Origin of the sequence: Actinomadura sp. NAK00032 (genome assembly GCF_013364275.1) — a bacterium.
Taxonomy (GTDB): domain Bacteria; phylum Actinomycetota; class Actinomycetes; order Streptosporangiales; family Streptosporangiaceae; genus Spirillospora.
Genome location: NZ_CP054932.1, coordinates 8268422 through 8380646, shown reverse-complemented (window position 1 = coordinate 8380646; position 112225 = coordinate 8268422). Strand labels below are relative to the sequence as shown.

111 protein-coding genes, 1 pseudogene and 1 riboswitch (2 of these 113 cut by a window edge) are annotated in these 112225 nt (G+C 72.2%); of the genes and pseudogenes, 68 read left to right on the top strand and 44 right to left on the bottom strand.

Going from position 1 to position 112225, the window contains the following annotated elements:
- A protein-coding gene (locus HUT06_RS38425; protein WP_176200204.1) for a hypothetical protein crosses the window boundary here: on the bottom strand, positions 1-302 show its 5' portion. The gene continues 169 nt to the left of window position 1, outside the view; the window shows 302 of its 471 coding nt (coding positions 1-302); its start codon is at positions 300-302; the stop codon falls past the left edge of the window.
- A 133-nt stretch (positions 303-435) separates the two neighbouring features.
- On the opposite strand from HUT06_RS38425, the gene purN reads away from it, so the two are divergent.
- From purN to HUT06_RS38410, 3 genes are all read left to right on the top strand, one after another.
- The gene (purN, locus tag HUT06_RS38420) at positions 436-1110 is read left to right on the top strand and encodes a phosphoribosylglycinamide formyltransferase (protein ID WP_176200203.1); all 675 of its coding nucleotides are present in this window, start codon (positions 436-438) and stop codon (positions 1108-1110) included.
- Entirely contained in the window at positions 1091-2656 is a 1566-nt protein-coding gene (gene purH / locus HUT06_RS38415; protein WP_217711616.1) for a bifunctional phosphoribosylaminoimidazolecarboxamide formyltransferase/IMP cyclohydrolase, read from the top strand. The genes purN and purH overlap by 20 nt, the downstream gene beginning before the upstream one ends.
- A gap of 154 nt (positions 2657-2810) precedes the next feature.
- Complete coding sequence (locus HUT06_RS38410; protein ID WP_176200201.1) at positions 2811-2987, top strand: hypothetical protein; 177 nt, start codon at positions 2811-2813, stop codon at positions 2985-2987.
- A 16-nt stretch (positions 2988-3003) separates the two neighbouring features.
- On the opposite strand, the gene HUT06_RS38405 is transcribed toward HUT06_RS38410, so the two are convergent.
- Complete coding sequence (locus HUT06_RS38405) at positions 3004-3597, bottom strand: GNAT family N-acetyltransferase (protein WP_176200200.1); 594 nt, start codon at positions 3595-3597, stop codon at positions 3004-3006.
- 82 nt (positions 3598-3679) lie between these two features.
- Positions 3680-3765, top strand: a riboswitch (ZMP/ZTP riboswitch).
- 57 nt (positions 3766-3822) lie between these two features.
- Here HUT06_RS38405 and HUT06_RS38400 point away from each other — a divergent pair.
- The gene (locus tag HUT06_RS38400) at positions 3823-4671 is read left to right on the top strand and encodes a bifunctional methylenetetrahydrofolate dehydrogenase/methenyltetrahydrofolate cyclohydrolase (protein WP_176200199.1); all 849 of its coding nucleotides are present in this window, start codon (positions 3823-3825) and stop codon (positions 4669-4671) included.
- A 163-nt stretch (positions 4672-4834) separates the two neighbouring features.
- Here HUT06_RS38400 and HUT06_RS38395 read toward each other — a convergent pair whose 3' ends face one another.
- Complete coding sequence (locus HUT06_RS38395; protein WP_245868185.1) at positions 4835-5548, bottom strand: FHA domain-containing protein; 714 nt, start codon at positions 5546-5548, stop codon at positions 4835-4837.
- Positions 5549-5802: 254 nt separating this feature from the next.
- On the opposite strand from HUT06_RS38395, the gene HUT06_RS38390 reads away from it, so the two are divergent.
- The 4 genes from HUT06_RS38390 to HUT06_RS38375 all read left to right on the top strand — a co-directional run bounded on the left by HUT06_RS38390 (position 5803) and on the right by HUT06_RS38375 (position 9523).
- Positions 5803-6282, top strand: coding sequence for a DUF3017 domain-containing protein (locus tag HUT06_RS38390; protein WP_176200198.1), 480 nt, complete (start codon positions 5803-5805; stop codon positions 6280-6282).
- Between the two features lie 200 nt (positions 6283-6482).
- On the top strand, positions 6483-7700 hold the full coding sequence (locus HUT06_RS38385) for an NADP-dependent isocitrate dehydrogenase (protein WP_176200197.1): 1218 nt from the start codon (positions 6483-6485) through the stop codon (positions 7698-7700).
- A gap of 225 nt (positions 7701-7925) precedes the next feature.
- Positions 7926-8915, top strand: coding sequence for a malate dehydrogenase (locus HUT06_RS38380; protein ID WP_176200196.1), 990 nt, complete (start codon positions 7926-7928; stop codon positions 8913-8915).
- Positions 8916-9022: 107 nt separating this feature from the next.
- Entirely contained in the window at positions 9023-9523 is a 501-nt protein-coding gene (locus tag HUT06_RS38375; protein ID WP_176200195.1) for a DinB family protein, read from the top strand.
- On the opposite strand, the gene HUT06_RS38370 is transcribed toward HUT06_RS38375, so the two are convergent.
- The 4 genes from HUT06_RS38370 to HUT06_RS38355 all read right to left on the bottom strand — a co-directional run bounded on the left by HUT06_RS38370 (position 9498) and on the right by HUT06_RS38355 (position 12844).
- Entirely contained in the window at positions 9498-10637 is a 1140-nt protein-coding gene (locus tag HUT06_RS38370; protein ID WP_176200194.1) for a methyltransferase domain-containing protein, read from the bottom strand. The genes HUT06_RS38375 and HUT06_RS38370 overlap by 26 nt on opposite strands.
- Positions 10634-11518 (bottom strand): hypothetical protein, encoded by an 885-nt coding sequence (locus HUT06_RS38365; RefSeq protein ID WP_217711615.1) that lies wholly within the window; start codon positions 11516-11518, stop codon positions 10634-10636. The genes HUT06_RS38370 and HUT06_RS38365 overlap by 4 nt, the downstream gene beginning before the upstream one ends.
- Before the next feature lie 76 nt (positions 11519-11594).
- Positions 11595-11858: a hypothetical protein gene (locus HUT06_RS38360; RefSeq protein ID WP_176200193.1), complete on the bottom strand. Its 264-nt coding sequence runs from the start codon at positions 11856-11858 to the stop codon at positions 11595-11597.
- A gap of 443 nt (positions 11859-12301) precedes the next feature.
- Complete coding sequence (locus HUT06_RS38355) at positions 12302-12844, bottom strand: ATP-binding protein (protein ID WP_176200192.1); 543 nt, start codon at positions 12842-12844, stop codon at positions 12302-12304.
- Between the two features lie 208 nt (positions 12845-13052).
- Here HUT06_RS38355 and HUT06_RS38350 point away from each other — a divergent pair, with 208 nt between their 5' ends.
- Positions 13053-13511, top strand: coding sequence for a hypothetical protein (locus HUT06_RS38350; protein WP_176200191.1), 459 nt, complete (start codon positions 13053-13055; stop codon positions 13509-13511).
- A 24-nt stretch (positions 13512-13535) separates the two neighbouring features.
- Positions 13536-14891, top strand: coding sequence for a hypothetical protein (locus tag HUT06_RS38345; RefSeq protein WP_176200190.1), 1356 nt, complete (start codon positions 13536-13538; stop codon positions 14889-14891).
- A gap of 210 nt (positions 14892-15101) precedes the next feature.
- Here the strand turns inward: HUT06_RS38345 and HUT06_RS38340 are convergent, their stop codons facing one another.
- On the bottom strand, positions 15102-15647 hold the full coding sequence (locus HUT06_RS38340; RefSeq protein ID WP_176200189.1) for a hypothetical protein: 546 nt from the start codon (positions 15645-15647) through the stop codon (positions 15102-15104).
- 208 nt (positions 15648-15855) lie between these two features.
- Here HUT06_RS38340 and HUT06_RS38335 point away from each other — a divergent pair, with 208 nt between their 5' ends.
- The gene (locus tag HUT06_RS38335) at positions 15856-16398 is read left to right on the top strand and encodes a hypothetical protein (protein WP_176200188.1); all 543 of its coding nucleotides are present in this window, start codon (positions 15856-15858) and stop codon (positions 16396-16398) included.
- A gap of 17 nt (positions 16399-16415) precedes the next feature.
- On the opposite strand, the gene HUT06_RS38330 is transcribed toward HUT06_RS38335, so the two are convergent.
- Positions 16416-16937 (bottom strand): hypothetical protein, encoded by a 522-nt coding sequence (locus tag HUT06_RS38330; protein WP_176200187.1) that lies wholly within the window; start codon positions 16935-16937, stop codon positions 16416-16418.
- 61 nt (positions 16938-16998) lie between these two features.
- Entirely contained in the window at positions 16999-18261 is a 1263-nt protein-coding gene (locus tag HUT06_RS38325; RefSeq protein ID WP_176200186.1) for an NADH:flavin oxidoreductase/NADH oxidase family protein, read from the bottom strand.
- A gap of 158 nt (positions 18262-18419) precedes the next feature.
- On the opposite strand from HUT06_RS38325, the gene HUT06_RS38320 reads away from it, so the two are divergent.
- A complete protein-coding gene (locus HUT06_RS38320) occupies positions 18420-18938 on the top strand; it encodes a hypothetical protein (protein WP_176200185.1) in 519 nt (172 codons plus the stop codon).
- 64 nt (positions 18939-19002) lie between these two features.
- On the opposite strand, the gene HUT06_RS38315 is transcribed toward HUT06_RS38320, so the two are convergent.
- On the bottom strand, positions 19003-19623 hold the full coding sequence (locus tag HUT06_RS38315) for a TetR/AcrR family transcriptional regulator (protein ID WP_176200184.1): 621 nt from the start codon (positions 19621-19623) through the stop codon (positions 19003-19005).
- Between the two features lie 142 nt (positions 19624-19765).
- On the opposite strand from HUT06_RS38315, the gene HUT06_RS38310 reads away from it, so the two are divergent.
- Both HUT06_RS38310 and HUT06_RS38305 read left to right on the top strand, forming a co-directional pair.
- Positions 19766-21529 carry an HSP90 family protein gene (locus HUT06_RS38310; RefSeq protein ID WP_176200183.1) on the top strand — a complete coding sequence of 588 codons (1764 nt, stop codon included), beginning with the start codon at positions 19766-19768 and terminating at the stop codon, positions 21527-21529.
- Positions 21526-24177 (top strand): hypothetical protein, encoded by a 2652-nt coding sequence (locus tag HUT06_RS38305; RefSeq protein WP_176200182.1) that lies wholly within the window; start codon positions 21526-21528, stop codon positions 24175-24177. Before HUT06_RS38310 ends, HUT06_RS38305 begins: the two co-directional genes overlap by 4 nt.
- Positions 24178-24220: 43 nt before the next feature.
- On the opposite strand, the gene galK is transcribed toward HUT06_RS38305, so the two are convergent.
- Both galK and galE read right to left on the bottom strand, forming a co-directional pair.
- Positions 24221-25369, bottom strand: a complete 1149-nt coding sequence (galK, locus tag HUT06_RS38300; RefSeq protein ID WP_176200181.1) for a galactokinase — start codon at positions 25367-25369, stop codon at positions 24221-24223.
- Positions 25366-26319, bottom strand: coding sequence for a UDP-glucose 4-epimerase GalE (gene galE / locus HUT06_RS38295; RefSeq protein ID WP_176200180.1), 954 nt, complete (start codon positions 26317-26319; stop codon positions 25366-25368). The genes galK and galE overlap by 4 nt, the downstream gene beginning before the upstream one ends.
- A gap of 78 nt (positions 26320-26397) precedes the next feature.
- Here galE and HUT06_RS38290 point away from each other — a divergent pair, with 78 nt between their 5' ends.
- The 4 genes from HUT06_RS38290 (at position 26398) to HUT06_RS38275 (ending at position 30402) form a co-directional block, all read left to right on the top strand.
- Positions 26398-27456 carry a hemolysin family protein gene (locus tag HUT06_RS38290; RefSeq protein WP_176200179.1) on the top strand — a complete coding sequence of 353 codons (1059 nt, stop codon included), beginning with the start codon at positions 26398-26400 and terminating at the stop codon, positions 27454-27456.
- 18 nt (positions 27457-27474) lie between these two features.
- The gene (gene trpS / locus HUT06_RS38285; protein WP_176201888.1) at positions 27475-28548 is read left to right on the top strand and encodes a tryptophan--tRNA ligase; all 1074 of its coding nucleotides are present in this window, start codon (positions 27475-27477) and stop codon (positions 28546-28548) included.
- Complete coding sequence (locus tag HUT06_RS38280; RefSeq protein ID WP_254715610.1) at positions 28538-29191, top strand: 2'-5' RNA ligase family protein; 654 nt, start codon at positions 28538-28540, stop codon at positions 29189-29191. The genes trpS and HUT06_RS38280 overlap by 11 nt, the downstream gene beginning before the upstream one ends.
- Before the next feature lie 119 nt (positions 29192-29310).
- Positions 29311-30402, top strand: a complete 1092-nt coding sequence (locus HUT06_RS38275; RefSeq protein WP_176200178.1) for a YihY/virulence factor BrkB family protein — start codon at positions 29311-29313, stop codon at positions 30400-30402.
- Positions 30403-30425: 23 nt separating this feature from the next.
- Here the strand turns inward: HUT06_RS38275 and HUT06_RS38270 are convergent, their stop codons facing one another.
- Entirely contained in the window at positions 30426-31706 is a 1281-nt protein-coding gene (locus HUT06_RS38270) for a D-alanyl-D-alanine carboxypeptidase family protein (RefSeq protein ID WP_254715609.1), read from the bottom strand.
- Between the two features lie 484 nt (positions 31707-32190).
- On the opposite strand from HUT06_RS38270, the gene HUT06_RS38265 reads away from it, so the two are divergent.
- The 8 genes from HUT06_RS38265 to HUT06_RS38230 all read left to right on the top strand — a co-directional run bounded on the left by HUT06_RS38265 (position 32191) and on the right by HUT06_RS38230 (position 42430).
- Positions 32191-33357, top strand: coding sequence for a glutamate--cysteine ligase (locus HUT06_RS38265; protein ID WP_176200176.1), 1167 nt, complete (start codon positions 32191-32193; stop codon positions 33355-33357).
- Positions 33358-33775: 418 nt separating this feature from the next.
- Positions 33776-35023 (top strand): amidohydrolase, encoded by a 1248-nt coding sequence (locus HUT06_RS38260; RefSeq protein WP_254715834.1) that lies wholly within the window; start codon positions 33776-33778, stop codon positions 35021-35023.
- A gap of 195 nt (positions 35024-35218) precedes the next feature.
- Positions 35219-36247 (top strand): BMP family protein, encoded by a 1029-nt coding sequence (locus HUT06_RS38255; protein ID WP_254715608.1) that lies wholly within the window; start codon positions 35219-35221, stop codon positions 36245-36247.
- A 182-nt stretch (positions 36248-36429) separates the two neighbouring features.
- Positions 36430-37968 (top strand): ABC transporter ATP-binding protein, encoded by a 1539-nt coding sequence (locus tag HUT06_RS38250; RefSeq protein ID WP_176200175.1) that lies wholly within the window; start codon positions 36430-36432, stop codon positions 37966-37968.
- Entirely contained in the window at positions 37965-39302 is a 1338-nt protein-coding gene (locus tag HUT06_RS38245; protein ID WP_254715607.1) for an ABC transporter permease, read from the top strand. The genes HUT06_RS38250 and HUT06_RS38245 overlap by 4 nt, the downstream gene beginning before the upstream one ends.
- Positions 39299-40654, top strand: coding sequence for an ABC transporter permease (locus HUT06_RS38240; protein ID WP_176200174.1), 1356 nt, complete (start codon positions 39299-39301; stop codon positions 40652-40654). Before HUT06_RS38245 ends, HUT06_RS38240 begins: the two co-directional genes overlap by 4 nt.
- A gap of 93 nt (positions 40655-40747) precedes the next feature.
- Positions 40748-41152 carry a cytidine deaminase gene (locus tag HUT06_RS38235; RefSeq protein ID WP_176200173.1) on the top strand — a complete coding sequence of 135 codons (405 nt, stop codon included), beginning with the start codon at positions 40748-40750 and terminating at the stop codon, positions 41150-41152.
- Positions 41153-41155: 3 nt separating this feature from the next.
- A complete protein-coding gene (locus HUT06_RS38230) occupies positions 41156-42430 on the top strand; it encodes a thymidine phosphorylase (RefSeq protein ID WP_176200172.1) in 1275 nt (424 codons plus the stop codon).
- A 25-nt stretch (positions 42431-42455) separates the two neighbouring features.
- On the opposite strand, the gene HUT06_RS38225 is transcribed toward HUT06_RS38230, so the two are convergent.
- Positions 42456-43199 carry a siderophore-interacting protein gene (locus HUT06_RS38225; protein ID WP_176200171.1) on the bottom strand — a complete coding sequence of 248 codons (744 nt, stop codon included), beginning with the start codon at positions 43197-43199 and terminating at the stop codon, positions 42456-42458.
- Positions 43200-43280: 81 nt separating this feature from the next.
- Between HUT06_RS38225 and HUT06_RS38220 the strand changes: the two genes are divergently transcribed.
- Positions 43281-43988: a TetR/AcrR family transcriptional regulator gene (locus HUT06_RS38220; RefSeq protein ID WP_176200170.1), complete on the top strand. Its 708-nt coding sequence runs from the start codon at positions 43281-43283 to the stop codon at positions 43986-43988.
- An 8-nt stretch (positions 43989-43996) separates the two neighbouring features.
- Here the strand turns inward: HUT06_RS38220 and HUT06_RS38215 are convergent, their stop codons facing one another.
- Positions 43997-44590, bottom strand: coding sequence for a TetR/AcrR family transcriptional regulator (locus HUT06_RS38215; protein ID WP_176200169.1), 594 nt, complete (start codon positions 44588-44590; stop codon positions 43997-43999).
- A gap of 133 nt (positions 44591-44723) precedes the next feature.
- Between HUT06_RS38215 and HUT06_RS38210 the strand changes: the two genes are divergently transcribed.
- Positions 44724-45377 (top strand): maleylpyruvate isomerase N-terminal domain-containing protein, encoded by a 654-nt coding sequence (locus tag HUT06_RS38210; protein WP_176200168.1) that lies wholly within the window; start codon positions 44724-44726, stop codon positions 45375-45377.
- A gap of 29 nt (positions 45378-45406) precedes the next feature.
- Here HUT06_RS38210 and HUT06_RS38205 read toward each other — a convergent pair whose 3' ends face one another.
- Positions 45407-46054, bottom strand: coding sequence for a 1,4-alpha-glucan branching protein (locus HUT06_RS38205; protein WP_176200167.1), 648 nt, complete (start codon positions 46052-46054; stop codon positions 45407-45409).
- An 866-nt stretch (positions 46055-46920) separates the two neighbouring features.
- On the opposite strand from HUT06_RS38205, the gene HUT06_RS38200 reads away from it, so the two are divergent.
- Positions 46921-48420 carry an acyl-CoA dehydrogenase family protein gene (locus tag HUT06_RS38200; RefSeq protein WP_176200166.1) on the top strand — a complete coding sequence of 500 codons (1500 nt, stop codon included), beginning with the start codon at positions 46921-46923 and terminating at the stop codon, positions 48418-48420.
- A 42-nt stretch (positions 48421-48462) separates the two neighbouring features.
- On the opposite strand, the gene HUT06_RS38195 is transcribed toward HUT06_RS38200, so the two are convergent.
- The 7 genes from HUT06_RS38195 to HUT06_RS38165 form a co-directional block, all read right to left on the bottom strand.
- Positions 48463-49041: a GAF domain-containing protein gene (locus HUT06_RS38195; protein ID WP_176200165.1), complete on the bottom strand. Its 579-nt coding sequence runs from the start codon at positions 49039-49041 to the stop codon at positions 48463-48465.
- A 58-nt stretch (positions 49042-49099) separates the two neighbouring features.
- The gene (locus HUT06_RS38190) at positions 49100-49711 is read right to left on the bottom strand and encodes an ATP/GTP-binding protein (protein WP_176200164.1); all 612 of its coding nucleotides are present in this window, start codon (positions 49709-49711) and stop codon (positions 49100-49102) included.
- Positions 49692-50057 (bottom strand): DUF742 domain-containing protein, encoded by a 366-nt coding sequence (locus tag HUT06_RS38185; RefSeq protein WP_176200163.1) that lies wholly within the window; start codon positions 50055-50057, stop codon positions 49692-49694. Before HUT06_RS38185 ends, HUT06_RS38190 begins: the two co-directional genes overlap by 20 nt.
- Positions 50054-50488: a roadblock/LC7 domain-containing protein gene (locus HUT06_RS38180; protein ID WP_176200162.1), complete on the bottom strand. Its 435-nt coding sequence runs from the start codon at positions 50486-50488 to the stop codon at positions 50054-50056. Before HUT06_RS38180 ends, HUT06_RS38185 begins: the two co-directional genes overlap by 4 nt.
- Positions 50489-50518: 30 nt before the next feature.
- Positions 50519-52240 (bottom strand): ATP-binding protein, encoded by a 1722-nt coding sequence (locus HUT06_RS38175; protein WP_176200161.1) that lies wholly within the window; start codon positions 52238-52240, stop codon positions 50519-50521.
- Positions 52241-52494: 254 nt separating this feature from the next.
- Entirely contained in the window at positions 52495-53151 is a 657-nt protein-coding gene (locus HUT06_RS38170; protein ID WP_176200160.1) for an MOSC domain-containing protein, read from the bottom strand.
- A gap of 43 nt (positions 53152-53194) precedes the next feature.
- Positions 53195-53788 carry a helix-turn-helix domain-containing protein gene (locus HUT06_RS38165; protein ID WP_176200159.1) on the bottom strand — a complete coding sequence of 198 codons (594 nt, stop codon included), beginning with the start codon at positions 53786-53788 and terminating at the stop codon, positions 53195-53197.
- A 96-nt stretch (positions 53789-53884) separates the two neighbouring features.
- Here HUT06_RS38165 and HUT06_RS38160 point away from each other — a divergent pair, with 96 nt between their 5' ends.
- The 4 genes from HUT06_RS38160 to HUT06_RS38145 all read left to right on the top strand — a co-directional run bounded on the left by HUT06_RS38160 (position 53885) and on the right by HUT06_RS38145 (position 56792).
- Positions 53885-54529: a bifunctional 2-polyprenyl-6-hydroxyphenol methylase/3-demethylubiquinol 3-O-methyltransferase UbiG gene (locus tag HUT06_RS38160; RefSeq protein WP_176200158.1), complete on the top strand. Its 645-nt coding sequence runs from the start codon at positions 53885-53887 to the stop codon at positions 54527-54529.
- A 169-nt stretch (positions 54530-54698) separates the two neighbouring features.
- On the top strand, positions 54699-55220 hold the full coding sequence (locus HUT06_RS38155) for a hypothetical protein (protein ID WP_176200157.1): 522 nt from the start codon (positions 54699-54701) through the stop codon (positions 55218-55220).
- Between the two features lie 107 nt (positions 55221-55327).
- Positions 55328-55942, top strand: coding sequence for a class F sortase (locus tag HUT06_RS38150; RefSeq protein ID WP_176200156.1), 615 nt, complete (start codon positions 55328-55330; stop codon positions 55940-55942).
- A gap of 64 nt (positions 55943-56006) precedes the next feature.
- Positions 56007-56792 (top strand): SAM-dependent methyltransferase, encoded by a 786-nt coding sequence (locus HUT06_RS38145; protein WP_176200155.1) that lies wholly within the window; start codon positions 56007-56009, stop codon positions 56790-56792.
- A 5-nt stretch (positions 56793-56797) separates the two neighbouring features.
- Here the strand turns inward: HUT06_RS38145 and HUT06_RS38140 are convergent, their stop codons facing one another.
- Complete coding sequence (locus HUT06_RS38140; RefSeq protein WP_176200154.1) at positions 56798-57553, bottom strand: TetR/AcrR family transcriptional regulator; 756 nt, start codon at positions 57551-57553, stop codon at positions 56798-56800.
- Between the two features lie 329 nt (positions 57554-57882).
- Here HUT06_RS38140 and HUT06_RS38135 point away from each other — a divergent pair, with 329 nt between their 5' ends.
- The 5 genes from HUT06_RS38135 to HUT06_RS38115 all read left to right on the top strand — a co-directional run bounded on the left by HUT06_RS38135 (position 57883) and on the right by HUT06_RS38115 (position 61987).
- Positions 57883-58854 carry an ATP-binding cassette domain-containing protein gene (locus tag HUT06_RS38135; RefSeq protein ID WP_176200153.1) on the top strand — a complete coding sequence of 324 codons (972 nt, stop codon included), beginning with the start codon at positions 57883-57885 and terminating at the stop codon, positions 58852-58854.
- Positions 58851-59681, top strand: coding sequence for an ABC transporter permease (locus tag HUT06_RS38130; protein WP_176200152.1), 831 nt, complete (start codon positions 58851-58853; stop codon positions 59679-59681). Before HUT06_RS38135 ends, HUT06_RS38130 begins: the two co-directional genes overlap by 4 nt.
- Before the next feature lie 77 nt (positions 59682-59758).
- The gene (locus HUT06_RS38125; RefSeq protein ID WP_176200151.1) at positions 59759-60115 is read left to right on the top strand and encodes a cupin domain-containing protein; all 357 of its coding nucleotides are present in this window, start codon (positions 59759-59761) and stop codon (positions 60113-60115) included.
- 128 nt (positions 60116-60243) lie between these two features.
- A complete protein-coding gene (locus tag HUT06_RS38120; RefSeq protein WP_176200150.1) occupies positions 60244-61335 on the top strand; it encodes an adenosine deaminase in 1092 nt (363 codons plus the stop codon).
- Positions 61336-61342: 7 nt separating this feature from the next.
- The gene (locus HUT06_RS38115; RefSeq protein ID WP_176200149.1) at positions 61343-61987 is read left to right on the top strand and encodes a PH domain-containing protein; all 645 of its coding nucleotides are present in this window, start codon (positions 61343-61345) and stop codon (positions 61985-61987) included.
- A gap of 7 nt (positions 61988-61994) precedes the next feature.
- On the opposite strand, the gene HUT06_RS38110 is transcribed toward HUT06_RS38115, so the two are convergent.
- The 3 genes from HUT06_RS38110 to HUT06_RS38100 all read right to left on the bottom strand — a co-directional run bounded on the left by HUT06_RS38110 (position 61995) and on the right by HUT06_RS38100 (position 64936).
- Complete coding sequence (locus HUT06_RS38110) at positions 61995-63623, bottom strand: phospho-sugar mutase (protein WP_176200148.1); 1629 nt, start codon at positions 63621-63623, stop codon at positions 61995-61997.
- Entirely contained in the window at positions 63620-64420 is an 801-nt protein-coding gene (locus HUT06_RS38105; protein ID WP_176200147.1) for a purine-nucleoside phosphorylase, read from the bottom strand. Before HUT06_RS38105 ends, HUT06_RS38110 begins: the two co-directional genes overlap by 4 nt.
- A 63-nt stretch (positions 64421-64483) precedes the next feature.
- Complete coding sequence (locus tag HUT06_RS38100) at positions 64484-64936, bottom strand: gamma-glutamylcyclotransferase (RefSeq protein ID WP_176200146.1); 453 nt, start codon at positions 64934-64936, stop codon at positions 64484-64486.
- Between the two features lie 183 nt (positions 64937-65119).
- Between HUT06_RS38100 and HUT06_RS38095 the strand changes: the two genes are divergently transcribed.
- Entirely contained in the window at positions 65120-66505 is a 1386-nt protein-coding gene (locus HUT06_RS38095; protein WP_176200145.1) for an NAD(P)H-quinone dehydrogenase, read from the top strand.
- A 38-nt stretch (positions 66506-66543) separates the two neighbouring features.
- Here HUT06_RS38095 and HUT06_RS38090 read toward each other — a convergent pair whose 3' ends face one another.
- Positions 66544-67827: an SLC13 family permease gene (locus HUT06_RS38090; RefSeq protein ID WP_176200144.1), complete on the bottom strand. Its 1284-nt coding sequence runs from the start codon at positions 67825-67827 to the stop codon at positions 66544-66546.
- A 94-nt stretch (positions 67828-67921) separates the two neighbouring features.
- Positions 67922-68380, bottom strand: a complete 459-nt coding sequence (locus tag HUT06_RS38085; RefSeq protein ID WP_176200143.1) for a CBS domain-containing protein — start codon at positions 68378-68380, stop codon at positions 67922-67924.
- A gap of 305 nt (positions 68381-68685) precedes the next feature.
- On the opposite strand from HUT06_RS38085, the gene HUT06_RS38080 reads away from it, so the two are divergent.
- A complete protein-coding gene (locus HUT06_RS38080; RefSeq protein WP_138641314.1) occupies positions 68686-69345 on the top strand; it encodes a response regulator transcription factor in 660 nt (219 codons plus the stop codon).
- Between the two features lie 9 nt (positions 69346-69354).
- On the opposite strand, the gene HUT06_RS38075 is transcribed toward HUT06_RS38080, so the two are convergent.
- Positions 69355-70338: a sensor histidine kinase gene (locus HUT06_RS38075; protein ID WP_176200142.1), complete on the bottom strand. Its 984-nt coding sequence runs from the start codon at positions 70336-70338 to the stop codon at positions 69355-69357.
- A gap of 158 nt (positions 70339-70496) precedes the next feature.
- On the opposite strand from HUT06_RS38075, the gene HUT06_RS38070 reads away from it, so the two are divergent.
- Positions 70497-71102: an SPFH domain-containing protein gene (locus HUT06_RS38070; protein WP_176200141.1), complete on the top strand. Its 606-nt coding sequence runs from the start codon at positions 70497-70499 to the stop codon at positions 71100-71102.
- Positions 71103-71136: 34 nt separating this feature from the next.
- Here the strand turns inward: HUT06_RS38070 and HUT06_RS38065 are convergent, their stop codons facing one another.
- Positions 71137-72564, bottom strand: a complete 1428-nt coding sequence (locus HUT06_RS38065; protein ID WP_176200140.1) for a hypothetical protein — start codon at positions 72562-72564, stop codon at positions 71137-71139.
- A 147-nt stretch (positions 72565-72711) separates the two neighbouring features.
- Positions 72712-74481 carry a biotin carboxylase N-terminal domain-containing protein gene (locus tag HUT06_RS38060; RefSeq protein WP_176200139.1) on the bottom strand — a complete coding sequence of 590 codons (1770 nt, stop codon included), beginning with the start codon at positions 74479-74481 and terminating at the stop codon, positions 72712-72714.
- Between the two features lie 202 nt (positions 74482-74683).
- On the opposite strand from HUT06_RS38060, the gene HUT06_RS38055 reads away from it, so the two are divergent.
- The 8 genes from HUT06_RS38055 to HUT06_RS38020 all read left to right on the top strand — a co-directional run bounded on the left by HUT06_RS38055 (position 74684) and on the right by HUT06_RS38020 (position 81101).
- The gene (locus HUT06_RS38055; protein ID WP_254715605.1) at positions 74684-75727 is read left to right on the top strand and encodes an SPFH domain-containing protein; all 1044 of its coding nucleotides are present in this window, start codon (positions 74684-74686) and stop codon (positions 75725-75727) included.
- Between the two features lie 13 nt (positions 75728-75740).
- Positions 75741-76070 carry a hypothetical protein gene (locus tag HUT06_RS38050; protein ID WP_176200138.1) on the top strand — a complete coding sequence of 110 codons (330 nt, stop codon included), beginning with the start codon at positions 75741-75743 and terminating at the stop codon, positions 76068-76070.
- Positions 76071-76194: 124 nt separating this feature from the next.
- Positions 76195-76731 (top strand): hypothetical protein, encoded by a 537-nt coding sequence (locus tag HUT06_RS38045; protein ID WP_176200137.1) that lies wholly within the window; start codon positions 76195-76197, stop codon positions 76729-76731.
- Between the two features lie 220 nt (positions 76732-76951).
- Complete coding sequence (locus HUT06_RS38040) at positions 76952-77221, top strand: WXG100 family type VII secretion target (RefSeq protein WP_067629811.1); 270 nt, start codon at positions 76952-76954, stop codon at positions 77219-77221.
- 106 nt (positions 77222-77327) lie between these two features.
- Positions 77328-77561, top strand: a complete 234-nt coding sequence (locus tag HUT06_RS38035) for a hypothetical protein (RefSeq protein WP_176200136.1) — start codon at positions 77328-77330, stop codon at positions 77559-77561.
- Positions 77558-79660, top strand: coding sequence for a hypothetical protein (locus HUT06_RS38030; protein ID WP_176200135.1), 2103 nt, complete (start codon positions 77558-77560; stop codon positions 79658-79660). Before HUT06_RS38035 ends, HUT06_RS38030 begins: the two co-directional genes overlap by 4 nt.
- Positions 79657-80247 (top strand): hypothetical protein, encoded by a 591-nt coding sequence (locus tag HUT06_RS38025; protein WP_176200134.1) that lies wholly within the window; start codon positions 79657-79659, stop codon positions 80245-80247. The genes HUT06_RS38030 and HUT06_RS38025 overlap by 4 nt, the downstream gene beginning before the upstream one ends.
- A 266-nt stretch (positions 80248-80513) precedes the next feature.
- Positions 80514-81101 carry a hypothetical protein gene (locus tag HUT06_RS38020; RefSeq protein WP_176200133.1) on the top strand — a complete coding sequence of 196 codons (588 nt, stop codon included), beginning with the start codon at positions 80514-80516 and terminating at the stop codon, positions 81099-81101.
- Positions 81102-81225: 124 nt separating this feature from the next.
- Here HUT06_RS38020 and HUT06_RS38015 read toward each other — a convergent pair whose 3' ends face one another.
- Complete coding sequence (locus HUT06_RS38015) at positions 81226-81651, bottom strand: ATP-binding protein (protein WP_176200132.1); 426 nt, start codon at positions 81649-81651, stop codon at positions 81226-81228.
- A 108-nt stretch (positions 81652-81759) separates the two neighbouring features.
- Between HUT06_RS38015 and HUT06_RS38010 the strand changes: the two genes are divergently transcribed.
- The 3 genes from HUT06_RS38010 to HUT06_RS38000 are packed head-to-tail and all read left to right on the top strand — an operon-like array spanning position 81760 to position 83004.
- Positions 81760-82569 carry a helix-turn-helix transcriptional regulator gene (locus HUT06_RS38010; protein ID WP_176200131.1) on the top strand — a complete coding sequence of 270 codons (810 nt, stop codon included), beginning with the start codon at positions 81760-81762 and terminating at the stop codon, positions 82567-82569.
- A complete protein-coding gene (locus tag HUT06_RS38005) occupies positions 82569-82763 on the top strand; it encodes a DUF397 domain-containing protein (RefSeq protein WP_176200130.1) in 195 nt (64 codons plus the stop codon). The genes HUT06_RS38010 and HUT06_RS38005 overlap by 1 nt, the downstream gene beginning before the upstream one ends.
- 46 nt (positions 82764-82809) lie before the next feature.
- Entirely contained in the window at positions 82810-83004 is a 195-nt protein-coding gene (locus HUT06_RS38000; RefSeq protein WP_217711614.1) for a DUF397 domain-containing protein, read from the top strand.
- Positions 83005-83112: 108 nt separating this feature from the next.
- Here the strand turns inward: HUT06_RS38000 and HUT06_RS37995 are convergent, their stop codons facing one another.
- The 5 genes and pseudogenes from HUT06_RS37995 to HUT06_RS37975 all read right to left on the bottom strand — a co-directional run bounded on the left by HUT06_RS37995 (position 83113) and on the right by HUT06_RS37975 (position 90864).
- Complete coding sequence (locus tag HUT06_RS37995; protein ID WP_176200128.1) at positions 83113-83598, bottom strand: hypothetical protein; 486 nt, start codon at positions 83596-83598, stop codon at positions 83113-83115.
- A gap of 168 nt (positions 83599-83766) precedes the next feature.
- Positions 83767-88215 (bottom strand): FtsK/SpoIIIE domain-containing protein, encoded by a 4449-nt coding sequence (locus tag HUT06_RS37990; protein WP_176200127.1) that lies wholly within the window; start codon positions 88213-88215, stop codon positions 83767-83769.
- 68 nt (positions 88216-88283) lie between these two features.
- Positions 88284-89522, bottom strand: coding sequence for an RNA-guided endonuclease TnpB family protein (locus HUT06_RS37985; protein ID WP_176200126.1), 1239 nt, complete (start codon positions 89520-89522; stop codon positions 88284-88286).
- Between the two features lie 38 nt (positions 89523-89560).
- Positions 89561-89817 (bottom strand): annotated as a pseudogene (gene tnpA, locus HUT06_RS37980) (IS200/IS605 family transposase); the annotation flags it as partial.
- 90 nt (positions 89818-89907) lie between these two features.
- A complete protein-coding gene (locus HUT06_RS37975; RefSeq protein ID WP_176200125.1) occupies positions 89908-90864 on the bottom strand; it encodes an NAD-dependent epimerase/dehydratase family protein in 957 nt (318 codons plus the stop codon).
- A gap of 160 nt (positions 90865-91024) precedes the next feature.
- On the opposite strand from HUT06_RS37975, the gene HUT06_RS37970 reads away from it, so the two are divergent.
- The 11 genes from HUT06_RS37970 to HUT06_RS37920 all read left to right on the top strand — a co-directional run bounded on the left by HUT06_RS37970 (position 91025) and on the right by HUT06_RS37920 (position 101807).
- Entirely contained in the window at positions 91025-91729 is a 705-nt protein-coding gene (locus tag HUT06_RS37970) for a TetR/AcrR family transcriptional regulator (RefSeq protein ID WP_176200124.1), read from the top strand.
- A 249-nt stretch (positions 91730-91978) separates the two neighbouring features.
- Complete coding sequence (locus HUT06_RS37965) at positions 91979-92890, top strand: hypothetical protein (protein ID WP_176200123.1); 912 nt, start codon at positions 91979-91981, stop codon at positions 92888-92890.
- A gap of 2 nt (positions 92891-92892) precedes the next feature.
- The gene (locus HUT06_RS37960; protein WP_254715604.1) at positions 92893-93789 is read left to right on the top strand and encodes a hypothetical protein; all 897 of its coding nucleotides are present in this window, start codon (positions 92893-92895) and stop codon (positions 93787-93789) included.
- Positions 93790-95094, top strand: a complete 1305-nt coding sequence (locus tag HUT06_RS37955; RefSeq protein ID WP_176200122.1) for a CpaF family protein — start codon at positions 93790-93792, stop codon at positions 95092-95094.
- 67 nt (positions 95095-95161) lie between these two features.
- Positions 95162-96154, top strand: a complete 993-nt coding sequence (locus HUT06_RS37950) for a type II secretion system F family protein (RefSeq protein WP_176200121.1) — start codon at positions 95162-95164, stop codon at positions 96152-96154.
- The gene (locus HUT06_RS37945) at positions 96151-97068 is read left to right on the top strand and encodes a type II secretion system F family protein (protein ID WP_176200120.1); all 918 of its coding nucleotides are present in this window, start codon (positions 96151-96153) and stop codon (positions 97066-97068) included. Before HUT06_RS37950 ends, HUT06_RS37945 begins: the two co-directional genes overlap by 4 nt.
- Before the next feature lie 55 nt (positions 97069-97123).
- Entirely contained in the window at positions 97124-97345 is a 222-nt protein-coding gene (locus HUT06_RS37940; RefSeq protein ID WP_254715603.1) for a Flp family type IVb pilin, read from the top strand.
- Positions 97346-97350: 5 nt separating this feature from the next.
- Positions 97351-97800: a TadE/TadG family type IV pilus assembly protein gene (locus tag HUT06_RS37935; RefSeq protein WP_176200119.1), complete on the top strand. Its 450-nt coding sequence runs from the start codon at positions 97351-97353 to the stop codon at positions 97798-97800.
- The gene (locus HUT06_RS37930) at positions 97797-98252 is read left to right on the top strand and encodes a TadE family protein (protein ID WP_254715602.1); all 456 of its coding nucleotides are present in this window, start codon (positions 97797-97799) and stop codon (positions 98250-98252) included. The genes HUT06_RS37935 and HUT06_RS37930 overlap by 4 nt, the downstream gene beginning before the upstream one ends.
- Positions 98249-98680, top strand: a complete 432-nt coding sequence (locus HUT06_RS37925; RefSeq protein ID WP_254715601.1) for a pilus assembly protein TadG-related protein — start codon at positions 98249-98251, stop codon at positions 98678-98680. Before HUT06_RS37930 ends, HUT06_RS37925 begins: the two co-directional genes overlap by 4 nt.
- A 58-nt stretch (positions 98681-98738) precedes the next feature.
- Positions 98739-101807, top strand: coding sequence for a bacterial transcriptional activator domain-containing protein (locus HUT06_RS37920; RefSeq protein WP_176200118.1), 3069 nt, complete (start codon positions 98739-98741; stop codon positions 101805-101807).
- Here the strand turns inward: HUT06_RS37920 and HUT06_RS37915 are convergent.
- The 4 genes from HUT06_RS37915 to HUT06_RS37900 all read right to left on the bottom strand — a co-directional run bounded on the left by HUT06_RS37915 (position 101804) and on the right by HUT06_RS37900 (position 106138).
- A complete protein-coding gene (locus HUT06_RS37915) occupies positions 101804-103009 on the bottom strand; it encodes a YncE family protein (protein ID WP_217711613.1) in 1206 nt (401 codons plus the stop codon). The genes HUT06_RS37920 and HUT06_RS37915 overlap by 4 nt on opposite strands.
- 70 nt (positions 103010-103079) lie before the next feature.
- The gene (locus HUT06_RS37910) at positions 103080-104132 is read right to left on the bottom strand and encodes an NYN domain-containing protein (RefSeq protein ID WP_176200117.1); all 1053 of its coding nucleotides are present in this window, start codon (positions 104130-104132) and stop codon (positions 103080-103082) included.
- Positions 104133-104274: 142 nt separating this feature from the next.
- Positions 104275-104517 (bottom strand): acyl-CoA carboxylase subunit epsilon, encoded by a 243-nt coding sequence (locus tag HUT06_RS37905; protein WP_138641635.1) that lies wholly within the window; start codon positions 104515-104517, stop codon positions 104275-104277.
- Positions 104518-104545: 28 nt separating this feature from the next.
- Entirely contained in the window at positions 104546-106138 is a 1593-nt protein-coding gene (locus tag HUT06_RS37900) for an acyl-CoA carboxylase subunit beta (protein ID WP_176200116.1), read from the bottom strand.
- Positions 106139-106271: 133 nt separating this feature from the next.
- On the opposite strand from HUT06_RS37900, the gene HUT06_RS37895 reads away from it, so the two are divergent.
- The 4 genes from HUT06_RS37895 (at position 106272) to HUT06_RS37880 (ending at position 111247) form a co-directional block, all read left to right on the top strand.
- Positions 106272-108860, top strand: a complete 2589-nt coding sequence (locus HUT06_RS37895; RefSeq protein WP_176200115.1) for a phosphoenolpyruvate carboxylase — start codon at positions 106272-106274, stop codon at positions 108858-108860.
- Positions 108861-108879: 19 nt separating this feature from the next.
- Entirely contained in the window at positions 108880-109215 is a 336-nt protein-coding gene (locus HUT06_RS37890) for a YciI family protein (RefSeq protein ID WP_176200114.1), read from the top strand.
- Positions 109212-110429, top strand: coding sequence for an RNA polymerase sigma factor (locus HUT06_RS37885; RefSeq protein WP_176200113.1), 1218 nt, complete (start codon positions 109212-109214; stop codon positions 110427-110429). The genes HUT06_RS37890 and HUT06_RS37885 overlap by 4 nt, the downstream gene beginning before the upstream one ends.
- A gap of 83 nt (positions 110430-110512) precedes the next feature.
- Positions 110513-111247: a DUF899 family protein gene (locus HUT06_RS37880; protein WP_176200112.1), complete on the top strand. Its 735-nt coding sequence runs from the start codon at positions 110513-110515 to the stop codon at positions 111245-111247.
- A 91-nt stretch (positions 111248-111338) separates the two neighbouring features.
- Here the strand turns inward: HUT06_RS37880 and HUT06_RS37875 are convergent, their stop codons facing one another.
- Positions 111339-112127, bottom strand: coding sequence for an enoyl-CoA hydratase/isomerase family protein (locus HUT06_RS37875; RefSeq protein ID WP_176200111.1), 789 nt, complete (start codon positions 112125-112127; stop codon positions 111339-111341).
- A gap of 81 nt (positions 112128-112208) precedes the next feature.
- Between HUT06_RS37875 and HUT06_RS37870 the strand changes: the two genes are divergently transcribed.
- Positions 112209-112225, top strand: the start of a protein-coding gene (locus tag HUT06_RS37870; RefSeq protein ID WP_254715600.1) for a biotin--[acetyl-CoA-carboxylase] ligase. It continues 847 nt past the right edge of the window; 17 of the gene's 864 nt are visible here — the first part of the coding sequence; it begins with the start codon at positions 112209-112211; its stop codon lies off the right edge, out of view.

The following is a 112225-nucleotide window of genomic DNA, read 5'->3' as shown; positions in this document are numbered from 1 at the left end:
ACCATCACCAGCGACATGCCGAGGCCGATGGCGCCCATCACCATGCCGGGGACGGCGCCGGGCACGGTGTCGCGGGTCGCGCGGGCCTGCCGGCGGGCCCGGATCCCGACGACGACGGCGGCGACGCCGAGCACGAGGCCGAGCGGGTAGAAGAACAGGGCGGTCAGCAGCGCGATGCCGCCGAGCCACAGGGCCCGCACGCCGGCCTGCCGCGCCTGCGACGGCCCCGCGGGCGGCTCTCCCGCCGGCCGCCCGTCCGGGCGGTCCTCGGGACGGGCCTCGCGGCCCTGCTGCTCGCTCACTCTTGGTCTCCTCCTGGCCCGTGCGATGTGGAACCGCCCGTTCGATCTGGGCGGATCTGCGGTGAAGCGGCGCCGAACCGGCCCGATAGGCTTCGTGGTGGCCGCACATCCCGTCAACGTCCACCGGGGAGTCATGGTGTCCGCCCGGCTCGTCGTCCTCGTCTCCGGCGCGGGGACCAACCTACAAGCGCTGCTCGACGCGTGCGCGGATCCAGCCTACGGTGCCGAAGTCGTTGCCGTGGGGGCGGACCGCCCCGGTATCGGCGGAACCGAGCGAGCGGAACGTGTGGGGTTGCCCACTTTTACGGTCTGCATCCCGGATTTCCCGTCCCGCGAGGAGTGGGACGCGGCGCTCACCGAGGCCGTCGCGAAGCACGAGCCCGACCTCGTCGTCTCCGCCGGCTTCATGAAGATCCTCGGGCCCCGGTTCCTGGCCCGGTTCGGCGGCCGGACGGTCAACACCCATCCCGCGCTGCTGCCCTCGTTCCCCGGCGCGCACGCCGTACGGGACGCCCTGGCCTACGGCGTGAAGGTCACGGGCTGTACGGTTCACTTCGTCGACGAAGGCGTGGACACCGGACCCGTCATCGCCCAGGAGACCGTCCCCGTGGGCTGGCATGACGACGAAGACTCCCTGCACGAGCGCATCAAGCGGGTGGAGCGCCGGCTCCTCGTCGACGTCGTCGGACGCCTCGCCCGCGACGGCTGGACCACGCGCGGCAGGCGGGTCTCGATGAAGTGCAGGACCTGTGGTGAATCTTCCGACGACCATGAGGGGAGCTCGGCCGGTGAGTCGGGTGGCGATTAAGCGCGCGCTGATCAGCGTGTACGACAAGTCCGGGCTGGAGGAGCTGGCCCGCGGCCTCCACGAGGCGGGGGTGGAGATCGTCTCGACCGGGTCGACGGCCGGCCGGATCTCCGCCGCCGGCGTCCCGGTGATGAAGGTGGAGAAGCTCACCGGGTTCCCCGAGTGCCTGGACGGCCGGGTCAAGACCCTGCACCCCAGGATCCACGCGGGGCTGCTCGCCGACCGCCGCAAGGAGGACCACCTCCAGCAGCTCGACGACCTCGCCGTGGAGCCGTTCGACCTGGTGGTCGCGAACCTGTACCCGTTCGCCGACACCGTGAACTCGGGCGCGAAGCCGGACGAGTGCGTCGAGCAGATCGACATCGGCGGCCCGACCATGGTGCGCGCCGCCGCGAAGAACCACGCGAGCGTCTCCGTCGTCGTCGACCCGTCCGCCTACGGGACGGTCCTGGACGCGGTGAAGGCCGGCGGCTTCACCCTGGAGGAGCGGCGCCGCCTCGCCGCGCAGGCGTTCGCGCACACCGCGTCCTACGACGTGGCCGTGGCCTCCTGGTTCGCGAGCGCCTACGCCCCCGACGAGACCGCCGCCGAGACGAACTGGCCCGACTTCCTCGGCGCCACCTGGGAGCGCTCGAACACCCTCCGGTACGGCGAGAACCCGCACCAGCGCGCCGCCCTGTACCGCTCCCCGGGCGAGACCGGGCTGGCGGGCGCGGAGCAGCTGTACGGCAAGGAGATGTCCTACAACAACTACGTGGACACCGACGCCGCCCGCCGCGCCGCCTACGACTTCACCGAGCCCTGCGTCGCGATCATCAAGCACGCCAACCCGTGCGGCATCGCGGTCGGCGCCGACATCGCCGAGGCGCACCGCAAGGCGCACGCCTGCGACCCCGTCTCCGCCTACGGCGGCGTGATCGCGGCGAACCGCCCGGTCACCGCCGCGATGGCCCGGCAGGTCACCGAGAGCTTCGCCGAGGTCGTGATCGCCCCGTCCTTCGACGACGAGGCCGTCACCGTCCTGAAGGACCGGTTCAAGAACGTCCGGCTGCTGGTCTGCCCGGACGCCCCGGCCGGCGCGGTCGAGCACCGGCGCATCGACGGCGGCCTCCTGGTGCAGGGCGTCGACGCCGTGGACGCGCCCGGCGACGACCCGTCCACCTGGGAGCTGAAGACCGGCGAGGCCGTGGACGAGGCGACGCTGCGCGACCTGGCGTTCGCGTGGCGGGCGATCCGCTCGGTCAAGTCCAACGCGATCCTGCTGGCCGCGGACGGCGCGACCGTCGGCGTCGGCATGGGCCAGGTCAACCGGGTCGACTCCGCCAAGCTCGCGGTCGCGCGGGCCGGCGCGGAGCGCGCCGCGTCCGCCGTGGGCGCGTCCGACGCGTTCTTCCCCTTCCCGGACGGCCTGGAGGTGCTGACCGTGGCGGGCGTGAAGGCGATCGTCGAGCCCGGCGGGTCCGTCAACGACGACAAGGTGATCGAGGCGGCGGAGAAGGCCGGGATCGCCCTGTACTTCACCGGCGTCCGGCACTTCTTCCACTGACAGGTGGTTCGCCCGGTGTGGCACGGAACACGTGCCGCACCGGGTTTGCCGTCGTCCGCTTTACTTTTCCGGGCGGGTAGCCTCGGCCCGGACCGCGCCTCCCCTCACGACCTCCCCTGGCCCCCGGGCGCGGGCGTTCCCCGTTGGAGGCGCGATGGACGTGCTGCTCGCCGCGATGCTGCGCTCGGTGTACCTGGTCGACTCGCTGCTGATGGACTCCCGCCAGGTGATCGGGCTGGTCGCCGCGTTCCTGGCCGCCGTCCTGGCCGCCCAGCTCGGCTGGCACGGCACCGACCGCGTCCTCGCCTGGCGCCAGCGCTCGGAGGACTAGCGCAGCCGGCACCTCGCTAGCGCAGCCGCGCCCGCAAAGCCCCGGCGGCGGCGGGCCACTCGTCGTCCGTCATCCCGTACACGGCGGTGTCCCGGACCGACCCGTCCGGCCGGATCCGGTGCTTGCGGTGGACGCCCTCGAACGCCGCGCCGAGCCGCTCGATCGCCGCCCGCGACCGCTCGTTCCGGACGTGCGTGTGCCAGCCGACCCTGATCGCGCCCAGCTCGTCGAAGGCCCGCCCGAGCAGGAGCAGCTTCGCCTCCGTGTTGAGACCCGTCCGGTGCCAGCGCGCGCCGAGCCAGGTGTGGCCGATGCACAGCCCCCGGTGGGACGGCGCGACCTCGTAGTAGGACGTCGTCCCGGCGACCTCCCCGGTCGCGGCGTCGATCTGGACCCAGGGGAGCCGCACGCGGCGCTCGCAGTCGGCCAGCGCCCTGTCGACGAGAACGCCCATCTCCCCGGCCGTCGCCGGCTGCGGCTCGTTCAGCCAGGCCCACACCTCCGGGTCCTTCGACGCCTCGAACAGTCCCTCGGCGTGCGCGGGGGACAGCGGCTCCAGCCGCACGTACTGCCCGGTCAGGACGGGCCGTTCGAACCATGCGTCGCTCATGCGCACGACGGTAGAAGGCGGGGAACGGGCACCGGCAGGGCCACTTCGTGCCGATTTCCGCGTGCCACTCGACCGTTACCATGGGGTTTCACGCGACTGGCGCAGGCAAGGTGGATCACCACCGGGGAGCGAACGACAGTCCGGACACCGCGCGCCTGGGTGGACGGGACCGTGAGCCGGGCCCGGTCCCGCGGGCCCTACGGCGAGATCCACGCGGAGGAACGCATGACGGCACAGATTCTGGACGGCAAGGCCACGGCCGCCGAGATCCGCTCGAACCTCAAGGTGCGCGTCGAGGCGCTCCGCGACCGCGGTGTGTCCGTCGGGCTCGGCACGGTGCTGGTCGGCGACGACCCGGGCAGCCACTCCTACGTCAACATGAAGCACCGCGACTGCGCCGAGGTCGGGATCGAGAGCATCCGCCGCGACCTGCCCGCCACCGCCATCCAGGACGACGTCGAGCGGGCCGTCGCCGAGCTGAACGCCGACCCGGCCTGCACCGGCTACATCGTCCAGCTCCCGCTGCCGAAGGGCCTGGACGAGCAGCGCGTGCTGGAGCGCATCGACCCGGCCAAGGACGCCGACGGCCTGCACCCGACGAACCTGGGGCGGCTCGTGCTGATGCAGCCGGGCCCGCTGCCCTGCACGCCGAAGGGCATCATCGAGCTGCTGCGCCGCTTCGACGTCCCGATCAAGGGCGCCGAGGTCACCGTCGTCGGCCGCGGCATCACGGTCGGGCGGTCGCTCGGCCTGCTGCTGACCCGCCGCACCGAGAACGCGACCGTGACGCTCTGCCACACCGCCACCCGCGACCTCGCCGCGCACACCCGCGCCGCCGACATCGTCGTGGCCGCCGCCGGCGTCCCCGGTCTGATCACCGCCGACATGGTCAAGCCCGGCGCCGCCGTCCTGGACGTGGGCGTGTCCCGGGTGGACGGCAAGCTCGCCGGGGACGTCGCCGCCGACGTCCGCGACGTGGCCGGCTGGGTCGCGCCCAACCCCGGCGGCGTCGGCCCGATGACCCGCGCCATGCTGCTCGCGAACGTCGTCGAGGCCGCCGAGCAGAGCCTCTGACGCACTCTTCCCGGCGGCACCGCGAGGGCCGCCGCCCCAGCACCGAGGCGGCGGCCCCTGCACGTTTCCCGGCCGGAGCCGCGCCGTCACCTGCGCGGCCCCGCGGGGGTCAAGCGATCGCCCTCATGTTGCGCGCTGCCGGGAGGGCGACCGCGGGCTCAGCTCAACTGGCCCTCCGTCCCGCCGTGCTGGGCGCCGGACGGCCCGGCCCGTGGCCGTGCCCCGGCGCGCCCGGCCGCCGCGTCTCCCCGGTGGCCCGGACCCCGGGGACCCGGCCGTCCATCGGAGGGCGCCCCTGGTGGGGGACGTGCACCGGCGGCAGCGGGCGGACGAGGCCCATCGCGATGACCTCGTTGGCGAGCCGCGTGCGCCGGTTGGCGCCCTCGGGGATGCGGAACTTCTGGTAGAGGCGCAGCAGGTGCTGCTTGACGGCCGCCTCCGTGACGACCAGCTCGCCGGCGATGTCGCGCGCCGTGGCGGGGGCCACGAACGCCTCGTCGGACAGGGCGGGTCGGCACAGCGAGGTCAGCACGTCGACCTCGCGGCGGGTGAGCTCGGGCGCGACGGCGCGCCGCAGTTCGACGTCCGGGTCGACCTCCTCACGGGGGATGCCCCCCAACCGGCAGCGCGCCGTGCCGAAGCTCACGACGTCACCGTCCTCCAGCACACGGCGGGCGATCGGCCGGCCGTTGACGCGCGTCCCGTTGCGGGACAGGCCCATGTCCACCACGTAGACGTACGGACCGCGTCGGACGATTTCTGCGTGCAAACGGGACACACTCGGGTCGTCGAGGCGTACGTCGACTCCTCTCCCTCTCCCGACCGTCGTAACGTCGGGGCGCAGCGGCATCACCAGCCCGCTGTCCTCGATCCGCATGAACGGCCCCTCCACGGCAGTCCTCCCAGCTAGTTAGCGACCCCTGTCTGCCGGGTTACCCGGGCGCCGTGCCGTCACACCCTCCTACTGGCGAGTAGCACCGATGGCGCAAGGGATTCCGGCCTCTCGGGCATCACCCGGGCACCATTCGTCCCACCCCTTTTCCCGGCTTCGGACGACAAGACGGACCGTTCCAGCCCGGTCTCGCCCGCGCGGAGTCGTCCCACGGCGCGATCGGCGATACCGTGAGGGCCATGAGCACTCAGGTGCACCGGCGCCGGCGGCGCGCGCCGCGCCGCGGGGGCGCCGCGCCGCACTGGCTGGCGCAGCTGCCGTACCTGCTCGTGCTCAGCGGGGTCGGCGCGGGCCTGACGCTGTGCGCCTTCAACTACTTCCGCAAGGGCTCCGGGCTGATGGCCGCCGCCCTGCTCATCGGCGCCCTCGCCCGGCTGCTGCTGCCCGAGTCGCAGCTCGGCCCGCTCGCCGTCCGCAGCCGCTCCGTCGACTGCTGGACGCTCGTGATCATGGGGGAGATGGTGGCGTTCGTCTCGCTGAGCGTCCCGCCGATGAACAAGACCGGCCTCTCCCTCGCGGGCGCGTTCGGCATCGTGATCGCGCTCACCGCCGCCGCCCGCGGCCTGCGCCTGCTGATCGCCGGCCGCCGCGCCGCGTCCGGCCCGCCCGGCGGCGCCCCGCCCGCGGGCGCCCCGCCCGGGAACGGACCGCCGTCCTGACGCGTCCTCCCAGGTGGAGGGCGGCCGAGCCGGGTCAGGTCTAGACCGCATGACCGGCTCGGCTAGCCTAGCCAGTTGAGCCTTACAAGGACTTGAGTCCTTTTCGCCCGGCGATCCCGGCGGCCCGAGACACCGCCATGCCCGCCGAGGATGGGAAGGCCTCGCCAGCTGGCCAGGTGTAGGAAAGGGACAGCAACAGCATGCCCAAGATCAAAGTAACGGGCCCGGTCGTCGAACTCGACGGCGACGAAATGACGCGGATCATCTGGAAATTCATCAAGGACCAGCTGATCCTGCCCTACCTCGATGTGGACCTGAAGTACTACGACCTGGGGATCGAGCACCGTGACGCCACGGACGACCAGGTCACCATCGACGCCGCGAACGCCATCAAGGAGCACGGCGTCGGCGTCAAGTGCGCCACCATCACCCCCGACGAGGCGCGCGTCGAGGAGTTCGGCCTGAAGAAGATGTGGCGGTCCCCGAACGGGACGATCCGTAACATCCTGGGCGGCGTGATCTTCCGCGAGCCGATCGTGGTCTCCAACATCCCGCGCCTGGTGCCCGGCTGGACCAAGCCGATCATCATCGGCCGCCACGCCCACGGCGACCAGTACAAGGCCACCGACTTCGTCGTCCCCGGCCCGGGCAAGGTGACGATCACCTACACCCCGTCCGACGAGGGCGAGCCCATGGAGTTCGAGATCGCGGACTTCCCCGGCGGCGGCGTCGCCATGGGCATGTACAACTACGACGACTCGATCCGCGACTTCGCCCGGACGAGCATGCGGTACGCGCTCAACCGCGAGATGCCGCTGTACATGTCCACGAAGAACACGATCCTCAAGGCCTACGACGGCCGGTTCAAGGACCTCTTCCAGGAGATCTACGAGACCGAGTTCAAGGCCGAGTTCGAGTCCAAGGGCCTCACCTACGAGCACCGCCTCATCGACGACATGGTCGCCGCGGCGCTCAAGTGGGAGGGCGGGTTCGTCTGGGCCGCCAAGAACTACGACGGCGACGTCCAGTCCGACACCCTCGCCCAGGGCTTCGGCTCCCTCGGCCTCATGACGTCCGTCCTCATGACCCCGGACGGCAAGACCGTCGAGGCCGAGGCCGCGCACGGCACGGTGACCCGGCACTACCGCCAGCACCAGCAGGGCAAGCCGACGTCGACCAACCCGATCGCGTCCATCTTCGCCTGGACCCGCGGCCTCGAGCACCGCGGCAAGCTCGACGGTCAGCCCGAGGTCATCGACTTCGCCCGCAAGCTGGAGGCGGTCTGCGTCGAGACCGTCGAGTCCGGCCAGATGACCAAGGACTTGGCCCTGCTGGTCGGCGGCGAGACCCCGTGGCTGACGACCCAGGGCTTCCTGGAGGCCCTCGACACCAACCTCCAGAAGAAGATCAACAGCTGACGCCGCTCGTCCTCGAAGGCCGTCCCGGGCTTGTCCGGGGCGGCCTTTCGCGTGCGCGGCATGCCGGTGGGTGCACCTGCGCGCCGGCGGGTAGGGGACGCGCGATAGCCTGAGGCCGGAACTATCTCGACGGCGAGAGAAACCGCGGCGGCGCGGCTCTTCGGCGGTCGGGTACGAAGGATGGCCGCCTGAGCCCCGTCAGGTCACTGCAGGAGAAGAAGGACAATGACGCGCACCCCAGTCACCGTCACCGTTACCGGCGCCGCGGGCCAGATCGGCTACGCGCTGCTGTTCCGCATCGCGTCCGGGCACCTCCTCGGCGCGGACGTCCCCGTACGCCTGCGCCTGCTGGAGATCCCGCAGGCGGTGAAGGCCGCCGAGGGCACCGCGATGGAGCTGGACGACTGCGCGTTCCCGCTGCTGTCCGGCATCGACATCTTCGACGACGCCACCAAGGCCTTCGAGGGCACGAACGTGGCCCTGCTCGTCGGCGCCCGCCCCCGCACGAAGGGCATGGAGCGCGGCGACCTGCTGGAGGCCAACGGCGGCATCTTCAAGCCGCAGGGCGAGGCCATCAACGCGGGCGCCGCCGACGACGTGAAGGTCCTGGTGGTCGGCAACCCGGCCAACACCAACGCCCTGATCGCGCAGTCGCACGCCCCGGACGTCCCCGCCGAGCGCTTCACCGCGATGACGCGCCTCGACCACAACCGCGCGCTCGCCCAGCTCTCCAAGAAGGCCGGCGTGTCCGTCGCCGACATCAAGAAGATGACGATCTGGGGCAACCACTCCGCCACCCAGTACCCGGACATCTTCCACGCCGAGATCGCCGGCAAGAACGCCGCCGCGACGCTCAACGACCAGGCCTGGCTGGAGAACGACTTCATCCCGACCGTCGCCAAGCGCGGCGCCGCGATCATCGAGGCGCGCGGCGCATCCTCGGCCGCCTCCGCCGCGTCCGCCGCGATCGACCACGTCCACACCTGGGTGAACGGCACCGCCGAGGGCGACTGGACGTCCATGGCGGTCGTGTCGGACGGCTCCTACGGCGTCTCGGAGGGCCTCATCTCGTCCTTCCCGGTCACCACCAAGGACGGCAAGTGGGAGATCGTCCAGGGCCTGGAGATCGACGACTTCTCGCGCGCCCGGATCGACGCCTCCGTCAACGAGCTGTCGGAGGAGCGCGACGCCGTCCGCAAGCTCGGCCTGATCTGACCTGTCTTCCGAACGAGCCCCGGACCGCAGCGGCCCGGGGCTCGTCCGCGTTTGCCGGAACAGCAAACCTTCGTGCCCGACCGCGCCGAACTGGCGAGGCTGGACGCATGCCCACCACGACCGGCCGCAAGCGCCGCCGCGACAACCCGCCGCCCCGCACGGGAAACAGCGAGGCGGAGGTCCTGCGCGGATTCCTCGACTACCTCCGGACCTCGATCGCCGCGAAGGTCGAAGGTGCCCCCGAACCGCAGGCGCGAACGGCCATGGTGCCGTCCGGCACGAACCTGCTCGGCCTGCTCAACCACCTGACGTCCGTCGAAGCCTCGCTGTTCCTGGGAGAGGACGTCACCAACTGGCAGGCGACCTTCAAGGCGGCACCGGCGGACACCGTGTCGGACGTCGTCGGCCGCTACCGAGAGACGGTCGACCGTGCGAACGAACTGCTCGACGGCTGCACCGACATGGCCGCCCCGGTCCCTCGCCCCCGTCCGGGACGCCCCGCTCCCACCCTCCGCTGGGCACTGACCCACATGATCGAGGAAACCGGCCGCCACGCAGGCCACGCCGACATCCTCCGCGAACTCATAGACGGCAGCACCGGTCGCTGATCAGGCGACTTGGCTCGTCCAGCCACAGCCTGTCGCCTTCAGGCGCGACCGTCAGCCCGAACCGGTCAACGCCGGGCTCGCCATGCCGGACCCACCACTCGAAGGCGTCCTCCAACTCGTCCCACAGCCGTCGTTCGCCGTACTGAGTGACTGCGTAGTGGTCGTGTCCGGGCTCCCAGTCGCAGGCGGCCCACGGCCCTTCCGGGTCGCCGACCACGAACAGCAGCAGTGAGAAGGACCCGTCGTCGAAGTGCTTCTCCCAGTACGCCAGGCCAGGCGCCAGCGCCACGGTGGCGAGTTGGAGACCCGGCCCGGCCGCGAAGACGGTACGGGGATCCAACGTGGTCGCCGTCACGTCGGCGTCGTCCTCGTCGCGGAACCGCCAGACCAGCTCAGCGCGATGGGAACGCAACATCATGTACCCGGCGGGCCCGTGGAACCGCCCGTACGCACCGTCGCGGGTCGTGGTCAGCCGCGTGAGCAGACCGTGGCTGCGAAGGGGCTGCCACGGCGCCACGATGACGCCGCCGGGCCGAGTCTGCTCGACCCAGGTGAAGGGGACCTCGGCAACGGCCGCGGTCACGTGCACGCGGTCGTATGGCGCGTTGCCTGGAAACCCGGCCCGGCCATCTCCCACGACGAGAGTCGGTGCGAACTCGGCTTCTGCGAGGTTGGCTGCGGCCTGCCTTGCGATCTCGGCGTCCACTTCCACGGTGGTGACGTTCTTGTCGCCGACACGTGCTGACAGGACGGCGGCTGTGTAGCCGGTGCCCGTACCGATTTCTAGGACGCGATCATGGTCGCGCGGGGCGAGCAGCTCCAGGCATTGGAAAGCGATGCCAGGCGCGGAGATCGAGCTGGACGCCAATCCGTCCGAGACCTTCAGCGGGTCGCCCTTGCCGTCTTCGCGCTGGGTGATGATCGCAGTGTCGGAGTACACGGCACCCAACCACTCTTCAGGACGAGCCCGGCGGTCGATCGGGTAGCCGGTACCGCCTTCGGGGCAGGCCAGGCCGATGTCCGGGACGAAGAGCTCGCGGGGGACGGCCCGCATTGCCTCCAGCCACTTCCCGCCGACGCCGAGCGAAGCGCCCAGTTCCTCAGTGTTGTTCATGAGCCCTTCTCCAAGAGATCGGCCATGGCCGAATAGATCCCGAGACCGGTCACGTCGGCGATCCATCCGAACTCGCCGCGCTGGTTCACCTCCAGGAACACCCACCGGCCCGAGACGTCATGAATCAGGTCGAACGCCCCGTACACCAATCCGAGCCGCGCCATCAGCCGCAGCAGCTTGGCCCGAAGCTCGAACGGCAGATGGATGATGCTGTACGCCAGGCCGTCGTAGTCTGCCCGCCAGTCCTCCTGGGCCGCACTGCTTTTGGCGTCGATCCGGACCGCGAACACCTCGGTGCCGACCACGGTCACGCGCGCTTCGAACGCCTTTTGTACGCGTTCCTGGAGCATTTGAGCAGTACGTCCGAACGCCGGATCGAGGAGGCTCTCCCGGTCGGTGACGGGGGCGGTGTAGAGGAGGCGCACACGCCCCTCGTCGGCATGGACGACCCCGTCCATGGGCTTGTACACGATCGGACGCCCGAGTTCCCTCGCCCAGTCGTAGGCCGTCCGCGCATCTGAGGTGATGAGCGTCTCGGGTACCGCCAGCCCGACCCGCGCCGCCTCGGCGAGCTGGAACGGTTTGTACTCGGCGCGCGCCGCCGCCACCGGGTCGTTGACCCACAGGCAGTTTCCGAGCGCGGTCAGTACGCCTCCAAACCCGCGCCTGGCCTCCCCGTAGGCGAATGCGCGTTCGGGGGACGACATGCGTTCGTCCATCACGAACGGAGTGGCGCCACGCTGCCAGACAGCGCTGATGCCGACGAGTTCGACGTCAAGGCCGTCCCGGTCACGGAGGTGTCCGGTCCAGGAGCCCGAACCGTGTAGACAGGCACCCATCGGAAGCCGAACGGGGAAGCTCGACGGGTTCACCTGCGCCACGCTGGTTCCGCGACTCCTCGGCGACCCGTTCGGCGACCTTGTCGCCGTCGCGCGCCAGCATCAGCACCGACATTTGTCAGTCCGTCCCCTTGTCTTCGGGACGCTGGGTGTCGCCCTGGCAGCCGGTGGTGTACTCGGACGTGCCCTTGTCGTGCTTGCCCGCGCGCGGCACGACCAGGAATCGCAGTCCCCACGGACGGGCCTCGGTCGCGACGGCGTCCAGTTGCGACGATTGGTCGAGCGCCGGGTCCATGGGAAAGATGTCCCCGACCCGGAACGCCAGCCCGCGCGACTCCCCGTCCGGCGAGTGCGTCACGAGGTCGAGAGTCTGTGGAGTCATCGACTGCCCTTCCTGGCGGCGCTTCGGCCGCCGTTCGGTGGCTCTTGGAGCCCTATGTGCGGACGGCCGCGACCAGTTCGAGTCGGGCCGGTACAGACCACGGCCCCGGGACGTCCTGTCCCGGGGGACCCTCCTCCGCAGGGGGCTTCGGAGGAGGGTGACCAGGTGTCCCGAGGCCGTGGAGTCCAAGTGACGGCAGGCTGGGCAAAGGCCCGCTTCGCCGGGTGCCGACGGACGTGCGCGCCATGGTTTCGATGGCACGCTGCTCGGCGTTGCGGACGGCGATGGACAGCGAATGGGTGTCCGGAGCGGCCACCACGAGCAATTCGCCGCTCCACAACGTCCAAGCGGTGAACTCCCGGTTGTACGCACCCCACACAACGGTCCAGCCGGGATGGTTGCCCTCAGCCCACCGCGCAAGCTCCGTGCCGTCCACCATGGCCCTACCTCGGTGAAGACGCGCGCGCGGACGGAACCGTGGCCGTGGCGTACCGTGCCCACACCCACTTCCCACGCGGCTCGGTCGGCGTAACCCCACAGGACTCACACATGGCCGCGACGATTGGCAACCCACGTCCACCCGTTCCGGCGTCGTGTCCCAGGTCAAGCGCCTCGGCGTCGGGGGCCACGTCCTCAGAGGTCGGTTCCAACGTGCGCTTGGGCGTGGGCTCGGTGTCCGAGGAGTCCCACACGGCCAGCACTACCGCGCCGGGCTCGCGCGTGAGCCGCACCCGGATCTCCGGTTCCGGCGCGTACTGCACCGCGTTCGCAACGAGCTCACTGGCGATCAGCGTCAGGTCATCGCTGATCCGGGCCAGCCCCGCCTCCGCAAGTCGCAGCTCCACCAGCGACCGCACCCGCGCCGGAACCGTCGGAGCCGCCCGAAAAGTGACGTCGAACGTCCCCCGGCGCACCTCCGCCCGGCACCCGCGCTGCCCGAGTTGGACCGCCAACTCCTCCAGCGGCTTGCCCGTAACATCTCCCATGGGTCCGACCTCCATCGTCGGGCTAATGCCTCGGGGAGCGGTGTTGCAGCGCAGTCCTGGGCCGCGCTTCTCTGTCTCTTGGGACGGAGGACTGCACCCAGTCCCATGACTCCCCGCACGTGGCAAGCTTGTGAGTCCTTCCATGCGACCGAGTGAACCGGGCTTGCGGGGGCGAAGGGAGATGGCATCTGGTGACATTGGGACGGGCATGCCACAGGCCGTGACGATCACTGGCACGCGCTCGACGGCGCACCGCGCCATTGTCGAGTATCGGGCGATATTCGAGGAATATGTCGGCCCGTTCGCGCTGCCCGGCGTCCGCTTCCACCTTGGCGGGGCCTCCGGCATCGACTCACTTGCCCTGCTCTGGCTGGCTGATGAGACCGAGGCCGAACTCATGGTCGCCGTCCCGGCCAAGGTCGCCGATCAGCCGGCTGACGCCCGTGATGCGATCGCGGCCGTCCGGAAATCGGGCCGTCTTGCCGGGCTGATCGAACTTGGCGGGCCGCTAGAGAGAGCGGGCTACTTCGCTCGCAACCGCTGGATGGTCGACCGCAGTGGTTTTGTCATAGGTTTCCCGCGCCGAGGCACGAACACCAGCGGTACCTGGTACACCCTCGACTATGCGGCAAACCATGACAAACCGCGATTGGTCCTGCCTGTGTGAGGTTCGCAATGGTGTACTTGGGGAATGGACGGGCAGCGCAAAGCCGGGGCGCGCTCACTGCGCAAGCTGCGCACCGTGAGAGGCTGGTCGTGGACCGAATTGGCCACACAATTGCGTTTCCATGCTCGGACGCTTCGTATCAAGCGCATCGGCGCCGCGCAGTTGAGCAGCATCCGGCGTACGATCGGCCGCTGGGAGTCGGCCGCCAGTGTCCCGGACGAGCAGTACCAGTTGCTCCTCGCGCACACCTACGCTCGTACGTCCACCGGATCGGTGGCCCTCGGGCCCGGCTCAGACTTCCGAGAATTGCTGGACACGCTCGCCTTGATGGGGACGATCCCCGAGCGGCTCGAGGAGATCGCGGGCACGGTCAGCGCCGCCGTCACTGACACGGGCACGCACTTGCTGGCCTTTCTCGGCGCGCCGGTGCATGACGAACTGGCTGGCGTCCTCGCCCGGCCGGAGTCCCTGAGCCTCTCCCTACTTGACGCACTGGCCGAGTCGACCCGGTCAGTCGACCGGCGGATCGGCACAGTACCGTTCATGCGCCTTTATTTGGCTCAGGCGGCCGCCGTTGAGGCATGTCGGCATCTGCTGCTCGGCGATCATCCTGCGCAGCTCAGTTCTCGGCTGCGGTCGGTCGCCGCATGCACCTTCGGATTGGCCGCCCGTCTGGCGTTCGAGACCCATGATGATGTGGCCGCGCTGAACATGTATGCCCAAGCGGTCGAAGTCGCGGCTGGAACGGATCCGTCGGAGCGGGCGCTGATCCGCTCCAGCCAGACGATGGTCGTCTACTACTCCACCGGCGATGTCAGACGCGCGCGGCGCATCGCAGACGGCGCCGTTCAGGATGCGCTCCGTGGCGAAAGCCGTCTCATGCGAGCGCGGGCGCACGCGCTACAGGCCGAGATGGCCGTGCGGGGAGAGCCTGTGCGACGGCGCGATGCGGAGGTGGCCCTGCATCTGGCCTGGCACGACCTTGACGGTGACACGGCCGACGATCCCATGGCGGGCTCGTTCAGTAAGGGGCGGCTGCGCGGTTTCGAGGGCGTCTGCGGAATTTTTCTGGGTGAGGCAGAGGGCGCTGAACGCCGGCTGGCCGAGTCAGCCGAGACCCTCAAACAGTCACGTGAGAGCGTCCAACGTGCGATCGTCCTGACTGACCATGCGGTCGCGCGGCTGCACACGTCCGGCGCGGGGGCTCCGCAGTCTGCGGCCGAATTGCTGCACGAGTGCGTCGACCTCATTGCGGCAACCCGGGGCCGAGTGGCGGCTCAACGGTTGCGGCGTGCGCGTCTGGAGTTGCGCGCGTGGCGGCGAGAGTCCTTCGTGGCGGATCTCGATGACCACATCCATACGGCGCTGGTCGGTATCTAGACGAGGGACCTTGATCAGGTGGTCATCGATGGGAGATCGTGCGTCACCACGACGGCAGGCACCTGATCGATGGATCATCCGATCTGTGAACTCGATCGTCTTGGACATGCCTACCCGCGCCCGGGGCGGTTTGCGGGGACCAGGGCGCCAAGTATTCGCGAGATCCACAAGTAGGCATCGGCCTTTGCTCTGCGCCTGGTCTGGCGGGCGTCAGTCGTGCTTGGGGCGGCTTCCGAGGGCGGTTGCGATGAGGAGGATGAGGGCGGCGGTTCCCGTTACCTGGACTTCTCCGACCGTGTGCATGTCTGTTTTGGGGCCGTTGACCGCTGGGAAGCGGCTCCCCGGGGTGTAGACGATCGGGATGGTGTCGCCGGGGTCGTGGCCGGCGCAGTTCGACCCGAACTCTCGGGTGAGCGGGGTTCCATCGGGGAGCATCAGCGTGCAGTGGTGCTGCTCCTTGTGCCTTTGCTTGCCGTTGTGCGTCGTCCAGGCTTTCGCCACGACGGCGTCGGTCTCGGTTCCGGTCAGTTCCAGAGTGACGTCCCGGACGGTGAGGGGGCCGACGAAGTAGAGCGCGATCAGCGCGAACGTGCCGAGGCACAACCAAACGCCCTTGAACCGGAACGGCCGCGCCGACTCGTACAGGATCGCGAGCGCGACGACGGAGCCGATGCAGGCCGCGAGGCCGAGCAGCACCGCCGCGGTCACGCTCCACCAGAGGTAGGCGGTGGAGGACGGCGCAAGGCCGAGCACCATGATGCCGAGTGTCGGGGCCGCGCGCCGCGGCGCGGAAGAGCGGGCTCCCATGCGTCCTCCGGCCGATGCGGTGCGGGGCGAACAGCGTACCGGCGGCGAACAGCCTGAAGATCGCCGGTATCGGGTCACTGGGGGTGTGACCCGCTGATCGCTGACATGTGGGCGCACCCTGGGCGGAGGGGAGTGAAACCGCTAGCCTGGCCGACTGATGTCCGCTCCCGGCGATTTCAAGGTCGTCCTCCGCGACCCGAGGCAGGACGCACCGGGGCTGCTCGCCATGCTGGCGTTCCTGTGCGCCCTCTGCACGTGGGGGGCGGTGGCGCTGGACAACGGTTGGCGCTTCGTGCTCGCCGCCCTCGCGGTCCTGCTCGCCGCGCTGATCCTGCTGATCGCCGTCCAGTACCTGCGCGGGGCCTCGTACCTCGCGTACATCGACGCTCGGGGCCTGGTCGCGACGAAGAACAAGGGGGCCGAGCAGGTCCTCCCGGCGGAGCGGTTCCGGCGGTTCGAGATCGTCGACCCGGGGGACGGCGGGGCGGTGACCCTGAAGCTGAGCTACAGCAGGGACGGGGCCTACGAACCGCCGAAGCTGATCCGGAGCATGGAGGAGGTTCCGGGCCGCCTCCTCCTCGCGGTGGTCAAGGGCGACGACGGCTTCGGCACCCTCGCCCTGGCGGACCTGTGGCGGCTCCGGCGGTTCGTCGAGGAGACCGGGACGGGCGCCTGGGCGCAGGAGCCCCGCCCCCGCTGACGGACGGCGGCGTCAGGTCACGGGGTGCGCTGGGCCTGGAGTTCGGCGGCGACCTCGGCGGCCATCGCCAGGCCCATGAGGAGGTACCGCCAGCGTTCGCCGTCGTCCGGGCACCGGATCGTCGTCAGTCCACCGCGCGCCGAGATGTGCCCGACGGACATCTGCCGTGGGTCCATGACCTCGAATTCGGTGTAGAGGTCGTTGCCCCGGACGGTGCCGAAGGACGCGCCTTGGGCATCGGCGGCCTCGAACAGGTTCCCGGCCAGGGCCTCCCGGCCGGTGCGCCGCAAGGTCGCGACCGGTGCGCCGGAACCGCCCTCGATCAGGAGGGCATCGATGTCGCGCGTCCGCTGCCGCGGCATCTGGAACAGCAGGGACCCGTCGGGGGACAGGACCCGTACCTCCTGGTCGGAGCGCCGGAACATGCCGCGCAGGGACCACTGCGGACGTTCGATGACCGCGAACTCGGTCCCCCGCCAGTCGACGAACCCGTCCCCGGTCATCAGGAAATGGCGTCGGTCGGCCGCTGGGGAGCTCATCGTCCGCCTCCCCGTCCGTCCGGGTGGACGACCGAGCATAGTCCGGGGTGATCGAGAGTGTTCAGTTCCGCTTGGGGCGGAGTGCGCCCGGGCCCGTGCGGATCACTGAGTTGAGGGTGCGCCACCACGGGCGTGTGGGATCGGGGTCGAGCCCTGCCGCGATGCGATGGAGCTGGTCGGCGTACCAGAGCAGGTTCAGCGCGCTGTCCACGGACCGGAGGTCGGTGAGGCGTCCGATCAGGCCGCGGGCGCCGACCTGGATGGTCGGGGCGTGCAGCCGTTGCCGGCCGCGTTCGAGCAGGGCCCTGGGGGCGTCGGGCGTGAGGCAGGCGGGCCGTCCGATGCCGATGATGTCGCAGTCGTGGTCGGCGAGGGCCCGGTCCATCGCGGGACGGCTCCGGAAGCCGCCGGTGACGGCGATCGGCACTTGGCCGGCGATCTCGCGGACGGTCCGGGCGTAGTCCAGGAAGTAGGCCTCGCGTGCGCGAGTGGACTCGGCCTGCACGCCCATCATGGCGGGGGCCTCGTAGGATCCGCCGCTGATCTCGATGAGGTCGATGCCCTCGCCGACCAGGGCGCCGACGACCTCGCGGGACTCCTGTTCGCTGAATCCGCCGCGCTGGAAGTCGGCGGAGTTGAGCTTGATGCCGACGCGGAAGCCGGGGCCGACGCTCGCGCGGACGGCGCGCACGATCTCGACCACGAAGGCGCGGCGGCGTTCGGGATCGCCGCCCCAGGCGTCGTCGCGCCGGTTGGTCCTCGGGGACAGGAACTGGGTGACGAGGTAGCCGTGGGCGCCGTGGATCTGCGCCCCGTCGAATCCGGCGGCCTCGGCGACGGCCGCGGCGGTGGCGAACCGCGAGATGATCTCGCGGATCTCCGGGTCGGTGAGGGCGCGGGGCTTGGCCGCGCCGGGAACGCGGGCGGTGATCTCGCTGGGCGCGACCGGGCGGTGCCGTCCGGCCCGCCGGTTGGCCTGGCGGCCCGGGTGGTTGAGCTGGACCCAGATCGGCCCGCCGCGTTCGTGGTAGCTCCCGGCCCACCGGGTCAGTGCGGCCAGGTGGCGGTCGTCCTCGACGATGACCTGGCCGGGCTCGCTCATGTGCCGCCGGTCGACCATGACGTTCCCGGTGATGAGCAGGCCGTATCCGCCGTCGCCCCATCTGCGGTACAGGGTGGTGAGGCGGGTGCCGGGCGCGCCGCCGGGCTCGGCCAGGCCCTCGCTCAACGCCGACTTCAGCAACCGGTTGGGCAGGGGCGGACCCGAGCGCATGGCCAGGGGAGTGCCCAGGCCCGCGGCGCCGCCGGTCGGGGGGAAGGTCATGGTCTCTCCTTGCGGCAGGCGCCGTGCCGCGTAGCCCGGCTCCACTGCAGAGATTCGTAGCCGACATCGCTTGACACCGTCAAGTGGTGCTTGACATCGTCAAGCGACGTGCAGGGCCTGCCGCACTGTCGAGTCGGACGATCCGCGAAAGGTTCTCGATGAAGATCCTCAAGCAGGGCGCCATCCCGGCCGCCGCCGCGCTGGCGGCCTTCGCCATGCCGGCGCACGCCGCGTCCGCGTCGGTCTCGCGGCCCCACCACTACAGCACGTCCGAAGGCAGCGGCAGTTTCACCGGGGACTCCGGCGTCGGACCGTCCACCTGCACCCTGGCGAAGCTGACCGCGACGGCACATCGCACGAGGCATGGAGCGAATGTGCAGGTCCGAGGGTTCGACGCCTCCTGCGTCGGCGTCATCAGTACAGCGAGATACGACGAGCCGATCCACTTCCGGATCAAGAAGGGTGCGGTGACCGGCATGATCTCGATCGTGATCGGCAACGTACTCGGCGGGGAGTGCCGTTACCGGGGGCCGGTGGCCGGGTCGATCCCCAACGGCGCCGACACGCTGTCGGCGACGGGCACGGTCACCCTGGGAGAGACCCTGAAGGCCCCGTGCGCACCAGATTCGGAAACGGCCCTGGAGGTCACCTTCCCGGGCGCCGGCTTCCACTGGTGATTCAACCGGCGCGGGCCCGGTAGGACGGGCGACGGGCGGCGCTCCCTGGAGTGCCGCCCTGTCGTCACGCCTCGGCGGCTAGGGCGTTGTTGAGCGTCTCGGTCACCAACCGGGCCGCCGCCTCGACGCCGCCGAGGTCGGGGAAGAAGGTGTCCAGGGTGCCGTCGCGCCAGAGCATCACGGCACCGTGGACGGTCGACCAGCACGTCAGCGCCAGCGCGGTCGCCGAGTGGTTCCTGCCCCAGCCCGTCGCTCGCGCGTCGTTGATCTCGTTGAGGAGGATCCCGAACGCGCTCTCGCGTGCCTCGGCGAGCTCCGCGTCGTCGGCATTGAGCAACTCGGGCCGGTACATCACCACGAACAGCGCGGGGTGCTGCTGGGCGAAGACCATGTAGCCGATGCCGAGCGTGGCGACGCGCTCGGCGGGGGTCGCATCGCCGGGAATCCGCCGGCGCGCCGAGCGCATCCGCCTCGCCAGCGTGCGGAAGCCCTTCGCGGCGAGTGCCGTGAACAGCCCGCGGCGGTCGCCGAAGTGATGTCCGGGCGCCTGGTGCGAGACGCCGACTCGCCGGGCGATCGTCCGCATGCCGACCGGACCGATGCCGTGCTCGTCGATCGCCTGCTCGGCGGCGCGCAGGAGCGTCTCGCGCAGATCCGTCCTGGACGGGGTCGATGATGCTGGCATAGGGCCTGATTGTCCCGCTGGTCGTCCTCCACCAGCAACTACCTGTCAACGGCTCGCACGGTGGCGGTCGCAAATGATCTGAAGGCGTCGGTATCGCTCGCTAGGGTGTGATCCGCTCGGAAAGTGATCGGGGAGGCGGACGGTGGCGGAGCAGGCATTCCAGGTCGATCTGCGGGGCGTGGTGGATCTGCTGAGCCGCCACCTCTACGCGAGTCCGCGCGTCTACCTGCGGGAACTGCTGCAGAACGCGGTGGACGCGATCACCGCGCGGGGGGCCGGCGGGCGGGTTGAGATCGAGACCGGGGGCGGGACGCTCAAGGTCCACGATGACGGGGTCGGGCTCACCGAGGACGAGGTGCATACGCTTCTTGCGACGATCGGGCGGTCGTCCAAGCGGGACGAGCTCGGGTTCGCGCGGCATGACTTCCTGGGGCAGTTCGGCATCGGGCTTCTGTCCGCCTTTCTCGTCGCGGACGAGATCGAGGTCGTGACGCGGTCCGCCAAGGGCGGGGACGCGGTCCGCTGGACGGGACGGTCCGAGGGCAGCTACCGGGTCGAGGCCGGGAAGCGGGACGAGCCGGGGACGACCGTCACCCTGCGGGCGCGGCCGGGGGCGGGGGAGCTGCTCAGTCCGGAGGTCGTGGCCGAGCTGGCGCGGACGTACGGGTCCCTGCTGCCCGTCGAGCTGGTCGTCGACGGTGCCGAGGTCACCGGGGAGCCGCCGTGGCGGGCCGCCTACCGGGATCCGGCCGGGCGGCGGCGGGCGCTGGAGGCGTACTGCGAGGAGCTTTACGGGTTCACGCCGTTCGATGTCGTCGATCTGGACGTGCCTGAGGCGGGACTGACGGGTGTCGCGTTCATCTTGCCTGCGCCGGTGTCGCCCACTGCGCGGGCCTCGCATCGGGTCTATCTGAAGCGCATGCTGCTCGCCGAGAACGTCGAGGGGCTGCTGCCCGAGTGGGCGTTCTTCGCGCGGTGTGTCGTGGATGCCGGTGAGCTGCGGCCTACCGCCAGCCGTGAGGCCCTGTACGAGGACGAGCTTCTCGAGTCGACGCGCCTTGGGCTCGGGGATGTGCTTCGGCAGTGGCTGGTGAAGCTGTCCGAGACCGATCCGGGGCGGCTGCGCGCGTTCCTGCGGCTGCATCAGCTCGGTGTGAAGGCGATGGCGCTGCATGACGACGACATGCTGCGGATCGTCGACCGCTGGCTCGACTACGAGACCTCCGCCGGGCCGATGACGCTGCACGAGTTCCGCCGCCGCCATCCGGACGGGCGGTTCACCGCGAGCGTGGACGAGTTCCGGCGGCTGTCGGCGGTCGCGGGCGCGCAGGGGATCGGGCTCGTCAACGGCGGCTACGTGCACGATACGGAGATCATCGAGCGGCTGCCCGACCTCGATCCCGACATCCGGCTGGCCCGGCTGGACGCGGCCGAGCTGACGACGACGTTCGGCGTGCTCGATCCGGACGCCGAGTTGGCGCTGCGGCCGTTCCTCGCGGCGGCGCAGCGGGCGGTCGAGCGGCTCGGGTGCGAGGTGGTGGTCCGCGACTTCGACCCCGCGTCGCTGCCCGCGCTGTACCTGACCAGCCGGGACGCGCAGTTCCGCGAGGAGTTGACGCGGGCGAAGGAGGAGGCCGGCGAGCTGTGGGCGGACGTCCTCGGCGCCGTCAACGCCTCCGCCGGCGTCGAGCGTCCGCAACTGGTCCTGAACTACCGCAACCCGCTGGCGCGGCGGGTCACTTCACTGGGCGACGGAGGGCCGGTCGAGCTGGCCGTCCAAGCCCTGTACGGGCAGGCGCTGCTGCTCGGCCACCATCCGCTGCGGCCCGCCGACACGGCGGTGCTGAACCGTTCCTTCATCGGCCTGCTGGAGTGGGCCGTCCACTCCCCGGAGGCCCCCGAATGACAGATGACGTCTACGCGCTGATGGCGCGGTCGCAGGAGCTGCCCTACGGGGAGGCCCGCACCGTGCTGGTCGAGGACGCGTTGCGCCGTGCGGAGGCGGCCGGCGACGACGTGCTGGCCTTCCACGTGAGGGTCCGGCTGACCGACGCCTACCGGTACGGGGGCGAGCCCGCGAAGGCGTTCGCGACCTTCAGCCGGACGCTGGCCGAACACGACCGCGACCCGGGCCGGTTCGACGACACCCATGGGCTGCTCTGGCAGATCAAGGCGATCGTCAGTTCGCTCACGCTCTTCCCTGAGATCCCGCTAGACCGCACCTACGCCGTGCTGGACGACATGGAGCGCCGCTACAAGGCGGGTGGGCACAGCCTCCAGGCGGTGTACCACTACCGCAACGTGGTGGCCCGGCACGTCGGTGACGGTACGGCCGACGAGTGGTACGTGAAGTGGCGCGCCGCCGAGCGCGACGATCTGTCGGACTGCGAGGGCTGCGACCCCACCGGCATGGCCCGGCACCTGATCGAGGCGGGCCGGCACGAGGAGGCGTTCGAGGTCGCCGCGCCGGTGCTGAGCGCGCAGCTGAACTGCAACGAGCAGCCGCAGTCGATCCAGACCGCGCTGATGCCCGTCTACCTGCGGATGGGCCGTCCCGAACAGGCCGCCGACGCGCACCGCCGCGCCTACCGGGTGCACCGGGCGCGGCTCGCCGACCTCAGCGACATCGCCGAGCATCTGGAGTTCTGCGCGGTCACCGGCAACGAGGCGCGCGGCCTGGAGATCCTGCAGCGGCATCTCGGCTGGCTGGACCGCGCGCCGAGCACGCACGCCGACATGGAGTTCTCCGCCGCCGCGGCCCTGCTGCTCGGCCGGCTGGCCGCCGCCGGGCACGGCGCGGCGACGGTCCGGCGCCCGGCCGCCGACGGGCGGCCCGCCGCCGACGTGGCGCTGGACGAGCTGCGCGCCGAGCTGGCGGGCCGCGCGACGGAGCTGGCGGCCCGGTTCGACGCCCGCAACGGCACGTCCCGCCAGGGCGACAAGGTGCGCGGCACGCTGGCCGCCGAGCCGGTCGGTGACTTCGTGCCGCTGGCCGCCCATCACCGTCGTCCCGCCGCGGCGCCGGCGCCCGTCCAGCCGGAGGAGGCCGGGAGGGACGATCTCGCGGCCGTGACCGATCTCGACGAGCTGCTCGACATCGCCGACCGGCACCGTAAGAAGAGCGACATGTCCGGGATGCGGGCGGCGTGGCGGCGGTTCGACGACGTCGCCGAGAACGCCGAGCCGACGCCGCTGCAGAAGGCCCGCCGGCTGGACGCGCGGGGCGTCGAGCACGCCGTCGCCGGGGACGGGGAGAACGCGGCCGGGTGCTGGGCGGAGGCGGCCCGGCTGTTCGGCGAACTGGGCGACGAGACGCGCCGGCACCGCACGCTCGGCCGGCTCGGCATGATCCGCCTCGAACTCGGCGACGAGGGCGGGATGGAGCAGGTCGTCGCCTCCGCCGAGCACTTCACCGCGAACCCGGGGGAGGACGGCGACGCCGGGCCCGCGCTGCTGCGCCTCGCGACCGCGCACATCAAGGCCGATCGTCCTGACGAGGCGCTCGCCGTGCTCGATGGGGTCGAGGCGAACGGCGACCATGTGGGCGAGCTCTGGTTCCTGCGCGGGCAGGCGCTGCTGTTCACCGACCGGGGCGACGAGGCCGTCACGGCGCTGCGGCGCTCCCTGGAGGCGGCGCGCGAGTCCAGCGACCCCGAGCACATCGCCTCGCCCGCGCTGCTGCTCGCGCGGACCCTGGCCCGCCGGGAGGACGGCCCCGACGACGAGGCGTTCGCCCTGCTCGACGAGGTGATCGGCACGCTGCGCGAGCCGTCGCCGATGCGCGCCGCCGCCTACACCGAGCGCGGCCTCGCGCACCTGGGCGCCGACCGCGCCGCCGACGCCGCCGCCGACCTGGTGGAGGCCATCGCGGGCTGGACGGCCGAGGGGCTGCACCCGCAGGCCGTCCAGCTGCGGGTCGACCTGGCCGCCGCCTACCTGTCCACGGACCGCGCCCTGGAGGCCGCCGAGGCCGCCGAGGAGGCGCTGCCGAACCTCGACGACGACAACGCGCGCCGCTGCCGGCTCATCCTCGCGCACGCGCAGAAGCAGCTCGGCGAGGAGGACGCCGCCGCCCTGTTCACCGGCCTCGCCGAGGAGGCCGCGCGGGAGGGCCAGCACGACGCCGTCGCGCACTTCCTGAACGAGGCCGCCGACGTCCTGACGAACCTCGACATCGACGCGCAGGCCGCCGAACGGTACGCGCAGGCCGCCGAGGCCTACGAGAAGGCCGGCGACCCCTACGGGGTGGTCCGCACGCGCCGCCGTGCCGCGATGTGCCTTATGTGGAGCGGCGAGGGGGAGCAGGCGGCGACCGCCATGGAGACGGCCCGCGCCGCCCTCGCGGACCTGCCCCCGGACAACGAGCCCGCCCGCGTCTGGGAGACCGCCCTGACCTCCTTCGAGCAGGCCCGCGTCCTGGCCCGCCTGGGACGCCTGGACGAGGCCGCCGGGCACGCGACCGCCGCCGTGGACGGCTTCACCGCCATCGACCAGACCGAGCCCGCCCAGGACGCCGCCCGCCTCCTGGAGGACATCAAGGAGGCACTCGGCTGACGCTCAACCGGCTCGGCTGACGCTCAACCGGTTCGGCCGGCGCTCAGCCGACCCGTCGCGCTCCGTCCGAGGGAACGGCCTCCAGGAAGCGCGGCGGTGTCCAGCCGCGCTTCTCGTAGGCCGCCGTGACGGCCTCGCCGACCCGCTCCGCGCGGGCGGCGGGGGCCAGCACGATGACGGAGCCGCCGAAGCCGCCGCCGATCATGCGCCCGCCGCGGGCGCCCGCCCGCAGGGCCGCGTCCACGGTGGCGTCGGCCTCCGGCCACGACACCTCGAACTGGTCGCGCAGCGACAGGTGGGAGGCGTTCAGCATCGCGCCGAACTCCGGCAGCGCCCCGGCCCGCAGCAGGCCGACGGTGGCCTCGACGCGGTGGTTCTCGGTGACGACGTGCTGGACGCGGCGCCGCAGCACCGGGTCCTTCAGCGAGCCCAGCGCGGCGGCGAGGTCCTTGACGTCGCGCAGCGCGTCCACGCCCAGCAGCGACGCGGCCTCCTCGCATTCGGCGCGGCGGCGGCCGTACTCGCCGCCGGTCAGGGCGTGCGAGGCGCGCGTGTCGACGACCAGCAGCGTCAGCCCGGCGGCCGCCGGGTCGAACGGGACCTGCGACGACAGCCCGCTGCGGCAGTCGAGCATCAGCGCGTGCCCGGCCGTGCACAGCAGCGACGCCGACTGGTCCATCAGCCCGCACGGCACGCCGACCTGCTCGTTCTCGGCGCGCTGCGCGAGCCGTGCCAGCGCCGGGCGGTCGATCGCGACGCCGTGCAGGTCGCACAGGGCCAGCGCCGTCGCGCACTCCAGCGCGGCCGACGACGACAGCCCCGCGCCCTGCGGGAGGTCGGAGTCGATCAGCAGGGACGCGCCGCCCGTCCCGTGCTCGCGCAGCACCCGCGCCACGCCGACGGGGTACGCGGCCCACGCATGGTCGGCGGGCCAGTCCTCGGAGACGACCGGCGGGCCGTCCACCGGGGCGGTCACGGCGGCGGGCGCCTGCCGAGACCGCACCTCGACCACGCCGTCGTCGCGCCGCGCCGCCGCCACCGACACCCCGCGCGACAGCGCGAACGGCAGCACGAAGCCGTCGTTGTAGTCGGTGTGCTCGCCGATCAGGTTGACCCGGCCCGGGGCGCGCCACACGCCGTCCGGCGCCCGCCCGAACGCCTCGCCGAACGCCGCCGCCAAACCCTCGGTCATCGGGACCGCAGGAAGGTCCACGCGTCGTCGACCATCGTCCGCAGGTCCCGCTCGGGCTTCCAGCCGAGCTGGGCCTGGATCTTGTCGGACGAGGCGATCAGCACCGCCGGGTCGCCCGGGCGGCGCGGCGCGACCTCGGCCGGGATCTCGCGGCCGGTGACCTCGCGGCACACCTCCACGACCTCCCGGACGGAGTTGCCGGTGCCGCTGCCCAGGTTGAAGATCTGGTGGGCGCCCGGCTCGCAGGCCTCCAGCGCCAGCAGGTGCGCGCGGCCGAGGTCGATCACGTGGATGTAGTCGCGGACGCAGGTGCCGTCGGCCGTCGGGTAGTCGTCGCCGAACATCTTCACCGCGTCCCCGTCGCCCTGCGCGATCTTCAGCACGTTGGGGATCAGGTGGGTCTCGACGGCGTGCCGCTCGCCGTGCCGCCCGTAGGCGCCCGCCACGTTGAAGTACCGCAGCGACACCCCGCCGATGCCGTGCAGCCGCGCGTACTCGGTGAGGACCGTGTCGATCGCCAGCTTGGACGCGCCGTAGGGGTTGGTCGGACGGGTCGGGTCGGTCTCCAGGATCGGCGTCGACTCCGGCTCCCCGTACGTCGCGGCCGTGGAGGAGAACACGATCCGGGGCACGCCGGCGACGCGCATCGCGTCCAGCAGCGCCAGCGACTCGCCGAGGTTCTTGTCCCAGTACAGGCCGGGCTTCTGCACCGACTCGCCGACCAGCGACCTGGCGGCGAAGTGCAGCACCGCCTCGAACCCGGCGCCCGCGAGGACGTCGGCGGCCGTGTCGCGCAGCGTGCCGCGCACCAGCCGGGCGCCCTCGGGCACCGCGTCCTCGTGCCCGGTGGACAGGTCGTCCAGGACGACGACCTCGTGCCCCGCCTCCAGGAGCAGTGCGGAGACGACGCTGCCGACATAGCCGGCGCCTCCGGTGACGAGCAGCTTCACGGACGAACCTCCAGAAAAGTCTCGGGCGGCGGGGCCAGACCAGGCTATCCGCAACCCCGAACGGGGAAGGCTGAACGCATGGACCGGACGCCGCCCGGGACGCCCCCGCGGCCGCCCGCAGGGCCCGCCCGCCCCCTGGTCTGGCTGCTGTCGCGCTCCGCCGATCTCGTCGTGCGGCTGTCGGGCGGCGACCCGCGCGCCCTGCGCGAGGAGATCACCGCGGAGCGGATGCGGGCGCTGGTGGCCGGGAACACCCAGCTCACCGCCGACGAGCGCACCCTGATCGGGGAGGTGTTCGCGGCGGGCGAGCGGCCGCTGCGCGAGGTCCTCGTGCCGCGCACGGAGGTGGTGTTCCTGGACGCCGAGCTCACCCTCACCGCCGCCGTCCGGCTCGCCGCGCGCAGCCCGCACTCGCGCTTCCCCGTCTGCCGCGACTCCCACGACGAGGTGATCGGGTTCGTCCACATCCGCGACCTGCTCGTCCCGGACGGCCCCGACACTCCCGAAACCGCGGACGCGCCGGCCATGGACCCGCCCGCCGGGGACGTGCTCGCCGGGGACGTCCCGGTGGGTGATCTGGTGCGTCCGGTCAAGTTCCTGCCGCCGTCCAAGCGGGTGCTGCCCGCGCTGTCGGAGATGCGCCGGGAGGGCTGCCACCTGGCGATCGTCACCGACGAGTACGGCGGGGTGGCCGGAATCGTCACGATGGAGGACCTCCTGGAGGAACTCATCGGCGACATCCGCGACGAATATGATGTGCAGGACGCGCAGGCACGGCGCCTGCACGGCGGAGTGGTCGAGGTGGACGGCCTGCTCAACCTGGACGACTTCGCCGCCGAGACCGGCATCCGGCTGCCGGACGGGCCGTACGAGACGGTCGCCGGGCACATCATGGCGGTGCTGCGCCGGGTGCCCGCCGAGGGCGACTCGGTGGAGGCCGGGGGCCGCCGCCTCGCGGTGGCCCGGATGGACGGCCGGCGGGTGGCCCGCGTGCGCGTCATGCCGCGCGCGGCGCCGCAGGCCGTGCCCGCGCCGCCCGGCACGCCGTCCGCGACCCCGCGGGCGGTGCCCGGCGACGCCGCCGGCGGCCCCTCCCGCGGGCCGGCGACCGGCGGCGGCGCTCCCGATGACACCTGAGAGAATCGGTCCGTGCAGATGCCCGAAGCGCCCACTCCCGAAGCGTCCGACGCCGGAACCACCGCGGCCCCGCCGCGGGTGCTGTCCGGCATCCAGCCCACCGCCGACTCGTTCCACCTCGGCAACTACCTGGGCGCGCTGCGGCAGTGGGTCGCCATGCAGGACACGCACGAGGCGTTCTACTGCGTGGTCGACCTCCACGCGATCACCATCGAGCACGACCCGGAGCTGCTGCGCCGCCGCACGAAGGTCGCCGCCGCGCAGCTGTTCGCCATGGGCATCGACCCCGACCGCTCCGCGGTGTTCGTGCAGAGCCACGTCCCCGAGCACGCCGAGCTGGCGTGGGTGCTCAGCTGCCTCACCGGGTTCGGCGAGGCGGGCCGCATGACCCAGTTCAAGGACAAGTCGTCCAAGCAGGGCACCAGCGGGACGAGCGTCGGCCTGTTCACGTACCCGATCCTGCAAGCCGCCGACATCCTGCTCTACACGCCCGACCCGGCGGCCGAACGCCCGCTGCGCGTCCCCGTCGGGGAGGACCAGCGGCAGCACCTCGAACTGACCCGCACCCTCGGGCAGCGTTTCAACCACCGGTTCGGGGAGACGTTCGTCCTGCCGGACGCCCACATTCCCGAGGGCGCCGCGAAGATCACCGACCTGCAGGAGCCGGGCGCGAAGATGAGCAAGTCGGCGTCCTCCCCGCAGGGCATCATCGACGTGCTGGAGGAGCCGGGTCCCATGCGCAAGAAGATCATGCGCGCGGTCACCGACACCGGCTCCGAGGTCGTCTACGACGAGGAGAAGAAGGCCGGCGTGACCAACCTGCTGCGGATCTACTCCGCGCTGGAGGGCACGTCCATCCCCGACCTGGAGGCCCGCTACGCCGGCTCCGGGTACGGGCAGTTCAAGAAGGATCTCGCGCAGGTCGTCCTCGACACGTTCACGCCGATCCGGGAGCGCACCCTCAAGCTGCTGGACGACGAGGAGCATCTCGACCGGCTCCTGGCCCAGGGCGCCGAGCGCGCCTCCGAGGTCGCCGTGCGGACGATGGAGACCGTGCGCGAACGGGTGGGATTCGTGGGACGTGGTCGCTGACCGCGCCGCACTCGACGACGCCGCGGAGGGCCCGGGGGAGGGCCCCTCCGCGGCCGAGACCACGATGACCGGCGGCATGACCGCCCGGCCGGCGCCGGGCCGCCGCGCGATCGGCGTCGCGATCCCGATCCCCGACCCGCACGGCTCCTACCTGCAGTCGCGGCGCGCCTCGTTCGGCGACCCGCTCGCGCACGCGATCCCGACGCACATCACGCTGCTGCCGCCGACCGAGGTGGACGAGGCCGCGATGGACGGCATCCAGCGGCACCTGCTGTCGGTCGCGCGCACCGAGCGCCCCTTCCCGATCAGGTTGCGCGGCAGCGGAACGTTCCGGCCGGTGTCCCCGGTCGTGTTCGTGGCGCTGGCCGAGGGAATCGGCGGCTGCGAGCGCGTCCAGGCGAAGGTTCTGTCGGGTCCGCTGGCCCGCCCGCTGCCGTTCCCGTACCACCCGCACGTGACGATCGCCCACCACCTGCCCGACGACGTCATGGACCGCGCGTTCAAGGAGCTCGCCGCCTACGGCGCCGACTTCGAGGTGTGGGGGTTCTCCCTCTACGAGCACGGGCTGGACGGCGTGTGGCGCCGCCACTGCGACTTCATCTTCGGCGACGGCGTCGTCCCCGCCCCCGGCCGCCGCCTCTGAGCCCCGCGAACGCCCGAGCCTCGCGGACGCCCGATTTCCGCGCCCGCCCGTAAACGCTGCGTTTAACGGCTGATTACCGTACGCGGTATCGGGCGGCCCGGAGTGGGTACGGTGCGTACATGCGGCAGGTGATCAATAGCGTGCAGGGCCGGATCGAGTCCCTGTTCGGTAAGGGAAAGGACCTGCTGCGCGGCGCGCGCGACCGATCGCGGTGGTTCGACCACCAGGCCCGCGCGTTCGAGCGCTACCAGGAGCGGCGCGGCGACCGGCTCGCCGCCGCCCTCACCTGCTACGCGTTCCTGTCGTTCTTCCCGCTGCTGGCGCTCGCGTACTCGCTGCTCGGCTACGTCGTCGGGGTCAGCGAGCAGGTGCGCGAGTACTTCGTCCGGGCGATCGACTCGCAGCTGCCCGGCCTCGGGGGCCGGCTCCAGGTCGAGCAGATCGCCCAGTCGAAGACCGCCGTGGGGATCCTCGGCCTGGTCGCGCTGCTGTTCACCGGGCTCGGCTGGGTGCAGGTGCTGCGCGAGTCGCTGCGCGACATCTGGGGCAACGAACCGGGCGGCGGCGGCAACTTCTTCCTCAAGAAGCTGTGGGACGCCGCCGTGCTGGTGTTCCTCGGCCTGATCCTCGTCTGCGGCATGGCGGTCACGACGGTCACGACGTCGGCCACCGGCACCGTCCTCGGCTGGATGGGGCTGGACGACGTCACCGGCGCCGGGACGGCGCTGCGGCTGCTGTCGGTGGCCTGCGCGATCGTGTTCGACACCGTGGTGTTCCTGGTGCTGTTCAGCCGGCTGTCGGGCACCCGGGCGCCGTGGCGGCGGATCATCCGCGGCGCCCTGTTCGGCGCGGTCGGCTTCGAGGTCCTCAAGCAGATCGCGACGATCCTCATCGGGCGGACGACGCAGAACCCCGTCTACGGCACGTTCGCCGTGCTGGTCGGGCTGATGGTGTGGATCAACATCGTGTCCCGGTTCGCGCTGTTCACCGCCGCGTGGACGGCGACCCGGCGCGTCGTCCTGACCGCCGACGCCGAGAACCCGGAGAACTGCGCCGACGAGGCCGAGGTCGAGGCCCTCCAGGAACGCGCCGGGGAGGACACCGATGACGACCAGACCGGGACGGACGCCGTCCAGGAACGGGAACGGGAACAGGGCCGGGAGCACAAGGAGCGGGAGCCGGGTGCGTCGTCGGCGCACCTGAGCCGCTGACCTGCTCGAACCGCTGGCCTGGCCTAGCCGCCGGTGTCGCGGGGCGCGGAGCGGGCCGCCTCCAGGCGGCGACGGCGGCGCAGCACCACGAACAGCACCGCGATCGCCAGCAGGGCGCCGGCCGTGCCGCCGCCGAACAGCAGCCACCGGCGGGACGAGTCGTCGGAGGCGAGCGGGCCGTCCGGCAGCACGCCGCCCGGACCGGCGTCCTGGTGGGCCTGCTTGATCTTTCCGGGCGGGACGAGCGCGCCCACCGGCTCCACCTTGCCGCGCGCGGCGAACCCCCAGTCCAGCAGCTTGGCCGCGTAGGGGGACGGCGGCTTGTCCGCGCGCATCAGCGAGATCAGGATCGTGTGCCCGCCGCGCCGCGCCTCCGCGACGAACGTCTGCCTGGCGGCGATCGTGTAGCCGTTCTTGCCGCCGAGCATGCCCTGGTAGGCCTGGCGCTCGCCCGCCAGCATGTGGTTGTGGGTGTGGATCGGGTAGCCGCCGACCTTCTTGCCCTTCTTGCGCTCCTTCTTCGTCGGCGGCGCCGGGAACTTGAAGTCGATGGCCTGCATGTACGCGCGGTAGGCGGGGTTCTTCATGCCCTCCCGCAGGATCAGCGCCAGGTCGTAGGCCGAGGTGTGCTGGGTGCGGACGTCCAGCCCGAGGTCGCGGTCGAGCCCGTTCGGCGACCCGGCGAGGGTGTCGTGGGCGTTGATCCGCCTGGCCTCGGCGTTCATGTCGGCGAGGGTCTTGTGCACCCCGCCGTCCGCCTCCGCGAGCGTGTACGCCGCGTCGTTGGCGGACATCATCAGCATCGCGTGGAACAGGTCGGAGATCTTGTACTGCATCTTGGGGGTCAGCCCGACCTTGGTGCCCTCGACGTCGCACGCCTTCTGCGAGGGGCGGACGAGCCGGTTCGCGTCCAGCTTGGGGATCAGCGCCAGCGCGGTCAGCGTCTTGATCGTGCTCGCCGGGAGGTAGCGGCCGTGCGGGTCCTTGGCGGCGAGGACCTCGCCGGTGTCGGCGTCCGCGATCAGGTAGGAGGCGGCCTTGATCTTGGGGAGCGCGGGCACGCCGGGGGCCGTGTTCGCGACGACGCCGCGCCCGGCCAGTTTCGGCCCGCCGACGGTCTCGGCCGCGGGCACCGGAGTGGCGGGCGCGGCGGTGACCGGCGGGGCGGCGGGCCCGGCCGGCGCGGCCGTGGCGGGGGCCGCGGCCAGGACGGGGGCGGCGGCGACGGAGGCCGCCGCGAGCGGGATCACGGTCACCGTCAGGGCGCGGCGCACGCCGGCCGGCCCTCGTCGCTCAGCTCGCAAGCTCCCGACGCTCCTTCGTCCCGTGGGAGCGCGGTCGCTCCCGGCGCGCAGGCGGCCAGCGCCCATGACTTCCCCCGAAGAGTAGGCGACGTATCCGGCGAAGGGGTACCCGACCGCGAACGCGGCAAGCACGGTACGGAAGCGACGGATGACGCAAACGTGATATGACGGTATGTAAGGGACGCCCGCTGCCGGTTACCGTCCGTCATGAAAGGTAGTTTTGGGCAGCCTGACTAGTTCGATCTAGTGGTGTCCCGGACAAGATCAATGACCGGAAAGTAGGACCCGTGAAGGTCCGCCCCCCGCCCGCATGAGTCAATTGATCCGCAAAGGGCATGGACATCCGGCAGGGTGGCGGGCACGGGCGCCATCATGGAGCGAACACGTGACCTGGACCGGCGTTTGTCCAGGCTTAGGGACCCGCTGGCTGAATTGCGCCACGTGCCACGCAACGACCTGCAAGGATTGTGGACGGAGGTTGGCCGTGGCCATTGACTTCAACGCATCGAACGGCGCGACGCTGGGCGTCGAGTGGGAGATCCAGCTGGTCGATGCGGAGACCAGGCACCTGCGGCAGGACGCACGCGAGGTGCTCGCCGCCCTGCCCGCGCTCAGCCTCGACGGCGACAATCCCCGGATCCGCCACGAGCTGATGGAGTCGATGGTCGAGGTCGTGACCGGCATCTGCGACACCGTGGGCGAGGCCAAGGCCGACCTCTCCGGCACCCTGACCGCGCTGCGCGGCGCCGCCGCCGAGCGGGGCATCGCGCTGGCCTGCACCGGCACCCACCCGATCAGCGACTGGCGGGACGCCGTGATGGCGCCCATGGGCCGCTACGCCCAGCTCGTCGAGGAGATGCAGTGGCTGGCCCGCCGCATCCAGACCTTCGGCGTTCACGTCCACGTCGGCGTCTCCGACGGCGCGAAGGCCATCCCGATCATCAACGCGCTCTCGTCCTACCTTCCGCACTTCCTCGCCCTGACCGCGTCCAGCCCGTTCTGGAGCGCCGGCGACACCGGCCTCGCGTCCTGCCGGGCGGTCGTGTTCGGCCAGATGCCGACCGCGGGGCCGCCCCACCTGCTAGACGACTGGGCGGCCTTCGAGGATTACATGGCCACGCTGATGCGTTCGGGAACCATAAGGAGCATCAAAGAGGTCTGGTGGGACATCCGCCCGCATCCCGACTTCGGCACCATCGAGATCAGGATGTTCGACGGCATCCCCACCATGCGCGAGGTGGGGATGGCCGCGGCACTGTGCCAGAGCCTGGTCACGCTGTTCGATCAGCAGCTCGACCGGGGCTACACGCTGCCCCGCCCGGCCGCCTGGGTGGTGCGCGACAACAAGTGGCGCGCGACGAGATACGGGCTGGACGCGATCGTGATCACCGACGACCGCGGCAGCACCGCGCCGCTGCGCGACGAACTGTACGAGCTGATCCGGGAGCTGGAGCCCGTCGCCGACCGGCTCGGCTGCGCCGAGGAGCTCAAGGTCGCGAGCGAGGTACTGGAGCACGGCGCCCCGTACGAGCGGCAGCGCGCGATCCGGGCCGCCGGCGGCACGCTGGAGAACATCGTCGACGCGGCGATCACCGAGCTCGCGGAGGACCGGTTCGTCACACTGGGGGAGGTCGTTCATGCCGGAGCCTGACAGGCCGCAGCGGACGGCCCGTCCCGCCGAGCGGGTCGGGCCGGCGAACCCCTCCGGCCGCCCCGACCAGGCCGGACCCGCGAACCCGTCCGGACCCGTGAACGCGAAGAGGCCGAAGAGCGAACAGGTAGCAGAGAACGTTCCCGAGAACGGGAGCACCACCGGGCGGGCGCCGTTCGGCACCGCCGTCGCGCAGGGGGCGCAGATGACACATCCGGGACCCGGGGTGATGCCCGGTCTTGAACCATCCACCGCCGCGGACCACGTGGACCGGGAGGCCGGCGCCGCCGGCCGCCTGACCGGGCCCGCGGCACCCGGCGACGCGGCGCCCGCACCCGCCGCGCCCGCCGACGCGACCGCCATGCCCGACGCCGCCGCCTCGCCCGCCGCCTCCGCCGACGCGGCCAGGCCCGCGCCGGTGCCCCTCGGCGGCGCCGTCCTCCAGCCGGAGCTCGACGCCTTCCTCGCCGCGCACGAGGCCGAGCTGATCGCCTTCCGCCGCGACCTGCACGCGCACCCCGAGCTGGGCTACGCCGAGCACCGCACGACCGCGAAGATCGCCGAGCGGCTGCGCGCCGCCGGCCTCGACCCGGTGATCCTGCCGAAGGGCACCGGGCTGTTCTGCGACATCGGCCCCGCCGACGGCACCACGGTCGCGCTGCGGGCCGACATCGACGCGCTCCCGCTGCAGGACGAGAAGGAGGGCGTCCCGTACCGGTCGACCGTCCCCGGCGTCGCGCACGCGTGCGGCCACGACGTCCACACCGTGATGGTGCTGGGCGCGGGCCTGTTCCTGGCGCAGCAGGCCGAGGCTGGGCTGCTGCCGGGCCGGGTCCGGCTGCTGTTCCAGCCCGCCGAGGAGACCCCCGGCGGGGCGCTGGACGTGATGGCGGCCGGCGGCATCGCGGGCGTCGACCGCGCGTTCGCGCTGCACTGCGACCCGCGCATCGAGGTCGGCCAGCTGGGGCTGCGCACCGGCCCGATCACCGCGGCCTGCGACAAGGTGTACGTCAAGGTCACCGGTCCCGGCGGGCACACCGCCCGGCCGCACCTGACCGCCGACCTGGTGTACGCGCTCGCCAAGATCGTCACCGAGCTGCCGTCCGCGCTGTCGCGGCGCGTCGACCCGCGCTCCAGCCTGTCGCTGGTGTGGGGGCGGGTGTCGGCCGGGTCCGTCGCCAACGCGATCCCGGACGACGGCATCGCCGAGGGCACCGTCCGCTGCCTGGACGACGAGGCGTGGCACCGCGCGCCGGAGATGATGAAGGCGCTGCTGCAGTCGGTCGCCGCCGCCTACGACGTGGAGGCGTCGCTGGAGTACGTCCGGGGCGTCCCGCCGACCGTGAACGAGGCGGCCAGCGTGCAGATGTTCCGCGACGCCGCCGCCCAGGTCATGGACGAGGAGGGCGTCGTGCCGACCCCGCAGAGCCTCGGCGGCGAGGACTTCGGCTGGTACCTGGAGTCGATCCCCGGCGCGCTGGCCCGGCTCGGCGTCCGCACCCCCGGCTCGCCCGGCGAGTACGACCTGCACCGCGGCGACTTCGACGTCGACGAGCGGTGCGTCGCGGTCGGCCTGCGGGTGCTGAGCGCGACCGCGCTGACCGCCCTGTGGGAGGGCGGCCGGCCCGGCGACGCCGAGCGGATCGAAGGTGCCGCCCTGGCCTGATCCCGCCGCTGACCTGTGGCGATATGCGTACGCATTGGTAACGGACCTGTTGCGAATCGGTGCAGGCGGGAGGTTTGCCCTCTTTAGCGAGGTAGCGTCCCATCGATTTCGGTGACCGCATCGGCCACCGGACCGTGGGTGGGGAACGGAAGGAGCGCTACCTTGCGCCGTGGACTGAAGACTACGCTCGTCAGCGTGACGGGTGCGGCGCTGCTGCTCAGCGCTTCCGCGTGCGGCGGCAAGAAGGCGGACACCGGTGACGGTGCCGACGATGGCGGCAAGAAGACCCTCAAGATCGGTCTGGCCTTCGACATCGGCGGCCGCGGCGACCAGTCCTTCAACGACTCGGCCGCCGCGGGCCTCGACAAGGCCAAGAAGGACCTCAACGTCCAGACCGAGGAGATCTCGGCCAAGCCGGACGAGCCGGACTCCGACAAGGAGTCCCGCCTGCGGCTGCTCGCCAACAAGGGCTACAACCCGATCATCGGTGTCGGCTTCGCCTACACCACCTCGATCGTCAAGGTCGCCAAGGACTTCCCGAACACCAAGTTCCTCGTCGTCGACGCCGACCAGTGCAAGGTCGACGGCGCGAACGTCCACGGCGCCTGCTTCGCGGAGGAGCAGGGCTCGTTCCTCGTCGGCGCGGCCGCGGCGCTGAAGTCCAAGTCCGGCACGATCGGGTTCATCGGCGGCGTCAACGTGCCGCTGATCCACAAGTTCCAGGCGGGCTACGAGGCGGGCGCGAAGGCCGCCAAGCCGAGCATCAAGATCCTGCCGGCGAAGTACCTGACCGAGCCGCCGAACTACAACGGCTTCAAGGACACCAGCCTCGGCAACGAGGCCGCCAAGGGCCAGCTCGACCAGGGCGCGGACGTCATCTACCACGCCGCGGGCGGCGCCGGCATCGGCGTCATCAAGACCGTCGGCGGGGCCGGCAAGTGGGCCATCGGCGTCGACTCCGACCAGTACAACCAGCCCGCGGTCGCCGGGGTGAAGCAGCACATCCTCACCTCGATGGTGAAGCACGTCGACCTCTCGGTGTTCGACTTCGTCGAGAGCGTCGCCAAGGGCACCTTCAAGGCGGGCACGACGACGTACGACCTCAAGAACGACGGGGTCGGCTACGCGACGTCCGGCGGCAACGTCGACGACATCAAGGCCAAGCTGGACGAGTTCAAGGCCAAGATCGTCAGCGGCGAGATCAAGGTCCCGACCGACACGTGAGCCGGCGACCGGGGAGCGCGGGGACGCCTTCCCGCGCGGTGGCGGCGTGAGGCCGCGCCATCCGGCGGCGACCGCGCACCGGGGACCGTCCAGGCGGACGGCCCCCGGTGCGGCGGCGTGTCCCCGGCCCCGTCCCGCGCCCGCGGTGCCGTCCGTCCACGTTCGAGGCAGGAGGGGCACTCGTGCCTGACCAGGTGCCGGCCGTGCGGCTGACATCGATCACCAAGCGGTTCCCCGGAGTGGTGGCCAACCGCGACATCAACCTCACCATCGAGCGCGGCGAGGTGCACGCGCTCTGCGGCGAGAACGGCGCCGGCAAGTCCACGCTGATGAAGATCCTCTACGGGATGCAGCGGCCGGACGAGGGCACCATCGAGGTCGACGGCGAGCAGGTCTCCTTCCGGACCCCGGCCGACGCGATCGGCCGCGGCATCGGCATGGTCCACCAGCACTTCAAGCTGGCCGACAACCTGACCGTGCTGGAGAACGTGGTCCTCGGCGCCGAGCCCCGCGGCAAGGGGTGGCGGCGCGGCCGGATCGACTTCGCCGCCGCCCGCGCCAAGATCAAGGAGATGGCGCGGGCCTACGGGCTGCGCGTCGACCCCGACACGCTGGTGGAGGACCTCGGCGTCGGCGAGCGGCAGCGCGTGGAGATCCTCAAGGTGCTGTACCGGGGCGCCCGCGTGCTGATCCTGGACGAGCCGACCGCGGTGCTCGTCCCGCAGGAGGTCGACGAGCTGTTCGGCAACCTGCGGGAGCTGCGCGCCGAGGGCCTCACCGTGCTGTTCATCTCGCACAAGCTGGACGAGGTGCTCGCCGTCGCCGACACCATCTCGGTGATCCGGCGCGGCACCACCGTCGCGACCCGGCTCGACCCCGCCGGGGTCACCTCCCGGCGGCTCGCCGAGCTGATGGTCGGGTCCGAGCTGCCCACCCCCGAGCTGCGCGAGTCGACCGTCACCGAGGACGTCCAGCTGGACATCGGCGGGCTGACGGTGCTGACCTCCGAGGGCCGTCCCGTGGTGGACGACGTGTCGTTGCGCATCCGGCGCGGGGAGATCGTCGGGCTGGCCGGGGTCGAGGGCAACGGGCAGACCGAGCTCATCGAAGCGATCATGGGCATCCGGCACGCCGACACCGGCACGATCGTGTACGGCGGCGACGACATCGCGCACTGGGCGACCCGGCGGCGCCGCGAGGCCGGCATCGCCTACATCCCGGAGGACCGGCACCGGCACGGGCTCATCCTGGAGGGGACGCTCTGGGAGAACCGGATGCTCGGCCACCAGACCCGCAGGCCGAACGTCCGCGGCCCCTGGACGGACCGGCGCGGCGCCCGCCGCGACACCACCCGGATCGTCCGCGAGTACGACGTCCGGACACCGGGCATCGAGGTGCCCGCCGCCGCGCTGTCGGGCGGCAACCAGCAGAAGCTCATCGTCGGCCGGGAGATGTCCGGCGACCCGCACCTGCTGATCGCCGCGCACCCGACGCGCGGCATCGACGTCGGCGCCCAGGCCGCCATCTGGGACTACCTGCGGCAGGCCCGCGCGGACGGGCTGGCCGTGCTGCTGATCAGCGCCGATCTTGAGGAACTCATCGGTATGTCCGACACCCTGCACGTGATCCTGCGGGGCCGGCTGGTCGCGGAGGTCGATCCGCGGACCGTCACCCCCGAGGAGCTCGGCTCCGCGATGACCGGCGCCGGCGGCGCCTCATGAGCGGGCCGAAGGACCCGACGCCCCCGGGCGACGGCGAACCCCCCGAGGCCCCCGAGCCCGCGAAGCCCGCGGAGCCCGCGGAGCCCGCGGAGCGCGCCGAGTCCGCCGAGGAGACGCCGAAGGACGCGCCGCCCGCCGCCCCGGAGGACGCCGGCAAGGGCGTCCCGGAGCCGGTGCCGGCGTGGAAGGCGATCCTGCGCGGGATGGGCCCGACCGGGCTCGGCCTGAAGATCGGCGCGCCGGTGCTGGCGCTGCTGATCTCGCTCGGCATCACGATGATCCTGCTGCGGGTCACCGGCGCCGACCCGATCAGCTCGATCCAGAGCATGGTCGACTACGGCACCACCGAGAACTCGATCGTCGACATCCTCAACCGCGCGACCCGGTACTACCTGTCGGCGGTCGCGGTGGCGATCGGCTTCCGGATGGCGCTGCTGAACATCGGCGTGGACGGCCAGTACCGGATCGCCGCGTTCCTCGCCGCCGCCCTCGGCGGCGCGGTCGCGCTGCCCGCGCCGCTCGGCCAGCTGCTGGTGATCGTCGCGGCGATGGTGGTCGGCGGGCTGTGGGCCGCGATCGCGGGCGTGCTGAAGGTGACCCGCGGGGTCAGCGAGGTGCTGTCCACGATCATGCTGAACGCGATCGCGACCGGCGTCATCGCCTACCTGCTGAACGACAAGCGGCTCGCCGAGGTGCGGCCGGGCAGCAACAACGTCGCGACCGCGCAGATCCCCGAGTCGGGACGGGTCGGGTCGCTGAACGGCTTCCTGTCCTCGATCGGCATCGACCTGCCCGGCGACGTGTACGGGCTGCTGCCGCTCGCGGTCCTCGTCGGGATCGTGTTCTGGGTCGTGATCAACTACACCCGGTTCGGCTTCGACCTGAGGGTGTCGGGGCTGTCGGCGTCCGCCGCGCAGGCCAGCGGCGTCAACGCCCGCCGCATGATCGTCTACACGATGATCGCGTCCGGCGTGGTGGCCGGCCTGATCGGCATGCCGGAGCTGCTCGGCGCGTCCTATGAGTACTCGCTGAACTTCCCGGCCGGGCTCGGCTTCACCGGCATCACGGTGGCGCTGCTCGGGCGCAACCATCCGGCCGGCATCGCGCTCGCCGCGCTGCTGTTCGCGTTCCTCGACCAGACCTCCGACGTGCTCCAGGAGGTCGACGTGCCGAAGGAGATCGTCGGGGTCATGCAGGGCGTGGTCGTGCTGACCGTCGTCATCGTGTACGAGCTCGTCCGGCGCTGGGAGATCCGGCTGCAGCAGCGGGCCGTCGCCGCCGAACTGGCCACCGGCCACGACCTGGCCCGCGAGGCCGCTGGGAGCGCCTCATGAGCGCCGCGACCGATGCGGTGGCCACCGTGAAGGCCGCCAAGGGCAAGATCCGGCTGCGCTGGCCGCACTACCTACTGATCATCTCCGGGCTGCTGGTGCTGCTGTCGCTGGTCCGCGTCATCGACGACGCCAACCCGGTGACCTCCAGCGGGACGGTCAGCGCCGCGCTGCGCCTCGCCGTGCCGATCTTCCTGGCCGGTCTCGGCGGGCTCTGGTCGGAGCGGTCCGGGGTGATCAACATCGGTCTTGAGGGCATGATGATCCTCGGCACCTGGACGGGCGCCTGGGCCGGCTACCAGTGGGGCCCGTGGATCGGCGTCCTCGCCGGGATCATCGGCGGCGCGCTCGGCGGGCTGCTGCACGCCATCGCGACCGTGTCGTTCGGCGTCGACCACATCGTGTCCGGTGTCGCGATCAACATCCTCGGGCTGGGCCTGACCCAGTTCCTGGCCGGGCTGATCTTCGACACCGGGGAGGCGAAGGCGCTCGGCGGCGGCCCCCGGCAGTCCCCGCCGGTCGATCCGATCATGACGCTGACGCTGCCGGTGCTGTCCGGCGGCAAGGTCGGCGGCTGGCAGAGCCCCGACTGGCTCGGCTCGCTGGAGGACCGGCACTGGTTCCTGCTGTCGGACCTCGCCGGCATCACCCGCGGGCTGACCAGCGACATGTCGCTGCTGACGCTGGTGGCGCTGCTGCTCGTCCCGCTGAGCTTCGTGATCCTGTGGCGGACCCCGTTCGGCCTGCGCATCCGCTCCTGCGGCGAGGACCCGTACGCGGCCGAGTCGCTCGGCGTGCAGGTGTACCGGATGAAGTACGCCGCCGTGATCATCTCGGGCGGGTTCTCCGGCCTCGCCGGCGCGTTCCTCGTCACCGTCGCCGCCCCGCTCTACCAGGACGGCCAGACCAACGGCCGCGGCTTCATCGGCCTCGCCGCCATGATCTTCGGCAACTGGCGGCCGGGCGGGCTCGCCGCGGGCTCGCTGCTGTTCGGCTACACCGACGCGATGAACGTGCGCGGCGGCGGGCAGGCCGTCCACGCGCTGCTGCTGTTCGTCGCGATCCTGCTGATCGCCGTCGCGGTCTGGCAGGCGCTGCGGGCGAACCGGCTGCGCGGCCGGGTGACCACCGACCTCGCCCGCCGCGAGGTCCGCAACGCCTACCTCGGCGCGGTGCTGTCGCTGGTGGCGGCGGCCGGGCTGCTCGTCTGGTTCCTGATGAGCGAGATCGTCCCCGGTGAGCTGGTCTCCTTCACCCCGCACCTGACGACGCTCCTCGTCCTGGCCCTGGCCAGCCAACGCCTCCGCATGCCCGCCGCCAACGGCGTCCGGTACCGGCGGGGCGAGGCACGGTGACCGGTGGCCGGAACGGAGCGCCAGCGGAGTGGAGGACACCGGTCACCGCCCTGCGGGGGGTTTGGGGGGTCGTCCCCCCAGAAAGGTAGGGGTATGGAGATCGACTGGCCTGGCCTGCGCACTGCCGCGCGGGAGGCGATGACGCGCGCGTACTGCCCGTACTCGGGGTTCCCGGTCGGCGCCGCCGCGCTGGTGGACGACGGCCGGATCATCACCGGGTGCAATGTCGAGAACGCCTCGTACGGGGTCGGGCTCTGCGCCGAGTGCTCGCTCGTGTCGGCGCTGCACGGCCCCGGCAAGGGGGAGCGGCCCCGCCTCGTCGCGGTGTCGGTCGTCGACAAGCACGGCGACCCGGTGATGCCGTGCGGGCGCTGCCGGCAGCTCCTCTGGGAGCACGGCGGCGCGCCGATGCTGCTGGAGACCGTCCGCGGCGTCCAGCCCATGTCGGACGTCCTCCCGGACGCCTTCGGCCCCGACGATTTGATCGAGAGAGCGTGATCCGTGGACGCCATTGACGTCATCCGCGCCAAGCGCGACGGCGGGGCGCTGACCCCCGCGCAGATCGACTGGGCGGTGGACGCCTACACGCGGGGCGCGATCGCCGAGGAGCAGATGTCGGCGCTCGCGATGGCGGTCCTGCTGAACGGCATGACCCGGGCCGAGGTGGCGCGGTGGACGGAGGCGATGATCCGCTCCGGGGAGCGGATGGACTGGTCGGCGCTGGACCGCCCGACCACCGACAAGCACTCCACCGGCGGCGTCGGCGACAAGATCACGCTGCCGCTGGCGCCGCTGGTGGCGGCGTGCGGCGCGGCCGTCCCGCAGCTGTCCGGCCGGGGCCTCGGCCACACCGGCGGCACGCTGGACAAGCTGGAGTCGATCCCCGGCTGGAAGGCGTCGCTGTCGAACGCCGAGATGCTGGACGTGCTGCGCTCGGCGGGCGCGGTGATCTGCGCTGCGGGCAGCGGCCTGGCCCCCGCCGACCGCAAGCTGTACGCGCTGCGCGACGTGACCGGCACGGTGGAGTCGATCCCGCTGATCGCGTCCTCGATCATGTCGAAGAAGATCGCGGAGGGGACGGGCGCGCTCGTCCTGGACGTCAAGGTCGGCTCCGGCGCGTTCATGAAGACGGTCGAGAACGCCCGCGAGCTGGCCGAGACGATGGTCGCGATCGGCACCGACCACGGGCTGCGCACGGTCGCGCTGCTCACCGCCATGGACCGGCCGCTCGGCAACGCGGTCGGCAACGCGGTCGAGGTCGCCGAGTCGGTGGAGGTGCTCGCGGGCGGCGGCCCGTCCGACGTGGTGGAGCTGACCCTGACCCTGGCCCGCGAGATGCTCGCCGCCGCCGGGATCGCGGGCAGGGACCCGGCGGACGCGCTGAAGGACGGCTCCGCCATGGACGTCTGGCGCCGCATGATCACCGCCCAGGGCGGCGACCCGGACGCGCCGCTGCCGTCCGCCCGCGAGACCCACACGGTCACCGCGCCGGCCGGCGGCGTCCTGACCCGCCTGGACGCCTACGGGGTGGGCGTCGCGGCGTGGCGGCTCGGCGCCGGCCGGGCCCGCAAGGAGGACCCGGTCTCCTTCGGCGCGGGCGTGATCTGCCACGCCAAGCCGGGCGACACGGTCAGTGCGGGGCAGCCGCTCCTGACCCTGCACGGCGACGACGAGGCCCGCTTCGCCCGCGCCCTGGAGTCCCTGGACGGCGCCTACGAGATCGAGGACGGCGGAGCCGCGTCCCCGCATCCGCTGATCATCGACCGGATCGCCTGACGCTGCGGCCCCGGCCGTCTCCGGGTCAGTGGAGGCCGCGCTTGCCGGGCGTCCAGAAGGGCTTGACCTTGATGGACGTCCGGGGCCAGCCGCGGTCGCGGACCAGGTGGTCGCGGACCATCTGGCAGGTCCGCGCCTCGCCGGCCACGTAGGCGGCGCCCTCGCCGTCGGGCAGGTCGAGGCGCGCCACGGCGTCCAGCAGCAGCGCGGACGACGCGGCGGGGGCGCCCTCGCGGTGCACGCGCTCCAGCCGGTGCGGGCCGGGCAGCGGCGGGTCGAGTTCGCCGGTCTCGCTCTCCAGCACGCCGCAGACGCGCGCGGACGCGTCCAGGCTCCGCAACATGGGCCCGAAGGCGGCGGACGCGGTCTCGTCGCCGACGAAGACGTGGAAGGCGGCGTCCCGTACGAAGAAGTCCCCCTGCGGCCACCAGAAGGTGACCGGGTCGCCGGGCCGGACGCCGCGCGCCCACCTGAGCCCGATGCCGTCGCCGTCGTACAGGTGCGCGCGGAGCTCCAGCGTCCGCGCGTCCCGGTCGAAGTCCCAGATCGTGTACGTGCGCAGGGTCTCGACCGGGCGCAGCAGCCCGTACACCGAGAGCGGGTCGTTGATCTGGATCCGGACGTGCTGCCCCGGCGCGTAGGGGAACGGGATCGGCGCCTCGGCGACCAGCCGGATCCGCCGCATCGTCGGCGTGACGTCGGCCGTCTCGGCGACCGTCGACTCCAGCGCGTACTTGCCGACCAGCCGGCTCAGCGGGTTACGGGCCATGATCTACTCCCTCTAAGGTTCCTTAGAGGCATTAAAGAAGCATAGAATCCCTAGACCTGTCAACGCACCGGGAGGACGCCCATGAGCCCCAGCCGCCGCGACCGGCTCCGGGAGAGCACCCTGGCCGAGATCCGGGAGGCGGCGCGCCGGCTGCTGACCGAGCGGGGCTCCGCCGCCGTGACGATCAACGCGGTCGCCCGCGAGGTGGGGATGAGCGGCCCCGCGCTGTACCACTACTTCTCCGGCCACGAGGAGCTGGTCCAGGCGGTGACCGCCGACTTCTTCGCCGAGCTGGGCGCGGCGATGCGGGCCGCCCGCGACGCCCGGGCCGGCGGGACGGTCGCCGCGCGGCTGCTGGCCACCGCCCGCGCCATGCGGGGGTGGGCGATCGCGCACCCGGCCGAGTTCGGCTGGATCTTCACCAGCCCCGTGCCGTCCGCGGTGACCCGGAGCCCGGACTCGGCCCGCAACCTCGCGGGCCGCGACTTCGAGCTCGTCTTCCAGGAGGAGATCGCGGCCCTGTGGAAGCGGAGCCCGTTCCCCGTCCCGGACGACCTGGCGCCCCCGATCCGCGAGCAGCTGCACGCCTACCGGGACAAGCTGGGCATCGAGCTGCCCGTCGAGGCCCTCTACGTGACCACGTCCTGCTGGATCAGGCTCTACGGGCTGCTGTGCATGGAGGTCCTGAACCAGATCGGCTACATCTACACCGACGTCGAGCCCATCTACGAGGAGTGCCTCCGCGACATCGCCGCGACGCTGGGCCTCACCTACGAACCGCCGAGCTGACGGCCGGGTCAGCGTGCCGGGCCCCGGTGCGGGACGCGCAGTCCGTCGATGAGCAGGTCGACCATGCGCCTGCTGTACTCGGGGCCCGCTCCGGGCACGGGCATGCACAGGTTGGCGATGGCGTACAGCAGGTCGTGGGCGCCGATGTCGTCGCGGACCGCGCCGCTCGCCGCCGCGTCGCCGAGCAGCGCGGTGAGCGCCGGGGTGAGCTTCTCCAGGAAGTAACCGGGCAGCGCCTCGTAGGCGGGGTCGCCCGAGTGGAGCGCCGGGGCCAGGCCCCGCTTGGTCCCGAGGAACAGGGTGTACTGGCGCAGCCACTCGGCGAGCGCCTCCCCGGGCTCGTGGACGGCGCCGAGTTCCCGCGCGGCGGCCGCGCAGGCGTCGATGCCGCTCTCCACCACCGCGATGACGAGGTCCGAGCGCAGCGGGAAGTGCCGGTAGAGCGTCCCGACGCCGACGCCCGCCAGATCGGCGATCTCCTTGGCGGGCGCGTCGACGCCCGAGGTGTCGAAGACCGTCCGCGCGGCCGTGACCAGGGCGTCCACGTTGCGCCGCGCGTCCGCGCGCCGGCGGCGGGGCGACGCCCCTGCCTGCTCGGTCATGTCCCCTCCAGGTCGTCGGCCGGAAGGCCGTCCGACATATCGGAATGGCTTTCCGTTTAGTTCAGGGTAGGGCATCCGCCCGCCCGGGCAATCCGATTGCCCGCCGTCGCGGGACGGCACTAGCTTTGCCGAAGTGGACCACTTCTCACGCTCGTGGACGGCGCTGCGCGCGGCGGTCGGGGAACTCTCCGGGCAGGACTGGGAGCGGTCGTCCGGCTGCGCGGGATGGCTCGTCCGGGACCTGGTGTGCCACCTGGTCATCGACGCCCAGGACGTGCTGATCACGCTGGTGACGCCCGCCGACGGCGAACCGACCGCCGACGCGGTCACCTACTGGAAGCTCGTCGACCCGCCGACCGGCGACGACCCGCTCGACGCGCTGATCCCGCGGCTCGCCGCCGCCTACGGCGACCCGGCCCTGCTGAAGTTCCACTTCGACGACGTCGGCTCCGCCGCCGGGCGCGCCGCCGAACTCGCCGACCCGGGCCTCCGCGTCGGCACCCAGGACATGGTGCTGACCGCCGGGGACTACCTGTCCGCGTACGTCATGGAGTGGACGCTGCACCACCTCGACCTGGTCGCGCACCTGCCCGCGGCCGCCGCCCCGCCCGCCGAGACCCTCGCCGCGGCACGCGCCTCGCTGGAGACGATCGCCGGGTTCCCGTTCCCGGCCTCCTTCTCCGACACGGACGCCCTCCTGATCGGCACCGGCCGCCGCCAGCCCACGGACGCCGACAAGGCCGCACTGGGCGACCTGGCCACGCGCCTCCCACTCGTCCTCGGCTGACCCAGGACGGCCCTGTCCGGGGCCCGTGGTCAGCGGAGGACGGCGAAGGGGGCTCGGTGCTCGGTGCCGTCTGGGGTTCGCCAGGGGGCGGTCACGTGGGTCTGGGCGTCGGTGGCGGTGTTGTGCGGGTGGAGGACGCGGGCCACTCCGATCGTCAGGGTGCCGCTCGGCTCGGTCGCCACCGTGATGGCCGTACCGTCGGGTCCGTTCTCGATGGCCGTGATCGCGGCCAGGGGCGAGGCGGTGCCTTCGGTGAAGTGCGCCGAGACGGACGGGTCCGGGGTGCCGCCGCTGGTCTGGTGCTGCGGCTCGGCGCGCCCCTGGAGGAGGGCGAGGAGCTGGGCGACGAGTACCGGGTCACGGGTGCCGTCGTAGACCCATCGCCGTCCCAGGACGCCGTGTTCGGACGTCCCGACGAGCCCCTCCTCGGCCCCGTCCAGCGCCGCGCCCCGGTAGCTGAGCGGCGCGTGGTAGGTGACCGGCCGGTCGCCGGAGGTGTCGGTGACCACCATGAACTCCATGCCGACCTCGCCGTCCGGGTCGTCGAGCCGGAAACCGCCCGCCTTGGCCAGTCGCGGCGCGGGCCCCGGGCCGGCGTACCAGGGCTGCGTGGGGAGCCATGCCGTGAGCAACTCCAGCTTCCCGGGCGTCATGGTCGTCTCATAGATGACTGCCATGTGATCTTTCTACCGGACCGCGCCGACGGCCCGCTATTCGGCGGTCGACTCCGGATGGTGCAGGAGAAACGGCAGTGGAACCGTGTTGAAGTGGACCATTCCATCGAAGAAGATGTACCCGGGTCGATGATCGACCGCCCGTGCGAGCGTCGCCGCCGAGCTGTCCGGGTTCCCTGCGAGTCCTGACTCAGGTCATTACCGGACCGCCGAAAATCGTTACTCGGAGTGCGTTAATCCCCGGGCTCTGTCCGCAATGACCTTCGGGCTAGGGATTTGTATCGGATGGGCGAGGAGCGCGCCCGCCTTGATTGCGGCTTACGTCCGAAATCGATGATTTCGTGATCAAAGATATCGGACAGACGCTTTACGCACCGTCTGGCATGGTTGTCAACTACCCCGCCGGGTGGTTCTGCGGTACCGCGCGTCCCGTCCGGTGATCAGGGGTTGAGCTGCGCATTCGCCGGGTTTCCGGGGCATCTGGGGTTGCCGCCGCACCGGGCGCGGGGGAGCGGGCGCCGTCCGACCGGGGCGCCGCCCCAGAGATGAGAATCTCTCTCAACCATCACAACCGAAGCTAGTTGCACATTAAACTCATCAATCCCAAAGTGATCAGCCGACGACTGCGGGCACGGCCGGAACATGGCCTGCGGGCCCGAATCGCCGTTGGCTGATTACGGTCAGCCAGAGGAGCCTTGCGTCTGGTGATCGTTCGTTTCACCATGGCGTGAGAGTTGCAGACGAGCGATTGGTGAGGAGGTTCGCCCGATCGGCCGAAACGGCGGATCGGGCACGAGCGTGGTCTTCTGATGGCCGGATTCCGGCGACTTCCCCCTGCATTGACGCGCCGACCCGTGAGAGCGGACACCATGACGAATGCTCTACTGTCCCTGTCCACGAACGACTTCATCGCCGGTATCGAGGCGATCGCCCCCCGATTCGACACCGCCACCTACCCGCAGCAGAACCTGCCGGCCGACGACTGGACGCTGCTGACCCGGGCCGGCGTGCTGCTGCCGACGCTGCCGAGACAGTTCGGCGGGCGCGACAGCCACGTCGAGATGTGCCGAGTCGTGGAAGCGCTGTCCGAGTGGAACCTTCCGCTCGGCATGTACGCCACGGTCATCACCGGGGTGGCGCTGCGGCCCATCGCGCTGTGGGCGGACGAGGACGCCAAGCGGGAGGTGCTGCCGCAGTACGCCGGCGGCGACCCCATGGTCTGCGGGTTCGCGTCCACCGAGCCGGGCTGCGGCTCCGCCATGTCCGGCATGACGACGACGTTCGAGGAGGTGCCGGGCGGCTACCGGATCCGCGGCCGCAAGCACTGGCAGGCGTTCAGCTCCAGTGCCCACTGGTGGCTCGTCAGCGCGAAGAACGACGACCGGGGCCGCGAGTACGGCTACTTCATCGTCAAGCGCAGCGAGGGCTTCCGCACCCTGAAGCCCTACGAGCCGCTCGGCCTGAAGGTGATCGACTACGGGCTCAACGAGATCGACGTGGTCGTCCCCCGGCACCGCCGCATCCGGGCGGAGGGCCGGAACCTGCGGCCCATGGTGGAGATGCTCATGGCGTCGCGCGCGATGATGGCGGCGATGGGCGCCGGCTTCCTGCGCCGCATCAGCCGGGAGGCGCGCGCGCACGCGAACGCGCGCCGGATCGGTCCGGGGCCGCAGTCGGCGATCCGCTTCGTCCGCTACCGGCTCGCGGCGATCGACACGTCCTACACCGTCTGCGCCGCGCTCAACGACTACCTGCAGACCTCGCTGGACATGAAGTCCGACATGATCGGCGCGTTCCCCGCCGTCCAGGCCATCAAGACGGTCGCCACCGAGCGGATGCTCAGCGCCGCGCACCACTACCAGCAGCTCGCCGGCGGCGAGGGGTACCGCTGCGGGTCGCCCACGAACATCTCCGCGCAGGCGTTCCTCGACGCCCGCGTCTACACCATCTTCGACGGCACCAACGACCTGCTCAGCCAGCAGCTCACCGAGTACTGCCTCGCCAGGACGGACGGCCTGCCGCTCAGCAAGTTCCTGGCCGACTGGCCGCTCACCGCGTCCGCGATCACCGCGCAGGGGCTGGACCTCGGCTTCCTCGACCGGGACCTCCGCCAGGAGCACCTGGTCCTCGCGGGCCGCGCCATCGCCTACGCGTTCGCGATCGCCCAGGTCATGCGGTGGGCGGCGAAGCCCGGCAACGACGCCGGCCGCGCCCGGGCGGCGATCGAGTTCCTCAAGGCCGACATCGCGGGCGTCGCCACGGAGTTCGGGCTGCTGTCCACGGGCGTGCTCGGCATCGAGGACGGCGCCGTCCCGCCCTCGCCGGGCGTGCTCTTCTCGCGCTCGGTGCCGCTGCCCGCCGAGGCGTGACGCGGCGTGGCCCGGTGTGCCCCGGCGTGACGCGGCGCCGGGTCAGCCCAGCATCTCCTCGCGGCGGCGGATCAGCTGGACGAGTTCCGCCGCGCGCTCCTTGATGAGGTGCAGCCCGGGGTGCCCCCACGGGCGCGGCTCGCGGTCGATGACGCAGATCGTGCCGAGGGTCGTGCCCGTGTGGTCGATGAGCGGGGCGCCGACGTAGGTGCGGATGCCGAGCTTGTCGACGACGGGGTTCCCGGCGAAGCGCGGGTAGTCGCACACGTCGTCCAGGACGAGCGCCTTGCGCCGGACGACGACGTGCGGGCAGTAGCCGTGGTCGAGCGGCACCTCCCGGCCCAGCTCCACGCCGCCGGACGGGTCGGCCGGGTCCTGCGGGGAGTACAGCCCGGACAGGTACTGCCGGTCGGTGACGAAGTTGACCATCGCGAACGGGGGCAGCCCGGTGCCGACGAGGCGCCGGGCGGTCTCGGCGAGGTCGCGGGCGAACGCGTCGAACTCGGGGTCGGCCTCCTGGCCGAGCCCGAGCTCGCGCAGCCGCGCCACGCGCCGCGGCACCTCGGGGTCGACGGGGGTCAGCAGATGTCCGGGGGGCTCGTAGAGCGGCTCTTGGGTCACGGTGATCTCCAGATGCGATGGGGCGGGGGCGGGGGCGGGAGTCAGGAGGTCGGGCGGGTCAGGAGGTCGGGGACGTCAGGCGGTCTGGGCCGGCGGCCGGGGCGGCGACGGCGGCGATGAGGTGGCGGATCAGGGCCCGCAGCACGGCGGTGGCGGAGCGGCCGTCCCGCGCGTCGCACAGCACGATCGGCACGCCCGGGTCGAGTTCGAGGGCGGCCCGCACCTCGTCGGGGTCGTAGCGGAACGCGCCGTCGAACTCGTTCACCGCGACGAGGAACTTCGTCCCCCGGTTCTCGAAGAAGTCGACGGCCTCGAAGCAGGCGTCCAGGCGGCGGGTGTCGGCGAGCACGACCGCGCCGAGCGCCCCCGCGCACAGCTCGTCCCACATGAACCAGAAGCGCTGCTGGCCGGGCGTGCCGAACAGGTACAGCACGATGCCGTGCTGGTCGATCGTGATGCGGCCGAAGTCGAGCGCCACGGTGGTCGTGGTCTTGCCCTCCACCCCGCCGAGGTCGTCGATGCCGACGCTCGCGGTGGTGATGAGCTCCTCGGTGCTGAGCGGTTCGATCTCGCTCGCCGCGCCGACGAACGTCGTCTTGCCGACCCCGAATCCGCCCGCGATCAGGATCTTGACCTGAGTGGGGAACATCTCAGGCTCGTTGTAGGCCATCGAGCAGCTTCTCCAAGAGGTCTCGGTCGGTGAGCTCGGCCGCGGGGCGCGGCGCTCGGGTGGACATGGCCCGCCAGTTCACGAGGTCGGCGAGGAGGACCTTGGTGACCGCGACGGGGAGCCGCAGGTACGCCGCGACCTCGGCGACCGAGGTCGGCGTGCGGCACAGGCCGAGCGCCCGGTGGTGCTCCGGGTCGAGGTTGGCCGGCACCTCGCCGGTCGCCACCACCAGGGACAGCAGGTCCAGCCGCATGGCCGGCCGGGTGCGCCCGGCGGTCACCGTGTACGGGCGCACCAGCGGCCCGGCGTCGTCGTCGAGCCAGACCTCGTCCTCGCCGGCCGTCATGACGAGTGGGTCGGAGTGCCCGGCGCCGCCGCCGACCGTGTCGCGGTGCCGAGGAAGGGGCGGACGGACTTGATCAGCCGGGCCATCTCGAAGCCGACGACGGCCGGATCGGCCTCGCCCCTCGCCAGCACCGCCAGCACCGAGTTGTAACCGGCCCACGAGATGAACAGCTGGCTCGACTTCAGCTCCGTCACGACCTGCCGGACCTCGTTGCTGTCGTCGAACTTCGTCCCCGCGCTCCGGGCGATGGAGAACAGGCCCGAGGCGAGCGCGGCGAGCTGCTCCGCGCTCGCGCGGTCGAAGCCGTCGGAGGCCTTCAGCATGCCGTCGGCGGACAGCAGCACGCTGCCGCGGATGACGGGAACCTCCTCGCCCAGCCCCCGCAACAGCCAAGCAAGATCCTGAGCCTGGTTCGGGGAGACAGCACTCAATGGACGCTCCTTATCCCTCGTGATGTTTCGTCAGTCCGTGCCATCGGTGCCGTCCGCGACGCCGTCGCTCTCTTCGGCGCCGCGCACGCCCCTTTGGAATGCCGCCATGAGACCGGGATTGTGCGCGACCTCCGTATCGTCCTGCTGATGCTGCGGCGCGGGAGGATTCACCAGTTCGGGAGCCATATTCGCCTGGACCCGGCGGCGCGGCAGCGACGGCCGTTCAGCATTGTCCACCACGCCGGAATCCGCCGGCGCACCGGGATTTGCGGCCGGGCCGGAATTCGCGGCGGGGGCGGAATTGGCGTGGCGGCCCGGGGCGTCGGCCGGGGCGTAGCGGTCGGCCGGGGCGTAGCTCTCCGACGCGCTGGGGTAGGCGGACGCGGGGACGGCCGCCCGCGGAGCGGCGGCGGCCGCCACGGGGGCGCCGGCCGGCACCGGGACGGGCTCGGCGTGCGCCGGCTGGGCCTGCGGCACGGCCTCGGTCTCCTCCTGCTCCGCGCCGACCAGTTCCATCGGCACGACGACGGTGGCCTGGACCCCGCCGTACAGGTTGTCGCGCAGTTCCACGCGGACGCCGTGCCGGCGGGCCAGCGCGGAGACGACGAGCAGGCCGATGCGCCCCTCCTGCAGCAGCTCCTCGGCGCCGCCCCGGTCGGGGTCGGCGAGCAGGTCGTTCAGCCGCCGCTGGCTCTCCCGGGGGATGCCGAGGCCGCGGTCCTCGACCTCGACGGCCAGCCCGGCGGTGACGGTGTCGACGCGGACGAGCACCTGCGTGTGCGGCGGGGCGAACCGGGTGGCGTTCTCGATGAGCTCGGCGAGCAGGTGGACGACGTCGGCGACCGCGCTGCCGTGCAGGGTGCCCTCGACGGGCGGGACGACCTTGACCCGGTTGTAGTGCTCCACCTCGGCGATGGCCGAGCGCAGCACCTCGTAGACGGTCACCGGCCGGCTCCACTGGCGGCGGGACGCGGCGCCGCCGATCACCGCGAGGCTCTCGGCCTGGCGGCGCATGCGGGTGCTGAGGTGGTCGACCCGGAACAGGCCCTTGAGCAGGTCCGGGTCCTCGACCTGGTTCTCCAGCTCGTCGAGCCCCTTGATCGCGCGGTGGGCCAGCGACTGCATGCGCCGGGCCAGGTTCACGAAGACGTCGACCCGCTGGTCGGTGCTCTCGCCGCCGCTCGGCGCGCGGCTCGCGGCGACGTCCAGCACGGCGTTCCACGCCTCGCCCTGCGCCTGCCGCAGCTCGTAGGCGAGCCGGACGAACGCGTCGCCGGACTCGATGGCCGGGACGTCCTCGCTGCGTGGCGCCGTCTCACCGGTCTTGACCCGCTCGGCCAGCTCCTGGAGGCCCTGCCGGCCGCGCGCGATCGAGAACCACAGCTCGCCGAGCCGCCGCTGCACGTCCTCCGGGCTCTGGCCCTGGACCCGTTCGGGCTGGCGGGCGGGCTGCCGCTCGAACCTGCGGGTCGCCGCGTCCGCCCCGAAGACGGCGGCGCCCAGCGTGAGGACGGCCGCGACGGCGGCCGCGGCCAGCACGATCTGCGCGCGCTGCGTCACGTGCTCGCCGTTGTACAGCACCGCCGCGGCGGCGACCCCGAGGATCCCGATAACGGCCGCGGGAAGGACGGAAATGCACAGGTGAAAGGACCGTGCGCTGCTCTGGCGTCGCGTTCCGCGGGTCGGCGGCCTGCCGTGCCGCCGGAAATCCTGGCGCTCGGCTTCGGCGGCGGGTTCGGAGAAAACGGGCATCGGACGTCCTCAGCGCGGTCGACGGCACGGCTCGGGGTCACATTACTGAGTAAGACGTACTCTTACCGGTACAGTCCGTATCTAGGCTGACACACCACTCGTTCGGGCAAGCGTGGATTGCCGAGATTCCCAGGGGCGTCCGTCCGCTTTCCGGCAACCTGCGGTACGGTGCCCATTTTCGCCCGATTGGCAACAAATGTACGGCCCGTATCGCGGGCGCGGCCCCGGTGCGCGGCCGCGCGCCCGCCGACCCCTCAGCGACCTGCGGCGGAGCGCCTGCGGGCCACGTCCCTCACGTAGTCCGGAAGCGCCTCCACCGGCACCAGCAGCGGCAGCAGCTCCGGCTCGGTGGTGAGGGCACGGAACGCCACGGCCGCGGTCACCCCGTGGCGGGGGCGGTGCACCCGCTCGACCGGGTCGCCCGCGCGGATCTCGCCGGGCTCGACCACCCGCAGGTAGGCGCCGGGCATCGCGGCCCGCGTGAACCGCTTGATCCAGCCCGCCTCGTCCAGCCACCCCTGGAAGGTGCCGCAGGGGATGCGGGGGCAGCTCACCTCCAGCAGCACGCTCCGCCCCACGCGCCACCGCTCACCGACCAGAGCGCCGTTGACGTCGATCCCGGTGGTGGTCAGGTTCTCGCCGAAGACGCCGTCGGGCAGGGGCCTGCCCAGTTCGTCCTGCCAGAAGTCGAGATCCTCGCGCGCGTAGGCGTAGACGGCCTGGTCCGGCCCGCCGTGGCCGCGCACGTCATGAACGCGGTCGCCCGCCAACCCGACCTCGCCCGTCCCCTCGGAGGCCGGTGCGGCGACCGCCACCGGCCCGTCGACCGGGCGCTTGTCGATGCCGGTCAGCCGGGACGGCTTGGCCGGGTTGGTACGCGGGTGCCCGATGTTGACCGAGAGCAACTTCACCCGGCGACCGTACGAAGCGTCCCGCCGGACGCGCGAACGGGTTTCACGGTGGGCCGGCCTTGGGAGCCGCGCGGACGTGCGCGCGCTCACCCTGCCTCCCGATCAGGCTGAGGAACTCGACGGGCCCGGTGCCGGTGGCGCCGAACCAGTGCGGGATGCGGGTGTCGAACTCGGCGGCCTCCCCGGGTTCGAGGACGAGGTCATGCTCGCCCAGCACCAGCCGCAGCGTGCCGTTGAGGACGTAGACCCAGTCGTAGCCCTCATGTGCGCGCAGCTCGGGCTCGGCGCCGTCGTCCCCTGCCGGGAGGACGAACTTGTACGCCTGGATGCCTCCGGGCCTGCGGGTCAGCGGCAGGACGGTCGACCCGTCGCCGCCCATGACCGGACGCAGGTTGACGCGCGGGTCGCCGGTGGGCGGCGCGTCGACGAGCTCGTCGAGCGTGACCCGGAAGGCGCGGGCGAGCGGCAGGAGCTGTTCGAGCGTGGGCCGCCGCAGCCCGGACTCCAGCCGGGACAGCGTGCTGGCGGAGACGCCCGTCTCCTCCGCGAGCCCGGCCAGGGTGGTGCCGCGCCGCCGCCGGAGCCGCTTCAGCCTCGGCCCGAAGGCGTCGAGAGTGCGGTCCACTGCCTCGTCCATCCCCTCATTTTGCCAATCGGCAACAGGCTTCGCCGGTTTACCCCGGCGGTCGGCACCATCGTTGTAGCTGGTGAGAGCAACAGGAGGGGACGGCTGATGACGCACGAGTTCGACAAGGACTACTGGGAGCGGCGCTGGCGGGACGGCGCCGCCGCCGGGCCCATGGGCGGCAGCCCGCCCAACCCCTACCTCGCCCGCGAGATAGGGGAACTGACGCCCGGGACGGCACTGGACGCGGGGTGCGGCGCGGGCGCCGAGGCGATCTGGCTCGCGGCGCGCGGCTGGCGGGTGACGGCGGTCGACATTTCGTCCGAGGCGCTGGCCCGCGCCGCCGAGCGCGCGGCGGCGGCGGGCGCGTCCGAGGGACTGCGGTGGGTGGAGGCCGACCTGGGCACCTGGGCCCCGGACGAGCGGTTCGACCTGGTCACCACCCACTACGCCCACCCGGCGACGCCGCAACTGGAGTTCTACGACCGCATCGCCGGATGGGTGGCGCCCGGCGGCACCCTGCTGATCGTCGGCCACCTCCACACCCACGGCCACGGCCACGGGCACGGTGATGAGGACGGCCCGCCCGCCGAGGCATCGGTCACCGCCGAGGCCATCACGGCACGCCTGGACGAGACGGCCTGGGAGATCGTCACCGCCAAGGAGGAGCACCGGACGATCACCGGGCACGGCGGCGCGGAGGTTCCCCTCCACGACGTCGTCGTCCGAGCCGTCCGCCGCGCCGCGATGTGACGGCTTTCACGCCAACACCCCGCCGCAATTCCTGATCTTGTTTATCCGCCGGACCCGCCGGAAAAAGGCGCGAACCAACCCCGGGCCCGCCCCATCATATGAGTGCATAAGGGGGCACGGTGCCGGGGCCGAAAGTCGAGTAAGCCGCCGTGTCGCAATGGAGCAGAAGATGCGACTTGGAAAGGCGACCGTTTTCGGTCTCGTCGTCGGCGCGGCGACGGTGGGGCTGGCCGCGCCCGCGACGGCGGAGGGCGGCGACGTGGTCGTGCAGCCGAGCCAGGCCCGTCCCGGCGGGCAGGTCACCGTCGTCGGGAAGAAGTGCCAGCTCGACGGGGAGGCGGGCTCGCTGGCGTTCGTGGGCGGGGCCGTCCCGCTGAACGGGGCCGAGGAGGTCGACGGCGGGGCGGGGCTGGCGACGATCAAGCCCGACACCGTCCCCGGCGAGTACACCGTGCAGGTGCGGTGCGGCGCCCACCGGTCGGTCGGCTACCTCACGGTGGTGAAGGCCGGGGCGAAGCCCACGCCGATGGGCAGCACGCACCCGACTCCGAGCGGCGGCGCCAAGACGGGCTTCGGCGGCGGCGCCGGCGGGACGGGCGCCGCGCCGCTGGCCGCCGGCGGCGTCCTGCTGCTGGGCGCGTTCGGCGTCGGCGCCGCCGCCGTCCGCCGGCGCAATGGCGCGCACGCCTGACCACCTGCCGACGCCATTCCCGGGCCCGCGCGAAAATTGCGCAGGAAATGCCCTGCCTCCGCGCGGGCCATGGGAACGGCAGATCATTTCCAAGTGGGTGAGCGGGGATGCGAGGAAAGGCCGGCCTATGGACGCCGGCAGCGGTGCTGCTCGCGGCCGGTCTCGCGGTGATCGCGCTGGGGCTGCGCGGCCCCGGCGGCCCGCCGCGACCGCCCGCGTGGGCGGCGGCCACCCGGCCCGCCGGGCCCGCCGGGCCGGTGCTGCCGCGCTCGGTGCCCGTCCAGGTGGCCGTCCCGGCGATCGGGGTCCGCGCTCCGCTGGTCCGGCTGGGCCTCGACGCGGACGGCTCCGTCCAGGTGCCGCGTGCGGACCGTCCGGGCGAGGCCGGCTGGTACGACCTGGGGCCGAGCCCCGGCGAGCGCGGCGCCGCCGTGCTCCTCGGCCACGTCGACTCGGCGGCGGGGGCGGCCGTCTTCTACGACCTCGGCCGGCTGCGCCCCGGGCACCGCATCGAGGTGACCCGTGCGGACGGCCGCGTGGCCGTGTTCACCGTCGAGTCCGTCGAGCGGGTCGCCAAGGACCGGTTCCCCACCCGGCGCGTCTACGGTCCCCTCGACCGCCCCGGGCTGAGGCTCGTCACCTGCGGCGGTGCCTTCGACCGGGCGGCGCACGGCTACCGGGACAACGTCATCGTCTACGCCGCTGAGACCTCGGTCAGGTAGGTCGCTTCCCGGCGCCGCGCGTGCGGTGCGAGGATCGGACCAGCCGATCGTGAGAGGACCGCGCATGGCAGCCTCCCCGGAGTTCGACACCTCCGTCGCGCACCCGGCCCGCGTGTACGACTACTGGCTCGGCGGGTCCGACAACTTCCCCGCCGACCGGGAACTCGGGGACGCGATGGTCCGGGCGATCCCGGCCCTGCCCGCGATGGCCCGCGCGAACCGGTCCTTCATGGAGCGGGCGACGCGGCACCTGGTGGAGTCGGGCGTCACCCAGTTCCTCGACATCGGCAGCGGGATCCCCACGTCGCCGAACCTGCACGAGATCGCGCGGGGGATCGACCCGTCCGTCCGCGTGGTCTACGTCGACAACGACCCGCTGGTCACCGAGCAGGCGCGGGCCATGATCGCGGACGTGCCCGGCGTCGCCTGCCTGCACGGCGACCTCACCGAGCCCGAGACGATCCTCGGCGATCCGCTGCTCGCCGCGACGCTCGACCCGACCCGTCCGGTCGCGCTGATGGTCGTCGCGCTGCTGATGTACTTCCCGCCCGACCGGCACCCGGAGCGGTGGGTCGCGACGCTGCTCGGCGGGCTGCCGGCCGGCAGCACGGTGGCGATCTCGCACCCGACCGCCGACTTCGACCCGGAGGCCGTCGCCGCCGCCAACGCCGCGGCGAACGCGGCGGGCATCCCGCTGGTGTCGCGCACACGGGACGAGTTCGCCGCGCTGTTCGGCCCGGCGACGCTCCTGCCGCCGGGCGCGGTGCCGCTCGCGACATGGCGTCCCGACACGCCCCCGGCGGACCCGCACGAGGTGTACTACTACGCCGGGCTGGCCCGCAAGGACTGACCCGGTCAGCCGAAGTGGTCGGCGAAGCCGTCGAGGAGGCGGTCGAGGCCGAACTCGAAGAGCTCCTCGTAGGAGAAGTCGAAGACGTTCTCGGAGAGTTGCGCCATGACGGGGAAGTCGCCGCTGAGCATCGCCGCCTCCAGGGACGGGCCCTGGGCGGCCCAGAACTCCTCGTTGCTGAGGCCCGTCCGGCGTTCGGCCCTGCGCTCGTTGATGTAGCGGCGGGCGACGCTCTCCACGTAGTCGCTCTGGACGCTGACCATCATCATCAGCGTGCGGTCGTCGACGCCCGTCGGACGCAGCATGCCGAGGAGCCTGTCCAGCCCGCGCATGGAGTTGGGCCCTAGGAGCGGACGGCTCTGGTCGACGAACGGATACCAGGGGTGCTCCAGGCACAGCCGCCAATGGCCGCGCGCCTCGTCCGCCAGGATCTCCCGCCAGCTCCGTCCGGCCGCGTCCGGCTCCGCATCCTCGGGGACGGCGGTGACGTGGTCGAGCATCAGATCCAGCAGTTCGCTCTTGCCGGGGACGTAGCGGTAGAGCGTCATCGTCCCCACGCCCAGGCGGGTCGCGATGGAGCGCATCGACAGCGCGTCGAGCCCCTCGGTCTCGCCGAGCTCGTCGGCGACCTCGACGGCCGCCGCGATGACCCGGTCGAGCGTGAGCCCCGGCGGCCGCCCCCGAGGCGGCCGGACCCGGTCGCCCCACAGCAGCTTCAGACTCCGCCCGAGATCCCGCCCATCGCCGCGCTCCGATGCCATGCCCGTCCGTCCGCTCTTCCCAGTAGCCGGTGCGCCAGCGGGCGCACAGAAAGAAGTTATCGCCCAGGGGGGCGACCCCTGTTTGTCCAGGGGGGCGACCCCCTGGAACCCCCGTCACGGACGAGAGGCCGTTTCCCGAGCCGCTGGCGCGTCTCGCGAAACGGCCTCTCGTCCGGCGGGCCGTGCGGCCTCCGGGCGCTGGGCGCCCTCCGGCCGCCCGCCCCGTGAACCGGTGGTTGAGGTTCGAGCCTGGGGTGCGGCTGAGGTCGAGAGACTTTGGGTATGGTGTACGTTAAATCGCGTATATGATACGCGAAGTGGAGGGTGGCATGGCGGAGGACGCGATCCTTGCGGTGGGGATTCGCAAGGAGTACGGGGCGAAACGGGCGCTTGACGGGTTCGATCTCTCGGTGCCGAAGGGGATGGTGTACGGGCTGCTCGGGCCGAACGGGGCGGGGAAGACGACCGCCGTGCGCATCCTGTCGACGCTCGCCCGGCCGACCGGTGGGCGGGCCGAGGTGGCGGGGGTCGACGTCGCCGCGCGGCCCCGCGCGGTGCGGCGGCGGATCGGGCTGGCGGGGCAGCACGCCGCGCTGGACGAGGTGCTGACCGGGCGGCAGAACCTGCGCATGTTCGGCCGGCTGTTCCACCTCGGCAAGCGGCGCGCGGCCGAGCGCGCGGAGGAGCTGCTGGAGCGGTTCGACCTGCTGGACGCGGCCGACCGCGGCGTGAAGGGGTACAGCGGCGGGATGCGGCGCCGCCTCGACCTCGCCGCCAGCATGATCCTCGCGCCGGACGTGCTGTTCCTGGACGAGCCGACCACCGGGCTCGACCCGCGCGGCCGGAACGAGGTGTGGGACGCGGTCCGCTCGCTCGTCGCGCAGGGCACGACCGTCCTGCTGACGACCCAGTACCTGGAGGAGGCCGACCGGCTGGCCGGGCGCATCGCGGTCCTCGACCGGGGCCGGGTCATCGCCGACGGCTCGCCGGAGTCGCTGAAGCGGCTGATCGGCGGCGACCGGATCGAGGTGGTGGTGCGCGATCCCGCGGAGCTGGCCGCCGCGGCGGCGGTGGTCGCCCGCGCGGCGTCCGCCGAGCCGCGGGTGGACGCGGAGGCGGCGCGGGTGCACGCGCCGGTCGCCGACCGGGTGGCCGCGCTGACCGAGGTCGCCCGCACGCTGCAGGACGACGGGATCGCCGTCGAGGACATCGGGCTGCGCCGGCCCACGCTGGACGAGGTGTTCCTGCGCCTCACCGGCCACCGCACCGAGAAGGCCGACAAGGAAGAGGTGGCGGCATGAGCGCCGTGGAACGCGGGGCCGTCGACGAGGGTGTCGGCGAGCGGCTCTACTGGGCCGTCGCCGACTGCTGGACGATCGTCGTGCGCGGCCTCACGCACTACGCCCGGCAGCCGAGCAACATCGCCTGGCAGCTCGGGTTCCCGATCGTGTCGGTGCTGCTGTTCGGCTACGTGTTCGGCAGCGCGATGTCCGTCCCCGGCGGGGGCGACTACCGCGAGTTCCTGATGCCCGGCATGTTCGGGATGACGATGGCGATGGGGTTCATGAACACCGCGTACGCCGTCGTCTACGAGAGCACGCGCGGGGTCACCGACCGCTTCCGCTCCATGCCGATGGCGTCGTCCGCGACCGTGACCGGGCGCGGCGTCGGCGACCTGATCAGCGCGACCCTCGACCTCGTCGTGCTGGCGCTGACCGCGCTGGCGATCGGCTGGCGGTCCAGCGGCGGCGTGCTCGGCACGCTCGCGGCGTTCGGCCTGTTCCTGCTGCTGCGCTTCGCCCTGATCTGGATCGGGGTGCTGCTCGGCCTGCTGGTCCCCAACGAGGAGGCGGCGGGGAGCCTGTTCGCGGTCGCGTTCCCGTTCGCGATGATCTCCAGCGCGTTCGTGGCGCCGGCGCTGATGCCGGACTGGCTGGGCGCGGTCGCGCGGTGGAACCCGGTCTCCGCGACGGTCACCGCGTCCCGCGAGCTGTTCGGCAACCCGGCCGCCGTGGGCGGTACGTGGGTCGAGCAGAACGCCCTGCTGATGGCGCTCGTCTGGCCCGCCGTCATCACGGCGATCTTCCTGCCGCTGGCCGTCCTGCGGTACCGGCGGCTGGGCCGCTGATCCGTCGTCCGGCACGTCTTGACGCAGGTCAGGGGCGGTGCAAGCGTGGGAGGTGATGGTGAAAAGGGGGACCCATCATGACCGAGATCAAGAGCATCGAGAAGCCGGACGACCGGCGCGACTTCCCCAGGGGCCACCTAGAGGTCGTCAACCTGTCCGGTCTCGTCTTCGGGAAGGCGACGTTCGAGCCCGGCTGGCGCTGGACGGAGTCGGTGAAGGACATCGCGGGCACCGACCTGTGCCAGGTGCACCACAACGGCTATGTCGTGCAGGGCCGGATGCGCATCCAGATGAGCGACGGCGCCGAGGGCGAGGTCGGCCCCGGTGACGTGTTCGTCGTCGAGCCCGGCCACGACGCGTGGGTCATCGGCGACGAGCCCTGCGTCATGTTCGACTTCGCCGGCGGCATCGGCGAGTACGCCAAGGCCGGCTGACCGGCGAGCCGCGCCAACGGCCGGTGGGCCCGCCCACCGGCCGCGCCCTTTCCCCCTCGGCTTCCCCCTCGGCCGCGTCGGCGAGAATTGACGAGGTGGTCGCGGGTGCGTCCGGGTAAATTCGAGGGATGAACGAGCGGCCGACTCTTGAGGACATCCGGCGCGCGCCGAAGGTGCTGCTGCACGACCACCTGGACGGCGGCGTCCGGCCCGCGACCATCATCGAGCTGGCCCGCGACACCGGCTACGCCGACCTGCCCGCCACCGACCCCGACGAGCTGCGGACGTGGTTCGAGGAGGCGGCCAACTCCGGGTCGCTGGAACGCTACCTGGAGACGTTCTCCCACACCGTCGGCGTGATGCAGACCGCCGAGGCGCTCACCCGCGTCGCCTACGAGTGCGCGGAGGACCTCGCGAACGACGGCATCGTCTACGCCGAGGTCCGGTACGCGCCCGAGCAGCATCTGAGCAGGGGCCTGACGCTGGAGCAGGTCGTCGAGGCCGTCCTGGACGGGTTCGCGCGGGCCCGCACCGACTTCGGCATCCGGGTCGGGACGCTGGTCACGGCGATGCGGCACCAGGCGCGCAGCATGGAGATCGCCGAGCTGGCCGTCCGCTACCGCGACCTCGGCGTCGTCGGGTTCGACATCGCGGGCGCCGAGGCCGGCCACCCGCCCACCCGGCACCTGGACGCGTTCGAGTACCTCCAGCGGGAGAACGCGCACTTCACCATCCACGCCGGCGAGGGCTTCGGGCTGCCGTCGATCTGGCAGGCGATCCAGTGGTGCGGCGCCGACCGGCTCGGCCACGGCGTGCGGATCATCGACGACATCGAGGCGGACGGCGACGACGCGCGGCTCGGCCGGCTCGCCGGCTACGTCCGGGACAAGCGGATCCCGCTGGAGATGTGCCCGACGTCCAACATCCAGACGGGCGCGGCGAAGTCGATCGCCGAGCACCCGATCGGGCTGCTGCGCCGGCTCAGCTTCCGCGTCACGGTGAACACCGACAACCGGCTGATGAGCGGGACGTCGCTGTCGCGGGAGTTCGCCAAGCTCACCGAGGCGTTCGGCTACGGCTGGGACGACCTGCAGTGGTTCACGGTGAACGCGATGAAGTCGGCGTTCGTGCCGTTCAACGAGCGGCTCGAACTGATCAACGGGGTGATCAAGCCCGGCTTCGCGCAGCTCAAGTGGAGCGGCGCCCGGCCCCTGGCATGATCGAGCCATGACCATTCGCTCCACCGGCGGGCAGGTCGCCGCTTACGCGTGGCTCGTGTTCGCCCTGCTCAACTTCGTGGACCTGTTCGTCGGCATCACCGGTGATCCCGAGTACTCGCTGACGACGTTCACGATCGCGTTCCTGCTGCTGCTCGGCTGCGGGATCGCCTACACGGTCGGGCTGCGCCCCGCGATCATCGGGGACGACGACGGGGTCACCGTCCGCAACCCGCTGCGGGACGTCCGCGCGCCGTGGGCGGCGATCCGCAACATCGAGGGCAAGAACGCGGTGACGGTGCGCTTCACCGGCCCGGACGGGACGGACGTGGAGACCCGCGCCTGGGTGCACCAGACGTCGCCGCGCGCCCAGGCGAAGGCCGAGTCCCGCGCCGAGAAGCAGGCGCGCAAGAACCAGGGCGCGGGCCTCGACCTGCGGGGGCGGACGCCGACGGCATTCGCGGCGCAGCAGCTCAACGAGCTGCGCGACCGGCACCGCCCGCGGGCCAAGTCGGGCGCCCCCGACCGGGCGGCCGCGGCGAAGCAGGCCGAGACCGCCAGGGGCACGGTCGCCTGGTCGATCCCGGCGGTGGCGGCCCTGGCCGTCCCCCTGGCCGCGGTGATCGTCGCCCTGATCCTCTCGCTGGTCGGCTGACCGCCCGCTAGGCGAGGACGGTGGAGAGAGCCGTGCGGAGCGCGTCCAGTTCGGCGGCGGCGCGCGCGCGGGTCGCGGCGACGTCGTCCTCCACCGGGAGGACGGCCTCCAGGTAGCACTTGAGCTTCGGTTCGGTGCCCGAGGGCCGGACGACCACGCGGGCGCCGCCGGACAGCCGGAAGCGGAGGCCGTCGGTGGGCGGCAGGCCGTCCGCCGGGCGGGCGAGGTCGTCGAACGACTCGACGCGGCGCCCGGCGAGCTCCGCCGGGGGAGCGGCGCGCAGCCGGGTCATGGCGGCGGTGATCAGCGACAGGTCGTCCACCCTGACCGAGAGCTGCGACGTGGCGTGCAGGCCGTACTCACGGGCCTGCGCGTCGAGCAGGTCGAGCAGCGTGCGCCCCTCCCGCTTCGCCTCGGCGGCCAGGGCCGCGACGGCGAGCGCCGCGCCGATGCCGTCCTTGTCGTTGACGAGGACGCCGCGGTCGTCGCCGACGCTGTAGCCGAGCGCCTCCTCATAGCCGAACACCAGCCGGTCACCCGGAACCCCCGCCTTCATGATCCATTTGAAGCCGGTGAGCGACTCGGCGAACCGCACCCCGTGCGCGGCGGCGATCGAGCGCAGCAGCGACGACGACACGATCGTGGTGGCGACCAGGCGGTCATCGCCGGTGGTGTGCCGCAGGACGTGCTCGGCGAGCAGCCCGCCGACCTCGTCGCCGGTCAGCGTCCGCCACCCGGACGGGGACGGAACGGCGACGGCGCAGCGGTCCGCGTCCGGGTCGTTGGCGATCACCAGGTCGGCCCGCCGCTCCCCGGCCAGTGCCAGCGCGAGGTCCAGGGCGCCGGGCTCCTCCGGGTTCGGGAACGCGACGGTCGGGAAGTCGGGGTCCGGCTCCGCCTGCTCGGGGACGACGGCCGGGGCCGGGAAGCCCGCCCGCTCGAACGCCGCGAGCAGCACGTCCCGGCCGACACCGTGCATCGGCGTGTAGACGATCGAGACGTCGCGGTCGCCGCCGAGCCGCAGCGACGACACCGCGTCCAGGTACAGGCCGGCGTCGGCGAGGACCGGCCAGCCGGAGCCGAGCGGCAGCTCGTCCACCCGTCCGACCTTGTCGATCGCGGCGGAGATCTCGCTGTCCGTCGGCGGGACGATCTGCGCGCCGTCCGACCAGTACACCTTGTAGCCGTTGTCGCGCGGCGGGTTGTGGCTGGCCGTCACCATGACGCCCGCCACGATGTCGTCGAACGACCGGGTGAAATGCGCCAGCACGGGCGTCGGGACGGGCTCGGCGAACACCTCCGGGCGCAGCCCCGCGCCGCTGAGCACCGCCGCCGTGTCGGCGGCGAACCGGCGCGAGCCGTGCCGCGCGTCGAAGCCGACGGCGACCCGGCCGCCGCGCGGCAGCCGGGCGGCGAGCCCGGCGGCGGCGCGCATGACCGTCACCCGGTTCATCCGGTTCGGGCCGGCGCCCAACTCGCCGCGCAGGCCCGCCGTCCCGAACTCCAGCCGGGACCCGAACCGGGCCGCGAGCGCCGCGTCGTCGCCCCGGTCCAGGATCGCGCGGAGCTCGGCGCGGGTGTCCGGGTCCGGGTCCTGCGCGAGCCATTCCTCGGCGCGCGCGCGGAGGTCGCTCATAGCTTCGCCAGGACCGTCGCGAGGAGCGTGCCCATGCGCCCGGCGGACGCGCGTCCCGCCGCGAGGACCTCCTCGTGGTCGAGGGGCTCGTCCGACAGCCCGGCCGCGATGTTGGTGACCAGCGAGATCCCGAGGACGTCCGCGCCGCCCTGCCGCGCCGCGATCGTCTCCAGCACCGTCGACATGCCGATCAGGTCGGCGCCCAGCGTGCGCAGCATCCGGATCTCGGCGGGCGTCTCGTAGGTCGGGCCGCGGAACGCCGCGTACACGCCCTCCGCGAGCGTCGGGTCGACCTCCTTGGCGAGGGCGCGCAGCCGTCCCGAGTACGCCTCGGTGAGGTCCAGGAACGTCGCGCCGGTGAGCGGGTTCGCGCCCGACAGGTTCAGATGGTCGGCGATCAGCACCGGGTCGCCGACGCTCTGGTGCTCGGGCCGCAGCCCGCCCGCCGCGTTCGTCAGTACCACCGTCTTCACCCCGGCGGCCAGCGCCGTCCTGACGGGGTGCACCACGGCGTCGACGCCGCGCCCCTCGTACAGGTGCGTCCGGCCGAGGAACACCAGCGCCCGGTGCCCCGCCACCTCGACGACGCGGATCGTCCCCGCGTGCCCCTCCACCGCCGGAGGCGCGAACCCGGGCAGCTCGGTCGCCGTCAGCTCGGTGGCGGGCTCGCCCAGCTTGTCGGCCGCCGGGACCCACCCCGAGCCCATCACGAGGGCGACGTCGAACGCGTCGAGGGACGTGCGGTCGCGCAGCGCGTCCGCGGAGGCCCGTGCCAGTGCAAAAGCGTCGTTGCTCACATCGCCGACACTACCGCCGGGTTCCTGGTGTGGGCCGATCAGCGTCTATCTGGGGGACGACCCTCAGTCCCCAAGCGACCTGCAAGGACGTGTCCGCAGGTCCTTGACGTAGTCGTCCGGGGCGCCGGCCTTCTCGGCGGCGTCGGCGAGGATGCCCAGGTAGCGCGCGGAGGGCAGGCCGCCCTCGTAGTCGTCCAGCACGTACATCCAGCACAGGACGTCGCCGTCCAGGGTCTCCACCCTGACCCTGATCTTGCGGTAGACGTCGAGCGCGGCCCCCTCCCAGGCGTCGAGTTCCTTCTCGTCCCAGGCGGGCACGTCGTACATGACGACGAAGACCTGCTCGGACTCCTCCTCGACGACCGTCGCGAGGGCGCCGTCCCAGCCCTTGTCCTGCCCGCCGAAGGTGAGCCGCCATCCGGCCAGCCAGCCGGTGCCGCGCATGGGCGAGTGCGGAGCCCGGCTCGCCATCTGCTCGGGATCCATGTTGGAGGCGTACGCCGCGTACAGTGCCACGTTGGCCAAGGCTACGCCACGTTTGAGGCGGGGGTGTGGGGGTTGTCCCCCACAGTGATGCGCCACGCTTGGAGCGGGGGTGTGGGGGTTGTCCCCTCGCGGGGTGCGCGGCGGGGACAGGTCACGCCGGGGTGGGTGCGAAGCCGGACTTTTCACTGTCGGGAGTAGGAAACAATGGAAGATGTGACCCGGATCGTGATCATCGGAGGAGGCCCGGGCGGTTACGAGGCCGCGCTCGTCGCGGCTCAGCTCGGCGCGGACGTGACCGTCATCGAACGGGACGGTCCCGGCGGCGCCTGCGTGCTCACCGACTGCGTGCCCTCCAAGACGCTCATCGCCACCTCGACCCGTATGGCGGTCATGTCGGAGTCGACGGGCCTCGGGCTGCGCTTCAACGGCGGCCCGGACGGCATCGTCGGCGCCCTGGAGGCCGACATGGCCGAGGTCAACAAGCGGGTGAAGGACCTCGCGCGGGCCCAGTCGTTCGACGTCGCCGAACGGCTCGCCTACGAGGAGGTGAAGATCGTCCGCGGGGAGGCGCGGCTGGTGGAGCCGCATGTCGTCGCGGTCGGCGACCGGCGCATCCGGGCCGACATCGTGCTCATCGCGACGGGCGCGACGCCGCGCGTGCTGCCCGGCGCGGAGCCGGACGGCGAGCGCATCCTGAACTGGCGCCAGCTCTACGACCTGCCGGAGCTCCCCGAGGACCTGATCGTCGTCGGCTCCGGTGTGACGGGCGCGGAGCTCGCGGGCGCGTACCTGTCGCTCGGGTCGAAGGTCACGCTGGTGTCCTCGCGCGACCGGATCCTCCCGACGGAGGACGCCGACGCCGCGTCCGTCCTGCAGGACGTGTTCCTGCGGCGCGGGATGAACGTCATGTCGCGGTCGCGGGCCGCGGGCGTGGAGCGTTCGGGCGCGGGCGTGATCGTCACCCTGGAGGACGGGACGAAGATCGAGGGCTCGCACTGCCTGATGACGGTCGGGATGGTCCCGAACACCACGGGGATCGGCCTGGAGGACGTCGGCGTGCGCTGCGACGCGCGCGGCTTCGTGGAGGTCGACAAGGTGTCGCGGACGTCCGTCCCGCACATCTACGCGTCCGGCGACTGCACGGGCGTGCTCATGCTCGCGTCCGTCGCGGGCATGCAGGGCCGTATCGCGATGTGGCACGCGCTGGGGGAGGCCGTGCAGCCGCTCAAGCTCGGCTGGGTCGCGTCCAACATCTTCACCGACCCGGAGGTCGCGTCGGTCGGCGTGACGCAGCACATGGTCGACTCCGGTGACGTCAACGCCCGGACGGTCATGCTGCCGCTGTTCACCAACGCGCGCGCCAAGATGCAGGGCTTCGAGGACGGTTTCGTCAAGGTGTTCTGCCGCCCGTCCACGGGGATCGTGCTCGGCGGCGTCATCGTGGCGCCGCGCGCGAGCGAGCTGATCCTGGCCGTGTCGGTGGCCGTCCAGCAGCACCTGACGGTCGACCAGGTCGCGCAGACGTTCGCGGTGTACCCGTCGCTGTCGGGCAGCATCACCGAGGCGTCCCGGCGGCTGATGGCCGAGCACGCCTACTAGAGGACGTGCCCGGCCCCAGCCGGCCCGCAGGAGCCGCGCTAGAAGTAGCGCAGCGCCACGTACACCCACGCCATCAGCGTGCTCAGCACGGTGACGACGATGCCGTAGCGGGTGAACTGCCAGAAACTGATCGGGTTCCCGGTCCGGGCGGCGATGCCGATCGCGACGACGTTGGCGCTCGCCGCGACGGCGGTGCCGTTGCCGCCGAAGTCGGCGCCCAGCGCGAACGACCACCACAGCGCCTCGGCGGTCGTCGGGTCGGGGGCGCCCGCCGCCATCCCCTCCACGATCGGCGCCATCGTCGCCGCGTAGGGGATGTTGTCGAAGAACGCGCCGAGCACGGCGGACCCGAACAGCAGGCTGGTCGCGGCGGCGAAGTAGTTGTCGCCGACCGCGTCCGCGGCCCAGACGCCGATCTTCTCGATGACGCCGGTGTGCCCGAGGCCCGCCACCATCACGAACAGGCCGACGAAGAACACCAGGACGGGCCATTCGACCTCGTCCAGGACCTCCCCGACGTCGACCCGCGACACCAGCAGCATCACGCCGGCGCCGACGAGCGCGACGATCGACGGCTCCATGTGCACCACCGAGTGCAGCATGAACCCGACGATGACGAGGCCGAGCACCACGAGGCACCGGACGAGCAGCGCCGGGTCGGTGATCGCCTTCCGCTCGTCCAGCGACATCACCTCGGCGACGTACCGCTCGTCGTAGTGGAACGACTTGCGGAACAGCACCCGCGCCAGCAGCACGAACGCGATGAAGACGGCCACCACGATCGGTGCCATGTGGACGAGGAAGTCGTTGAACGTCAGCCCCGCCCGGCTGGCGATGATGATGTTCGGCGGGTCCCCGATGAGGGTCGAGGCGCCGCCGATGTTGGACGCCAGCACCTCGGCGATGAGGTACGGGTGCGCCGGGATCCGCAGCCGGTTGCAGACCACCACCGTCACCGGCGCCACCAGCATGATCGTGGTGACGTTGTCCAGGAACGGGGAGGCGACCGCGGTGATCGCCATGAGCATCACCAGCAGCCGGTACGGCCGGCCCTTGGAGCGTTTGGCCGCCCAGATCGCCAGGTAGTCGAACAGCCCGGTGCCCTTGATGACCCCGACGATGATCATCATGCCGAGCAGCAGGAAGATGACGTTCCAGTCGATCCCGTCGTGCTCGGAGAAGAAGACCCCGGCGCCGGGAGTGAGCCCCAGCACCGTCATGGCCCCGGCCGCGATCAGGACGACCTTGACCTTGTCGGCCTTCTCCGTGGCGATGAAGAAGAACGCGACGACGAAGATGGCGAGCGCCGCCACCGCCGTCATCGCGGGTCCCCCGTCCGGAGGCCCGTCCGGAGGCCCCTCCGGAGGCCCCTCCGGAGGTCGCCGCGCGGCGGTGGGTCGGGGCGTTGCGGGAGGGTCAGTCGTCGGGCTGGCTGAGCGCCAGCGCCGACAGCAGCCGATCGAGGATCACCGCGCCGGTGAGCAGGCCGGCGTCGTCCACGACCGCCACGATGGGACTGCGCTGCCGGGCCATGAGCGCGGCGAGTTCCAGCAGCGTCGCGGAGGATTTCACGATGACCGGGCGGGGAGTGTGCGTGCCGAGGCAGTCGCCCACTCTCCTGTCGCGGATCTCGTGCCAGAAGACGTCCGCATGCGTCTCGTCCACGACCCGGGTCAGCGCCGGGTCCTCCTGGTAGGCGACGGGAACCGCCAGTCGCAGCACCTGCGTGCCGGGCAGGACGACCCGGGGGCGCTGCTCCTCGTCCACGACGATCAGTCCCGGCAGCCTGCCGAGCGCCATGACCTGTATCGCGTGCGCGATCGAGTCGTCCCGCGTCACGGTCGGCACCTTTATGGCGATGTCCCGCGCTTGCATTGCTTCCTTTCGGCTTCCGGAAAGCCTGGCTCTTCGGGTTGATAGATTCCTCCTCCTGACGCCGGCGGCGCTCCCTTCGCAGGACGGCCTCCGCGGCGCCTTGGGCGGGTGACGGTGCCCGCCGGTCGTTCGGTGTGCCATGCGTCCGCCCCTTTCCGCGTACGCTGTCCAGTCTTTGTGCCGGGAGCCCCGCGCTTTATCGGGGCTGACCCCCATATCGGCGCCATGGAGCATGTATCTGCAGGTGGAGGAGAACCTGCTCGCGGAGCCGAGCCTAGGATGGATCCGATACCGGAGGTGATCGGGTGCACACTCGCGAGTCCGCCACCCGGATACTGCTGGCCGACGATCACGCGCTGGTGCGCCGCGGGCTGCGGCTGATCCTGGACGCCGAGCCCGACCTGACCGTGGTCGCGGAGGCGGCGGACGGGGCGGAGGCCATCGACGCGCTCGCGGCCGGCGGCGTCGACCTGGCGATCCTCGACATCGCGATGCCGCGCATGACGGGGCTGCAGGCCGCGCGCGAGATCTCCCGCCGCTTCCCCACCGTGCGGACGCTGATCCTGTCGATGTACGACAACGAGCAGTACCTGTTCGAGGCGCTGAAGGCGGGCGCGTCCGGGTACGTGCTGAAGTCCGTCGCCGACCGGGACCTGCTGCACGCGTGCCGCGCCGCGATGCGCGGCGAGCCGTTCCTGTACCCGGCGGCCGTGACGGCGCTGATCCGCGAGTACCTCGGCCGGGAGCGCGACGGCGACGGCCCCGACAGCATCCTCACCCCGCGCGAGGAGGAGATCATCAAGCTGATCGCGGAGGGGTACTCGTCCAAGCAGATCGCCGAGACCCTCACGATCAGCGTGAAGACGGTCGACCGGCACCGCGCGAACATCCTCGGCAAGCTCGGCATGCGCGACCGGCTGGAGCTGACGAAGTACGCGATCAGGGTCGGGCTCGTCGAGCCCTGACCGCCCGGTTCAGCCCGTGACGGAGGGCCGGGAGCCCGCCGGCGGCACCTCCAGCCGCACCTCGGTGCCGCCGCCGTCCGCCGGGCCGATCGTGAGCCGCGCCCCGATGAGCATCGCCCGCTCCCGCATGCCGTGGATGCCGGAGCCGACCTCGGTGGGCGGGCCGGAGCCGTCGTCGACGACGCGGAGCACGACGCTCCCGTCCTCCTCCTGCGTGAGCGACAGCTCCACGCTGCGCGCGCCCGAATGCCGCCACACGTTCGTGAGGCCCTCCTGGGCGATCCGGTAGATCACCAGCTCGGCGTCCGGGCCGAGGCCCACCAGTCCCGTCTGCACGCGGCGCGTCACCCGCGGCCCGCCGGTCCCGGAGAAGTCCCCGGCGAGCGCCGTGAGCGCGCTGGTCAGGCCGAGGTCGTCGAGGACACCGGGGCGCAGCCGCCGCGCGACGTGCCGCACCTCGTCCAGGCTGGACCGGACGACCTCCTGGACGCCGCGCAGCTCCGCCGCGACCTCCTCGGGCGCGCGGTCCACCACCGACTTCAGCTCCAGCAGCACCACCGTGAGGGACTGCCCGATCTCGTCGTGCAGCTCCTGCGCGATGCGGCGCCGCTCGGCCTCCTGCGCGTCCAGGACGACGGCGGTGCTGATGCTGCGGTCGGCCTCCAGCCGGTCCAGCATCGCGTTGAACTGGTCGACGAGGTGGAACAGGTCGCCGTTGCCGGTGGCGGGAAGCCGGTCGCGGGAGCGCAGCGAGTCCAGCCGCGCCATCAGCGCCGTGAGCCGCTCCAGCGGGGACAGGCTGGCGCGCAGCAGCAGCGCGTTCGCCGCCATCATCACCACCAGCCCGACCACCAGGACGGGCAGTTCCCGCAGCAGGATCGGCGAGGATATGGTGACGGGCGCGACCGCCAGCAGGACGGTGCCGATCGCGAAGATCAGCCCGTTGATGCCGAGGATGCGCCAGTACAGTGCCGAGACGGGTGTCCTGCTCATGGGACCACGTCATCGCATGCGGCGCCCCTTTGTCCATGTGGGGCGCCACCCGTGCCGACCTGCATGTCCGTCCCCCTCTCTTATGGGCATCGGACCCGATGGCGGGCCCCCGCCCCATCGCCGACGGTGGAAGGTGAGAACGAGGGGGAGGAGGTCGGATGGTCCCGCTCGCCGCGTCCGCCGCGCGAGAGAGCCCGCTGGCCCCGTCCACCGCGTTCCTGATCGTCCTCGGACTGGCGGTCGCCGCGGCCGCGCTCTCCGGGCTCCGGCACGTCGCGCCGTCCGAACGGCTCGTCGTCCGGCGCTTCGGCAGGACGCGCGGAGTCCGCGGGCCCGGGCTGCGCTACCTGCTGCCGCTCGCCGACAGCGGCGTGCGCGTCCCGGTGGGCCCGCGGCCGCACGACCTGTGGTTCCGGGCGATGACCAGGGACGGTGTGCCCGTGCGGCTCAAGGCGCACGCCCTGATGGGAGCCGACGACCCCGTCAGGTACGCCGCGGCCGCGGACATCTCGGGCACGCCGTCCTCCGCCGCGCAGGCGGCGACCGAGGTCGCGCTGCGCGGTCTGATAGCGGACCGGGACCTGGCGGACCTGCCGTCCCTGCTGGCGGGCGGGGACGACCCGGAGCTGGTCCGGCGCGTCGACGAGGCGGTCCGGCCGTGGGGAGTGGCCGCGACCCTCGTCTCCATCACCGACGCGACGGTCCCGGTCCGCTCCGCCACCGGCAGTGCCGCCACCGGCGGCGCCGCGCGCCTGCCGGGCTGATCGCCGGGGCCCCGGCCGCCCGGGGCGGCGGTGGTCAGAAGCCGCCGAAGTCGCCGCCCCCGCCGAAGTCGCCGCCGCCGAAGTCCCAGCCGCCGCCGATGTCGCCGCCGCCGTCGCCGAACCCGCCGTCCATGCCGCCGTAGCCCATGCCGCCCCAGCCGAGGCCCGGGCCCATCATCGAGCCGAGCGCGGTACCGATCAGCAGCCCGCCGAGCAGGTCGAACCCGCCGTAGCCGTAGTAGTAGCCGCCGGCGTAGGGCGCGTACGCGGGGCCGGCGCTCCAGTACGGCTCCCGCGCCCCCCGGTACGGCACCATCCGGATGTCGGGGTCCGCCCCGCGCAGGACGGCCTCGGCGTCGGCCTGGCACGCCGGGACGGAGCGGACGCTGCCGCCCGGCGGCGCCCACATGACGTCCCGCACGGACGGCCCGTGCTGCGGGTTGAAGAAGCAGGGCGCGCGCCGCTCGGGCACGGGGTCGCCGGCCAGCCGGGCACGGGTGGCGGTCATGTAGTAGCGGCCGTCCTCCAGCGCCGTCGTCACGGACGACATGTCCTGCGGTCTCGCCGCGCGCTCCGTCGCCGACTTCGCCTGGTCGTAGGAGTTCATGGCGTGCTCGTAGTCGGCGCGGATCGCCGGGTCGAGGCCCTTGTCCATGACGTTGAGGTCGAGGCGGGCGATGTCCTCGCCGAGCAGGGTGACGTCCTCCTGGACGCCCTGCTTGAGGTCCTGCATCTCGCGGGCCTCGCGGGCCTGGCGCCGCTTGCGCGCGCTGAGGAACACGACCGTCGCCGCCGCCACGACCAGCACGACCAGGCCGAGCGCGACGTACCCGATCAGCGCGCCGGACTGGGCGTTGTCGTCGACCTTCTGCTCCGCGCGGTCCCCGAAGTCGATCAGCCGCTGCTTGAGCGGCATGCCGTTGCTGCGGGTCACGATCTGGTTGATCTCGCGCTGGTCCAGGTTCTTGGAGATCGCCGCCATCCGGCTGCCGTCGGCGGTGACGGCGACGAACGTCTCGCCCTTGCCGACCCGCTGCGCGACGGCCGGCAGCAGCTGCCTGACCTGGCTCCCGGTGGCGTCATTGCTGATCACCATGGCGCGGATGTCGGCGTCGCCGTCCCCGGCGAGGGACTGCTTGATCTGGTTCTGGTCGGCCGCCGACAGCACGTTTCCGGCCTCACTCGTCACGTAGAGGCGGGAGTTGACGAGGCCGTTCGCGATCTGCCCGACCGTATCGGCCCGGAGCTGCGCGGGCTGCGCGGCCTGCGCGGCCTGCGCGTTCTGCGGCTGCGCGGCCTGCGGCTGGGCGGCTTGGACGGTCGTCTGGACGGCGGCGGGCTGGGCCGGAGCGGCGGCGGACGCCGGGGCGGAGAAGGCGAACGCCGGCACTGCGACGGCGCCGATGATCGCCGAGACGGCGCCCCGGCGTGCCGCTCGGATGGCCCGGTTCTCGGTGCTCATATCTACTATCTGCCCACGTGGACGGCCTGATGCCTCCTCCGTTGGACGGATTTGTACCGATCCGGCATGGGGTCCGGCACCCATGCCGGCGGCCCGCTCCGTCCAGCCCGCTCCGTCCGGCCCGGGCCGGACGGAGCGGGCCGCCGGTCAGCTGTCCTTGATCTCGCAGATCACGGCGCCGGCCGAGACCGTCTGCCCGACCTCGGCGGACAGCCCGGTGAGCGTCCCGGCCTTGTGCGCGGTGAGCGGCTGCTCCATCTTCATGGCCTCCAGGACCACGATGGTGTCCCCGGCCGCCACCGTCGCGCCGTCCTCGACGACGATCTTGACGATGGTGCCCTGCATCGGGCTGACCAGGGAGTCGCCGGACGCCTGCGCGCCGCCGCCCTTGGAGCCGCCGCGCCGCTTGGCGGGCTGCGCCTTCCCGGCGGCGGGGGCCGCGGACGCGCCGAGCCCGGCGGGCAGCACGACCTCGATGCGCTTGCCGCCGACCTCGACGGTGACGCGCTCCCGCTCGCCCGCCTCGTCCTCGTCGCCCGCCGGAGCGTGCTCGAAGGGCGGGATCCGGTTGTCGAACTCGGTCTCGATCCACCGGGTGTGGACGGAGAACGGCGTCTCGTCGTCCGCCGGCACGAACGCCGGGTCGTCCAGCACGGCCTGGTGGAACGGCAGCACCGTCGGCATGCCGTCGATCACGAACTCGGCCAGCGCGCGGCGGGACCGCTCGACGGCCTGCCGCCGCGTCGCGCCCGTCACGATCAGCTTGGCGATCAGCGAGTCGAACGCCTGCGGGACGGTCTGCCCGGCGTCGTAGCCCGCGTCCAACCGGACGCCGGGGCCGGTCGGCGGCTGCCACGCGGTCAGCGTGCCGACCGCCGGCAGGAACCCGCGGCCCGCGTCCTCGGCGTTCAGCCGGAACTCGATCGAGTGGCCGCGCAGCTCGGGGTCGCCGTAGCCGAGCTCCTCGCCGTCGGCGACGCGGAACATCTCGCGGACGAGGTCGACCCCGGCGACCTCCTCGGTGACCGGGTGCTCGACCTGGAGCCGGGTGTTGACCTCCAGGAACGAGATCGTGCCGTCCTGGCCGACGAGGAACTCGCAGGTCCCCGCGCCGACGTACCCGGCCTCCTTCAGGATGGCCTTGGAGGAGCTGTACAGCAGTTCGAGCTGCTCGTCCGACAGGTAGGGGGCCGGGGCCTCCTCGACGAGCTTCTGGTGCCGGCGCTGCAGCGAGCAGTCGCGGGTGGAGACCACGACCACGTTGCCGTGCTTGTCGGCCAGGCACTGGGTCTCCACGTGCCGGGGCTTGTCCAGGTACCGCTCGACGAAGCACTCGCCGCGCCCGAACGCGCCGACCGCCTCGCGGACGGCGGAGTCGTACAGCTCGGCGACCTCCTCCAGCTTCCGGGCGACCTTCAGCCCGCGCCCGCCGCCGCCGAACGCGGCCTTGATCGCGATGGGCAGCCCGTGCTCCTCGGCGAACGCGACGACCTCGTCCGCCCCCGACACCGGGTCCTTGGTGCCGGCCACCAGCGGCGCGCCGACCTTCTGCGCGATGTGCCGGGCCTGCACCTTGTCGCCCAGCGCGGTGATCGCGGCGGGCGGCGGGCCGATCCAGGTCAGCCCGGCGTTCTCCACCGCGGCGGCGAAGTCGGCGTTCTCCGCCAGGAACCCGTACCCGGGGTGGACGGCGTCCGCGCCGGCCTCGGCGGCGATCTTCAGCAGCTTCTCGATGTTCAGATAGCTCTCGGCGGCCGTCTGCCCGCCCAGGGCGAACGCCTCGTCGGCGACCCGAACGTGCAGCGCCTCCAGATCGGGTTCGGCGTACACCGCCACACTTGCCAGCCCCGCATCACGGCAGGCACGGGCTATACGGACCGCGATCTCTCCGCGGTTGGCGATCAGGACCTTGCGCACGTGGGTCTCCTCCCTAACCTCGCAGGCAGTCTAGATAACGGCCGAACCAGCTTTTCGTAAGGCCCTCCTTATAGGGCTCCATGTCCCGGATAGTGGGAGGTTTCGCGAGATAACGGTCTGGTGACCGGGGGAGCCCGTCCGGGCCCGCCGCCGTCTCATCCGCGACCCGCACGCAGACGGGGCGGGCGCGAGAGGAGTGGTCGTGGCCAACAAGGAGTCGTCCGGCAAGAACCGGGCCGGCGCGGGCAGCCGGCTCTCGGGGCTGAGCAGGCCCCGGCGGCGCACCGCCGTCATCGCCGCCGTGCTGCTGGTCGTCGTCGGCTGGCCGGTGCTCAGCGCCCTGTTCGGCGGCTACGAGCGCACCAGCGGGGGCGAGATCGCCGTCATCCGCAACGGCGGGTTCTTCGACAACAACAGGATCCGCCAGGTGATCAACCCGGGCTCCGGCCGGGTCTGGATCGGCCTGTACTCGCAGGTCCACAAGTACCCGGCCCAGCAGCGCTTCTACACGATCACGTCGGACGCCAAGAAGGGCGACGAGACCGGCGTGGACGTCGTCACCGTGCCGAGCTCCGACGGCGTCAACATGGGCATCGAGGGGACGCTGTACTTCACCCTCAACCAGGACCACGGGGCGATCAAGGAGTTCGACGACAAGTACGGCACCCGCAAGTTCCGCAGCGCCGGCGGCGAGATGTACAACGTCTACGACGGCGACCAGGGCTGGTCGGCGTTCCTCGACCAGATCGTCCGGCCGGTGATCGACAACGACCTGCGCAGCCAGATCAACAGCTTCCGGTGCGCCGAGCTCGTCTCCTCCTGCGCGCTCGTGCAGAACTCCTCCGCGCAGCCGCGCGGCGTCCAGCCCGTCGGGGCGAAGGCGCAGAGCAACAACGCCAACATCGCCAAGGTGCAGAACGCGATCAACACCAGCCTGGCCGCCGACCTGGAGCAGACGCTCGGCGGCAAGTTCGTGACCAACATCCACTTCAACCTCGTCCGGATCACCCTGCCGGCCAAGGTGCAGGACGCGGTGGACCGCGCCCAGGCCGCGTTCGCGCAGGTCAGCGAGGCGCAGGCGAAGGTCTCCACGGCCAAGGCGGAGGCCGCCGCCAACAAGGCCCGGCAGGACGGCTACAACAAGTGCCCGACCTGCGCGAGGATCGAGGAACTGAAGGCGCTCCCGCAGGGCATCACCGTGTACGCGCCCGGCAACCCGAACGGGTCGCTCCTGCGGGGCCGGTGACGGGGAGGCGGTCATGCGGTTCCTGATCGTGCTGGTGGCGCTCGCGGTGGTCGCCGCCGTGGTCGTCCTGCTGATGTACGCGTTCGCCGACCGCTCCGCCGCCGGGAAGGCGGCGCTGGAGCGCGGCGCCCGCTGGGAGACCCACACCGAGTCGTCCGGCGGCGTCACCACGGTCGTCGTCCGGCAGGTCACCCGCGACGACGCCGGCGACCTGCGCGCCGAACTCGGCCGGCAGACGGTCGCCGCCATCGAGGACGGCGACGCGGAATGGGAGGAGCGCTATCACGAGGCGATGGCGCAGGCCCGTTCCCGCGTCGCCGCGCTGCAGAGCGAAGCGAGCTGACCTGCCATTACCCGGAAATGCCCGCGCCCCTTACACCCGGGGCGCGGGCTTTGCCGCGAAAGGGCGCGCCCACCCGGTGTACCCTCGGCTCGAATCTGCACGCACATGATCACCGGAGCCGCCGATGGTGCGCCCCTGGCGCCGGGCCGGCCTGGCGGTGGTGCTGGCCGCCTGCCTGGTGGCGCCCTCGTCCGCCGTCCACCGGGAGCCCCCCGCCGTGGAGGACTACGTCACCGAGCAGCTGACCGTCGCCGCGCGGGCCTTCCTGGCGCGCCGCTCGCAGGCCCTCGTGCACGCGCAGGACCGCCGCGCCATGCCGACGGAGGTGCAGGGCGTGCAGATCTCCCCGAAGCTGGCGCGCGCGCAGGAGCGGGCCGTCCGCGAACTGGAGACCCGCAACCGCGCGCCGGTGGCGGGCGGCCCCGCCTACACCGGCGCCCGCACCCGCCTGGACGCGCGCAGCGCCGTCCGCGAGGGGGACCGCATCACGCTGGAGGCGGTCGAGCACACCGAGGTCAAGTACGGCGGCGGCAAGTTCACCCAGTCGGTGCGGCGCCGGTTCGAGTTCCGGACCCGCGGCGAGCAGATCATCATGATCGCCGAACGCGTCCTGGACCCGGCCGCCCGCCCGGTCAACGACCCCGTCACCCCCGACCGCTGACCGCGCTTTCGCCGCGCTCTGAAATTTCCTTGACGCACAGTAAGTATGCGCGTCACAAGCCCCGTGGTGGCCACATCCGGACATCCCGAGATGGCGGGAATATGGCCGTTTCGGGGGAGGTGCGGCTGGATTGACGTGATCGATGGGGCGTAAGCTGACGCCATTCTTTCCGAAGCACACGGCAAAACGTTCGGCGATCAGCGACGAAAGGGCCGGAGCGATGGGCGACAAGCGCGGAGCCAACCTCGGCGAACTCGAGGAACTGTCCCGCATCTTCAGCAAGCACTCCCGCAACCTCGACGCCCTGATCAAGGACCTCAACGGCCGCACGGTGAGCAGCAGCGCCGCCTGGTGGGGCCCGGGCGCCGACCGCTTCCGCTCCGCCTGGGCCGAGGCCAAGACCGCCTTCGACAAGATGGCGCTGGCCCTGGAGCAGGGCAGCCAGGACATCCGCAAGTCCCAGCAGAACATCGAGGCCGCCACCCGCTGACCTCCCCCTGAGCCGCGGGTCCCGGCCCATCCCCCCGAGGTCGGGACCCGCATTCAGCTCCCCGCTCCCGGCGACCCCGCGGCCGGCCCCACGCCAGAGGGATCACGTGAGCACACCATCACCGCTGCAACTGCAGTTCCTCCTAGGCCGCATCCAGGTGCTGTCCGACGAGCACTGGCACCTGTTCACCGCGCCTCGCCAGGCCATGGACGACCACGCCTGGGTAGGCGGCACCACCTCCCGCGCCTTCGCCCGCAAGCTCGACGAGAGCGACGCCGCCCTGCACGCCGAGCTGCGCAGGGCGCTCCAACTCGTCCGAGACGAACTGAACCGCCCGTGACCTGGCTCGACCCCGACACCTGCGGCGTCAAGCTGGCGGAGTTCGAGCAGATGACCCGCCGGCTCACCCAGGCGGCCCCCAAACTGGCCGAGCTCGCCGACGAACTCTGGCAGGCCCTGCACGCCGCCCAGGTCAGCACGGCTCCCGCGATGGAGATCAAACGCATCGCCGCCTGGGCCGACCAGGCCGCCTCAGACCTGCGCCGCCGCAACCAACTGGCGCACGACCTCGACCGCCAGCAGCTCGCCTTCAAGATCTGCCGCCCGGACGGCGACTACCTGAAACTCCCCGACCGCTACACCGACCAGGTCGGCTACGCGTCCGGCCGCCGCAGCGCCGACCTCTTCCGCCGCGCCGCCTCCGGCGACCCCGCCGCGCGAGCAGCCCTGCGCGCCCTACGCCCCGACGACATCACCCCGATGTTCGCCAAGGGCCTCCTGGAGTCCCTGAGCCCCGAGGCCCTCCTCAAACTCCCAATGGACCTGACGGTCCCGCTCACCGCCGACACCCGCCACGACCGCGAAGGCGTCGACACCCGAGCCGCCGAAACCCGCGGGATCCTGGCTCTCCTGGGCCGCAGCCTCGCCCTGTCGACCCGTCCGGGCACCGCCGCCTACCTGGGCGACGACTACCTCCGCAACCTCACCCGCGCCGGCCGCGCGAACTTCCCGCCCCTCAGCACACCCCCGCACGGCACGTCGGGCTACCAGTCCCTCTCCGCCCTCCTCACCGCCGCCGGCGACACCCGCTTCTCCGCCCACTTCATCGAGACCGTTGGCAGCGACATGATCGCCTACGACGGCCGCCTGCGAAAAACCCTCGGCGAGGAACCCCTCCCCACCCTCGCCGGCAAGACGGCCCTGGGCAACGCCCTGGACCCGGCCACAACAAAGGTCGTCCCCAGTGACCGCAAAACGGACTTCCTAGCGCCCCTCTTCACCGCCGCCGCCCACTCAGGCAAGCAAGCCGCCCAGGCCCTCCTCACCCACACCTACATGGGCCCCTTCGAACAGGGCACCGAACCCGGCTTCAAGGCCACCACCCTCCAGTACCTCCTCCACGACCGCCGCCCGGTCTGGTCCAAGACCGACCACGGCACCGCCCTAGGCCAAGCAATCCAAACCGCCACCACCGGCCAAGACCCAGAGTCGACCGCCCTCGCCTTCGAGGTGGGCAAGATCCTCGCAGCCGACGCCCGCAAGTACTTCGGCGTGAGCGCCGGCCAGCATTTGGAGATCAAGGACGGCGACGGCCTGGACGCCCTCTCCGGGCTGCGGCGGCCGATGGCCGAGGTGCTGGCCTCGCATATCACCGAGATCAACGGCAGCCTGAACGCAGCCGGGCTCGCGCTCAAGACGTCGAGTTCGCCGCTGAGCGACGCCCAGCTGGACTACCTGCTGCTCTTCGTCACACGCGATGCCCAGGCGTTCACAGTACTTCTCACCACGCAGACCGCTCACGCCAAGCTTGCCGTCGACCACGCCATCGCCAACGGGGCGAACTGGCAGAACGTGGTCGACGGTGAGGCAGGGATGTTCGGCCGTCTGCTGGAGATCCGGAACCAGAACATTGCCGCCGAGGGCGGGCGGTTGCAGGGCGTGCACGAGAGCCTGCGCAATATCGTGGAGACGGGGGTGTCGTTCCTCCCGACCGGCGAGGAGAGGATGAACCGAGTTCCCGTCGCCGGCAAGCTGTACAGTCTCGCGGTCAACAAGCTGCGCAAGCAGATGGTGGACTGGATCACCAAGCAACTGGCGGAGAAACCGAAGGAATCAGTGGTCGGCCCGACGACCAACGTCGAGGCGCTTGAAAAGATGTTCATGCAGATGGTCGCCTCCTCCGTGGTCGCTCACGGCGCGTACGCGAAGCGTGAGTTGGCCGGGCAGCCCTTCCTGGTGAAGGGCAGTAAATCCAAGATCATGCCCCTGAATGAAATGAACCCAGAGCAAGTGAGCCAGTTCTTGCAGTGGGCGAATGAGTACACCGATCTCAACAGCGTGCGGAGCGGCTTGAAGAGTTCCGTGACCGGTGGTGCGGCCGACGTGACCGGCCATTTCCGCGGTTCGGACGGCAACGTGATTCCGACCGGGCAGCGATGATCCGCGCACGCCTCGCCCTCTGCGGTGTCATCGGGCTGGCGGCCCTCCTGGTCACCAGCTGCGATGGAGGCCAGAACCCCGGTGCGCGGACGCCTCCCGCCGACCCCGGCGTGGTCACCGACGCAGCACCCTATCTCTGTGATCTCGTCCCAGAGCAATCGTTGCGCAAAGCCACTGCAGTACAGGGCCCGCTCGACGACAAATGGTCGAATGGGCCGCAGCCGGATGATGGCCTCTGCCTGGCTTTTGCGGCCGGACGCGAGGCGCCCCTCGGAGTGCACTGGTCATACAAAGACGGTCTAGATGTTCTTCGGCGTCAGCAGAAGCTCTGGGCAGATGATTCTCCGCATCCCCTTCCGCGCGAGTTGGGAACGGGCCTTGCGGTGATACGCCCCACCTTCGGCGCAGACCCCCGGCCCAACTATGTAATCGCGTTGTTCAAGTGCGGGCAGAAGAAAGCGTGGATCAGTATCGACTTTGCGCGGGTGGTGCGAGGGCGTGATGCGGTGCAGGACATGTTCGACTTCATGCGGATCGCGGAGAAGCGGTTCGGGGAGCTCCATAAGTGCACGCCGAGACCGTCATGAGCAGGGGGCCGGCGTTAGGTGCGGCCGAGTTCGAGCGGCGGATCCGGTGTGCGGTGTGGGACGGCCGTGACGATGGCGCTGACGGGGTGGACGATGGCGCCGTGGATTGATGTGAGCGGCATACCTCAGGTGCTCTGGGCAGTCGAGGTGATAGACGGTCCGGCCAGAGCGCTCCCCGCGTTGTTGGTGTTCGTTCGTTTATTGGGAGTTATGGACAGCGCTTATGAGGGGCTCGGGTGGCGCGAAGTTCCAGTAAGCCTCCGGCGGTGATCTCGGTGCGGCGACTGGTGCCGAGCCTCCTTCTCGTGCTCATGGTGACGCTGGTTGCCGGATGTGGTGGTGGCGGCGCTGCCGGGGCGAAGGCATCGCCAGATGTGCGGCCAGTGGTGGATGGCGCTCCCTACCTTTGCGACCTGGTGCCCGAGCCTTCTTTTCAGCGGGTAACTGGAGTGACTGCCCGGTTGAAAAGTAGTTGGAGTGGGCCTCAGAAGGCTGGTGGGCTTTGCGTGGCAATGCCTCAGAAAGAGGCGAGTCCGCTGGGACTTGAATGGTCGTACATGGAGGGCGAGGAGATACTGCGAACGCAGCGGGGGAGTTGGGCGCACAAGTCATCTCAGCAGATCCCGGCGGAGATGGGACGGGGGCTGGCCGGATATGACCCGAGCGGTGGTCTCACCGGGCTCCCCAACTACGTGATCGCGTTGTTCAGGTGCGGGCACAAGGAAGTGTGGATCAGTATCGACTTCGCACGGGTGGCGCGTGGGCGGGATGCGGTGCAGGACATGTTCGACTTCATGCGGATCGCGCAGAAGCGGTTCGGGGAACTCCACAAGTGCACGCCGAGACCGTCATGAGCAGGGGTCCTGCCTTAGGTGCGGCCGAGTTCGAGCGGCGGATCCGGTGTGCGGTGTCGACCGGCAGTACCGCTGGCGCTGATCAGCGGCCGCAACGGCCGCACTCGTCGACGAGCCGGTGAGCTCAGGGCTTGAGGCGGGCCCAGACCCATTTGCCGCCGGACGGATCAGGGGTGTGGCCGCATGAGGCGGCGAGAGCGGCGACGATCGGGAGACCCCGGCCGCCGTTGTCGTCCCAGTGCTCCTTGGAGAGGTCGAGGGTGTCGAGGGTCAGTTCGGCCATCGGGCTGGCTCGGGGCAGTTCGGGGCTGGCGTCCCAGACCGCGATGAGGATGCCGTCGATGTCACGGCTGAACTGGAAGCGGATCTCCTTGCCGGGCGTGGCCGTCACGGCGTTGGCGATCAGTTCCGAGGCGATGAGGAATGCATCGTCCGAAATATGCATGTAGCCCCAATTGTGCAGGCGCGTTTTCGTAAGCGTGCGCGCGAGGCCGGACGCGGCCTTCGATGCCAGCATGGGGATCAGCAGGCAGTCCGGTGTGCTCATCATCGGTAGCCCACTCCTTCCTGGACAGGATCACGGTTCGTGCCTCCAGGGTCACGCAGGGTGGCTAGACTGGTGTGTATTCAGAAACATCTCAACCCCCGGGAGATGCTGATGAGTGCCGCCAACGAGATCGACCCCGCGTCCTCGCTGTACGACTGGTTGGCCTATGACCTGCGGTTTTATCGTCAGAAGCGAGGGCTCACGGGCACCCAGGTCGGTGAGATCATCAATTGCGTCCGCTCCCATGTTGCGAACCTGGAGGCGGGGCGTGCCTGCATCGACATGAAGCAGGCGAAGGCCCTCGACGAGGCATGGGACACGGGCGGGCACTTCGAGCGGTTGCTGTTCTTCGCGCGGTCGCTGCACAACCCGGATTGGTTCCGTCAGAGCGTCGAGTACGAGGTGAGGGCCAGGATCCTGCGGATCTATCAGGGGCAGACGATCCCCGTTCCCCTGCAAAGCGAGGACTACGCCCGCGCGGTCTTGTCGATGGCTCGCGTTGCGGACCTCGATAAGGCGCTGATGGATCGCATGGTGCGACAGGAGCTGATCATCGGGCGGGAAGACCATCCGCTGATCATGGTGCTCCTCGATCAGGATGCCCTGGACCGTCCGACTGGCGGCGCTCATGTGATGAAGGCTCAACTCCGGCGGTTGTTGGAGTTGGGGGAGCGTCCAAGCGTGAGCATCCGGGTCATCGCTCGCTCTGCGGGATGGCACTTCGGACTGAACGGCCCGTTCCAGATCATGAGCCTGGAACGCAAGGACGTTGCTTACATCGGTGCTTTCCGTGGCGGCAGGTTGGCCCAGGATGCTTCCGAAGTGCGGGAGATGGCCGTAGATTTCGAGTTGATCGGGGCAAAAGCCTCGTCCGAGGGTGAATCCCGTGCCCTGATCAAGCAGCTCATGGAGGGTTTCTGATGGCGGTCAAGTGGCGTAAGAGCTCGTACAGCGGCAGCTCGAACGATGAGATGTGTGTCGAGGTCGGCGAGCTTGCCGGTGGTGTTGGGATCAGGGACTCCAGGGACGCGGACGGTGCGCGCCTCGAACTGAGCGGTGTGGGGTTCGCGTCGTTGGTGAGAAAGGTCAAGCTGGGTGTTCTCGACCGTCCCTAGCGAGGACGCGTCTTGAGCCTGTGTCGCTGAGTTCTTGGAGGGGCGTGTGAAGGCGGGTTGGCGTAAGAGCTCGTTCAGCGGCAGTTCCACCGACGAGGTGTGCGTCGAGGTGGCCGGGTTGACCGGTGGTGTCGCCATGCGGGATTCCAAGGATCCCGATGGTGGGCGGCTGAGCGTGAGCGGTGACCACTTCGGACGTCTTCTTCACCGCATCCAGGCAGGACTGCTCGACCGGCCCTGAGGGGGTTGGCCGATCTTGGAGTGTGCGGCGCGCTTCAAGATCGGCCGACTGGTGGAGGAGATGACGGGTGGCGACGTTCGCGTCGCTCCGCTCTCTGGGCCGACTGTCTCAGGTGAGACCGCCCATTTCCCTGACCGCGCTCATATCTTCGGCGATGGGAGTGGAGTCGCGGCGGCGGGTGAGCCCGAAGATGGCGAGCCCGAGAAGAACGAGTGCCAAGATTCCCGCGATCTTCGCGCGTGCGATCAGGTGCCTGCCCGGTGGGCCGAGGCGGGCGTCGGTGACCATGCCCGGGTCAGTGGGGTGAATGGCGGAGAAGTAGACCACGATGCGATCCCCGACGCGCGGATCGTGCTGGAAGGCCTCGACATGTCGTACGGTGAGCGCGCTCGGCGTACCGAGTTGCAGGTCCCATGACGTGGACGCCAGCCGGTTGACCTTGATCACCGTCGCTTCGGCCCGGACGGCGTGATCGCGCTGCTCGCGTCCCTTGGACAGGGCGCTCGCAGCGCTCATGGCCAGCAACGTTCCGCACAGGAATAGCAAGGTGATCGCCCAGGCTGGCCACTTTCTGCTCCAGATGCGGCGCCACATGCCGCCAAGTGTGCTCTGGAACGACCGATGAGTCGAGAGCGCGTGATCGATCCCGCCCGGCGGAAGTGCCGGCCACCCTCTTCGGCCCGGATGACTGTCGCGGCCGGCATGCGGTGGAGTGCGCCGCCCAGATCACAGCCCTCGGTGAATGGCTCCATCTCGGGTGGGTTAGTCGGTTGGGGGGAGGGCTACTTGGATTTGGGTTGTTGTGCCGGTGGCCACGAAGAGGCCTCGGCCGGTGGGGCCGCCAAGAGGGGCGTTGCGGGGGAGGCGTAGGCCGAAGAGGTCGCCGTCGTCGGGGGAGTCGATCGACAGCAGGACGCCGGAGCGGGAGCGGCGGGTGTCGGAGAGGAAGCCTCGGTAGCCGCGGCCCAGGTCGGCCGTGGTGCCGCCGATGATGACGGCGTGCTCGCCGTCGCGGGCGGTGCGGAGGACGTCGCGGAGGGCGTCGTCCAGGTCGGTTTCGTCGAGGAGTTCGGCGTCGTCGACGATGACGGCGTAGCGGTGCTCGTCGCCGATGGCGTCCGACAGGTCGTCGGGGTCGGAGTCGGCGGTGAGGACGCCGAGGACGCCGGGGCGGTCCGCCAGGGCGCGGAGCGGGGAGCGGCGGGGGGTCAGCAGGACGACGGGGACGAGGCCGCCGCCCACGGCCGGGTCGAGGAGCGAGTGGACGATCGTGCGGAGGGTGGTGGAGCGGCCCGAGCGGGGCGGGCCGGCGACGGCGAAGCCGGGGCCCTCGTTGAGGAGGTCGACGCCGACCGGGGCGAGGGTGTCGCCACCCACGCCGACCAGGGCCCACAGGGGTGAGGGCGCGGTGAACTCCGGGTCGAGGGACATGGCCTCGCGGTAGGTGACGCGGACGGGCAGTTCGTCCACGTGGAGGGGGCGACGGCGGCGGGGGAGGCGGCCGTAGCGGGAGACGCAGGTGCGGGCGATCTCCTGGAGGACGGCCACCTGGGCGGTGCCGGACGGGTCGTCCCCGAGGAGGCAGATCTGGGATTCGCGCGGGGGCGCGTTCGGGGCGGTGGGTTCGAGGGCGCGGCCGGGCGGCATGGCGGCGGGGATCTGGCGGTCCTGGAGGCCGCCGTAGCCGTAGTCGTTCGGGTCGGCCATGCGCAGCAGGAGGCGGCGGTCGAAGACGGTGGAGATCTGGCCGCCGAGGCCGGAGCGGTCGCCGGTGAAGACGGCGCGGAGGCCGACGGCGGCGCCCTCGCGCAGGAGGCGGATGGCCTGGTCGACCAGGCGGCCGTAGTCGTAGTGCTCGAACGCGCCGAGGAAGCCCTCCCAGCGGTCCAGGAGCAGCACCATCCAGGGGAGGCGGTCGGTGGCGGCGACGGCGGCGCGCTGCTCGGCGAGGGAGGCGAAGCCGGCTTCGGCGAGGAGCTGCTGGCGGCGGGCGACCTCGGCGGTGAGGGCGGTGAGGAGGCGCTCGCAGCGGTCGAGCTGGTCGCGGGTGACGACGGCGCCGCAGTGCGGCAGGGAGACGAGGGGCAGGAGCGCGTTGGCGCCGCAGTCGATCGCGTACAGGTGGGCGTCGTAGGGGGAGCAGGACGAGGCGAGGGACCCGGCGATCGTGCGCAGTGCGGTGGAGCGGCCCGACTGGGCGGATCCGGCGAGGTACAGGTGGCCGCCGGCGGTGAGGTCGAGGGCCAGTTCCTCGCGGGACTGGACGGCGGGCAGGTCGGTGATGCCGAACCGGATCGGCGGGACGTCCACGACGGAGCCGCCCGCGGCGGTGCGGGGCGTCAGCCTGATCATCTCCGGCAGCGGAGTCAGCCACGGGGACGGCTGGCGGGCGATGCCGGCGCGGCGGGCGGCCTCGTCGACGGCCTGGACGAGGACGCCGAGGTCGGTGGCGAGGGTGGTGTCGTCGGCGGCCTCGCGGGGCGCGGGCAGCGGGTGGCCGAGGCCCTGCCAGGGCAGGGCGAGGACGGTGGTGCCGGGGCCTGCGGCGCCGGGGCGGCGGCCGCCGATCCGCGCGGACTGGACGGCCTGCGGCGCCGACACGCCAGAGCGGACGTAGCAGCGGCCCGGGGTCGACTTGGAGATCTGCGCGGCGTCGGGCGAGTCGAGGACGTCGGTCGATTCGTCCGGGTCGGTGACGCGCAGGGCGATGCGCAGGTTGGTGTTGGCGCGGATGTCGGCGGTGACGACCCCGGCGGGGCGCTGGGTGGCGAGGATGAGGTGGACGCCGAGCGACCGGCCGCGGCGGCCGATGTCGACGAGGCCGGTGACGAAGTCGGGCAGCTCGGTGACCATGGCGGCGAACTCGTCGATGACGAGGACGAGGCGCGGCATGGCGGGCAGGCCGGGGTCGGCGGTGCGCAGGTCGTTGTAGTCGTCGACGTCCTTGGCGCCCGCGTCGAGGAGGATCTCCTCGCGGCGGCGGAGTTCGGCGGCGAGGGATTCGAGGGCGCGCTCGGTGGCGTGGCCGTCGAGGTCGGTGACCATGCCGACGGTGTGGGGGAGGCGGGCGCAGTCCTTGAACGCGGCGCCGCCCTTGTAGTCGATGAGGACGAACGTCATCTCGTCCGGGCGGTTCGCCACGGCGAGGGACGCGATGAGGGTCTGCAGCAGTTCCGACTTGCCCGCGCCTGTGGTTCCCGCGATGAGGCCGTGGGGGCCGTCGGCGCGGAGGTCGATCACGTAGGGCTGACCTGAGCCGAGGCCGATGGGGACGCGGGTGGTGCGGCCCGTCCGGCCCCATGACTGGAGGATGTGCTCGGCGGTGGGTTCGGGCATGCCGAGGATGTCGAGGAGGCGTACGTCGGCCGGAATGGAGTCGGCGGCGTCTTCGCGGGACACGTCCCGGACGGGGGCCAGCGCGCGCGCCACCCGGTCTGTCCAGGCCGAGGCGACCTGGTCGGCGAGCACAGGGCCGACCACTTCGAGCCCTTGCCCCTGTAGGTGGAGCTGGGAGGGGCGCTGCGGGTCCCAGGCGGCGACCACCTGGCACTCTTCGGGGAGCAGGCGTTCCTCGTCGTCCACGCAGATGGCGTAGAGGCCGTACTCGGCACCCCGTGACAGGAGCATCGGCATGCCGGGTAGACGACGCAACGCGCGCGCGCCGTCGAGCACGATCAAAATGTTGTACGGGACGGGAGGTGTTCCGTTTTGGCCGAAGAACGATGATTCGGCCTGGGCGGCGCGGCGCCGTTCGGTGACGCGGATCGCGAGTTCGGTGATGCGGTGCGCGGCCGACTCGGGGTCGGCGCCGACGAGGGCCACGCAGTCCTCGCCTTCGCGCGGCGCGCAGTGCGGCAGCCAACGCACCCAGTTCCACTCGTCCCCCGCCTGCTGGTCGGCGGACAGGACGACGATGGCGAGGTCGCGAGGGCTGTGCAGGACGGCGGCCTGCGCGACCATCCAGCGGGCCAGCGCGCGCGAGGCGTAGCGGGGGCCGGTCAGCCCGACGACGCCCAGTTCGCCGAGCGGCAGCGCCACCGGGACCTGCCGGGCCGCCGGGATCGGCACCGCGCGCGGCTCGCCGGTCAGCTCGATCCGGGCGGGCAGGTCGGCGAGGCCGATCCGCAGGTGCAGGACGTCGGCGTCGTCGCGGCGCCGCTCCCACAGGCGGCGGCGCGGCCCCGTGGCGGTGAGCAGGACCTCGGCGGGGTCGGGGTGCAGGGCGCGCCGCTCGGCCTCGTCCGCGCGCCGCAGCCGCTCCAGCTCGCCGTCGAACTCGCCCGATTTGAGGTGGTACTCCTTCAGCGCCTTCTTGTACGACTTGCGGCCGTGCATCCGGTCGCCGATCCACTCGCCGACCGTCATCACCGGCCAGGCCAGCGCGAACAGCGCCCACCACCACTGGCCGAGCGCGAACGCCATGACCAGGCCGAACGCCGAGAAAAGCAGTGCGCCGAACAGCCGGAGCCGCTCGCGCGGGTTGCGTTCGGGGCGCTTCGGGACGTCCAGCGTCCGCACGCGGTCGGCCGGGTGCAGCCGCGGCGGCCGGTTGAACGCGAGCCCGCCCTCCGGGAGCGGCTCCAGGTGGGTGTCGGGCGCGGCGCTCGGGGCGAGCGCGAGGACGCTGTCGCCGACCGTCAGCAGCGCGTCAGCGGGCCAGGCGGTCTTCGCGCCGAGCGGTGTGCCGTCCAGCGCGGCGGCGCCCTGCATCGTCATCGCGGACGCCTCGACCTCGACGGTGTCGCGCGCCACCGTGAGCCGCAGGGACCGCGCCGGGACGGACGGGTCGTCCAGCACCACGTCCACGTCGCGCCCGGAGCCGATGGTGCTGGTGCCGAGCCCGAGCCGGTGCACCGACCCGGCGGCCGGGCCGCCGATGACCCGGACCTCGACGAGGCCGGTCGGCTCGGCGAGCACGGTGGCGGCGGCGCCGCGCTGCTCGACCGCGACGACGGCGCCGTCCCGCAGCTCCTTGACGGCGAGGGCCTGCGGGTCGAGCATCCGGCCGTCCATCCACAGCGCCTTGCGCGGGCCGGGCCCGTCCTTGGCGAGCAGGGCGGCCTTGGAGAAACGCGGGGTGAGGGCGGGCGGGGCGCCGTCGAGGACGGCGGCGAGCGACTGCGCGATCCCGCCGACGGTGGCCTCCGCGTCGACGTCGATGACGACATCGCGGGGACCGCCGCCGGTCAGCGCCGTGAACGAGATCCGCATCCGAGCCTCCGACGTCCGCTGGTCGACCGTCGACCGGAGTCAGCTTAGGCTTGACTTCCTCCCTGCGGCTAAAGCCGGGAGATTCCGACCGGCTCGAAAGCCAGTTGGCGCGGTACCCCTCGCGGGGCCGCTGGTTCCTGCTTCACAGACCGCCCAACGGCGAGGTCTCCACAGGCTGGCACCGCATGCCCTGCGGCGCTGAGGATGTTCTTCGCCGCGTTCACGTCGGCGTGGTCCCGGTGGCCGCAGGACGTGCACACAAAGACCGCTTGGCTCTTGCGGTTCTTGGCGTCCACGCTCCCGCACCGGTTGCACGTCTGCGACGTGTACGCGGGGTTGACCAGGACCACTTCGGTTCCGGTCCAGCGTGCTGCGTTGCGGATGGCCCGCTCCATACGGTGCCAGCCCTTGTCGAGGATGGCCCGGTTCAATCCGGCCTTCTGGCGTACGTTGCGGCCGGGCTCGGCTTGCGTGCCCTTGGCCGAAGCGGTCATGTTCTTGGTGCGCAGGTCCTCCAGGACGACCACGCTGTGCCGGGTGGCGAGCCGGTTCGCGGTCCACGCGGTGAAGTCGGTGCGTCGGTCGGTGATCCGGCCCACGATGCGGTTCATCGCGACGAGGGTCCTGCGACGGTTCGCCGAGCCCTTCTCCGACCGGGCCAGACGCCGCTGAAGACGCCGGCAGCGGGCCTTCTCCCCACTGGTGACGAAGTCGCGGTCGTGGAAACAACCGGTGCTCGTGGTCGCCGCGACAACCACACCCCGGTCGATCCCGACAGGTGTGCCCGCGTGGTGCCCGGGGGTGACAACGCCGTCTTCGACAAGGAAGGAGATGTACCAGTGCCCGGTCTTGCGGGAGACGGTGGCCGAGCGGATCTCCCCGCCGAGGGGACGGGTCCAGCGGAAGGCGACCCAGCCGAGCTTGGGCAGCTTCGCGCGGCCCCACCTGCGGTTCAGCCGCTCCACTGTGATGAGGTTCCCGGCGGGAAACCTGAACGAGGGGTTCCAGCGGGCCTTGGAGCGCCAGCGGACCTTGAACGTGCCATGGGTCCGGCACGCCTTGTCCAGGTCCTTCAGCGTCTGCTGGAGAACGTGCGAGGGGGCGGCGCGCAGCCACTCGTGCTCGCGCTTGGCGTCGGCGAGTTCGGCGGCCTGCGGGACGTAGTTCATCCACGCCCCGCGACGCCGGTACTCGCGACGCTGCTCCAGGGCGGTGTTCCACACCGACCGGCAGATGCCGCCGAACTCCTCCACCATCTCGGCCTGTTCAGATGTGAGGCCGAGGCGGTACCTGCGACCGGTCAGCATGCGACACCCCCTCTCTCAAACGCTCTTCTGGTTCTCGACGTACTGCGCCCCTTGATCGCCTTCACGAGCCGGTGCACACCCGATTGCGGGTCGACTTCCACCAGGAGGTGAACGTGGTCCGGCATGACCTCCACCTCGACCAGCCACGCACCCTTCTCGTCCAAGACCTCCCGGACGATCTCCTTCAGCCGTGCCTTGATCCGCCCAGCACGCGGCGCCGGTACTTCGTACACCACACCACGTGGAAGGCGCACTGGAACGTGATGTTGCTGTTCGAGCGCAGGGCAACTGCCACGGTCGAACGATACGGCGTTGAGCTATCTAATGGTGGGCTCGTGCGGGCATCGTCGTGAGGCGGCTATACCCCAGGGCTGAAGCCCGGGGTCTACGCAGTTACCGAGAACCGATCAACCCCGGCGGACTTCCGGTAGGCGGCGATGATCGTTTCGAGGGCGTCGTCCAGCGGGGTGGGAGCCATCCCGAACGTGGCCTGAAAGGCGGAAGAGTCGAGAATGTACGGCTTGTCGAACTGGTAGCGGGTCTCCCGCAGCTCCTTCAGCATCGGGGAGAACAGCCCGAGCGCGTGGAACACGGGGCGCGGCACCTCGCTGACCCGCGGCTTCGGGGCGCCCGCGATCGCGCACAGCCGCTCCGCGACCTCCAGCGTGGACACCGCCGGCGCGGTCGGGACGTGCCAGACCCGGCCGAGGGCCCGCTCGTCCGTGCCGGCGATGGCGAGCGCCTCGGCGACGTCCGGCAGGTACGTCCACGAGTGCGGGACGGACGGGTCGCTGAAGTACGGCACCCGCTTGCCCGCCAGCAGCGGCTTCACGAACCGGGTCTCGCCGATGTACGCCTGGTCGGTGCTGCGGGGGCCGTAGTAGTCGGACGGCCGCAGCTCGGTGGTCCGGATGCGGCCCGCCTTGTGCGCGGCGAAAGCGTCCTGCGACATCTTCGCCCGCACCTGCCCCTTGGTGCCGGGCGCGGCGAGCGGCAGGTCCTCGGTCATCGGCCCGTCCACCGGCCCGTACAGGTACAGGTTGCTGAGGGTGACCAGGACGGCCCCGGTGTCCTCGGCGGTGCCGAGGAAGGACGACGCCATCGGCGGCCAGTCCCGCACCCAGCGGTGGTAGCGCGGGTTGACGCAGTTGTAGAGCGCGTCGGCGCCCTTGGTGATCTGCGTCAGCCGGGTCCGGTCCGCGACGTCGGCGGCGATCCGCTCGACGCCCTCGGGCCCCGACCCCGAGCGCGTCACGACGGCGACGTCGTGCCCCCGCGCGGTGAGCCGCTCGGCGAGGTGCGCCCCGACCTGGCCCGCTCCGACGATCACGTGCTTGCCCATGGCCTTGCTCCTTCGGTTCGGTGCTCTGCAACGAGAGCAATGCTCTCTCTCAAGAGCGGTGTTGTCAAGAGCGGTGCTCTCGCTTCAGTGCATCGCTCTGTTAGCCTCGGGGCATGAGCGAACGGAACCGGGGGACGACGGCCCCGCACGGGAGGCGCGCATGAGCGCCGGACGGACGGCGCGCGAGCGGGTGCGCGCCGAGCTGATCAGGGAGATCACCGAGATCGCGCGGCGGCAGCTGGCCACCGAGGGCGCGGCGGGCCTGTCGCTGCGCGCGGTCGCCCGCGAGATGGGCATGGTGTCGTCGGCGATCTACCGGTACTTCCCGAGCCGCGACGACCTGCTGACGGCGCTGATCATCGACGGCTACAACGCGGTCGGCGACGCCGTCGAGCACGCTGACGCGGCGACCGCTCCCGGCGACTTCGCCGGCCGGTGGCTGGCGGTGTGCAGGGCCGTCCGGGGATGGGCGCTGGAGCATCCGCACGAGTACGCCCTGCTGTACGGGTCTCCCGTCCCCGGCTACACGGCGCCGCAGGACACCGTCTCCGCCGCCGTCCGCGACACGGTCGTCTTCACGCGCATCATCGCCGAGGCGCACGCCGCCGGTGCGCTCGACCCGGCGGGACCGCTCCCGCCAGCGCCCGCCTCACTCGCCGAAGACCTGGCCCGCGCGCGCGCCATGCTGCCCATGGATCTTCCCGACGACGTGATGACTCGGGCCTTCACCGCATGGGCCGGCTTGTATGGAACTGTCAGCTTTGAATTGTTCGGGCAATTCAACAACGTGATCGACGAGGAACGGGCCGCCTACTTCGACCACTCCATGGCGCTGCTCGGCCGCCTCGTCGGCCTGGAACGGTGATGCGGCGGGGCCTCCCGGCGCCCGGCACGGCCGCACGGACGTGTCCAGTATGTGGTCAGTGACGCATGTGACTGGTGGTAAGTAGCCATGTGATCGAAGAATTCGCAGGTCATCACCGTCCGCCCGGATACGGAACGGCTTCACCTCACCGAATCCATTGACGGGACCTTGCCGCCCCCGCAAGCATGGATCGCTCGGCATGCGCGGAATCCCCGGGACGGGGAGCCGCGGGAGGGCGGGAAGGAGCGCGTGGGCAGCGCGATGAAGGCCAACCAGTCCACCATCTCCGGCGGTGGCGCGGCGGGCTCGTCCGGCGGGACGGCGGGGCTCGGCCGGTCGGGGCTCGGCACCTCCGGGGGGCAGCGGCTCCCCACCTCACCGCGCGAGCGCAAGCCCGCGCTGGCCGCCCTCGCGGTGCTGCTGATCCTCGGCGGCGCCCTCGCCAGCGCCTACCTGGTGATGGCGAGCGGCGAGCGGGTGTCGGCGATCCGCGTCGCGCGGCCGGTCGCCGCCGGGCAGCCGATCCCGGCGAGCGCCCTGGAGGAGGTCCAGATCGGCGACACCGGGATCCAGTACCTCGCCTGGACGGAGCGGGCGAAGGTCACCCGGCACATCGCGGCCGTCCCGCTGGTGAAGGGCGCGCTGCTGACCAACGGCATGATCAGCCCGGCGACCGCCCCGGAGAGCGGGCGGGTGATCGTCGGGCTCGCGCTCAAGGCCGGGCAGATGCCGTCCGGGGACGTCGTCCAGGGCAGCCGCGTCACCCTCTACGCGGTCGGCGGCGGGCAGAACGGCGGCCCGCGCGCCGGTACCGTCCTCGCCCAGGACGCCGTCGTGATCGGGATCGGGAGCCGCGACGAGGGCGGCCCGACCCGGCTCCGCTCCGACCAGACCAGCGTGGACGTCGCCGTCCTCCCGGCGGACGCGCCGCAGGTGACGCAGGCGGCCTCCGCCGGGGCGGTGGCGCTCGCGCTGCTGCCGCCCGGCACGAAGCCGGCCCCGGCCAAGAAGCCCGCCCGCCAGGACACCGGCGGCACCACCGGCAACGAGGGCGTCGACCCCGTCCCCGGCGGGACGCCGAACACCGGCGGCACGCCCGGCACCGGCGGCAACCGCCAGGGCACCGGCACAGGTCCGGGCACGGGCACGGGCGGTAACTGACGGTGGCTCTCATCGCGCTCGCGGCCGACAAGGGGGCGCCGGGCGTCACGACCGCGGCGGTCGCGCTCGGCGCCGTGTGGCCGCGCCCCGTGCTGGTCGCGGAGTGCGACCAGGCGGGCGGCGACCTCGTGTACCGGCTGCCCGCCGCCGCACCGGACGGCGGCGACGGCGACGGCGGCATGCTGAACCCGTCCCGCGGGCTGCTCAGCCTCGCCGCGACGGCCCGCCGCGGCCTGCGCCCCGACCAGATCGCCGAGCACTGCCAGCGGCTCGTCGGCGGCCTCGACGTGCTCGTCGGGCTCACCAACGCCGAGCAGGCGCAGGCGATGACCTGGCTGTGGGGGCCGCTCGGCCGGGCGTTCGCCGGGCTCGCCCCGGTGGACGTGATCGCCGACTGCGGGCGGCTCGGCGCGGGCGGCCCGCTGCTGGACCTGCTGCGCGAGGCCGACCTCGTCGTCCTGCTCACCCGCGCCACCCTGGAGCAGGTCGCGCACCTGCGCGAGCGCGTCGGCGCGCTCACCGAGGAGCTGCGCGGCGGCCCGCCGATCGGGGTGCTGGTGCTCGCCGATCCGCGCGACTTCCGCGGCTCGGTCGCCGAGGTCGACCGGATCATCGCGCGCAACCGCGTCCCGGCCGCCGACCCCGGCCAGGGCCCGCCGCCGCCCGGCGTGACCGTCCTCGGCGGCCTCGCGCTCGACCCGAAGGGCGCCGAGCTGCTGTCCGGGCGGTGGGGCGGCCGGCTGGACCGGTCGCTGCTCATCCGGTCGGCGCGCGAGGTCGCGGCCGACCTCACCGGCCGGATCACCGTCACCGGCCCGGCGCCCGCCGCGCCGACGGGGCCGCCCCCCGAGGCGGCGGCGCACGTCCCGGCGGGCGTTCCGCAGGAGGGGAGGCGCTAGATGGACCACGGGCTCGTCAAACGCCTCCGCCAGGAGGTCGGCGACCGGCTGGCGCAGCAGCGCCGGCTGGACGCGGCGAACGGGCTGCAGCCGATGTCCGCCGAGGACGAGCGGCAGTTCGCCCGCGCGCTGATCGGCCAGGTGCTGGAGGAGTACGCGCGCGGCGAGATCACCTCCGGGCGGCGCCCGCCGAACGCCGAAGAGGAGGAGGCGCTCGCCGCCGGCGTGCACGCCGCGCTGTTCGGCGTCGGCCGGCTCCAGCCGCTGCTGGAGGACCCCGAGATCGAGAACATCGACATCAACGGCTGCGACCGGGTGTTCATCGGCTACGCCGACGGCCGCGAGGTGATGGCCGAGCCGGTCGCCGAGAGCGACGAGGAGCTCGTCGAGCTGATCCAGATCCTCGCCGCCTACAGCGGGCTGTCGTCGCGCCCGTTCGACACCGCGAACCCGCAGCTCGACCTGCGCCTGCCGGACGGCTCGCGGCTGTCGGCCGTGATGGACGTGACCGTCCGGCCCGCGCTGTCGATCCGCCGCGCCCGGCTCGGCAAGGTGTTCCTCGCCGACCTGGTCGGCAACGGCACGTTCACGACGGAGATCGGGCAGTTCTTCCGCGCCGCCGTGCTGGCCCGCAAGAACATCATGATCGCCGGGGCGACGAACGCGGGGAAGACGACGCTGCTGCGCGCCGTCGCCAACGAGATCCCGCCGCACGAGCGGCTCGTCACCGTCGAGCGCGCCCTCGAACTCGGCCTGGACGCCTTCCCCGAGCTGCACCCGAACTGCGTCGCGTTCGAGCAGCGCCTCCCGAACTCCGAGGGGCAGGGCGCGATCTCGATGGCGGAGCTGGTCCGCCGGTCGCTGCGGATGAACCCGTCCCGGGTGATCGTCGGCGAGGTCCTCGGCGACGAGATCGTCACGATGCTGAACGCGATGACGCAGGGCAACGACGGGTCGCTGTCCACGATCCACGCGAACTCCTCGGCCGAGGTGTTCAACCGCGTCGCGACGTACGCGATCCAGTCGGAGGAGCGGCTGCCGGTCGAGGCGACGCACATGCTGATCGCGGGCGCGATCGACTTCGTCGTGTTCATCGAGAAGCGCAACGACTACGCCTCCGGCGGGCGGCTGCGCCGCTACGTCGCCAGCGTCCGGGAGGTCACCGGCGTGGACGGGCGGGTCCTGTCGTCGGAGGTGTTCGCGCTCGGCTCCGGCGGGTTCGCCGTCCCGGCCGCGCCGATCGCCTGCGCCGCCGAACTGGCCGAGCACGGCTACGACCCGTCCGCCGCCGGGGGTGCCTGGTGAGCGCCGGGCGTGCGGTGACGGGGTGCCCGGTGAAGGCTTGCCTGGTGAGCGCCGGGGGTGAGCGCTGATGTACGCGCCGGACTTCCTCCTCGCCATCGTCGCGGGCGCCCTGGTCGGCGGCGGCGTCCTGCTGCTGGTCGTCGCGCTGCGCGGGCTGCCGCCCCGGCGCGGGCCCGCGCGCGGCCGCAGCCGCGAGGACCTCATCCGCACCCTCACCACCCGCACCGCCGTCGCCGTCATCGTCGGCTTCCTCGTGCTGATCGTGACGCAGTGGCCGATCGCCGCCGCCGGCACCGGGGCGCTCGTCCTCGCCTGGGAGGGCCTGGCGGGCGGCGCCGCCGAGGAGCGCCGGGGCATGGCGCGGCTGGAGGGCCTCGCCGGCTGGACGGAGTCGCTGCGCGACACGATCGCGGGCGCGGTCGGCCTCGAACAGGCCATCCCCGCCTCGCAGCGCGCCGCCGCGCCCGCCCTCCAGCGGCCGCTGCGCGACCTCGTCGACCGGCTGCACACCCGCGTCCCGATGCCGGAGGCGCTGCGCCGGTTCGCCGACGACATCGACGACCCGTCCGCCGACCTGGTCATCGCCGCGCTGATCCTGAACGCCAAGCTGCGCGGCCCCGGCCTGCGCGACATGCTGAGCGCCCTCGCGACGTCCGCGCGCGCCGAACTCGACATGCGGCGCCGCGTCGAGGCCGACCGGCGCGCCACCCGGCGCAGCGTCCGCATCGTCGTCGCCGTCTCCGTCGGGACGGCCCTCGCGCTCGCCGTGTTCAACCACTCCTACGTCGAGCCGTACGACGACTTCCTCGGGCAGCTCGTCCTGTGCATCGTCGTCGCGCTGTACGGGGCGGCGTTCCTGTGGCTGCGCCGCCTCGCGCGCTACGAGCTGCCCGGACGGTTCCTCAGCGAGCCGCGCCGGACGGCCGAGCCGGGCGTGCCCGGCGAGGTCCCGAGCACGGTCGCCGGCTGGCAGGGCTCCGACGGCGGCCGGCAGGGCGCGCAGGAACCGCCGCTGCGCGGCCGGCACACGATGGACGCCGGAGGGGGTGGCGCCGCGTGAACGGCGCGATGCTCGCGGGCGCCGTCGTCGGCCTCGGCCTGTACGTGCTGGTCCGGGCGCTGTTCCCGGCCCGCCCCGGCCTCGCCGCGCGGATGGCCGCGCTCGACGCCGCCCGCCGCCGCGACCTGGAGGAGCAGCGGCTCGGCCGGATGTCGCCGACGCTGGAGCGGGTCGGCGGCATGCGCGCCAGGATCGGCCGGGAGCTGGCGAAGTTCTGCGAGTCGCGCGGCTGGCGGCTGCGCTCCGTCCGCGCCGACCTCGCGATCACCGAGCGGTCGCTGGAGGCGTTCCTCGCCACCAAGTTCCTGCTCCCGGCGGGCGCGCTGCTGTTCATCCCGCTGATCCTCGCCTACTTCACGCTGCTCGGGCTCGGCTCGTCCGTCGCCGTCCCCGCGTGGATCTGCGTGCTGTTCGCCGTGCTGTTCTTCTTCTACCCCGACATGCAGCTCCGGCAGGAGGCGCAGGCCCGCCGGCAGGACTTCCGGCACGTCGTCGGCGCGTTCCTCGACCTCGTCTCGATGAACCTCGCGGGCGGGCGCGGCGTCCCCGAGGCGCTGATGACCGCGTCGAACGTCGGCGAGGGCTGGGCCATGCACCGCATCCGGGACGCGCTGTCCAACGCCCGCATCACCGGCCAGACGCCCTGGCAGGCGCTCGGCCGGCTCGGCGAGGAACTCGACGTCGCCGAGCTGCGCGACCTCGCCGGGGCGCTCGCGCTCGTCTCCGACGACGGCGCGCAGATCCGCAAGTCGCTCGCCGCCCGCGCCGCGTCCATGCGCAGCCGGGAGCTGTCGGAGCTGGAGGGCAAGGCCGGCGAGCGCTCCCAGTCGATGCTCGTCGCGCAGCTGTTCCTGTGCGCCGGATTCCTGATCTTCCTCGCCTACCCGGCCCTGATGCGGGTGCTCGCGTCATGACCCCCGCCCCGCTCGACCCCATGCGCCCGTCCCCGAACCCCGTGGAGGTGTCCGAATGGATCCGCTGAACCCCCTGGACCATCCGTCCGTCCTCTACCTGCGCGCCATGCTCGGCGCGCGGGTGGCGCGGCTGCGCGCCGAGGAGGACCGCAGCCGCGGCGCGTCCGCGATCGAATGGGCGATCATCACCGCGATCCTCGCGCTGATCGCGATCACCATCGGCGCGGTGATCCAGAAGAAGATCTCGGACAAGGCCAACAGCATCAACACGGGCTGACCGCGATGCGGCTCCGGGACCGAGCGGCCTCCCTCCAGCGGTCCGACGCCGGCGTGTCGTCGATGGAGTGGGCGCTGCTCACGCCGGTCCTCATCCTGGTGATGCTCGTCGTCGTGCAGTTCGCCATGGTCTTCCACGCCCGGCACGTCGCGCTCGCCGCCGCGCAGTCGGGCGCCCGCGTCGCGCGGACCTCCCCGGTCGGCGGCGGCTGGGAGGGCGCCGCGACCGAGAAGGCGGCCGGGTCGGTCCGCGAGATCGGCCCGGACCTGCTGAGCGGCCTCCAGGTGCGGGCGGGCGAGGAGAACGACGAGCGGTGGGTGGAGGTCAGCGGCGAGGCCGTCCAGGTCGTGCCGTTTATGACGTTCCACGTGTCGCAGCGCTCGCAGGGGCCGATCGAGTGCTTCCGGCCGGACGTCGGCTCCGGCACCGCCTGCCAGCGGGGAGCGGGCCCGTGAGAGGCAGCGCGCGCGAGCGGGGTTCGATGTCGCTGGAGATGGTGCTGGTCACGCCCATCTTCATCGCGTTCCTGCTGTTCCTCGCGGGCGCGGGCCGGATGGTGGACGCCAAGAGCCAGGTGGACGGCGCCGCCCGGGACGCCGCGCGCGCCGCGTCCATCGCGCGCAGCGCCGGGTCCGCGCAGGTCCTCGCCGCCGACACCGCGGCCGCCGGGATGCGCGGCACCGACTGGTGCTCGGGCGGCCCCAGCGTCCAGACCGACGTGTCCGCCTGGGGGCCGGGCGGGAGCGTCGGCGTGACCGTCACCTGCGACGTCGACCTCGGCGACCTCGCGTTCCTCGGCCTGCCCGGCAGCAAGCGCCTCCAGGGGCACGCGATCGCGCCCGTCGACACCTTCACCAACCGGGGCACGGACGAGGGCGACGCCGACGACCCGGGAGCCGCGCCGTGAGGACGCTCCAGCGCGGGGACGACCGCGGCACGATCGCGATGTACACGGTGCTGTTCACGCCGGTCGTCCTGCTGCTGGCCGGGCTGCTGGTGGACGGCGGCCTCGCCATCCACGCCCGGCAGCGCGCCGCCGACATGGCCGAGCAGGCGGCGCGGGCGGGCGCCGACCAGATCGACGACGACGCGCTGCGCGACACCGGCGACCCCGTCCTCGACCCGGGCCGGGCCCGCGCGGCGGCGTGCGACCTGCTCGCCGCCTACCCGGACCAGGTGACCGCGTCGCGGTGCGACGCCAACGAGCAGGAGGTCGCGGTCTCGGTCCAGATCAGCGTGCGGCCGCAGCTCCTCGGGATCATCCCGGGCTTCGGCGAGTTCCAGATGACCGCCGGCGCCACCGCACGGCCGGTCACCGGAGACGAGGGCCCGTGAACGGGCGCGAGAACACATCTACGATGAGGGCGACCTCCGGCGAAACGGCAGGGACGCGATGGTGACGCGGCAGGGACGGCGGGCTCCCGTCCGGGTGAACGGGCGCCGCAGCGCGGGCGACATTCTGGCCGGGATCGGCGCGGTCATCGCGCTGGCGGCACTGCTGGTCGGGGTCCCGTTCGCGCTGCTGACAGCGTTCGGGTCGCCGCTGCCCGACCACCTGCCGTCCGCGTCCGACCTCACCCAGAAGGTCGGGCCGGGCTCGCTGATGGCGATCCTGGTGGCGCTGGTGTGGCTCGCCTGGCTGCAACTCGCGGCGTGCGTCGTCGTCGAGGTGTACGCGGGGGTGCGGGGCGTCGGCGTGCCCGCGCGGGTGCCGCTCGCGGGCGGCACGCAGTCGCTCGTGCACCGGCTCGTCGTGGCCGCGCTGCTGCTGTTCACCGCCACCACCACGATCATGCCGGCGTTCGCGGCCGGCGGGCTCTCGCAGCGCCCGGCCGCGGCCGCCGAGGCGCCGGTGCAGGCGCAGCCGCAGGCGCAGGGGTTCCACCAGGTGGCGGACGCCCCCGAGCGTCCGGCCGCCGCGGCCGACCGGGTCGCGGCCGACCTCACCGCCGACCCGGTGGAGAAGTCCGCCACCACGAAGATCTACCGGGTGCAGCCGCCGGAGGGCCGCCACCACGAGAGCCTGTGGGAGATCGCGGAGAAGTGCCTCGGCGAGGGCCGCCGCTACAAGGAGATCTACTCCCTCAACAAGAACCACATCCAGCCGGACGGGACGCGGCTGACGATCGCGAGCCTGATCCGTCCGGGCTGGATCCTGGAGATGCCTGCGGACGCCAAGGGCGCGAAGGTCGTCCCGGTCAAGGACCTGAACGACTACTTCCGCTACGGGCACGCCGTCCCGGACGAGCCGGAGCAGCCCGCGCCCGCCCCGGCCCCGGCCCCGCCGAAGCAGCAGCAGCCCACCCAGCCCCCCGCGAGCCAGCCCCCCGCGACGCAGCCGCCTGCGAGCCAGCCGCCCGCGTCCCAGCCTCCGGCTTCGCAGGCGCCGCCCGCGACGCAGACCCCGGCGCCGGAGCACACCCCCGCACCGCAGCAGAGCCAGACGCCGGAGCAGCAGGCGCCGCGCGAGTCCGAGCCCGCGCACCCGCCCGCGCACGCCGAAGGCCCGTCCGGCGAGATGGGCGGTGAGGCCGGCAGCAGCGGCGCGGACGTCCCCGGCAAGGGCAGCCCGCAGCACGAGGAGACCGGCCCCGCGTTCGACCTCGGCTGGCCGCAGGGCCTCGCCGCCGCGTCGCTGATCGCCGCCGGGCTGCTCGGCGTGCTCGGCCGGCGCCGCCGCGCCCAGCTGTGGAACCGCGCGTTCGGGCACATGGTCGTCCGGCCGGAGGGGGCGGCGGCCGAGGCGGAGCGGGCGCTGCGGCTCGGCGCCGACGACGACGCGGCCAAGCTCCTCGACCTCGGGCTGCGGCACATGTCGAAGTCGATGGCGGCGGGCGGCCGCGCGCTCCCCACCGTCTACGGCGTGCACCTCGGGCGCGGCAGCCTCGACCTGTGGATCGCGCCCGCCGACCGCAACCCGCCCGCCCCCTGGCAGGCGTTCGACGACGGCCAGGTGTGGCGGCTGCGCGACGACGCGCTGCCCATGCTGGAGGCGTCCGACCTCGGTGACGTCCTCGCCCCCTACCCGGGCCTCGTGTCGATCGGCACCAACGCCAACGGCCGCATCCTCGTCGACCTGGAGGCCGCGCACGGGCTGATCGCGCTGCGCGGCGACGAGGACGCCCGCCGCGCCGCGCTGTCGGCGATCGCGCTGGAGCTGGCGACCAACCGCTGGTCCGACCACATGCGGATCACGCTCGTCGGGTTCGACGCCGAGCTGGGCGAGGGCCTCACCGAGATCGCCCCGGACCGCGTCCGCGCCGTCCCGACCCTGCACGACGCGCTGCCCGAGCTGGAGGGACGCAGCGAGGAGGTGCGGCAGGCGCTCGCCGCGTCCGGCGTCGACTCCGTGCTCACCGGCCGCTGCCGCGGCGTGTTCGGCGAGGCTTGGATGCCGCACTACCTGATCATGGCGGACCGCCCCGACGAGCAGGCGGCCGACCGGCTCGTCGCGCTCGCCCGCACCGGCACCCGGATGGCCGCCGGCTACCTCGTCCCCGGCGACGTGCAGGGCGCCACCTGGACCTGGGACGTCGACGCCGCCGGCCGGCTCCAGGCCGGCGTGCTCGGCTTCGACGTCGAGGCGCAGCTCGTCCGCGACGACGACTACCGCGGCGTGTTCGAGCTGTTCCGCACCGCCGGGCGGCTCGACTCCGTGCAGCTGCCCGGCCTGGCCGGCGGCGCCGAGCCGCCGACCGCGCAGCAGTCCTCGGTCGACATCCGGCTGCTCGGCCCCATCGAGGTCGAGGCGCCGGGGCCGATGGACGAGAGCCGCCGCGCGCTGTGCACCGAGGTGCTGGTGTTCCTCGCCGCGCACCCGGAGGGCGTCCACCCGACGGTGCTGTCCGGCGCGGTGTGGCCGCGCGGCGCCAGCGCCGGCGTCCGCGACGCGACCGTGGCCCGCGTGTCGGACTGGCTCGGCCGGGACGCGCGGGGCCGCCCCAACCTGTACCACGACGAGCGCGGCCGGATCCGGCTCGGCTCGGAGGTGCGGGTCGACATCGCCGTGTTCCGCTGGCTGGTGTGGCGGTCGGCGGCCGAGCCCGCGTCCGAGACCGCCTACATGGCCTACGCGCTCGACCTCGTCCGCGGCCCGCTGCTCGCCGACCGGCCCCGCGGCCGGTACGCGTGGCTGGCGAACCACGACCTGGAGTACGAGACGCCCGCGCGGATCATCGACGTCGCGCACCGGCTCGTCGTGCTGCGGCTGGAGGAGGGCGACCCGCGCGGCGCGGTGAGCGCGGCCCGCGCCGGGCTGCGGCTCGCGCCCGAGGACGAGGGCCTGTGGCGCGACCTGCTCCGCGCGACCCACGCGACCGGCGACGTCGCGCAGGTCCGGGTGGTCGTGGACGAGCTGCGCTCCCGCATCGCCCGCGACCCCTACCTCGACCAGCTCCAGCCGGAGACGGAGGCCCTGGTGGAGGAGCTCGTCCCCGACTGGCACCGCGTCGGGTCGCGCTAGCGGTAGAGGCCGGTGCCGCCGAGCGAGTACCGGCCCGGCTGCGGGTGGACGCACAGCCCCGCCGGACGGCCGCCGACCCGCACCTTGCGCAGGACGCGGCCGGTGCGGGTGGACACGGCGTAGACGATCCCGGCGGGGTCGGCGAGCCACAGCTTCGTCCCGTCCGACGACACGCCGCCCGGTACGGGGGAGCCGCCGCCGGGCAGGGGCCACCGGGACACCACGCGCCGCGTGTGGAAGTCGACGGCGGTCAGCGTGCCGTCGCCCACCACGAACAGCCGCCGCGCGTCCCGGCTGACCGCGAGGCCGCGGGCGCCCGGCGCGGTCCGGACGAACCCGAGCAGGGCGAACCGCCGCGCGTCGACCAGCCACACCCCGCCCTGCGCCGCGTCCGCGACGAGGAACACCGCGCCGTCGGGCGACAGCCGCAGATCACCGGGCCGGGCCCCCTCCGGGAGCCGCAGCGTCCCCGCCACGCGCCGCCCGGCCAGATCGACAAGGGCCAGCTCACCAGCCGCCGTGCACGTCGCGACCAGGGACCGGCCGCGCAGGGAGAAGTCGGCGTGGCCCGCCGAGCACGGCATCGGCACCGACGCGCGCAGCGCCATCGTCCGCGGGTCGCGCACGTCGATGCGGCGCGGCCCCCGCGCCGGGACCAGGGCGTCCCGCCCGTCCGGCGTGAAATAGAGCCCCGCCGGACCGGGGACCCGCACCGGCCGCCCGCGCCGCCCGCCGTGCGGCCCGATCGGGACGAGCCGGCCGCGCCGCCGGTCGGTCGCCCACAGCCGCCGCAGATCCCACGAGGGCACGACCCGCGACGCAGCCGCCCCGGTGCGGTACCGCCCGACGACCCGCGCCGCGCCGGGATCGACCACGTCGATGTACCGCCCGTTCGCGACATAGATCCGGGGCGGCAGCCCGCGCGCGTTCGGCGCGATCATGCCGGGCCCCGTCGCGGCGTACACCCGCCCGCCCGCCGGTGCGAGCGGGACCCCACCAGGGTCGGCCGCACCGCGCTTCCCGTCCGGCCGCACCCGCTGGTACGGCGCCGGCCCGCCGAGCCCCACCACGGGATCGTCCGCGGACGGCTCCGCAGGACGGTGGAACGGCACGGGCGACTGGCACCCGGCCAGCACCCCGGACGCCATCGTGAGGGCCGCGGCGAACGGCACCGCGGCGACCCGTGCTCGTACCCGCATCACGGCCGGACCCTACCGACCCACGACACTCAGTGTCCGCGCAACAACAAAACGTATCTACCGCGCCCGTTCGCTAGTCGGACGTTCCTATCCCGATGCCGAACTCGCGGTAGACGCGTTCCCAGAAGCCGTCGCGGAGCCAGGTGCGGGCCTCCTGGTAGGGGCGGAGGGAGGAGCCCAGCTCCTTCTCGGCCTCGATCAGGAGTTCCTTGTCGATGACGGGCGGCAGGATGGGGCCGGGGAGCAGGTCGCGGATGTTGTCGCGGCCGCGCTCGAAGATCCACTTCTGGGCGACGTGCTCGCCGATCTCCAGCATGTGGTCGCGGTCGGGGCCGAGCTTGCCGTCGGTCTGGGCGGTGGAGTTCAGCGAGGCGGCGACGGTGGCGGGGGTCGCGGAGCCCGGGACCGGGACGGTCGCGCGGACGGCGGCGGGGACCGGCTTCACCGACGGGGGCTTGCCCGCGAACACCTGGGACGGGGACGGGACGGGGTTCGCGCGCTGCGCGGCGGCCGCGGCGTCCCGGACGGCGGCGGCGCTGCCCGGCGCGGGCACCGGCAGCACCTTGGCCTTGGTGAAGTACGGGCGGAGGAACTCGGCGGGCAGCACCTCGACGGTGTCGGACTCCCACACCAGCCATTCGGCCTGGTTGGAGCCGTGCGTCGGCTCGACGCCCCACAGGTGCACGCGGACGCCGTAGCGCTGCGCGGCCTCCACGGCGGGCAGCATGTCCTCGTCGCCGGCCAGCAGCACCGCGTCGGTGATCGCGCGGTGCCGGGCGAGGGCCTCCAGGTCGGCGCGCAGCTGCGCGTCCACGCCCTTCTGCTGGCCCTGCGCGTTCAGGTTGCCGAGCCGCAGCTTCACCAGCGGCAGGTTGGCGATCACGCGCTGGTCGACCGTCGGCTGCTTCTTCGGCGCGGCGTCGAACCAGTACACCCGCAGCAGTTCGCCGCGCCGCTGCCCGTCGGCGTGGTCGGTCAGCGCCTTGATCAGCTTCTCCGCGGCGACCCGGTACTCGCGCCGGGATCCGCAGCCGAGCAGCAGGGCACCGGAGGCCGCGTAAAGGTATCCCGCGTCGACGAAGATGGCGTATCGCGCGGGCTGGGCAACGTACTCCGAGGTGGCCATGGCCTTCCACCTTATTCGTGCGGAGGCCCCCACTGGGTGCGAACCACGGTTACATGTCGCTGCGGGCGGTCCGCGCAGAGTCGGCGCGCGGCCCGCCGCGCCCGGACCGCGCCGCAGCTCAGCGGGCAGGTCAGCGGGCAGGTCAGCGCGGCAGGGCGCTCGCCCGCCAGGCGCCCGGGCCGCGCGGCCCGAGGTCGCCCGCGAACGTGTTGCGGACGAGCCGCGACCGGTCCGCCCAGCGGGACGGGCGGGCCGGGCCGCCGCCGTCCCGCGCCGCCGCCGCGGCCTGCGCGCGGGCGGTCAGCACGGCGACGAGCGCGGCGATCTCCTCCGGTCCCGGGTCGCCCCGGACGATCTGCAGGAACGGTTTCTGCTCGGAGCTCACAAGAACCGGCCTTCCAGGAGAGTCCGGGTCACAGCGGGATGTTCCCGTGCTTCTTCGGCGGCAGCGTCTTGCGCTTCTCGCGCAGCGACCGCAGTGCCCGCACGACCTGCCCGCGCGTCTCCGACGGCTTGATCACGTTGTCGACGTAGCCGCGCTCGGCCGCGATGTAGGGGTTGGCGAGCGTGTCCTCGTACTCGGTGATCAGCTCGGCGCGGCGGGCGTCCGGGTCGTCCGCGCCGGCCAGCTCGCGCCGGTACAGGATGTTGACCGCGCCCTGCGCGCCCATCACCGCGATCTGCGCGGTCGGCCACGCCAGGTTGATGTCGGCGCCGAGGTGCTTGGACCCCATGACGTCGTAGGCGCCGCCGTAGGCCTTCCGCGTGATGATCGTGACGAGCGGGACGGTGGCCTCGGCGTAGGCGAACAGCAGCTTGGCGCCGCGCCGGATGATGCCGTTCCATTCCTGGTCGGTGCCGGGCAGGAAGCCGGGGACGTCCACGAAGGTCAGCACCGGGATGTTGAAGGCGTCACAGGTCCGGACGAACCGGGCGGCCTTCTCGGACGCGTCGATGTCGAGCGTTCCGGCGAACTGCATCGGCTGGTTCGCGACGATGCCGACCGAGTGGCCCTCGACGCGGCCGAACCCGACGATGATGTTGGGCGCGAACTGCTCCTGGACCTCCAGGAACTCGCCGTCGTCCAGCACCCGCTCGATGGCGGTGTGCATGTCGTAGGGCTGGTTCGGCGAGTCGGGGATGAGGGTGTCGAGCTCCTCGTCCAGCTCGGTCACGTCCACCGGCACGTCGAACGCGGGCGCGTCGGACAGGTTGTTGGACGGCAGGTACGACAGCAGCGCCTTGACGTACTCGATCGCGTCGTCCTCGTCCGACCCCTGGTAGTGGGCGACGCCGGACTTGGAGTTGTGCGAGTGCGCCCCGCCCAGCTCCTCCATCGTGACCTCTTCACCGGTGACCGTCTTGATCACGTCCGGGCCGGTGATGAACATGTGGGACGTCTGGTCGACCATGACGATGAAGTCGGTGATCGCCGGGGAGTACACCGCGCCGCCCGCGCACGGGCCCATGACCAGCGAGATCTGCGGGATGACGCCGGAGGCGTGCACGTTCCGCTTGAAGATCTCCGCGTACAGGCCGAGCGCGACCACGCCCTCCTGGATCCGCGCGCCGCCGGAGTCGTTGATCCCGATCACCGGGCAGCCGGTCTTGATCGCGTGGTCCATGACCTTGCAGATCTTCTCGCCGAAGACCTCGCCCAGCGATCCGCCGGAGACGGTGAAGTCCTGGCTGAACACCGCGACCGGGCGCCCGTCGACCGTGCCGTAGCCGGTGACGACGCCGTCGCCGTAGGGCCGGTTCTTCTCCATCCCGAAGTTGGTGGAGCGGTGCCGCGCCATCTCGTCGAACTCCACGAACGAACCGGGGTCGAGCAGCGCGTCGATCCGCTCTCGGGCGGTCATCTTGCCCTTGGCGTGCTGCTTCTCCACGGCGCGCGCGGATCCGGCGTTCACCGCCTCGTAGCGCCGCCGCTCCAGGTCCGCGATCTTTCCCGCCGTGGTGTGGAGGTCGTAGTCCACGGGGGGCTCAGGGGCTTCCGTCGCCATGCCGGTCAGGGTAACCGGCGACTGATGCGGCTCTTGCGGCCGGGTGCCGGTGACCGGGACGAACCCCGCCTCAGACCGGCTCGTTAGGCTTGGTCGGGTGGCTACGAAGACGCGTGACTCTTTTCGGCAGGACATGCCCGAACCGCTGCGCCGCGACGTCCGGCTGCTGGGCGCGATGCTCGGCGACGGGCTCGTGGAGTACGGCGGGAAAGAGCTGCTGGACGACGTCGAACGGCTCCGCCACTCCGTGATCGCGGCGCGCCGCGGTGAGACCGGCATCGACGAGGTCGCCGCGCTCGTCGACGGCTGGACGCTGGAGCGCGCCGGGCAGGTCGCCCGCGCCTTCACCGTCTACTTCCACCTGACGAACCTCGCCGAGGAGCACCACCGCATCCGGACGCTGCGGGAGCGCGACACCGGCGACACCGTCCCCGGGTCGGTGGCCGCGGCGATCGAGCAGATCCGCGCGTCCGGCGACGGCCGGCTGGAGGAGATCGTCGAGGGCCTGGAGTTCCGGCCCGTCTTCACCGCGCACCCGACCGAGGCGCGCCGCCGCGCCGTCGTCACCGCGATCCAGCGGATCAGCGACCTGCTGACCCGGCTGAACGACGCGCCCGGCGCGTCGGAGCGGGAGGAGACCGAGCGCAGCCTCCGCGAGGAGATCGACCTGCTGTGGCGGACGGCGCTGCGCCGGCACACCTCGCTCGACCCGCTGGACGAGGTCCGCACCGCGATGGCCGCGTTCGACGAGACGATCTTCCGGGTCGTCCCGCACATCTACCGGTCGCTGGACCGCGCGCTCGACGGCGCCGGCACCGGCACGCGGCCCCCGAAGGCCCACCCGTACCTGCGGTTCGGCAGCTGGATCGGCGGCGACCGCGACGGCAACCCCTACGTCACCGCGCAGGTCACCCGGGACGCCGTCATGATCCAGGCCGAGCACGTCCTGCACGCCCTGGAGAACGCGACCGCCCGGATCGGCCGGGAGCTGACCGTCCACGAGACGACCACGCCCGCCTCGCCCGGCCTGCTGGACGCCCTCGCCGCCGCCCGCACCGCGCAGCCGGGCCTCATCGCCGAGATCGCCAAGCGCTCCCCGGGCGAGCCGCACCGCCAGCTCCTGCTGCACGCCGCCGCCCGCATCGCCGCGACGCGCGAGCGCAACGCCGACCTGGCCTACGCGTCCCCGGAGGAGCTGCTCGCCGACCTGCGGGCCGTCCAGGACTCCCTCGCCGCGGCGGGCGCCGTCCGGCAGGCGTACGGGCGCGTCCAGCAGCTGATCTGGCAGGTCGAGACGTTCGGCTTCCACCTCGCCGAGCTGGAGATCCGCCAGCACTCCGAGCTGCACGAGCAGGCCCTGAAGGAGGTCCGGGCGGGTAGCGCCCGCTCGGAGATGACGGAGGAGATCCTCGAGACCCTGCGCGTCGTCGCCTGGATCCAGAAGCGGTTCGGCGTCCGCGCCTGCCACCGCTACATCGTCTCGTTCACCCGCTCCGCCGAGGACATGGCCAACGTGCACGCGCTCGCCGAATCCCTCGGTGACGGGGCGCCCGTGCTGGACGTCATCCCGCTGTTCGAGACCGGCGAGGACCTGGAGCACGCCCCGGCCGTCCTCGACGGGATGCTGGAGATCCCCGCCGTCCGGCGCCGCCTGGACGACACCGGCCGCCGCCTGGAGGTCATGCTCGGCTACAGCGACTCCGCCAAGCAGCTCGGCCCGACCAGCGCGACCCTCCGGCTGTACGACACGCAGGAGGCCCTCGCCGCGTGGGCGGCCCGCCACGACATCAAGCTCACGCTGTTCCACGGCCGCGGCGGCTCGCTCGGCCGCGGCGGCGGCCCCGCGAACCGCGCGATCCTCGCGCAGGCGCCCGGCTCGGTCGCGGGCCGGTTCAAGGTCACCGAGCAGGGCGAGGTCATCTTCGCCCGCTACGGGCACCGCGAGATCGCCCGCCGCCACGTCGAGCAGGTGACCAGCGCCGTCCTGCTCGCCTCCACCGACCCCGTGCAGGACCGCGCCCGCGAGGCCGCCGCCCGGTTCCGCCCGCTCGCCGACAAGATCAGCGACGCGGCGCGGGCGGCGTTCCGCGCCCTCATCGAGACCCCGGACTTCGCTGTCTGGTTCGCCCGGGTGAGCCCCCTCGAAGAGATCGCCGAGCTGCGCATCGGCTCCCGCCCCGCCCGCCGCAAGGCCGCCCGCGGCCTGGAGGACCTGCGCGCCATCCCCTGGGTGTTCGCCTGGACGCAGACCCGCGTCAACCTGCCCGGCTGGTACGGCCTCGGCAGCGGCCTCGCCGCCGTCTCCGACGACGGCCGCGACCTGACCGCGCTTCGCGAGGCGTACGAGGCGTGGCCGCTGTTCAACACCCTGCTCGACAACGCCGAGATGAGCCTCGCCAAGTCCGACCGCGCGATCGCCGAGCGCTACCTGGCGCTGGGCGAGCGGCCCGAACTCTCCGAGGCCGTCCTGGCCGAGTACGACCGCACCCGCCGCCTGGTGCTCGCGGTGACGGGCCACGAACGCCTCCTGGAGAACCGCCGCGTCCTGTCCCGGGCCGTCGAGCTGCGCAACCCGTACGTGGACGCCCTCTCGCACCTGCAGCTACGGGCCCTGAAGGCGCTGCGCGCGGGCGTGGAGAACGACGACGAGCGGGCCCACCTGGAAGAAGTGCTCCTCCTGTCGGTCAACGGCGTCGCCGCCGGCCTCCAGAACACCGGCTGACCGGGGCAGAATCGGCTGCATGAGGTACGCACTGCTGATCTGCGACGACGAGAAGGTCTCGCCGTCCAACGCGGAGATCGAGGCCGATCCGGGGCACCGGGCGTGGCTCGCCGACCTGGAACGGCGCGACGCGAAGCGCTTCGGCGTGCGGCTGCGTCCCGTCGTGGACGCGACGACGGTCCGGGTCCGGGACGGGGAGACCCTCGTCTCGGACGGGCCGTACGCCGAGACGAAGGACTTCGTCGGCGGCGTCGTGATCATCGAGTGCGCCGATCTGGACGAGGCCATCCACATCGCCGCCGGCCACCCCTACGCGCGGTGGGGCGGAGTCGAGGTCCGTCCCGTCTGGGAATGACCGCGCCGGACGGCGTGCGCGCGGCGGTCGACGCCGCCTACCGGGACGAATGGGGCCAGGTCGTCGCGACCCTCATCGGCCTGACCGGGGACTGGGACCTCGCCGAGGACTGCGCGCAGGACGCGTTCGCCGCCGCCCTCGCCACCTGGCCCCGCGACGGCGTCCCGGACCGCCCCGGCGCCTGGCTCACGACGGCGGCCCGCAACCGCGCCGTCGACCGGCTGCGCCGCGACGCCGCCGGCGCGGCCAGGCTGCGCACCCTCGCCGCCCCGGCCCGCGACCCCGGCCCGCCGCCGGACGACGACATCCCGGACGAGCGGCTGCGGCTGATCTTCACCTGCTGCCATCCGGCGCTGCCGCTCCCGGCCCGGGTCGCGCTGACCCTGCGCACGCTGGCCGGGCTCAGCACCGCCGAGATCGCCCGCGCCCTGCTCACCGCCGAGCCCGCGATGGCGCAGCGCCTCGTCCGCGCCAAGCGCAAGATCCGGGAGGCGGGCGTCCCGTACCGGGTGCCGCCCGCCGAACTCCTCCCCGAGCGGCTCGCCGCCGTCCTCGCCGTGCTCTACCTGATCTTCAACCAGGGCTACGGCGAGCCGGACCCGCGCCGGCCGCTGGCGGCCGAGGCCGTCCACCTCGCCCGCGTGCTCGTCCGGCTGATGCCGTCCGAACCCGAGCCGAGCGGCCTGCTCGCGCTGATGCTCCTGCACGGGGCCCGGCGCGCGACCCGCACGGCAGGCGGCGTGCTCGTCCCGCTGGAGGACCAGGACCGCTCCCGCTGGGACCGCGCGCTGATCGACGAGGGCGTGGCGGTGCTCGACCGGGCGATGGCCCTGCGGCGGCCCGGGCCGTACCAGGTGCAGGCCGCGATCGCCGCCTGCCACGCCACCGCGCCCGACACGCCGAGCACGGACTGGCCGCAGATCGCCGCCCTCTACACCGAACTGGCGCGGCTGGCCCCGTCCCCGGTCGTGGACCTCAACCGCGCCGTCGCGATCGCGATGGCGGACGGCATCCCGGCGGGGCTGGCCCTCGTCGACGAGCTGACGGCGTCCGGCCGGCTCGCCGGCTACCACCTGCTCCCCGCGACCCGGGCCGACCTGCTCCGCCGGGCCGGCCGTCCCGCCGAGGCCAGGGCCGCGTACGAGGAGGCGCTGGAGCTGGCGCCGACCGAAGCCGAGCGCCGCTACCTGGCCGGACGCCTCCGCGACCTCTGACTCCAAGATTTTTCCCCGGCGATGTCGATCCCGGCCGGCGGCCGTTCGTCGGTGGGGTGAAAGTCCATCGAGAGCGAGGGAACATGAACACCGACACGACTCCGCTGCCCGACGTGGTCGACCGGGCCGCCTTCCAGGCCGAACTGGACGCGCTGCGCGTCCGCGAGAAGGCGCACACGCGCGAGGGCGACGCGATCGCGGCCGCCCGCCGCCGGCTGCCGATGGTCGAGGTGGACGCCAAGGCCCCGCTGACCGGCCCGGACGGCCCGCTCACCCTGCTGGACGCGTTCGAGGGCCGCCGCCGCCTGATCGCCTACTACATGATGTGGCACACCGGACATCCCGCCGCGGAGCAGTGCGAGGGTTGCACGTACTACAACGGGCAGGTCCGCGAGCTGGCCAACCTGCACGCCGCGGGCATCACCTACGCGACGTTCTGCCAGGGCCCCTACGAGGAGAGCGTCCGGTACCGCGACTTCATGGGCTGGACCATGCCCTGGTACTCCGCCCAGGACTCCGCCGAGACCCTGCTGACCGGACGCACCGCGGGCATGTTCCACCTGGTCTGCTACCTGCGCGACGGCGACCGGGTCTTCGAGACCTACTGGACGAACGGCCGCGGCGTGGAGGCCATGGACATCGCCTACTCGCTGATGGACATGACCGTCTACGGACGCCAGGAGACCTGGGAGGACTCACCCGCCGGCTGGCCCAGGGCGGGCTCGGTCGACGGCGGCTTCTTCCGCACCGACGGCCGCCCCACCGCCCAGTGGACCCGCCTACGAGCAGGCCACTCCGACGACCTGGGCCCCGCCTGAGCAGCCCGCGTCCGATCAGCTCGGCCAGTGCCGTTGGGGGGCGACCCCACATGCCCCCGAAAGGCGGAACTGGCCGGACCCGGAAACTCCGCTAGCGCTCCGTTTCCGGGTCCGGCCAGTTCGGCTTTCTCTTCTCGTTGAAGGCGGCGATGCCCTCGCGGCGGTCGGGGGAGAAGGCGACGGTGCGCCAGGCGTTCTCCTCCAGGTCGAGGCCCGCGTCCAGGCCGACGCCGCCGCCGAGGCGCATGGCGCGCTTCGCCGCGCGGACGGCGGTCGGGGAGTTGCGGGCGATCGCCTCGGCGATGCCGAGGGCCTCCTCGCGGGCCGTGCCGGCGGGGACCTTGCGGTCGGCGAGGCCGTAGTCGACGGCCTCGTCGACGGCGAGGCGGCGGCCGGTGAAGACCAGGTCGGCGGCCTTGCCGGGGCCGAGGCGGCGCAGCGCGAGCTGGGTGCCGCCGCCGCCGGGGACGAGGCCGACGCCCACCTCGGGCAGGCCGAACACGGCCGTCTCGTCCGCGACGATCATGTCGCAGGAGAGCGCGAACTCGCAGCCGCCGCCGAGCGCGTAGCCGTGCACGGCCGCGATGACGGGCTGCGGCAGGTTCAGCACGCCGCCGAACGCGGCGCGGAAGACGGGGCGCTGCGCGAGGATCTCCTCGTCCGTCATCGCGTTGCGCTCCTTGAGGTCGGCGCCCACGCAGAACGCCTTCTCCCCGGCCGCGCTCAGCACGACCGCGCGGACGGCCGGGTCCGCCGCGACCTCGGCGCAGGCGCCGGCGAGGCGGCGGGCCATCGCCGTCGACAGGGCGTTGAGGGCCTCAGGGCGGTCCAGCACGATCTCCGCGACATGCCCGTCGCGCCGCAGCGTCACTCCATCCATATGCCGCACCCTAACGAGCGCCGACGCCCCCACCGGACGTCCGGCCCCAAGATCGAGACCGTCATCGGGTTGGATGGAGGGGTGGACTCAGCGTATGG

Coding starts and splice junctions, on each gene's coding strand:
- HUT06_RS38275 (WP_176200178.1), top strand. CDS start 29,311: ATGCGGCAGGTGATCAATAGCGTGCAGGGCCGGATCGAGTCCCTGTTC.
- HUT06_RS37900 (WP_176200116.1), bottom strand. CDS start 106,138: ATGGCGACGGAAGCCCCTGAGCCCCCCGTGGACTACGACCTCCACACC.
- HUT06_RS38150 (WP_176200156.1), top strand. CDS start 55,328: ATGCGAGGAAAGGCCGGCCTATGGACGCCGGCAGCGGTGCTGCTCGCG.
- HUT06_RS38350 (WP_176200191.1), top strand. CDS start 13,053: ATGCCACAGGCCGTGACGATCACTGGCACGCGCTCGACGGCGCACCGC.
- purN (WP_176200203.1), top strand. CDS start 436: ATGGTGTCCGCCCGGCTCGTCGTCCTCGTCTCCGGCGCGGGGACCAAC.
- HUT06_RS38225 (WP_176200171.1), bottom strand. CDS start 43,199: ATGGCCCGTAACCCGCTGAGCCGGCTGGTCGGCAAGTACGCGCTGGAG.
- HUT06_RS37895 (WP_176200115.1), top strand. CDS start 106,272: ATGCCCGAACCGCTGCGCCGCGACGTCCGGCTGCTGGGCGCGATGCTC.
- HUT06_RS37955 (WP_176200122.1), top strand. CDS start 93,790: ATGGACCACGGGCTCGTCAAACGCCTCCGCCAGGAGGTCGGCGACCGG.
- HUT06_RS38380 (WP_176200196.1), top strand. CDS start 7,926: ATGACGCGCACCCCAGTCACCGTCACCGTTACCGGCGCCGCGGGCCAG.
- HUT06_RS37985 (WP_176200126.1), bottom strand. CDS start 89,522: ATGCTGACCGGTCGCAGGTACCGCCTCGGCCTCACATCTGAACAGGCC.
- HUT06_RS38405 (WP_176200200.1), bottom strand. CDS start 3,597: ATGAGCGACGCATGGTTCGAACGGCCCGTCCTGACCGGGCAGTACGTG.
- HUT06_RS38160 (WP_176200158.1), top strand. CDS start 53,885: ATGACGCACGAGTTCGACAAGGACTACTGGGAGCGGCGCTGGCGGGAC.
- HUT06_RS38050 (WP_176200138.1), top strand. CDS start 75,741: ATGCGGTTCCTGATCGTGCTGGTGGCGCTCGCGGTGGTCGCCGCCGTG.
- HUT06_RS38390 (WP_176200198.1), top strand. CDS start 5,803: ATGAGCACTCAGGTGCACCGGCGCCGGCGGCGCGCGCCGCGCCGCGGG.
- HUT06_RS38115 (WP_176200149.1), top strand. CDS start 61,343: ATGACCATTCGCTCCACCGGCGGGCAGGTCGCCGCTTACGCGTGGCTC.
- HUT06_RS38070 (WP_176200141.1), top strand. CDS start 70,497: ATGGTCCCGCTCGCCGCGTCCGCCGCGCGAGAGAGCCCGCTGGCCCCG.
- HUT06_RS38190 (WP_176200164.1), bottom strand. CDS start 49,711: ATGGCCTACAACGAGCCTGAGATGTTCCCCACTCAGGTCAAGATCCTG.
- HUT06_RS37990 (WP_176200127.1), bottom strand. CDS start 88,215: ATGCGGATCTCGTTCACGGCGCTGACCGGCGGCGGTCCCCGCGATGTC.
- HUT06_RS38315 (WP_176200184.1), bottom strand. CDS start 19,623: ATGCCAGCATCATCGACCCCGTCCAGGACGGATCTGCGCGAGACGCTC.
- HUT06_RS38290 (WP_176200179.1), top strand. CDS start 26,398: ATGGACCGGACGCCGCCCGGGACGCCCCCGCGGCCGCCCGCAGGGCCC.
- HUT06_RS38335 (WP_176200188.1), top strand. CDS start 15,856: ATGTCCGCTCCCGGCGATTTCAAGGTCGTCCTCCGCGACCCGAGGCAG.
- HUT06_RS38245 (WP_254715607.1), top strand. CDS start 37,965: ATGAGCGGGCCGAAGGACCCGACGCCCCCGGGCGACGGCGAACCCCCC.
- HUT06_RS38155 (WP_176200157.1), top strand. CDS start 54,699: ATGCGACTTGGAAAGGCGACCGTTTTCGGTCTCGTCGTCGGCGCGGCG.
- HUT06_RS38355 (WP_176200192.1), bottom strand. CDS start 12,844: ATGGGAGATGTTACGGGCAAGCCGCTGGAGGAGTTGGCGGTCCAACTC.
- HUT06_RS37950 (WP_176200121.1), top strand. CDS start 95,162: ATGTACGCGCCGGACTTCCTCCTCGCCATCGTCGCGGGCGCCCTGGTC.
- HUT06_RS38200 (WP_176200166.1), top strand. CDS start 46,921: ATGACGAATGCTCTACTGTCCCTGTCCACGAACGACTTCATCGCCGGT.
- HUT06_RS38325 (WP_176200186.1), bottom strand. CDS start 18,261: ATGACCTTCCCCCCGACCGGCGGCGCCGCGGGCCTGGGCACTCCCCTG.
- galK (WP_176200181.1), bottom strand. CDS start 25,369: ATGACCGAGGGTTTGGCGGCGGCGTTCGGCGAGGCGTTCGGGCGGGCG.
- HUT06_RS37935 (WP_176200119.1), top strand. CDS start 97,351: ATGCGGCTCCGGGACCGAGCGGCCTCCCTCCAGCGGTCCGACGCCGGC.
- HUT06_RS38015 (WP_176200132.1), bottom strand. CDS start 81,651: ATGATGAGCACACCGGACTGCCTGCTGATCCCCATGCTGGCATCGAAG.
- HUT06_RS38215 (WP_176200169.1), bottom strand. CDS start 44,590: ATGACCGAGCAGGCAGGGGCGTCGCCCCGCCGCCGGCGCGCGGACGCG.
- HUT06_RS37910 (WP_176200117.1), bottom strand. CDS start 104,132: ATGGCCACCTCGGAGTACGTTGCCCAGCCCGCGCGATACGCCATCTTC.
- HUT06_RS38110 (WP_176200148.1), bottom strand. CDS start 63,623: ATGAGCGACCTCCGCGCGCGCGCCGAGGAATGGCTCGCGCAGGACCCG.
- HUT06_RS38235 (WP_176200173.1), top strand. CDS start 40,748: ATGGAGATCGACTGGCCTGGCCTGCGCACTGCCGCGCGGGAGGCGATG.
- HUT06_RS38185 (WP_176200163.1), bottom strand. CDS start 50,057: ATGACGGCCGGCGAGGACGAGGTCTGGCTCGACGACGACGCCGGGCCG.
- HUT06_RS38025 (WP_176200134.1), top strand. CDS start 79,657: ATGATCCGCGCACGCCTCGCCCTCTGCGGTGTCATCGGGCTGGCGGCC.
- HUT06_RS38205 (WP_176200167.1), bottom strand. CDS start 46,054: ATGGCAGTCATCTATGAGACGACCATGACGCCCGGGAAGCTGGAGTTG.
- HUT06_RS38240 (WP_176200174.1), top strand. CDS start 39,299: ATGAGCGCCGCGACCGATGCGGTGGCCACCGTGAAGGCCGCCAAGGGC.
- HUT06_RS38375 (WP_176200195.1), top strand. CDS start 9,023: ATGCCCACCACGACCGGCCGCAAGCGCCGCCGCGACAACCCGCCGCCC.
- HUT06_RS38075 (WP_176200142.1), bottom strand. CDS start 70,338: ATGAGCAGGACACCCGTCTCGGCACTGTACTGGCGCATCCTCGGCATC.
- HUT06_RS38340 (WP_176200189.1), bottom strand. CDS start 15,647: ATGGTGCTCGGCCTTGCGCCGTCCTCCACCGCCTACCTCTGGTGGAGC.
- HUT06_RS38045 (WP_176200137.1), top strand. CDS start 76,195: ATGGTGCGCCCCTGGCGCCGGGCCGGCCTGGCGGTGGTGCTGGCCGCC.
- HUT06_RS38005 (WP_176200130.1), top strand. CDS start 82,569: ATGGCGGTCAAGTGGCGTAAGAGCTCGTACAGCGGCAGCTCGAACGAT.
- HUT06_RS38305 (WP_176200182.1), top strand. CDS start 21,526: ATGACAGATGACGTCTACGCGCTGATGGCGCGGTCGCAGGAGCTGCCC.
- HUT06_RS38130 (WP_176200152.1), top strand. CDS start 58,851: ATGAGCGCCGTGGAACGCGGGGCCGTCGACGAGGGTGTCGGCGAGCGG.
- HUT06_RS38010 (WP_176200131.1), top strand. CDS start 81,760: ATGAGTGCCGCCAACGAGATCGACCCCGCGTCCTCGCTGTACGACTGG.
- HUT06_RS37995 (WP_176200128.1), bottom strand. CDS start 83,598: ATGTGGCGCCGCATCTGGAGCAGAAAGTGGCCAGCCTGGGCGATCACC.
- HUT06_RS38140 (WP_176200154.1), bottom strand. CDS start 57,553: ATGGCATCGGAGCGCGGCGATGGGCGGGATCTCGGGCGGAGTCTGAAG.
- HUT06_RS38040 (WP_067629811.1), top strand. CDS start 76,952: ATGGGCGACAAGCGCGGAGCCAACCTCGGCGAACTCGAGGAACTGTCC.
- HUT06_RS38345 (WP_176200190.1), top strand. CDS start 13,536: ATGGACGGGCAGCGCAAAGCCGGGGCGCGCTCACTGCGCAAGCTGCGC.
- HUT06_RS37885 (WP_176200113.1), top strand. CDS start 109,212: ATGACCGCGCCGGACGGCGTGCGCGCGGCGGTCGACGCCGCCTACCGG.
- HUT06_RS38165 (WP_176200159.1), bottom strand. CDS start 53,788: ATGGACGAGGCAGTGGACCGCACTCTCGACGCCTTCGGGCCGAGGCTG.
- HUT06_RS37940 (WP_254715603.1), top strand. CDS start 97,124: ATGGATCCGCTGAACCCCCTGGACCATCCGTCCGTCCTCTACCTGCGC.
- HUT06_RS38330 (WP_176200187.1), bottom strand. CDS start 16,937: ATGAGCTCCCCAGCGGCCGACCGACGCCATTTCCTGATGACCGGGGAC.
- HUT06_RS38385 (WP_176200197.1), top strand. CDS start 6,483: ATGCCCAAGATCAAAGTAACGGGCCCGGTCGTCGAACTCGACGGCGAC.
- HUT06_RS38400 (WP_176200199.1), top strand. CDS start 3,823: ATGACGGCACAGATTCTGGACGGCAAGGCCACGGCCGCCGAGATCCGC.
- HUT06_RS38395 (WP_245868185.1), bottom strand. CDS start 5,548: ATGCGGATCGAGGACAGCGGGCTGGTGATGCCGCTGCGCCCCGACGTT.
- HUT06_RS38090 (WP_176200144.1), bottom strand. CDS start 67,827: ATGACGGCGGTGGCGGCGCTCGCCATCTTCGTCGTCGCGTTCTTCTTC.
- HUT06_RS38145 (WP_176200155.1), top strand. CDS start 56,007: ATGGCAGCCTCCCCGGAGTTCGACACCTCCGTCGCGCACCCGGCCCGC.
- trpS (WP_176201888.1), top strand. CDS start 27,475: ATGCCCGAAGCGCCCACTCCCGAAGCGTCCGACGCCGGAACCACCGCG.
- HUT06_RS38360 (WP_176200193.1), bottom strand. CDS start 11,858: ATGACTCCACAGACTCTCGACCTCGTGACGCACTCGCCGGACGGGGAG.
- HUT06_RS38320 (WP_176200185.1), top strand. CDS start 18,420: ATGAAGATCCTCAAGCAGGGCGCCATCCCGGCCGCCGCCGCGCTGGCG.
- HUT06_RS37875 (WP_176200111.1), bottom strand. CDS start 112,127: ATGGATGGAGTGACGCTGCGGCGCGACGGGCATGTCGCGGAGATCGTG.
- HUT06_RS38370 (WP_176200194.1), bottom strand. CDS start 10,637: ATGAACAACACTGAGGAACTGGGCGCTTCGCTCGGCGTCGGCGGGAAG.
- HUT06_RS38125 (WP_176200151.1), top strand. CDS start 59,759: ATGACCGAGATCAAGAGCATCGAGAAGCCGGACGACCGGCGCGACTTC.
- HUT06_RS38410 (WP_176200201.1), top strand. CDS start 2,811: ATGGACGTGCTGCTCGCCGCGATGCTGCGCTCGGTGTACCTGGTCGAC.
- HUT06_RS37920 (WP_176200118.1), top strand. CDS start 98,739: ATGGTGACGCGGCAGGGACGGCGGGCTCCCGTCCGGGTGAACGGGCGC.
- HUT06_RS38065 (WP_176200140.1), bottom strand. CDS start 72,564: ATGAGCACCGAGAACCGGGCCATCCGAGCGGCACGCCGGGGCGCCGTC.
- HUT06_RS37890 (WP_176200114.1), top strand. CDS start 108,880: ATGAGGTACGCACTGCTGATCTGCGACGACGAGAAGGTCTCGCCGTCC.
- HUT06_RS37970 (WP_176200124.1), top strand. CDS start 91,025: ATGAGCGCCGGACGGACGGCGCGCGAGCGGGTGCGCGCCGAGCTGATC.
- HUT06_RS38120 (WP_176200150.1), top strand. CDS start 60,244: ATGAACGAGCGGCCGACTCTTGAGGACATCCGGCGCGCGCCGAAGGTG.
- HUT06_RS38085 (WP_176200143.1), bottom strand. CDS start 68,380: ATGCAAGCGCGGGACATCGCCATAAAGGTGCCGACCGTGACGCGGGAC.
- HUT06_RS38220 (WP_176200170.1), top strand. CDS start 43,281: ATGAGCCCCAGCCGCCGCGACCGGCTCCGGGAGAGCACCCTGGCCGAG.
- HUT06_RS38175 (WP_176200161.1), bottom strand. CDS start 52,240: ATGCCCGTTTTCTCCGAACCCGCCGCCGAAGCCGAGCGCCAGGATTTC.
- HUT06_RS37880 (WP_176200112.1), top strand. CDS start 110,513: ATGAACACCGACACGACTCCGCTGCCCGACGTGGTCGACCGGGCCGCC.
- HUT06_RS37975 (WP_176200125.1), bottom strand. CDS start 90,864: ATGGGCAAGCACGTGATCGTCGGAGCGGGCCAGGTCGGGGCGCACCTC.
- HUT06_RS38135 (WP_176200153.1), top strand. CDS start 57,883: ATGGCGGAGGACGCGATCCTTGCGGTGGGGATTCGCAAGGAGTACGGG.